Genomic DNA, 115,343 nt, shown 5'->3' on the forward strand with positions numbered 1-115,343 from the left:
CGGCCGGGGGCGTGCCCGGGGCGTCGCCGGGGGCGGTGAGGCCGGAGCTGTCGGACGGCTGCGCGGGCACGGGCTTCTGGTCGAGCGACATACCGAGAGCGTGTCACATCCGCGCGCCGTGCACGCGCCCGGCACTCGCACTCGGACCCTTCCGGCCCGGCCCGGCCCGGGCGCGCTTCCCTGGCGCTCCCATGGCGCTCCGGTGGCGCCTCCCTGGCGCGTGCCGACCGGGCCCCGACGCGGTGGCCGGCTCGGCAGCGGCTGGCCGGCGACGCACGGGATGGGCCTGCGAGGTTGGCCTACGGGGAGCCTACGGGGAGGGCTTACGGGGAGGGCCTACGGGATGCGGCCGAGGGCGCGGTCGATCTCCTCCTTGGTGGCGGGACGCGGCCGGGCGTTCTTCAGGACGTCGGCGGTCTTCTGCGCACCCTCGATGGTGCGGACCGGCTTCTCGATCTTCTTGAACGAACGCAGTGCCAGCAGGCCCAGCAGCACGGCCAGCAGCAGGTACGCGCCGGCCACGATGAGGAACGACCAACCGAGTGACAGGCCCAGCGCGTGGATGCCGAACGCGGCGGCGGCGCTCAGCATCGGGACGGCGGCCAGCGCGACCACACCGGCGACGCCCAGCGAGACGCCGCCGGAGACGCCGCGCTTGACGTCGGCGCGGATCTCGGCCTTGGCGAGCGCGATCTCGTCGTGGACCAGGGCGGACAGGTCGGCGGTGGCCGCGGCGAACAGCTGCCCCACCGAACGCTCGCCCTCGTAGGGCGCCCGGCCGTTGCTGGACGGGTCTGCGGCTCCTGCGGGCATCAGCGGTACTCCTCTTCGGTGGACTGTCGACAGTTCAGAATCATGCCCCTACCGGAGGAGCGGACACCACTCCGGGGCCCCGCCGGGGGGACGTGTCCGGCGGGCGGGCCGCTCAGCGGGCTCCGTCGACGTCCTCGTCGGCGCCCTCGCCGGCGCCCTTGTCGGCGCTCTCGTCGGCGCCCTCGCCGGTCCTTCCGCCGACCTGGCGGGTCGGGCCCGCGTCCGGCTGCCCCGAGCCCGTCGGCCGGGCCCGTTCGGCCATGCGGCGCTGCCAGGCCGGGTCGTCCAGCTGGTAGACGTCGGGGATGCCGTCGCCGTCGAGGTCGCGGTCCTCCTCCTCGCACAGCTCGCGGTAGTGCCGGTTGCGCAGCTTCAGCAGCACGGTGGCGATCAGCGCGCATATCAGCGAGCCCACCAGGACGGCGGCCTTGGCCCGGTCGGCGAGCGCCGGGTCGTCCGGGAAGGCCAGCTCGTCGATCAGCAGCGAGACGGTGAAGCCGATGCCGGCCAGGACCGAGACGGCGAACAGGTCGGCCCACTTGAGCTGAGGGTTCAGCTCGGCCCGGGTGAAGCGGGCGGTCAGTCGGGTGCCGCCGTACACGCCCACGGTCTTGCCGACCAGCAGGCCGACCATGATGCCGATCGGGGTGGCCTGGGTGAACACCTCGCGCAGCGCCGGACCGGAGATCGTCACCCCGGCCGCGAACAGGGCGAAGACCGGTACCGCCAGCCCGGCCGAGAGCGGGCGGACCAGGTGCTCGATGTGCTCGCCGGGGGACTGCTTCTCGTCGCCCTCGCGGTGGCAGCGGAGCATCAGGCCCATCGCGACGCCCGCCACCGTGGCATGCACGCCGCTCTCGTGCATCAGCGCCCAGACCACGAAGGCGAGCGGGACGAACAGGTACCAGCCGTGCACCCCGCGCCGGTGCAGGAACCAGAACAGCGCGAGGCCGGCGAAGGCCAGCCCGAGGGCCCAGAACTTGATGCCGGAGCTGTAGAAGACCGCGATGATCAGGATCGCGATCAGGTCGTCCACCACCGCGAGGGTGAGCAGGAAGGCGCGCAGCGCGGAGGGCAGGTGGCTGCCGACCACGGCCAGCACACCGAGCGCGAAGGCGATGTCGGTGGCGGTGGGGACGGCCCAGCCGCTGGGGTGACCGCCGGGGCCCGCGTTGATGAGCGCGTACAGGACGGCGGGCAGCGCGACGCCGCAGACGGCGGCCACGACGGGGAGCAGTGCCGCGCTGGGGGTGCGCAGCTCGCCCGCCACGAACTCGCGTTTGAGCTCGATGCCGGCGACGAAGAAGAAGATCGTCAGCAGCCCGTCCTTGGCCCAGGTGCCCAGGGTGAGGTCGAGGTGCAGGGGGGCGGAGGGGCCGACGGTGTGGTTCAGCACGGACTGGTACGCGTCCGGCCAGACGTTGGCCCAGATCAGTGCCACGACCGCGGCGGTGAGCAGCAGGATTCCGCCCACGGTCTCGGTGCGCAGGGCGTCGGCGAGGTAGTTGCGCTCGGGGAGGGACAGTCGGCCGAGGAACTGGCGGCGTCGGGTCGTCGTCGGCTCGTGAACGGGCGGCTGGCTGGCCACGCGCGGCCTCCTGGGGGCGAGGGGACGGTGTGTGGATGCACCGGTGGTGCATCGCCGACCAGACTTCCCGGCTCGCCCTGTGACGCGGACCTGTGGATCACGTGGATCATGCAGGTCTTGTCGCGTCCTTAGCAGTCTAGCGTGACGACAAAGTGGCATCCGGATTGTCCTAATTAAGGACTTAATCCCTCTTTGTCTCGATGTGCACCTGTTCGTGCGCGGTCCGGGGAGGATCCTCCGTCCGGACATGCCGGTGCCCCGGGCGGTCACGACCACCCGGGGCACCGGCACGCATGCGTCACGCGCGTCTCACCACGCGGTTCAGCTCTCGCCGTCCGCCGACGGAAGCTGGGCCTGGATGAGGTTCATCACCGAGGAGTCGGCCAGCGTGGTGGTGTCGCCGACCTCGCGGCCCTCGGCGATGTCGCGCAGCAGGCGGCGCATGATCTTGCCGGAGCGGGTCTTCGGCAGCTCGCCGACCACCTTGATCTGCTTCGGCTTCGCGATCGGGCCGAGCGTGCGGCCGACGTGCGCCCGCAGCTCCTCGACCAGCTCGGGGCTGTCGGTGGCGCTGCCGCGCAGGATCACGAAGGCGACGATCGCCTGGCCGGTGGTGGCGTCGGTGGCGCCGACCACCGCGGACTCGGCCACCGCCGGGTGCCCGACCAGGGCCGACTCGACCTCGGTGGTCGAGATGTTGTGGCCGGAGACCAGCATGACGTCGTCGACCCGGCCGAGCAGCCAGATGTCGCCGTCCTCGTCCTTCTTGGCACCGTCACCGGCGAAGTAGCGGCCCTCGAAGCGCGACCAGTAGGTGTCGATGTAGCGCTGGTCGTCGCCCCAGATGGTGCGCAGCATGGACGGCCACGGCTCGGTGAGCACCAGGTAGCCGCCGGAGCCGTTCGGGACCTCGACGGCGTTGTCGTCGACCACGGTGGCCGCGATGCCCGGCAGCGCGCGCTGGGCCGAGCCCGGCTTGGTCTCGGTGACGCCCGGCAGCGGGCTGATCATGATCGCGCCGGTCTCGGTCTGCCACCAGGTGTCCACGATCGGGGCCTTGCCGGCGCCGATGTGCTCGCGGTACCAGATCCAGGCCTCGGGGTTGATCGGCTCGCCGACGCTGCCCAGCACCCGCAGCGAGGACAGGTCGAACTTCGCGGGGATGTCGTCGCCCCACTTCATGAAGGTGCGGATCGCGGTCGGCGCGGTGTAGAGGATCGTCACGCCGTACTTCTGGACGATCTCCCAGAACCGGCCCTGGTGCGGGGTGTCCGGGGTGCCCTCGTAGATGACCTGGGTGGCGCCGTTGGAGAGCGGGCCGTAGACGATGTACGAGTGGCCGGTGACCCAGCCGATGTCGGCGGTGCACCAGTAGACGTCGGACTCCGGCTTGAGGTCGAAGACCGCGTGATGGGTGTAGCTGGCCTGGGTGAGGTAGCCGCCCGAGGTGTGCAGGATGCCCTTGGGCTTCCCGGTGGTGCCCGAGGTGTAGAGGATGAAGAGCGGGTGCTCGGCGTCGTGCGCCTCGGGGGTGTGCTCGGTGGACTGGCGCGCGGTGGCCTCGTGCCACCAGACGTCGCGGCCCTCGGTCCAGGCGATGTCCTGGCCGGTGCGGCGCACGACCAGGACGTGCTCGACGCCGTCGACCTTGGTCAGCGCCTCGTCGATGGCCGGCTTGAGGGCGGACGGCTTGCCACGCCGGTAGCCGCCGTCGGCGGTGATGACCAGCTTGGCCTGGGCGTCCTGGATGCGGGAGGCCACGGCGTCGGCGGAGAAGCCGCCGAAGACCACCGAGTGGGTGGCGCCGATCCGGGCGCAGGCGAGGATCGCGACGACGGCCTCGGCGATCATCGGCAGGTAGATCGCGACCCGGTCGCCCTTGGCGACACCGAGCTCCAGCAGCGCGTTGGCGGCCTGCGAGACCTCGTCCTTGAGCTGCGCGTAGGTGATCGAGCGGCCGTCGCCGGGCTCGCCCTCGAAGTGGATGGCGACGCGGTCGCCGTTGCCGGCCTCGACGTGCCGGTCGACGCAGTTGTAGGCCACGTTGAGCTTGCCGTCGGCGAACCACTTGGCGAACGGCGGGTTGGACCAGTCGAGGGTCTGGGTGGGCTCGACGGCCCAGTCGAGGCGGCGGGCCTGCTCGGCCCAGAAACCGAGGCGGTCCTCGGAGGCCTGTGCGTACGCGGCCGCGGTGACGTTGGCGGCTGCGGCGAGCTCTGCCGGCGGGGCGAAGCGCCGCTCCTCCTTGAGCAGGTTGGCCAGGCTCTCGTTGCTCAACGCGCACTCCTCATGAGTCATGATCGGGGTCGTTTCCCGTGCGTGGGGATTGTCCCGTGTGTCCCAGCGCACAGCTCACCAGGCGAAGAGGTCAGTTGACAAGAGGCTCCGGATAATTGGTGTAGACCTTTGACCGGAGGTCGAACGGTCGCCCGAGGTCGGCGGCGCCCCGGGGCAGGGCTGGGAGGTGGGCCCGCGTCCTTGGCCCGCCCGTCAGGACGCGGGCCCGTCTCACGCGGCCAGGCCGGGCCCTCCCTCTCTCCGGGCCGGATCCGCTGCGGCGGTACCGGTGGCCGGAACCTGTTCGAATCCGTCCAGACGTCCGGGCGTGTCGCGCTCCTGCCGTACGGAGGCCGCCGCGGCCGGGGTCGCGGCCTCGACCGGCCCGAAGCGGCCGCTCTCCCGGTCGAGCACATAGGCCTGGGCGGTGGCGAAGTCGAAGTACATGCCGACCAGCCGCAGGGTGCCCTCGGTCACCCGCCGTTCTACCGCCGGGTTGGCCATCAGCTGGTCCAGCTGCTGGACCACATTGGTGATGCAGAGCTGCTCGGTCAGGTCGACCGCCGGGCGGTCGGTGAACTCGGCCGGGACCCTGCGCAGCCGGTCCAGTGAGCCGCGGCCGTTGCGCAGCCAGCGGGCCAGCGGGGTGGGCCGGCCGGGCTGCTCGTGCACGCCGTCGAGCAGGGCCTTCATCGCTCCGCAGCCCGAGTGCCCGCAGACCGTGATCGACCGGACCTCCAGCACCTCCACCGCGTACTGCACCGCCGCCGCCACCGAGTCGTCGGCCGCGCCCGGCTCGTGCGGCGCCGGCACCAGGTTGCCGACGTTGCGCACGGTGAAGAGGTCCCCCGGACCGCTGTTGGTGATCATGCTGGTGACCATGCGGGAGTCCGCGCAGGTCAGGAAGAGCTGTGAGGGCGTCTGCCCCTCCCGGGCGAGCCGGGCCAGCTCGGGCCGCACCAGCGGGGCGGTGTGCAGCTGGAACACCCGCACCCCGTCCAGCAGCCGGCCGTGCGGGTCCTCCTGCTGCTCGATGCAGTGGTGCCCGGCCCAGGGTGTCCAGGCGCGGCAGCGGTGCGGGCCCGGAGAACTGCCGGTGCGGACCGTGCCGTCCGGATCGAGCACCTCGTCGTCCTGGCGGCGCGTCACCATCGACACCCGCCCCCCGCCCGCCTGGTGGGCGGTGCGCCAGCTGTGCACCGTCTCGTAGGCGGCGTGGTCCAGGAAGGAGCCGTCATGGACCACGGCGACCTCCGCACCGGCCGGGATGCCCGCCAGCGCCCGGCTGAGCCGGGGCACCGCGGTGAAGGTGAGCGGGCCGTGGGTCTCCACCGTGAACGATCCGCCGGGGCCGGCCAGGACGTCCACATGGGCGCGGGTCAGCCGGTAGAGCGCGAGCAGGACGGCCGTCGCCGCGCCGAGCGCCACCCCCGGCAGGACGCCGAGCAGCACCACGGCGACCACGGTGGTCAGATAGACGGGGAACTCGCGGTGGCGGTGCACCTTGCGGATGTGCGCGAAGCTCACCATCTGCAGACCGACGACCAGCACCAGGGCGGCGAGCGCGGCGAGCGGGATCCGGCGCAGCCCGCCGGTGAGGGCCAGTGCCGCCGCCAGCACCCACACCCCGTGCAGGACGGAGGAGCGCCGGCTGCGCGCGCCGGCCCGGACGTTGGCCGTGCTGCGCACCGCGCCACCGGCGACGGGCAGCCCGCCGACCAGTCCGCTGACCATGTTGGCGAGTCCCTGGCCGCGCAGTTCGCGGTCCAGGTCCCCGGTGCGGCGCGACATCCGGTCGACCGCGACGGCGGAGAGCAGCGACTCGACGCTCGCCACGGCGGTGACGGTCAGTACGGCGGCCAGGACGGCGAGGGGCGGTCCGTGCGGCAGGTCGGGGGCGAGCCCGTGCGGCTGCCAGGCGGGCAGTTCGACCCGGGCGAGCCGCAGGTCCAGCGCGACGGCGAGCGCGGTGGCGGCGGAGACGGCCGCGAGCGGGCCGGGGACCTTGGCCAGCCGGGTGCCGAACTCCCCGCACCGGCCGGGGAGCCGGCCCAGCCGGGGCCAGCCGAGCAGCACGGTGACGGTGACCGCGCCGACGGCCAGGGCGGCGGGGTGAGGGGTCGACAGTTGGGCGGGCAGGGCGAGCAGGTTGGCCAGTGCCGAGCTCTGCGGGGAGCCGCCGAGGACGACGTGCAGCTGGGCGATGGCGATGGCCAGGCCGACGCCGGCCAGCATGCCGTGCACGATGGCGGGTGAGACCGCCAGTGCGGTGCGGGCCACCCGCCTTGCCCCGAGCAGGAGTTGGAGCAGGCCGGCGGCGAGGGTGATGGTGCAGGTGGCCTGCCAGCCGTACTGGGCGATGAGCCCGGCGGTGATCACGGTGAGCGCGGCCGAGGGGCCGCTGACCTGCAGCGGGGTGCCGCCGAACAGGCCGACCACGATGCCGCCGACGGCCGCCGCGGCGAGGCCGGCGGTGAGCGGGGCGCCGGTGGCGAGGGCGATGCCGAGGGAGAACGGCACGGCGATCAGGAACACCACCAGCGAGGCCGAGAGGTCCTGTGCCCAGGTGGCGCGGGGACGTCGGCCCGGTGGGGCGTGGTCGGTGGTGTCGGAGGCGATGGGGGCGATGGAGATGTCGAGGGTCATGGGTCTTCCCGTCTGTCCGGGGGAACGAACGCAGTCAGGTCCGGCGGTGAGTCCGGTCGTGGGCTCGGTGAAGCGGATCGGCTGTCGTGGGTCGCGACGGTGTGGCGGGATGGCGCGGTCGGGCCGGGAGTGCGGGTGTCACCGGCCGGGCCTTGGTCCATCGGGCCGTCCGGCGGCCGCTCGGCGGGGCGCTGGGAGGAGCCAGGCCACGGCGAGGGGGTACCGGGACGGAAGCGGAACATCAAGACTCGGTAAACCGAGGGTAATGAGAGCTTTGCACAGCGTCATCCGGAGCGACAGTGAATAACCGCCCCATTCACTCCATTGGGTGGTGGTCGAACGGACCGGAATCTGCTGGTGGAGGCCCTGTCGGGGACGCGCGCGGGCCGCGGCCCCCGTGCGGGGGACCGCGGCCCGTGGGTGCTGCGGCGGTGCTCCGGCTCAGACCGCCGCGCCGGCGGCGCTGGGCTCATCGACCGGGGCGGACCCGCCGCCGAGCACGAAGTCCGGGTCGACCTGGGCGGCGAGGTCCGTGCCGACCTTCGCGTTGGCCCAGCTCTCGGCGTTGCGCAGATGGAAGTGGACGGCCTGCTCGGTGTACCGGCGCGGGTTCCGCAGCTCGTACGCGGCGTCGGCGGCCACGCGCAGCTCGTCCAGCACGGCGCGGTTGGCGGGTTCGAGGGCGCGCAGCGGCGGCTGTGCGCCCTGCTCCAGGCGGCGCACCCAGTCGGACTGGCCGAAGGCGGTCAGCAGGTCCTCGCCGACCTCCCGGCGCAGGAAGTCCAGGTCGTCCGGGCCCTGCACCTTGTTGCCGACGACCCGCAACCTTACGCCGAAGTCGCGTGCGTAGTCCCGGTACTGGCGGTACACCGAGACACCCTTGCGGGTGGGCTCGGCGATCAGGAAGGTGAGGTCGAAACGGGTGAACAGCCCCGAGGCGAAGGAGTCGGAGCCCGCGGTCATGTCGGTCACCACGTACTCTCCCCGGCCGTCGACCAGGTGGTTGAGCAGCAGCTCGACCGCGCCGACCTTGGAGTGGTAGCAGGCGACGCCGAGGTCCTCCTCGGTGAACGCGCCGGTCGCCAGCAGCCGGGCCGAGCCCTCGTCGAGCGCGACCGGCCGGGCGCAGGCCGTGTAGACCGGGTTCTCCTCGACGATCCGCAGCAGCCGCGAGCCCCGGCCGGGCGGGGTGGTCTTGATCATCTCCTCGGCGGAGCGGATCAGCGGGTTGCTGCCGCGCAGGTACTCCTTGATCTCGGGCAGTCGGGCCCCCAGTGCGGGCAGTGCGGCGGCCTGGTCGTCCGTCAGCCCGAGGGCCGGGCCGAGGTGCTGGTTGATGTCGGCGTCGACGGCGAGGACCGGCCGGCCCGCGGCGGCCAGGTGGCGGATGAACAGTGCGGACAGCGTGGTCTTGCCGCTGCCGCCCTTGCCGACGAAGGCGATCTTCATCTTGGAACTCCGGCTCTCGCTGCTGGGGCTCTCGCTGCTGGGCCCGCCGCGGTCGCGGCAACGCGCCGCGGCGAGGTCGACGATCTTCCGAGCTGGAAATCGTTGTCGTCTTCGACGGCGGTCATGCTATCGGGGGTTTGGGGTCGCTGGCCGGAGGGAAGTGAGGATTGCCTCTAACGGGTGATCCGAGGTTGCTGTTCCGGGTGGGGCGCCCGGGTCATTACTCTCGGGTAGGTGAGCACTGGAACAGATCCCCTCGCCCCGCTGGCCCAGCTCCCCGGAGTGCCGGACGCGGTGGCCGAGGTGCGCAAGGCCGTCGACCGCCTCTACGGCCACCGGGTGATGCGTCGCCGCGCGGCCGAGGTCACCTCCGAGTCCGCCCTGCGCGGCGCCCGCGCCTCGGCCGCGCTGGCCGGGGCCGACTGGCCGTTGGAGGAGGTCCGACGGCGCAGTGACTTCGGCGCGGACGCCGAGGCCCGCACGGTGGGCGCCGCGCTGCGGGTGGCGGCCGAGGCGGGCCAGCTGCTGAGCATCTGGCGGCACTCGCCGCTCCAGGTGCTGGCCCGGCTGCACCTGCTGGCGGTCGGGGACGCCGACCCCGCGGCGGGCCGCCCGCGGCAGGGCGGCGAGGGCGCCGACGACCCGTTCCCGCTGGAGCTGATGCCGGCGGAGGGTGTCGCGGCGGACCACGGCCCGGCGACCGCGCCGGCCGCCGCGGTGACGGACGGGCCGGTGCCGGCGCTGCCCGCGGCGCCCGGCCCGGAGGAGGTCGCCGCCCGGCTCGACCAGCTCTCCCGGCTGCTGGTCGCCCGCGCGGAGGGCCAGGGCGTCGGGACGCCGGCCCTGGTGGTCGCCTCGGTGGTGCACGGCGAACTGCTGGCGCTGCGGCCGTTCGGCGCGTACAACGGCCTGATCGCCCGGGCCGCCCAGCGGATCGTGCTGATCGCCGAGGGGCTCGACCCGAAGTCGATCTGCCCGGCCGAGGTCGGTCTGGTGGAGCTGGGGACGGACGCCTACCGGCGGGCGCTGGCCGGCTACCTGGCGGGGACGCCCGAGGGCCTGGCGGCCTGGATCGGCCACTGCGGCCGGGCGTTGCGGCTCGGCGTGCGGGAGAGCACGGCGGTCTGCGAGGCGATGCAGCGCGGCATGGTCTAGGGCCTGGCCCGGTGGGTGGATCCACCCACCCGAACAGCCCGGACAGCAGGATGCGGCGGCACCTGATCCTGCCAGGTGCCGCCGCTGGCACAGATGCCGGGTGACCATGCATGCACCGGAAAGTGCCGATCAGACGGGGATCCTGCCCGTTCGTCTGGTCCGGCGGCCCGACAGCGGGTCGGCTGCATGTGGGTGCTCGGTCATCTGTACGGCGGTCCGTGGGGCCTGAACTGCGTTGTCGGTTTGACCTCTTCGGTCCTGACCGGGTCTCGCGGGCCGTGCTTCATTTGTATCGCGTTTCGGGCGAAAGGGGAACCCGAAAAGTGGCGTCTTGGGCTTTTGACCGTTTTGTCCAACGCCTCGTGCTCAGGCCGCCGGGCGGCGGCGCCTGGCCGCGTACCAGATGACCCCGGCCGTCAGCGCGGCCGTGCCCACCGCCACCGCCGTCAGCACCGAGCGGCTCGGCGCGGAGAATTCCGGGAGCCTCCGCCGGAGTTCCACCGGCTTGTCGAAGACCAGCACCGGCCACTCGCGGGCCACCGCCTCCTTGCGCAGCGCCCGGTCCGGGTTGACCGCCGAGGGATGGCCGACCGCCTCCAGTAGCGGCAGGTCGGTCGACGAGTCGCTGTAGGCGTAGCACTCGGTCAGGTCGTAGCCCTCGACCCCGGCCAACTCCCGGATCGCGGCGGCCTTGTTCTCGGCGTAGGCGTAGTACTCGATCTCGCCGGTGTAGCAGCCGTCCTCGATCTTCAGCCTGGTCGCGATCACGTGGTCCGCGCCGAGCAGCGCACCGATCGGCTCGACCACCTCGGAGCCGGAGCTGCTGACGATGACCACGTCGCGGCCGGCCGCGTGGTGCTGCTCGATGAGCGAGGCGGCCTCGTCGTAGATGATCGGGTCGATCAGGTTGTGCAGGGTCTCGGCGACGATCTCGCGCACCTGCTGCACGTTCCAGCCCCGGGTCAGCGCGGAGAGGTACTCCCGCATCTTCTCCATCTGGTCGTGGTCCGCGCCGCCCACCAGGAAGACGAACTGGGCGTACGCACTTCGCAGGACGGCCCGACGGTTGATCAGGCCGCCCTGGTAGAACGGACGGCTGAACGCGAGGGCGCTCGACTTGGCGATGATCGTCTTGTCGAGGTCGAAGAAGGCGGCGGTGCGCGGGCCGGTCGGACCGGGTCGCACGGTCGGCGGACGGGGCCCGGACGGGCCGGAGCCGGGCGCTCCGGGGCGTGCGTCGGTCACGGCCGTCCCGTCGGGCCCGGGTGTCCCGTCGGTTCCGGCGGCTGCGGCGGTGGAGTCCGGGGACTCGTCGGCGTGCTCGTCGGCGTTCTCGGTGGTGTCCACGGGAACCGAGGATAGAGGGCGCCGCAAAACAGCCCGCCATTCGGCGTACTCGTGGGCGTGCGGGTTTGTGTTTCTGGCCGCTCGGGTACACCATGGAAGTCACGGATCGTTCGCGACCGTGCTAACCCGGTCCGGCTCCTCCCCCCCGAGTCGGGCCGTGGATAGACGACCCCCGCTCTCCCCCCCGGCGGGGGTCGTCGCACGTCCGGGGCCATTTCAGGGCTTGAACGGCCCGTCGTGCGGATCCGCGGGCCGGCCCCCGTGGCGCCTACAGGGGGTGTCGGGGAACGGGGGCGGTCGCCCGTTTTCGTCACTCTCCGTGGATGGTTCATAGGGCGTCGCTCATGGTCGGCGCCGGCCCCGGCCGCTTCGGGAATGCGGTCGGACCTGCCCCGGGGAGCGCGCGGTCCGCGCGGTGCTATCCGGTCGCGTCGGTATGGCGGTTCATCTCCGTGAGCCCGTTTCGTCAATTCTTTGTCCAATAGCCCCCCGTGCGGGTGAACGTTTTCGTCCACAGCCCATGAGTTGTCCACAGGGATTCGGAACCAGGCGGACGGAATCCGGATCACCGTCCACCGTGATGTCCGGCGGTGGTCGCCGGGTCCGTGCCGCGGGCCCGGCGACCGGCTGCCGGACCGACCGGACACCAGGACGACAGGGGAGCCCGCATGACGAAGCCCATCACCGACCACGCCACCACCGGCGGGCCGGAGCCCGTCGGGCCGCTCGTCCTCACCGGGGACGACGGCCTGGCCGAGCAGCTGCTGCGGATCTGCGCGGCGGCCGGCACCGAGCCCCGGCTGATCCGGGGCGAGCCGCCGCCGCGCGAACTGTGGGAGGGCGCCTCGCTGGTCCTGGTCGGCGACGACCGGTCCGGACAGTGCGCCGGGCTGCCCCGCAGACCCGGGGTGCTGCTGCTCGGGCTGGACCTCGACGACGCGGGCGTCTGGGTCAGGGCCGTCCAACTCGGCGCGGAGCACGTGCTGTTCCTGCCCGATGCCGAGGCCTGGCTGCTCGACCGCGTCGCCGACGCCGCCGAAGGGGTGGGCGCTCCCGCGCGCACCGTCGCCGTGCTCGGCGGGCGGGGCGGCGCGGGCGCCTCCACCCTGGCCTGCGCGCTCGCGGTCACCGCCGCGCGCCGGGGCCTGCACACCGTGCTGGTCGACGGTGACCCGCTCGGCGGCGGCCTCGACATCCTGCTCGGCGGCGAGACGGCCGCCGGCCTGCGCTGGCCGGACCTCGCCGGTTCCCGGGGCCGGGTGAACGGCGCCGAGCTGGCCCGGGCGCTGCCCGCGCTCAAGCGGCTCCGGACCCTGTCCTGCCTGTCCTGGGACCGCAGCGACACCCTCGCGGTGCCGCCCGAGGCCATGCGCAGCGTGCTGGCCGCCGCCCGCCGCCGGGGCGGACTCGTGGTGGTCGACGTGCCCCGACGGCTGGATCCGGCGGCCGGGCAGGCTCTGGAGCAGTCCGACACGGCGCTGCTGGTGGTGCCGGCCGAACTGCGCGCGGTGGCGGCCGCCGACCGGGTGGCCGCGTCCGTCCGGATGCGGCTGGACGACGTGCGGGCGGTGGTGCGGCCGCCGGGTCCCCTCGGGATCCCCCCGAACCGGGTGGCCCGGGGACTGCGGATGCAGCTCGCCGGGGTGCTGGAGCCGGAGCCCGGACTGGCCGTCGACCTCGAACAGGGCGTACCGCCCGGCATCCGGGAGAGCGGGCCGCTCGCCCGCTTCTGCGGGGCGTTCCTGGACGAGGTGCTGCCGCCGGTGCCGGCGGTCGAGGGGGGTGTCGCCTGATGGTGCGTCTGCGCAGGTCCGACGACGGTCCGGGTGCCGACCGCGGTGGTGGCGGGCCCGGGCCGGGTGAGCGGCGCGGGCTGCGGAGCGTCCCGGGTCCCGGGAGCGTCCCGGCGCCCCGGGCCGAACCGAACGCCTACGGCCGGACGGCGAGGGAGGAGCGTGCCGCCGCGCTGGTCGACGCCGTCCGGCTGCGGCTGGCCGAGTCCGGGTCGCCGCCGACCGCCGGCTCGGTGGCGACCGCCCTGCGCGCCGCCAGGCCGCCGCTCGGCGGCGACGACGTCCTGGACACCGTGCGCTCGCTCTGCGCCGAACTGGTGGGTGCGGGCCCGCTGGAACGGCTGCTGGCGGCGCCCGACGTCACGGACGTCCTGGTCAACGGACCGGACGAGATCTGGTTCGACCGGGGCGGGGGGCTGCGCCGGGCCACCGGCGTGCGCTTCACCGACCCGGAGGCGGTGCGCCGACTCGCCCACCGCCTCGCTACGGCGGCCGGGCGGCGGCTCGACGACGCGCGGCCCTGGGTGGACGCCCGGCTGCCGGACGGCACCCGGTTGCACGCCGTCCTGCCGCCGATCGCGGCCGGCTGCACCCACATCTCGCTGCGGGTGTGCCGCCCCCGGCCGTTCGGTCTCGACGAGCTGGTGACCGGCGGGGCGCTCCCGCCGCGCGGCGGCGAGCTGCTGGCCGCCGTGGTGCGGGCCCGGCTCTCGCTGCTGATCAGCGGGGGCACCGGCACGGGGAAGACCACGCTGCTCGCGGCGTTGCTCGGTCTGGTCGGTCCGGAGGAGCGGATCGTCGTCGCCGAGGACTCCGCCGAACTGCGGCCCGACCACCCGCACGTGGTGCGGCTCCAGGGGCGCCCGCCCAACCAGGAGGGGCTGGGCGAGCTCACCCTGCGGGACCTGGTCCGCCAGGCACTGCGGATGCGGCCCGACCGGCTGGTGGTCGGGGAGGTGCGCGGTGCCGAGGTGGCCGACCTGCTAGCCGCCCTCAACACCGGCCACGAAGGCGGCACCGGAACGGTCCACGCCAACACGGCGGCGGACGTGCCGGTCCGGCTGGAGGCGCTCGGCTCGCTGGCCGGGCTCGACCGTCCGGCCCTGCACAGCCAACTCCGCGCCGCCCTCGACCTGGTGGTGCACCTGGTGCGGGACCAGGCGACCGGGCGCCGGCGGGTCGCCGAGATCCACACCCTGGACGGCGACCGGCGCGGGCTCGCCGTCACCACCCCGGCGGTGGCGTTCACGGCGGACGGCGCCACCGTCCCGGGCCCCGGCTGGGAGCGTCTGACCGGTCTGCTCGCCGCCCGGGGAGCCGCCGTCGAGGAGGGCCCGTCGTGACGGCCGGGTTGGCGGAGGCGGCGTTCGCGCTGCTGATGGGCGGCTTTGCGGCGGGAGCCCTGCTGCTCCTCGGACCGGGCGGCGGGCCGAGGAGGCGCGGGGATCGCGGTGGTGGCGGCCGGGACGGCCCGGGCGCCCGAGCGGTCGATGTCGGGCGCCGGAGTGCGGGGTTGACGGCCTTCGGGTCCGTGGTGCGGCGGAGTGGCGTTGGTGGCGACGGCGAGGGAGGTGGTGGTCGTGGTGGTGGACGGGACGGCGCTGTGGTGGGCGCTGGTGCTGTGCGGGGCCGCGGTGGCGGCGTGGTGCGGGCTGAGGCGGCGGACGGCGGGCGTTCGTCGAGCCGGGGCGGTGCTGGCGGGTGATGCCGGCGCCGGTGTCGACAGCGGAGGCGGCGACGGCGTCGGAGGCGGCGACCGCGGTGCGGTGGCTGAGCTGGTGCGGTGGTCGGGCGGGCTCGGGCGGTCCCTTCGGAGCGCTCCCGAACTGCTGCTCCTGCCCGGAGGGTTGGCGGCCGGCGGGGCGGCGGGATCACCGGTCCCGGTCCTGGTGGCCGTCGCGGCCGTCCTGCCGGTGCGGCGGTGGCGGCTGCGGCGGGCGACGGCCGCCGAGGCGCGGCACCGGGCGTCCGCCGTGGTGGAGCTCTGCGCCGGGCTGGCGGGCGAGTTGCGCGGCGGGGCGAGGCCCGAACAGGCCCTGCACCTGGCGACCGCGCGGATCGCCGCCGATCCCGTGGCGCTGAGCAGGCTCGGTGCCGAACCGGTCGCCAGGCTCGCGGCCGGCCGGTACGGCGCGGACGTGCCCGCCGCGTTCCGGCTGCTCGCGGAACTGCCGGGCGGGAGCGGGGCGGCGGCGGTCGCCGCCTGCTGGGAGGTCGCCTCGGCCGGCGGATCGGGCCTGGCGGCCGGGTTGGACGGGGTGGCCGAGGCCCTGCGGGTCGAGCGGGCGCTCACGGAGGAGATCACCGCCGAGCTGGCGGCACCGCGCACCACGATCGCGGTGCTGGCGGCCCTGCCGCTCGCCGGTTTGCTGCTGGGCGCGGCTCTCGGGGCCGGGCCGCTGGAGGTGCTGTTCCACACGCCCGCCGGGCTGGCCTCCCTGGCGGCGGGCACGGCCCTGGAGGTACTGGGCCTGGCGTGGACCGCCCGCATCGTCCGGGGGGCCGCCGAGGGCGCCCTGGGCTCCGCCCCGGTGCAGGAGGCCGAGCCGCCGGCGGGGGAGTGGCGGTGCGGGATCACCCGGACCCGGGCCAGGCCGGGTCGGCCGAGCGGGGCGTTCCGCCGGGAGGTGGGGTGCGGATGACCTGGCTGACGGATCCGGCCGGCGCGGGAGTGCTGCTGGTCGGTGCGGTCGGTGCGGCCCGGCCCGGCAGACGGGCACGCCGACGGGCCGACGCCCTGCTCGGCACCGCCGATCCGCCCCGGCCGAGGCGGCCCGGGCGCTGGGCGGCGGCGCGGGGGAGCCCGGTCGTTCCGGGTCGGGCGCGGCGGGCTGCGACGGCGCTGGCGGCCGGGCTCGGGGCGGCGGTGTTCCTCGGCGGACCGGGAGGCCTGGTGACCGGCGGACTGCTGGCGGTCGTGCTGCACCGCTGGATGCCCCGGGCGAGGTCCCCTGCGCAGCGGCAGGCCGCGCTGGAGGAGGCGCGGCTGGTGCGACAGCTGCCGCTCACCGCCGAGTTGTTGGCGGCCTGTCTCGGGTCGGCGGCCTCGCCGGCGGCGGCGGTGGCGGCGGTCGGGGCGAGCGTGGACGCGCCCATGGGCCCGCGGCTGCTGTCGACGGCGGCGGAACTCGCGCTGGGGTCGCCGCCGGAGATCTGCTGGCGCCGGCTCGGGGAGGAACACCCGCCGCTGGCACCGCTGTCCCGGTGCCTGGTTCGGACGAGTCTGAGCGGTGCCCCTGCGGCGGCGGCGCTCTGCGGGCTCGCGAGCGGCCGGCGGGCCGAGGCCGTCCGGGCGGCGCACGCCCGCGTCCGTCGGGCCGGGGTGCTGGCGACGGCACCGCTCGGGCTGTGCTTTCTCCCGGCCTTCGTCCTGATCGGGGTGGCCCCGGTGGTCGTGGGGCTCACCGGCCGCTTCTCGCACGCGATGTGACGCAACACCGGATCCATTCGACGCAAGGAGGAACACCATGAACGTGGCGATCAAGACCGTGGCCGTGGCCGTCGTCGCTCCCGTCACCGCTTCCGGCGGGCCGGCCCACCGGATCGCGGGCGCGATCCGGCACCGGGTCCGGCACCAGGTCCGGCACCGGATCCGGGCCCGGAGCGGCTCGGACGCGGGGATGACGACCGCGGAGTACGCGGTCGGCACGCTCGGGGCGTGCGCCCTGGCGGCCGGGCTGTACAAGGTGGCGACCAGCACGGCCGTGCTGGAGGCGCTGGCCGGCGTCCTGGACCGGGCGCTCCATGCGGCCTGACCGGCCGCCGCGGCGCCCGCTCCGGCTGCGGCGCCCGCTCCGGCCGCGGCGGCCGCGACGGCGACGGCGCGGCGACGGTGGGTTCGTCACCGCCGAAACCGCCGTCGCGCTGCCGGCGCTGGTGCTGCTGGGCGTGCTGCTGGTCTGGGCCGTGCTCGCCGCGGCCGCCCAGCTCCGCTGTGTCGACGCGGCACGGGTGGGCGCCAGGGCGGCCGCGCGCGGGGAGGCCGATGCCGCCGGGGCCGCGCGGGCGGCCGCGCCGGCGGGAGCGGCCGTCCAGGTCGATCTGGCGCCGGACACCGTGCGGGTCACCGTGGACGCGCCGTACGGCGCGCCGGGGCGGTTCGCGGAGGTGCTCGCGGTGCGGCTGAGCGCCACCGCCGTCGCGGCCCGGGAGGACACCCTGCGGGGAGCGGAGGGAGGTGCGGGTCCGTGGGCGGGCTGAGGGTCCCGGCGCGTCTCGGGGCGCGCCGGTCCGACGCGGGATCGGCGACGGTCTGGCTGCTGGCCTGCGCGCTGCTCGGCTGTCTGGCGTGCAGCGCCGGGCTCTCGGTCGGCGCGGTGCTCGGCGCCCGCCACCGGGCGGAGTCCGCCGCCGACCTCGCGGCGCTCGCGGCGGCCGACGGGCTGCTGCTGGACGCGGACGGAGGTTGCGGCCGGGCCGGTGCCGTGGCGGCCGCGCAGGCGGCCGTCGTGGTCTCCTGCGCGGTGGACCGGGCGGCGGACGCCGTCGAGGTGGTGGCGCAGGTGCCCGTCGCCGGGCTGCCGTCGCGCCTGCCGGTCGGTCCGGCCCGGGGACGGTCCCGGGCCGGACCGATCAGGGCGCCGGTGGCGCCGACGGACGAGGAGGCGCGGGCCGCGCTGGGCGAATCCGGACCGATCGGGGGTGGCTCATGAGGCTCCCGGCGGGCCGTCTCCCTCGCCGGTGGGCCCGTCCGGCCCCGGCTTCTCCCCCGGCCCCTCCCCGGGCTTCCCCTCCGACGTCCCAGCTCGCTCCGCGGCCCGCGCGGCCTTCTCGGGGCCGTCGGCCGCCCGCGCCGGCGAGGGGCGTCCGGGGTGCCCGGACGGCCTGTCCCCGTCGGCTCCTCGGTCCTGTACGGCTCCTCCGTCCCGGCCGGGCTCTGCGGCGGTCCCGGGGGCGCCGGCGAGCAGCACGTCCAGCAGCCGGACGGCGGCCGCCTTGTCCAGCGGATCGTTGCCGTTGCCGCACTTGGGCGACTGCACGCAGGACGGGCAGCCGCGCTCGCACTCGCAGGCGGCGATCGCCTCCCGGGTGGCGGTCAGCCACTGCACGGCCCGCCGGAAGCCGCGTTCGGCGAAGCCAGCCCCACCGGGGTGGCCGTCGTAGACGAACACGGTGGGCAGCCCGGTGTCGGGGTGCAGCGGTACCGAGACGCCGCCGATGTCCCAGCGGTCGCAGGTGGCGAAGAGCGGCAGCAGGCCGATCGAGGCGTGCTCGGCGGCGTGGGCGGCGCCGGGCAGCTGGTCGGGCGGGATGTCCGCGTCGAGCAGCTGCTCCTCGGTGACCGACCACCACACGGCCCGGGTGCGCAGGGTCCGGGGCGGCAGGTCGAGCTTGCTCTCGCCCATGATCTCGCCGGTGGAGATCCGCTTGCGGAGGTAGCCGACCACCTGGTTGACCACCTCCACCGAGCCGAAACTGAGCCGGCCCTCGCCCCAGTCGACGGTGGTGTCGGTGGAGAGCACGGAGATGGAGGTGATGTCCCGCGCGGAGGTCGTGTAGGGCGGGTCGGCGGGCTCGACCAGGGCGACCGAGTTCTCCAGGTCGAAGTCCCGGACCAGGTAGCTGCGGCCCTGGTGGAGGTGGACCGCCCCGGTGTGCACGGTGGTGTGGGCGGCGGAGGCGTCCACGGTGCCGAGCAGCCGGCCGGTCGGGGCCTCGACGATCTGCACCGGACTGCCCCCGCTGCCCCGCAGGTCGACGGCGTCGGCGGCCCGCTCGCGGCGGGTCCAGTACCAGGCGTCGCCGCGCCGGCGGAGCAGTCCGCGCCGCTCCAGCACCGGCAGCAGCGGCGCGGCCGAGGGACCGAACAGCTCCAGGTCCGGATCGGTGAGCGGCAGCTCGGCGGCGGCCGCGCACAGGTGCGGGGCGAGCACGTGCGGGTTGTCCGGGTCGAGCACGGTGGCCTCGACCGGGGTGGCGAACAGCGCCTCCGGGTGGTGCACCAGATAGGTGTCCAGCGGCTCGTCCCGGGCGATCAGGACGGCGAGCGCGCCCTGGGCCTCGCGTCCGGCCCGGCCGGCCTGCTGCCACAGCGAGGCCCGGGTGCCCGGGTAGCCGGCCATCAGGACGGCGTCCAGACCGGAGACGTCGACCCCGAGTTCGAGGGCGGAGGTGGAGGCGAGGCCGAGCAGCCGGCCGGAGTGCAGCTCGCGTTCCAGGGCCCGGCGCTCGTCGGCGAGGTAGCCGCCGCGGTAGGCGGCGACCCGGTCGGCGAGCGGGCGGCCGAGCTGGTCCTGGGTCTGCAGGGCGACGAGCTCGGCGGCCCGCCGGGAGCGGACGAAGACGACGGTGCGGGTCTCCCGCTCGACCAGGTCGGTCAGCAGGTGGGCGGCCTCGGCGGTGGCGGTGCGGCGGACCGGCGCCCCGTTCTCGCCGACGTTCTCGGTGAGCGGGGGCTCCCAGAGCCCGAAGACCATCGGGCCGCGCGGTGAGGCGTCCTCGGTGACCGCCTCGGCGGGCAGACCGGTGAGGCGGCGGGCGGTGACGGCCGGGTCGGCGGTGGTGGCCGAGGCGAGCAGGAAGACGGGCGAGGAGCCGTAGCGGGCGCAGATCCGCCGCAGCCGGCGCAGTACCTGGGCCACGTGCGAGCCGAAGACGCCGCGGTAGCCGTGGCACTCGTCGACGACGACGTAGCGCAGGGTCTTGAGGAAGGAGGACCAGCGGGCGTGCGCGGGCAGGATGCCGCGGTGCAGCATGTCCGGATTGGTGAGGACGTAGGAGGCGTACTGGCGGACCCACTCGCGCTCCTCGGGCGGGGTGTCGCCGTCGTAGAGGGCGGCCCGGACGCGGGGCGGGGCGAGCTCCGCGGCCCGCCGGCGCTGGTCGGCGGCGAGCGCCTTGGTCGGGGCGAGGTAGAGCGCGGTGGCTCCCCGGCCGTTGCGCGCCTCGGTGCCGTCCAGCAGGTCGGAGAGCACCGGTCCGAGGTAGCCGAGGGACTTGCCCGAGGCGGTCCCTGTGGCGATCACCACAGATTGACCGGATTTGGCCAGGTTCATCGCCTCGGCCTGGTGGGCCCAGGGCTGCCGGACACCCATGGCCTGGGCGGATGCGGTGATCTCGGGCCGGATCCAGTCGGGCCACGGCGCATACCGGGCGCGCCGGGCGGGAAGGTGCTCCGTATGGGTGAGCCGGTCCGACCGCCCTCGGGTGGTGGACAGGGTCGTGAGCAGTGCCTCGGGCAGGCTGTGACGCGGCGGCATGAGGACCCAGTGTGTCACCGGCGTGACGGAGAATCGTCCTAAGCCATCGTGCGGGCATGGTCGCAGGTGGTTGAATGTGGCCGTGACGGCCGTACGGCCGGGGGTCGCAGCGCTGAGGCTCGCCACGCACTGGCTGGGCGTGCCCGGAGCTCGCGACCATGCGGTGACGGCCGTCCGGCCGAGGATCGCAATGACGTAGCAAGGCAAGGTGCTGGAGGTTCCGTGGACCTGTCCCTGTCGACCCGTACAGTCGGCGACCGCACGGTCGTCGAGGTTGGCGGCGAGATCGATGTGTACACCGCCCCCAAGCTGCGCGAGCAGCTGGTCGAGCTCGTCAACGACGGTAGCTACCACCTCGTCGTCGACATGGAGGGCGTGGACTTCCTGGACTCCACGGGCCTCGGCGTGCTGGTGGGCGGTCTGAAGCGGGTGCGTGCCCACGAGGGCTCGCTGCGCCTGGTGTGCAACCAGGAGCGCATTCTGAAGATCTTCCGGATCACCGGGCTGACCAAGGTCTTCCCGATCCACAGCTCGGTGGACGACGCGGTCCAGGCGACCGACTGATCCGCAGGACCGACTGACCCGGCCGGGCCGGCCCTCAGCGGCCGGTCCGCCCGATTCCCATGCGTCCGGGAGCCGGGGCCGCGCGCCCCGGCCCGTCCGGTCGCCCCAGGGCCGGTCGACACCGGCCCGCAGGGGCCGTGGACCGGCCCCGGTCGGAGCACCCCGAGGGGGAAGAGATGGCAACCGTCGAACTTCGATTCAGCGCGCTTCCCGAACACGTGCGGACGGCCCGGCTGGTCGCCGCGGCGGTCGCCAGGCGAGCCGGGGTCGACGAGTCGGTGCTCGACGAGGTGCGGCTCGCCGTGGGCGAGGCGTGCTCCCGCGCGGTCGGCCTGCACCGGCGCGGGGACGTCAAGGGCGCGGTGCGCGTCGCACTGATCGACCAGAAGAAGCGTTTCCTCATCGAGGTCGAGGACGAGGCCGGTCTCGACACCGTCCCGACCGCCGGTGCGGCGGACGGCGCCGAGCCGGACGAGGACGCCCTCGGTCTCGCGGTGCTCACCGGCCTGGTCGAGGACCTGGAGGTCACCGCCGGTGCCGACGGCGGACTGATCCGGATGAGCTGGCCGGCCTCGGCGGACACCCTCGCGCTCTGAGCGGCGCGCGGGGACCGGCGAGCGGCGCGCGGCGAGCGGGAGGCCGCGCGCACAGCACAGCGGGGGCGGCCCGGGCGGGGACCGGGAGTCGAACGGCGGCCGTGTAGGTTCGCAGTTCGACGACCGAAACCGAAAGGGCTTCTCCCGGTGAACAAGCGACTGCTGGCCGTACCCGCGCTCGGGGCGCTGCTGGCGTTCGGTGCCGTCGGCTGCGGCGACGACAACAGCAAGCAGCTGGAGTCCTGGTCGGCGAACGTGTGCGGCGCCGCCAAGGACCCGATCGCCCAGGCGCAGACCGCGCTGGCGGATACCGCGCAGGTGAAGACCGGCGAAGTCCCGGCCGACCTCCAGAAGCGCCTCTCGGCGGACCTCGGCCAGCTGGCCAAGACCAACCAGGACATCGCCGCGGCCATCGACAAGGCCGGTGCCCCCAAGGTGGACGACGGCGCGACCCTGCAGAAGGACACCGTCGCCGAGCTCAACAAGGCGGCCGACGGCTACGTCGAGATCCAGAAGAAGCTGGACGCGCTCTCCGTCGACGACCAGTCGAAGTTCGCCGACGGGCTGCGCAGCGTGGCCGACCAGATCCAGCAGCTGTCCGCGCTCTCCACGCAGGCGCAGGGCAAGCTGCAGCGCGGCGATCTCGGCGCGGCGATGGCCAAGCAGGAGGGGTGCAAGCCGGGTACGGCGGCCGCCGCGCCGACGGGTGGCTCGACGGGCAGCCCGTCGGCCGCGCCGACGGACGCGGCCACCGGCGCGCCCGCGGCGGGCGCCACGGACGGGGCGAGCCCGGCGGGCGACCCCGCCGCCGCGCCCTCCACCCCGGCCGCCGCCCCCTCGGCGAGCTGACCGAACGCTGACCGAACGCACCCCCACCCCCTCGGCCCCGGCCGCCGAGGGGGTGGTCGGCGTTGGCGAGGACGGCCCACCGGCGGGAGCCTCGGCGAGCGCGCCGGCGAGCGCGCCCGCGAATGCCTCGGCCGGCGCCTCCGCGAGGGCCTCGGCGAAGGCGGGAAGGACGGGTGCGGGGGCCGCGCGGGGGACAATGGCGGGGTGATCAGTAGCCCCGCTCTCGACCCGACCCGCCTCGCCAAGCTGCGCGAGGCGCTGCTCGCCGCCTCGTACACCGCCGACGGCTGCCTGGACCTGCTCGGGCCCACCGGGTACGCGGCGCTGGCCCGCAGCGAGGCCGTGCCCGCGCTGCGCGCGACCCGTGGCGGCAGCCCGCTGGAGACGCTGGTGCGGCTCTTTCTGCTGCAGCAGCCCGTGCCGTACAAGGCGGCCGCCGCCGCGCTGCCGGTGGAGGACTGCCTGGCCGACGGCTGGCTGCGCCCGGACGGCGAGCTGGTGCGCGCCACCGTGGACGTCCGCCCGTACGCCAACGAGGTCGCCGGGCTGCCGGGTTCGGACGCCTGGGTGGTCTCCGACCTCGGCTGCGCGGTCGGCGGCGCGGGCGGGATCGGCTCCGGCGAGACCGCGCACGGCGTGGCCCGCAAGGACCTGGTGCTCGGGGTGGGCGGCGCGTCCACCACGCTGGGCAACATCACCGTGCGCCGGCCGGTCCGCTCGGCGCTGGACCTCGGTTCCGGCTCCGGCGTGCAGGCGCTGCACGCCGCCCGGCACGCCCAGCGGGTGACCGCCACCGACCTCAACGCGCGGGCGCTGCGCTTCACCGAGCTGACCCTGGCGCTGTCCGGTTTCGACAACACGGAGACCGCTGCCGGCAGCCTCTTCGAGCCGGTGGGGGAGCGGCGGTTCGACCTGATCGTCTCCAACCCGCCGTTCGTGATCTCCCCGGCCGGCCGGTTCACCTACCGCGACGGCGGGATGGCCGGCGACGACCTCTGCCGCAGCCTGGTCCGCTCGGCCGCCGAGCACCTGGAACCGGGCGGCTACTGCCAGTTGCTGGCCAACTGGCAGCACGTCAAGGGCGAGGACTGGCACGACCGGCTGGCCGGCTGGGTGGCCGGCACCGGCCTGGACGCCTGGATCGTCCAGCGCGAGGTGCAGGACGTGGCCCAGTACGCCGAACTATGGCTGCGCGACGGCGGCGACCACCGCGGGCCGGGCGGCGACTACCGGGCCCGGTACGGGGAGTGGCTGGACGCCTTCGAGGCCGGCCGGGTCGAGGGCATCGGCTTCGGCTGGATCACCCTGCGGGCGAGCGGCGCCGAGCGGCCGACCGTCCGGGTCGAGGAGTGGCCGCACCCGGTGGAGCAGCCGCTCGGCCCGCACATCGAGGAGTGGTTCGACCGGCAGGACTTCCTGCGCACGCACGACGACGCGGGCCTGCTGGCGGCGCGGTACGTGCTGGCCGACGAGGTGGTCCAGGAGCAGGTGGGCGCGCCGGGGGCGGAGGACCCGGAGCACGTGATCCTGCGTCACAACCGCGGCATGCGCCGGGCCACCAAGGTGGACACGGTGGGCGCCGGCTTCGTCGGGGTCTGCGACGGGACGCTGTCGGCGGGCGAGATCGTCGACGCCATCGCCCAGCTGCTGGGCGAGGACCGGGTGGTGCTGCGGGACCGGGTGCCGGAGTCGCTGCGGCTGCTCACCGAGCAGGGGTTCATCCGGCCGGTGGTCTGAGCGCCGGCGGCCTGAACCAGGCGGTCCGAGCGCCGGCGACGCCCGGGCCGCCGGAGGTTCTAGCGCAGGCGGTCCGGGCGTCGCCGGTTCACTTCCCGGCTTCCCCCGGTTCGTCGGCCGTTCGCCGAACGTCTTCCCCTCGTTGGCCCTGGACTGTGAGGCTCTGTCCACAGGCTGTGGACAGAGCTGGGGGCGGCTGGGGTGGAAACGACGACGGCGGCCGTGGGGGGCACGGTGTTCGTCCTCTTCGGCGGCGCGCTGCTGCTCTGGTGCGCCGCCGAAGCGCGCCTGCGCCACCGAGTACGCCGCCGGGGCCGGCCGGCCGTCGCGACCGTGGTCGCCGAGACCGACGTGCACGGCGCGCTCGACAGCGCACCCCTGCTCTCCTTCGCCACCGAGCCGGCGGCCGTCGGAGCGCGCGGTGGAGGAGCGCCGGGTGTCCTGGCCGTCGAGGCGTGCGAGCTGGTGCTGACCCGTCCGCGCGGCCACACTCCGCTGCGCCGCCCGGCCCGGCTGGTCCCGGGCACCTCCGTCCGGATCGCCTACGATCCCCGCCGCCCCGCCCGCGCGGTGCTCGCGCCGGAGGAGATCGGCCCGCGGACCGTCCTCGCCGACCTGCTGTGGACGGTGCTCGGCCTCGGCTGCCTGGCGGCCGGGGCGCTTCTGCTGCTCAGCGCCGGGTAGCCCGCCCGCGCCGGGGGTCCCGTGGACCCCGGCGGTCGCCCCGATATTCCGTTGACAGATTTCGAAATCCGTCATTCCATCCTTCGAAACCCGCCGAAGCCCCCCTCCGCAGGGCGCGACGCGTCGCCCTCGGGTTACCGTTCGAGTGGCGTCGGTCGGCCTTGCCGGTGAAATTGCGGGATCCGTCCGTTTGACAAGGGTGGCCGGGGTACGGTCACACTCCGCTGGTGGGGTCGTCGTACAGCGGCAGCCCCGGGACGGTGGAGGGGTCGGGCGGAGCGCAGCCCGTGCAGCCGGCGCCGACCAGCTCACGTAACGACCGGGAGAGAAGAGCGAAGGTGTCCCCGAGCAGCGAGACCGCGCACGGACAGCGACTCGTCATTGTCGAGTCGCCGGCCAAGGCGAAGACGATCAAGGGCTACCTGGGCCCCGGCTACATCGTCGAGGCGAGCGTCGGGCACATTCGCGACCTCCCGAGCACGGCCGCCGAGGTCCCGGACAAGTACACCGGCGAGGTGCGCCGTCTCGGTGTGGACGTGGACCACGACTTCGCACCGATCTACGTGGTCAACGCGGACAAGAAGTCCCAGGTCAGCAAGTTGAAGTCGCTGCTCGCGGAGTCCGACGAGCTCTTCCTCGCCACCGATGAGGACCGCGAGGGCGAGGCCATCGCGTGGCACCTCCAGCAGGTGCTCAAGCCCAAGGTGCCGGTGCACCGCATGGTGTTCCACGAGATCACCAAGTCGGCCATCCAGGAGGCGGTGGCCAACCCGCGCCAGCTGAACCAGCGTCTGGTCGACGCCCAGGAGACCCGCCGCATCCTCGACCGCCTGTACGGCTTCGAGGTCTCGCCGGTGCTCTGGAAGAAGGTCATGCCGAAGCTGTCGGCCGGCCGCGTGCAGTCGGTCGCGACCCGGCTGGTGGTCGAGCGCGAGCGCGAGCGGATGGCGTTCCGCTCGGCCTCGTACTGGGACCTGGTCGGCACCTTCGGCACCGGCCGCGCCCCGGCCGACGCGGCCAACCCGGAGAGCTTCGGCGCCCGGCTGATCGCCGTCGACGGCAAGCGGATCGCCAGCGGCCGCGACTTCGGCCAGGACGGCCGGCTCAAGGCGGGCAGCGCCAGCACCCTGCACCTGGACGAGCAGGCCGCCCGCGCGCTGGCCGCCGCCCTGGAGCAGACCGCGTTCTCGGTGCGCGGCGTCGAGTCCAAGCCCTACCGCCGCTCGCCGTACGCGCCGTTCCGCACCACCACGCTGCAGCAGGAGGCCAGCCGCAAGCTGGGCTTCGGCGCCAAGCGGACCATGCAGGTGGCCCAGAAGCTGTACGAGAACGGCTTCATCACCTATATGCGCACCGACTCCACCACGCTGTCGGACACCGCCGTCTCGGCGGCCCGCGCCCAGGTCACCCAGCTGTACGGCGCCGACTACCTGCCGGACGCGCCGCGCACCTACGCCTCCAAGGTGAAGAACGCGCAGGAGGCGCACGAGGCGGTCCGCCCGTCCGGCGACCGCTTCCGCACCCCCGCCGAGACCGGCCTGAGCGGCGACGACTTCCGGCTCTACGAGCTGATCTGGATGCGCACCGTCGCCTCCCAGATGAAGGACGCGGTCGGCCAGTCGGTCACCGTCAAGGTGGGCGGCCGGTCCGCCGACGGCCGGGACGTCGAGTTCTCCGCCTCCGGCAAGATCATCACCTTCCACGGCTTCCTCAAGGCCTACGTCGAGGGCGCCGACGACCCGAACGCCGAGCTGGACGACCGCGAGCGCCGGCTGCCGCAGGTCGCCCAGGGCGACCCGCTGGCCGCCGAGCAGCTCACCCCGGAGGGCCACGCCACCAAGCCGCCGGCCCGCTACACCGAGGCCTCGCTGGTCAAGGAGCTGGAGGACCGGGAGATCGGCCGCCCCTCCACCTACGCCTCGATCATCGACACCATCATCGGCCGCCGGTACGTCTTCAAGAAGGGGACGGCGCTGGTGCCGTCGTTCCTCTCCTTCGCCGTGGTCAACCTGCTGGAGAAGCACTTCGGCCGGCTGGTCGACTACGACTTCACCGCGAAGATGGAGGACGACCTCGACCGGATCGCGGCCGGTGAGGCGCAGTCGGTGCCGTGGCTCAAGCGCTTCTACTTCGGCGAGGGCGACGAGGGCGCTGCCGCCGGCGGCGCCGCCGAGGCCGGAAACGGCGACGGCGACCACCTGGGCGGCCTGAAGGAGCTGGTCACCGACCTCGGCGCGATCGACGCCCGGGAGATCAGCTCGTTCCGGGTCAGCGACGACATCACCCTGCGGGTCGGCCGCTACGGCCCGTACGTGGAGCGCGCCTCCGAGGTCGAGGGCGAGCCCGGCCAGCGCGCCGACATCCCGGACGAGCTGCCGCCGGACGAGCTGACCGTCGAGCTGGCCGAGGAGCTGCTGGCCAGCCCCAGCGGCGACTACGAGCTCGGCCCGGACCCGGTGAGCGGCAACCAGCTGGTCGCCAAGAAGGGCCGGTTCGGCCCGTACGTCACCGAGATCCTGCCCGAGGGCACGCCCAAGACCGGCAAGAACGCCGTCAAGCCGCGCACCGCCTCGCTGTTCAAGACGATGTCGCTGGACACCGTCACGCTGGAGGACGCGCTCAAGCTGCTCTCGCTGCCGCGCGTGGTCGGCCTCGACCAGGAGGGCGTGGAGATCACCGCACAGAACGGCCGCTACGGCCCGTACCTGAAGCGCGGCACCGACTCCCGCTCGCTCGCCGACGAGGACCAGCTGTTCACGGTCACGCTGGAGGAGGCGCTGGCGATCTACGCCCAGCCCAAGCAGCGCGGCCGGGCCGCCGCCGCGCCGCCGCTCAAGGAGCTGGGCACCGACCCGGTCAGCGAGCGCCCGGTGGTGGTCAAGGACGGCCGGTTCGGTCCGTACGTGACCGATGGCGAGACCAACGCCACGCTCCGCAAGGACGACGCGGTCGAGACCATCACCCCCGAGCGCGGCTACGAGCTGCTCGCCGAGAAGCGGGCGCGCGGGCCGGTGAAGAAGACGGCGAAGAAGGCCCCGGCGAAGAAGGCGGCGGCCAAGAAGACCGCGACCAAGACCGCCGCCAAGAAGACCACGGCGGCGGCCAAGACCGCGGCGAAGAAGACCACCGCCGCGAAGAAGACCGCCACCAAGGCGGCGGCGGCCAAGAAGACCGCCGCGAGCAAGGCCACCGCCACCGACGAGGGCTGACCCCCGCTCGGTCGCACCCGGGCCCGCGTCCGCCCCGGCGGCGCGGGCCCGAACCGTTCGCCGATCCGCTCCGGCGGTGCGGGCCCGAACCGTTCGCCGATCCGCTCCGGCGGGCCCGGGACCGGGCGTGACAGGGTCGTGCGCGGATCGTCACAACCCGGTGGCGGCGGCCGTCCGGAGCCACGCTCCCCTCTTTTGCGGCATGCCCCGACCGCTACGCTGACCGTATGACGAGCGAGGAGCAGCCCACCCCCAGCGCCGCGGCGGCCGCCGGTACCGGCACGCCCGACCGGCCGGAGACCGCGCCCGCCGGGACCGCCGGCGAGCGGATCCGGGCGCTGCTGCGGCTGCGCCCCTACCGGCGGCTGTGGACCACCCAGCTGATCGGCGGCACCGCCGACCGGCTCGGCCTGCTGGTGCTGCTCGTGCTCACCGTGGTCGCCGCCGGGCTCGGCGGGTCGTTCGGCGACCCGCCGCGCGGCCTCGCCTTCGCCGTCGCCGCCGTCCTCGCCACCCGGCTGGCCGCCACCGGACTGGTCGGCGCCGCGCTGCTCGGCCCCGTGCACGGGCTGCTCAGCGGGAAGCTCGACCGGGGCTGGACGCTGTTCGGCGCCGACGTGCTGCGCGCCGTGCTGATCGGCGTCGCGCCCTGGTGGATCGTCTGGCTGGGCTCCGGCCCGAAGCCCTCCGGCGCCGCGACCTGGGTGCTGCTCGCCACCGTCTTCCTGACCGGCGCCGCCGAGCGGGTCTGGGCGATCGCCAAGGCCGCCGCCGTCCCCGCGCTGCTGCCGCCCGCCGACGCCTACGCCCCGGCGGCCGAGCGGCGCCCGTCCGCCGCCAACCTGGCCACCGTCCGGACCCTGGACCACCGCACCGGCTGGGCCACCGTGCCGCTCGGCGCCGCCGCGCTGATCGCGCTCACCCTGCTCAACAACATCGGCGCGGCGCTCGGCTCGGACTGGCTGCGCGCCCACCAGACCACCTTCGCCGCCCTCGGCGCGGCCGCCCTGTTCGCCGTCTCGGCCGTCCGGGTCCACCTCCAGGAGCTGCCCGGCGGCCCCGTCCGGGTGCCGCCGGCCTCGCCGCTGCGGGGCCTGCGGGCGCCCGTCGACGCGACCCCCGGCCCGGCCCTGGCGAAGGGCCGCACCGGTTCCGCCCCCTACTTCACCTTCGCGGTCTGCGCCGGGTACGCCACGATGGCCGGCGTCGCCGCGCTGGCCCTGCTGACCGCCGTCGAGCACCGCGCCGGGCCGATCGGCTACGGCCTGCTGGTGCTGGCCGCCGCCGGCGTCCCCGCGATCGGCGTCCGGATCACCCGGGCCGTCCTGCCCTCGCTCTCCCGCCGCCGGCTGCTCGCGCTCGCCCTGCTCACCGAGGGCGTCGCGCTGATCCTGGCCGGCCTGGTGGTGGACTTCGTGCTGGTCCTGCTGCTCACCGTGCTGGCCGCGCTGGCCGCCGGAGTGGCGGTCTCCACCGGCCGCGCCCTGCTCGCCCAGGAGGTCGAGGAGGTCCGGCTGCCGCAGGTCACCGAGCACCTGTACGCGGTGCTGCGGGTCGTGGTCGGCGGTGCGCTGGTCGGCCTCCCGCTGATCGCGGCCGCCTACGGGGACGTCGAGTACGGCACCGTCGAGCCCGGCTCGTTCACCTTCATCCACGGCGGCGCGGCCCTCGCGGTCGCCACCGCCGGACTGCTCACCCTGGTGCTGGCCGCGGTGGTGCTGCTGCGCACCGACGACCGGCGCGGCACCGTGCCGTTCGGCCGGGACCTGGTCGACGCGGTGCGCGGCGCCACCGGACCGGCCCCGCACCGGGCGGGCACCGGCTTCTTCATCGCCCTGGAGGGCGGCGACGGCGCCGGCAAGTCCACCCAGGCCCAGGCGCTCGCCGAGTGGATCCGCGGCAAGGGCCACGAGGTCGTGCTGACCCGCGAGCCCGGCGGCAGCCCGGTCGGCCAGCGGCTGCGCGGCCTGGTCCTGGACGTCGGCAACACCGGCCTCTCGCACCGCGCCGAGGCCCTCATCTACGCGGCCGACCGCGCCGAGCACGTCGAGAACGTGATCCGCCCGGCGCTGGCCCGCGGCGCGGTGGTCATCACCGACCGGTACATGGACTCGTCCATCGCCTACCAGGGCGCCGGCCGCGACCTGGCCGCCACCGAGGTCGCCCGGATCTCGCGCTGGGCGACCGGCGGGCTGCTGCCCGACCTGACCGTCGTCCTCGACGTCGACCCGACCCGGGCCCGGGAGCGCTTCACCGAGGCGCTGGACCGGCTGGAGTCCGAGCCGACCGAGTTCCACCAGCGGGTCCGTTCCGGCTTCCTGGCGCTGGCCGCCGCCGACCCGGCGCGCTACCTCGTCGTCGACGGCAGCCAGGCCCCCGGCGTCGTCACGACCGCGGTCCGCCACCGGCTGGACCGCGAGCTGCCGCTCTCCGAGCAGGAGAAGGCCGCCCGCGCCGAGCAGGAGCGGAAGGCCGCCGAGGAGGCGCGGCGCCGGGCCGAGGAGGAGGCCCGCAAGCGCGCCGAGGAGGAAGCGGCCGAGCGCAAGCGCCAGGAGGTGCTGGCGCAGCTGCGGGCCGAGCAGGCGGAGAAGGAGCGGCTGGCCAAGGAGGAGGCCGAGCGGGCCGCCGCCGAGGCCGCGCGCAAGGCGGCCGAGGAGGCCCGGAAGAAGGCCGAGGAGGAGGCCCGCCGCCGGGCGGAGGAGGAAGCGAAGCGGCGCGCCGAGGAAGAGGCGCGGCGGGCGGCCGAGGAGGCCGAGCGCAAGCGGCTCGCCGAGGAGGCGGCCGCCAAGGCGGAGCTCCAGCGGCAGCGCGAGCTGGCGCGCGAGGAGCAGCGGCGCCGGGCGGAGGAGGCGCTGCAGCGGGCCGAGGAGGCCCGGCTGGCGCAGGCCTCCGCGCTGGCGGCGGCCGCGGCGGCCGCCGCCGAGGCGGCGGAGCGCGCGGGCGCCGCGGGTGCGGGTGCCGGGGGTGCCGGTGCCGAGGGTGCGCCGGACGACGCGGCGACCACCGAGCTGCGGGCGGTCAAGGACACCGGCGCGACGGATCCGCGGCCCGGGCGCGGCGAGGACGCGACGCAGGAGATCCCGGTGCGCGGCCGGGGCGCCGGCGTGGCGGACCTCACCGCCACGGCGAAGCTGCCGGTGGTGCCGTCCGGCCCGGCGGCCGACGAGACGGCCGTACTGCCCAGGATCCCGGCCGAGGACGCCGACCGGACGGCGGTGCTGCCGAAGATCGGGCCGGGCACCCCGGCCCCGTCGCGGGAGCGGCGCCCGGGCGCCGAGGAGCGCCCGGTGGAGCGCACCCGCGAGCTTCCGGTGATCGACCCGCAGCAGGACCGGCCCGCCGCCGACCCCCGGCCGCGTCCGGACTGGGCGGAGGAGACTCCGATGGACGACCTGCCCAGCCTGACCGACACGCTGCTCGGCTCGCGCGAGGAGTGGGCCCGCTGGGACCAGGACGACCGCCCCCGTCCGGGCGGCGCCGGCGGTCAGGGACGTCAGGGCGGCCGGCCGGGTCGCGAGGGCCAGGACGGTCAGAGCGGCCAGGGCGGTCAGAGCGGCCAGGGCGGTCAGGGCGACGGCAAGGGCAAGGGCCGCCGCTGGGGCCGCCGGGGCTGACCGGGCCCCGGCCGGGCGGGTTCCCGCGGCGCCCTGACCCGTCGTAGCCGCCACGTATGCTCGACGGCGGGAGCGGTAGTCCGTAGCGAGCTTGGGAGCAGTAGTGGCCGTCTGGGACGACCTGGTGGGCCAGGAGCGGGTGGTCGAGCAGCTGACCGCCGCCGCCCGGGCGGCCGGGGCGATCGTCGGCGCCGGCCGCGGCGCCGAGCCGGAGCCGGGTGGCAACGCCTCGCTGATGACGCACGCCTGGCTGTTCACCGGCCCGCCCGGAGCCGGTCAGACCACGGCGGCCCGGGCCTTCGCCGCCGCGCTCCAGTGCACCAGCCCCGACCTCGCACTCGGCGGCACGCCCGGCTGCGGCTTCTGCGACGGCTGCCACACCGTCCTCGCGGGCAGCCACGCCGATGTGAAGTACGTCCGCACCGACGGCCTGTCCATCGGCGTCGGCGACATGCGCGACCTCGTGCTGCGCGCCTCCAGCTACCCCACCGGCGGCCGCTGGTCGGTCATCCTGGTCGACGCCGCCCACCGGCTCACCGAGGCCGCCGCCAACGCGCTGCTCAAGGGCGTGGAGGAGCCGTCCCCGCGCACCGTCTGGCTGCTCTGCGCCCCCTCGGTGCAGGACGTGCTGCCGACCATCCGCTCCCGCTGCCGCCTGCTGGTGCTGCGCACCCCGGCCGCCGAGGCGGTCGCCGACATGCTGGTGCGACGTGACGGCGTCGAGCCGCAGACCGCCCGGCTGGCCGCGCTGGCCGGGCAGGGCGACGTCGATCGCGCGCGCCGGCTGGCCGTCGACGAGCAGGCCCGGACCCGCCGCACCGACGTGCTGCGGATCCCGCTGGAGGTCGGCGACATCGGTGGCTGCCTGGCCGCCGCCCAGCGCCTGGTCGACACCGCCAAGGCCGACGCGGAGGCGCTCGCCGAGACCCAGGACGCCAAGGAGACCGACGACCTCAGGGCCGCCTACGGCGCGGCCGAGGGCAGCAAGGCGCCGCGCGGCATGGCGGGAGCGGTCAAGGAACTGGAGAAGCGGCAGAAGAGCCGGGCCACCCGGACCCGCCGGGAGACCCTCGGCGTCGCCCTGCTGGACCTGCTCGGCTTCTACCGGGACGTCCTGGCGCTCCAGCTCGGCTCGACCGGAGCGCTGGCCAACGAGGACCAGCGACAGGCACTGGACCGGGTCGCCCAGGCCGGCCCGCCGGAGTCCACGCTGCGCCGGATCGAGGCGGTGCTCGCCTGCCGGCGGGCGCTGGACCGCAACGTCGACCCGCTGCTCGCCGTCGAGGCGATGACCGTGGCGCTGCGCGCGGGCTGAACCGCCCGGGGCGGGCGGGGGCGCCCCGGTTCGGCTTGCCGCCCCTGTGCTTCGTCCCACCTTCGAGTGAACGTGCGTTACGCGCCGGGCATACGCGTGTGCGAGCCCCGGATCGTCTTGCACCCTGGGGGCCGACTGAGCCCCGCCGCCGGGGCCGTCGCGTCCCGTAACGGTGCCGGGCCCGACCGGTCGGCCGGCCCTCCTCCGAGGTGGTGCGTCCCATGGTCCGTTCGCTTCTGATCATTCCGCTGCTGGCCGCCGCCGGGGGCGGGGTCTGGCTGGCGCGCGGCGCCCTGCTGCGCTGGCGCGACCTACGGGCCGCCGAGACGTACGGACTGGCCGGGGAGCAGCGGCCGATGCTGCTGCGGGCGGCCGGGGCGATGGTCTGCGGAGTCTGCGTCACCGCGTTGACGCTGCTGACGGCGCTGGGCACGTTCGGTGCGCTGGGCGGGGGCGGGGGCGGGGGCGGGGGCGGGAACGGCGCGGCCGATCCGTTCGCCGACCGCTTCGACGGCCCGGAGGCCGGGGTCGCCGGTCCGGGCGGGGGCCGGCAGGCCGCTCCGCCGATCGAGGCCGCGGGCGCCGCCGACCCTGCCTCGGCGCCCGCCCCCGCTCCGGCCCTGCCGACGCCGTCCCCGGTGTCGGTCGTCAGCCGCTTCGACAGCGTCGGCCACCCGGGCGGCGGCGAGCTACTGCAGTCCGCCGTCCCCGGCCCGGACGGCCACCCGCGCAATGTCCGGGTCTGGCTGCCCGCCCAGTACGCCAAGGACCCGAACGCCCGCTTCCCGGTCGTCGTGATGCACGCCGCCACCCCCCGGAAGACCGCCGACGCCGAGGTCCCGGACGTCTTCGAGGGGCTCGCCTCCGCGGTGCAGAGCGCCAGGACCAAGCCGTTCATCCTGGTCGCCCCCGAGGCGCCGAACGGCACCGGGCACCCCTGTGAGCTGGTCGCCGCCGCCCCGATGGCCGTCGCCGACGACGCCGCGCTGCGCACCACCATCGCGGCCACCTTCCGCACCCTGCCGCCCGGCCCGGCGGCCTGGGGCGCGCTCGGGGTGGAGGACGGCGCGCCCTGCGCGGCGGCGGCCGGCCTCGCCCGCCCCGACCTCTACGGCGCGGCGGCGGCCGTCTCCGGCCGGTACGACGCGGCGGCGCTCGCCCGGGCCGGCGCCGAGGCGCCCGCCACCGGGAGCCCGAAGCTGCTGCTCGCGGCCGGGAAGGCCGACACCGCCGGGCTGGACGCCGCCCGCAAGCTCCAGTCGGCGCTGCGCGGCGGCACCGGCGCGGCCGCCCGCGCCGAGGTGCGGATCTCCGACAACGCGACGGACTACTCGGCGGAGCGGATCCGGCTGCGGCTGGTCCGGCAGGCGGCGCAGTACCTCGGCGAGGCGCTCGGCAAGGCGTCCTGAGCCCGCCGGTGCGCGGCACTACGCTTCCGGTACCCCGGGTGGCAGTGGGGCCACCGGGAGTGAACGGCTGAGGGGATCCCAGATGCGGGCCGACAGGCGGCAGGACGGCCCGGCGCGGGTGCGCGCCGGGCGCGGGGGAGGGGTGGCAGCAGCCGCGCTGCTGGCGGCGGCCGGGTTGGTCGCGGGCGGCTGTTCGGCCGGCGGGGCGGGAACGCCCGGGGCCGCTCCCTCGGACACCGCCGCCCCCTCCGCCGCCCCCTCCGCGGCCTCCTCCGCGTCCGCCACCGCAGTCGCGTCCGCCCCGCCGCCGGTCACACCGCTGGAGGCGCTGCCCGCCGCCGTGCCGTCCGCGCTCGTCCCCTACTACGGGCAGCGGCTCGCCTGGCAGCCCTGCGACGACGGCTACGAGTGCACCACCTTCCGGGTACCGCTGGACTACGACCGCCCCGCCGACGGCGAGCTCACCCTGGCCGCCGTCCGCGCCCCGGCCGTCCCCACCGACTCCGCCGCGTCCTCCGCGTCCGGTGGCCGGCTCGGCTCGCTGCTGCTCAACCCCGGCGGCCCCGGCGGCTCGGCCGTCGAGTACGTCGAGGGCGCGGCCCGCACCTACGACCCCGCCGTACGCGCCCGGTACGACCTGGTCGGCCTGGACCCGCGCGGGGTCGGCCGCAGCTCCCCGGTCACCTGCCTGAGCGGCGACCGGATGGACGCGTACACCGCCGTCGACATCACCCCCGACGACCCGGCCGAGGTCGACGCCCTGGTGGCCGCCGCCAAGGAGTTCGCCGAGGGCTGCCGGCAACGGTCCGGCCCGCAGCTCGGCCATCTGAGCACCGTCGAGGCGGCGCGCGACCTCGACGTGCTGCGCGCCCTGCTCGGCGACGAGCAGCTCAACTACGTCGGCAAGTCCTACGGCACGTTCCTCGGCGCGACCTACGCGGGCCTGTTCCCGAGCCGCACCGGCCGGATGGTGCTCGACGGCGCGATGGACCCCTCGCTCGACTCGCTGGCCGGCAACCGCACCCAGGCGGGCGGCTTCGAGACCGCCTGGACCGCCTTCGCCCGGGACTGCGCCACCCGCGAGGACTGCCCGCTCGGCCGCACCGAGCAGCAGGCCGGCGAGCAGCTCGCCGCCCTGTTCGCGGCGGTCGACGCGCACCCGCTGCCGACCACCGGCGGCGCCCGCCGGCTCAGCGAGGCGCAGGCGACCACCGGCGTCATCCAGGCCATGTACGCGGACTTCCTCTGGCCCCGGCTGCGCACCGCGCTCGCCGACGCCCGGGCCGGCGACGGCACCGGCCTGCTCAAGCTCTCCGACGCGTACTACGGGCGGGAGGCGGACGGCTCCTACCCCAATCTGATGTTCGCCAACACGGCGGTGAACTGCCTCGACCTGCCCGCGCCGTTCGCGGGCCCGGAGGACGCCGCACGGGCGGTGCCGGACTTCGAGCGGGCCTCGCCGCGGTTCGGCCGGGACATGGCCTGGATGGCGCTGACCTGCACCTACTGGCCGGTCCGGGCCACCGGCGCGCCGCACACCGTCCGGGCCGCCGGCGCCACGCCGATCGTGGTCGTCGGCACCACCCGGGACCCGGCCACCCCGTACGCGTGGGCCCGGGCGCTGGCCGGCCAGCTGGAGTCCGGGCGGCTGCTGACGTACGACGGGGACGGCCACACCGCGTACGGCCGTCACGACGCCTGCCTCGACGGAGCGGTCAACCGCTACCTGCTGGCCGGCGAGGCCCCGGAGAACGGGAAGCGTTGCGGCCCCTGAGGAAGCGGCCGGTACGACGTTAGGATGAGCGCCCCCTCATCGCTCTCCCACCCCCACCGGAGCCCACCGTGCTCGGAGTCAACGACCTGACGACGTACGTCCTCGGCGCCCTCGTCATCGTCCTCCTCCCCGGCCCCAACTCCCTCTACGTGCTCTCCGTCGCCGCCCGCAAGGGCGTCCGCACCGGGTACCGCGCCGCCGCCGGCGTCTTCGTCGGCGACTTCACGCTCATCAGCCTGACCGCACTCGGCGCCGCCTCCCTCCTGGAGGCCAACCCGGCCGTCTTCGCGGTGGTGAAGTTCGGCGGCGCGGCCTATCTGCTCTGGATAGGCATCGGCATGCTGCGCGCCGCCCGCCAGCTCTGGCGCGAGCACCGCGCCGACCCCGGGGCCGCCACCGCCGAGTCCGCCGCCGACCCCGCCGAGTCCGCCGAACGCCCGTTCCGCCGCGCCCTGGTGATCAGCCTGCTGAACCCCAAGGCCATCCTCTTCCTGCTCTCCTTCTTCACCCAGTTCGTCGACCCCTCCTACGGCCGCCCGGTGCTCTCCTTCACCCTCCTCGGCGGCATCCTGCAGACCTTCAGCTTCCTCTACCTCTCGCTGCTGATCTTCGCGGGAACCTCCCTCGCCAGTGCCTTCCGCCGCCGCAAGCGCCTCTCCGCCGGCCTCACCAGCGGCGTCGCCGCCCTCTTCGCCGGCTTCGCCGCCAAGCTTGCCGTCTCCTCCGCCTGACCCCACCGGGGTATCGCGTTACGGATCACCCGCCAACCTGTGTAGACTGGCCCGCGTTGCCAGGACTTCCTGCAACGGCGCCGCCTTAGCTCAGTTGGCCAGAGCAACGCACTCGTAATGCGTAGGTCGCGGGTTCGAATCCCGCAGGCGGCTCAAGGTGAACCCCAGGTCATTCCTCTGACCTGGGGTTTTCGCGTTCTCTCGGTAGCGGGAGAGGGCTTGCCGTGCCTGAGGTGCCCATGGCCGGGATTGGCCGGTCACGGTTCGTGTCCGGCATGAAATGGCATGCCGGACAGTTGCTGCTGCAGGCGATGAACGATGAACCTCGATGCGGAGGTGCGTGAGTTGAGTGCGAGCACCGCGGGGGATGCCGTGCTGCGGGGGCGGTTACTGGGGCAACTCGAATTGTCGGGCCGCGAGGGGAGGGTCCTGCGGCCGACGGCCGGCAAACACAGGGTGATCCTGGCCAAGCTCATGCTGCGGGCGGGGAACAGCGTTCCGGCCTCGGACCTGATGACCTGCCTGTGGGACGAGGTGCCGCCGCCCACCGCCAAGGAGGCCTTCTACGTCCATCTCATGCGCCTGCGCAAGGAGATGGCCAGGACCCTGGGGGCGGCCGACGGCCTCCTGACCGGGCCCGGGGGCTACCGGCTCGACATCGATCCGGCGGACATCGATGTCTTCGTCTTCCGTCGCACCGTACGGGAGGCGCAGGCCGCCGAGCGCCGGGGAGACCCCTCCGACGCTGTCGCGCTGCTGCGCCAGGCCGAGACGCTGTGGAGCGGCCCGGCCCTCGCCGACGTACCGTCCGACCTCCTCCGGCGCGGCGAGGGGGCCCGGCTGGACGAGGAACGGGCGCAGGCGGTCGAGCGGCGCACGGACCTGGAACTCGCGATGGGGCACCACACCGGGCTGGTCGCCGAGCTGCGTGCCCTGACCGCACGCCATCCCTCCCGCGAGCGCCTGTGGGGACAGCTGATGCTCGCCCTTTACCGGGACAGCCGGCAGGCCGAGGCGCTGGACTGCTACCGGCACGCCCGCACCATCCTGCGGGAGGGCTTCGGTCTGGAGCCGGGCGACGAACTCGGCCGGCTGCACCACCAGATCCTCCAGCGGACCGTACCGCCGCTCGGGACGTCCCCCGCGTCGTCCCCTGACCCGGTCCCGGCGCCGGCGGGTGGGCTGCCGACGGAGCACGGAACCGGGGCACCCGGCCACGAAGCGGCGAACCGGGGCCCCGCCTGGGTGGCGCAGTGCCAACTGCCGCCCGACACGCCGGACTTCGTCGGGCGCGGCCGCGAGCTGCGGGACATCGAGCAGATCCTGCTGTCGGCCACCGAGACGACCGCCGTGCCGGTGGCCGTCCTTTCGGGGCCGCCCGGCGTGGGGAAGAGCGCGCTCGCCGTCCGCGTCGCCCACCGGATGCGCTCCTGCTTCCCCGACGGTCAGTGGTACGTCCACCTGCCCGGCACCGCAGGGCGCCCCGACGCGGCCAGCGACGCCCTCGCCGATCTCCTGCGGCTCACCGGCACCGCGTCGCACAGCGTTCCGGAAGGACAGGCCGCCCGCGCCGCCGCCCTCCGCGCCCGGCTCGCCGATCGCAGGGTGCTGCTCATCATCGACGGCGCCGGCAGCCTGGAGGACGTCCTTCCGCTCCTGCCCGGCGGGCCCGACAGCGCCGTACTCGTCACCAGCCGGCGGGTGCTGACCGGCCTGCCCGGCGCGCTGCAGGTACGCCTGACTCCGCTCACGGCAACCGAGGCCGGTCGATTCCTCGCCGCGCTCGTGGGCGACCGGGCGGAGAAGGAGCCCGACGCGGCGGGGGAGATCGCCGCCCTCTGCGGCCACCTGCCCCTCGCCCTGCGCATCGCCGGGGCCCGCGCGGCCACCCGCCCCGAGGCCTCGCTGTCCCGCTTCGCCCACCGCCTGCGCGACCGCCAGCGCCTGCTGGACGAACTGCGGGCCGACTCCATGCACCTGCGCGCCAGCATGGAACTCAGCTACACCGGACTGTCGGAACAGGTCCGCTCGGCCTTCCGCGCCCTCGGCCTGCTCGACGGATCCGCCTTCCCCGACTGGGTCCTCGCCGCCCTCGTCGGTCACGAACAGGACGCCGACCCCCTCATCGAGGAACTCGTGGGGGCCAGCCTCATCATGACCGTCGGGCACGACCGCACCGGCGAACCCTGCTACCGCATGCACGACCTGCTGCACGTCTACGCGTCCGACCTCGCCGCGTCCGACCCCGCGGACGACCGCCGCGCCGCGCTGCGCCGCCTGCTCGACGCCCTCCTCCAGATCGGATCCGCGGCACACACCCGGCACCGGCGGATCATCTGGGGACGCCGGGCCGAACCGAGTGCGGACGACGCGTCGTCCGGGACCGTCGTCGTCCCGGGGCAGTGCATCGACCGGCTCACCGCGGACCCACTGGCCTGGGACGAATCGGTGCGCCAGATCGCCATCTTCATGGTCGAACGGTCCTGCGAGCTCGGCTGGTACACCGATGCTCACCGCCTCGCCGAACTGGTGTCGGTGACGACGCCGCTGGAGTTCCAGCGGATGTACGGCGCGGTCCTCTGCGCCGCCCGCGCGGCCGGCGACGAACTCCTGCTCGCCCGCGCACAGTTCGCCCAGGCGCGGCTCATGGTCGACCAGCGCGCGGAGGCCTCCGCGGAGGCGCTCCAGAAGTGCCTCGTCGACTTCGAACGGATGGGCGCGGACTACGAGGCCTGCCACGTCCTCGTCTGGCTCTCCCTGTGGCACACCCTGCGGGACGAGGGGTTCCTGGCCCGTCGGTACGCCGCCCGCGCCCAGGATCTCGCGGGGACCTTCGGCGCCGACGCGGGCCGTGCCCTCGCCGTACCCGAGTTCGTCGCGGCGCTCGGCACCGACCCGCGAAGCCAGGAGCCGGTGCCCGCCTTCGAACGCGTCTGGCCCTGCCGCGAGACGGCGCACAGCCACCCGCGAACGTCCGAATGCTCCTTCAGATGACCCCGGAGCCCGGGCTCCACCTGCAGTGTTAGACGAATGTCAGGAGGCGCGTTAGGAACCCGATCATAGCCTGGCCCCACTTGTCTTCTGGGGGAGGGCCGACGGGGATGACACGCGAAACCAGCGAGGCACTGGCGGTTGCTGCTGCGTACCTGTACGTCCGGCGCATCGAGGACTATCCGCACACCGCCGGGGCCGGGGAGATCCTGGACCTCGGTTCCGGGCTCTACGTCCACGGCCACGACACCATCGCGGACTTGGCCGCACGCATCGCCGAAGCACTGCCCGGCGCCGAGGACGCGCTGCGCGAGCAGCACCTGGTGGCCATCGAGCTCGAGGTGGTCTTCGCGACCCTGCTGGACCGGCTGCCCGGCCTGCGTCCGGCCGTTCCCCTCGACCAGGTGTCCTTCAAGCACGACGCGGGCCTCTACGGAGTCTGGGACCTGCCCGTCACCTGGTGATCCGACCGTCACCTTCCCCGGAAGAGCACAGAGTACAGAGCGGATTGACATGACATTGCCCGAGCAGGAGAAAGAACGTACGGCAGAGCCCGTCGAGCGACCGGGTTCGCAACGGTGGTGGGTGCTGGCCGTCCTGTGCCTCGTGGTCACCGTGGTCGAGGTCGATGCGACCATCGTGAACGTGGCGCTGCCGTCGATGGCGGATTCGCTGTCCGCCACCAGCAGCGACCTGGCCTGGATCAGTGACGCCTACATCCTCACCTTCGCCGCGTTCATGCTCATCGGTGGTCGACTCGGTGACACCTACGGGCACAAGCGGCTGCTGATGGCCAGTCTCACGGTGTTCGGGGTCGCTTCGCTGCTGTGCGTGGTGGCCACGAGCACCGGGGAACTGGTGGCCTGGCGGGCGTTGCTGGGGCTCGGCGGGGCCGGCATCCTGCCGGCCTCGCTGGCCCTGGTCACCGTCAGCTTCCCGGCCCACGAGCGGCCGAAGGCGTTCGGCATCTGGAGCGCCATGACGGTGCTCGGACTGCCGCTGGGCCCGGTGCTGGGCGGCTGGCTGCTGGACCACTTCTGGTGGGGGTCGGTGTTCTTCATCAACCTGCCGCTGGTCGTGGTGACGCTGGCCAGTGCCCAGCTGCTGATCCGCACCCCGGCTCCGGCCGCGGGCGGGAAGCGTCTCGACGTGCTGGGGGTGGTGCTGTCCGCGCTCGGGACCGGCGCCCTGCTGTTCGCCGTGATCGAGGGGCCCCGGCGCAGCTGGACGGACCCCGTCGTGCTCGGTGTCGGGGTGCTCGGCGTCGTGCTCCTGGCCGGGTTCTTCGCCTGGCAGCGGCGGGCCCAGGCACCGGTGGTGGATCTGCAGCTGTTGCGCGTGCGCACCTTCGTGGTCGGTTCGTTGGCGGCCGCGCTGAGCTTCTTCGTGTTCACCGGCATCATGTTCGTCCTCACCCAGTACCTCCAGGGTGTGCTCGGGTACCGGCCGTCCAACGCCGGTCTGGCGATGGTGCCGCTGGCGCTGTTGTTCACCGGAGCCAGCCTTCTCGCCGCGCCGATGGCGGTCCGGCTCGGCAGTCGTACGGTCATCGCCATCGGGCTGTTCCTCATCGGTGCCGGCATGGTGGTGCTGACCGGTGCGGACACCTCCACCGGTTACGCGTTGATCGGCGTCAGCCTGGGGATCACCGGACTGGGCGCCGGTTTGACGGTCGGTCAGGCCATCGGCACCAGTCTGAGCGCGGTCCCTCCCGCACTGGCGGGCGTGGGCAGCGCCGTCGGCAACTCGGCCAGGCAGATCGGGGGTGCGCTCGGGGTGGCGGTGCTCGGCAGTCTCCTCGCCTCGGTGTACGCCGGGAGGCTCGACGACAAGGGGGGCGACTTCCCGGAGGGCGTCGTCGACCGGGCGGGCGAGTCCCTCGGCGCGCTCGACTCCGCCACCGCGGGGCTGGACGGTGACGTGGGGCGCCGGCTCCTCGACATCGGCCACGTCTCCTTCGTGGACGCTCTGCACACGGCGATGACCGTCGGCGCGGTGCTCGCCGTGATCAGCGCGCTCGTGGTGTTCGCCCTGCTGCCGAAGGGCAACCTCGCCCGGGGCGAGGGGCTGGAGTAGCCGCCGTCGCGCATAGCCGTGAGAGCGGGAAGGGCCGGTTCCGGGAGCATGGGGCTTCCGGGCCGGCCCTTCTGCATGCGCCCCGGCAGGCGTGCGGGAGCGCGGGCGGGCGCGGGCCGCGCGGGTGAGCGGGGTTCTGCCTCGATGCACCGGGTGCGGTCGGGGCGGCTGCGGGGAGAGTGCGCGGAAGCGTTTCTGCTATCACGCTTTTCATGACATACGACTTGATGTGGGCCGGTGAAATAATCCCTTCGGTGAAGCTGTGGAGAGGTTTATTTGCAGGTCAGGAATGGCTGCCGGAGGGTCACTCAAGAAAGCTCTTGACTTCCCGTCGGGCGGATTCCTAGGGTGAAAGTGTCTGGTCGCCGGGCTTCGCCGCGCGGCTGTGCGGGGCGATGATTGTGGATGTGGCAATGGCCGGCGACCGCGGAACCGGGGCCGGTCGTTCCACGGTGTTCGACCGGTGTGCAGCGGTAGGGGGCGGCGACGGCCGCCCTGGTGTCGTGTGGTGTCGACGGACCCCAGCGACCGTGTCCTGCGTGCCGGTTGCCCGTCTTTTTGGGTTGTGCTGTCGGGGTGTGCCGGCCGGGGCCGGGGCTCCTGACGCGTTTTCGGGCGCCGACGTCTTCAATGAGGAATTGCGGCGCGAGTCGCCGAATGTCAGCAGATCGCGCATATGAGTCTGGGGGAATTGTGCATCATGCCTGAAACCTCGATCGCCGTTCTCTTTCCTGGGCAGGGCGCTTTCTACGGCCGTGCTCTCGCGGACCTGCGGGACGAGTTCCCCGAGGTAGGACCGGTCCTCGCCGAGATCGGTGACGCCGCCCGTCCGCTGCTCGGCGACCACGCGGTGGAGCAGCTCCTCGCGGCGCGGACGCCGGACACCGAGCAGTTGCTCCGGGATGCCCCGGAGGCCCTTCAGCTCGCCATCTACGCGGTTTCCACCGCCGCCTACGGCGTTCTGCGCGCTCGTGGACTGCGTCCGGACGTCCTGGTCGGCCACAGCCTCGGGGAGATCGCCGCACTGGTCGCGGCCGGTGCGTTCAGCCCCGCCGAGGGGGCCGAGATCGTCTGCCACCGGAGCATCGCGCTGCGCGAGGCCGGGTCGGGCGGGGCCGGGTCGGGCGACGCCTACATGGCCGCCGTCGGCACCGACGCCGACCGGGCGCAGAAGCTGGTCGACCTCGTCGGCGACCCGCTGAGCGGCATCGCGGTCGAGAACCACGACGGGCAGACCGTGCTGTCCGGGCGGGCCGAGGCGCTGGACGCCATCGGCCGGCTCGCCGCCGTGCTGAAGACCGACTTCGCGCGGCTCCAATCGCCCTACGCCTTCCACAGCCCGCTGCTCGGGCCGGCGGCGGAGAAGTTCGCCGAGCGCATCGCGGACATCCGTCAGCGACCGCTGCGGACCGCCGTCCACTCACCGATCCTCGGCCGTGCCTACGAGGACGGCGACCGGCTGACCGAGCTGCTGGCCGGGCACTTCACCACCCGGGTGCGGTTCGCCGGCACGGTGCGGGAGCTGGCGGCCGGCGGGGTGTCCGTGTTCGTCGAGAGCGGGGCGCTGGACGCGCTGAGCCGGATCACCGGCCGCGTCGTCGCGACCCCGGTCACCACCGTGCCGACCCTGCTGCCCGAGGCGGGCGGCGCCGCGCTGCTGCGGCGGGCGCTCGACCGGCTCGCCCTGATGGGTGCGGTCCCGGTGCGCGCGGGCGGCCTCGCGACGGCGGACCAGCTGCGGGCCGCGCTGCTGTCCGACGTGCCGGCCGAGGACTTCGAAGCGTTCTGGGACGGGCGCGGCGGGGACGTGCGGGCGTTCGCCAGGGAGGCCTACCTGACGTACCTGGGCGCGAGAGGAGAGGGGAGGGGAGGGGCCAAGCCGAAGGCGCGGGGTGCGGTGGCGGGGGTGGGCCGCGAGGTGCTGCTCCGCCAGCTCGCCGACATCTACGCCGAGGCGCTGGAGTACCCGGTCGAGGTCTTCGAGGAGGGCACCGACCTGGAGGCCGAGCTGGGCGTGGACTCGGTGAAGCAGACCGAACTGCTGGTGCGGGTGGGCCGCCGCTACGAGCTGCCGCCGCGGCCCTCCGACGTGCGGCCGGCCGCGTACAACACCCTCGGCAAGATCGCCGACCTGATCCTCGCTTCGGGCGGATCGGTGTGATGCCGGTGTCCCAGGAACCTCGGGGAAGGATCGCCCTGGTCACCGGAGGGGCGCGGAACGTCGGCAAGGCGATCGCCAAGCGACTCGCCGCCGACGGCGCGCTGGTCGTCATCAACCACCTGCACTCTCCCGGGCCCGCCCGGGAGACCGCCGCGGAGATCGAGCGGGCCGGCGGCCGGGCGCACGTCATCCGCGCGTCGGTCGCCGTCCGCGGCCAGGTCGACCGCATGTTCGACGAGATCGAGGAGCGCTTCGGCGGGCTCGACGTCCTCGTCAACAACGCCGCCGACGGCGCGCTGGTGCCGGGCGATGAGGTCACCGAGCAGCTGCTCGACCGGGCGCTGAACACCAACCTCAAGGGCGGGCTGGCGTGCGCCCGGCGGGCCGCCGCGCTGATGGCGCGGCGGGGCGGGGGCAGCATCGTCAACGTCTCCACGCTGGGCGGCGGCCGGTTCGTGATGGCCAACTACCTGGCCTGCGGGCCGGCGAAGGCCGCGGTGGAGGCGATGACCCGCTATCTGGCCGTCGACTACGCCCGCGACGGGATCCGGGTCAACACGGCGGCGGCCGGCCTGCTCCGCAGTGAGGTCGTGGGGCTGTTCCCGGATGCCGAGCGGATGCAGCGCGCCACCATCGAGGCCACCCCGATGGGGCGGCTCGGCCACCCGGAGGAGCTGGCCGAGGTGGTGGCCTTCCTGGCCTCGCCGCGGTCGAGCTGGATCACCGGCCAGGTGATCCTGGCGGACGGCGGGCTGTCGACGGGACAGGCGCTGCTGTCGCCGCCGCGCGCGCTGGTGGACCCGGTCCCGCCGACGGTCCCGGTGGCGGCGGAGGAGGCGGAGGAGGCGGAGGAGGAGGAGACGGAGGAGACGGAGGACGAGGCGGAGAGGGAGACGGAGACGGACGGCGGCGAGGAGCAGGGGCAGGGGCGGGCTGAGGAGGACGACGACGAGATCGCCATCGTCGGCATGGGCATCGTGGTGCCCGGCGCCAACGACCCCGACGAGTACTGGCACGAACTGATGCACGGCGCCGAGCGGTTCGTCGAGATCCCGGCCGACCGGTGGGACAACGACAGGTTCCACTCGGCCGACCGGTGCGAGGAGGACAAGACCTACTCCAAGCGCTCCGCCTTCATCACCGACTTCGTGCCGCACCCCCGACTGGCCCGCGAGCTGGCCGAGGCGGGAACCGGCCCGGACGCGGTCGAGTCGACCACGCTGTGGCTGCGGCACTCGCTGCTGCAGGCCATGGAAGGCGTCAGGCATCGTCCCGAGGACCGGTGCTCGTTCCTGGTCGGCTACACCGCCGACGGCAGCCAGCACCTGGAGGAGGCGACCGTCCGGGCCGGTGTGCTCGGCCGGATGGCGCCGATCCTGGACCGGCTGGGCCTGTCGGAGGCGGACCGCGCCGCCGCGCTCGCCGCCGTCGAGCGCCGGCTGGCCGAGCACTACCCGCGCAGCGGGCCCGAGCCGCTGCGGTTCTTCCCGCACCGGGTCGGGCTCAACGCGATGCGCGGCGTGCTGCCGCCGTCCACCGAGCTGCTGCTCGTGGACACCGCCTGCTCGTCCTCGCTCTACGCGGTGGACCTCGGCGTCAAGGGGCTGCTGGAGGGGCGGCACGACATCGCGGTCTGCGGTGGCTCGTTCGCCGTGGGCCCGCGCGGTTCGATCCTGTTCGCCAAGCTCAACGGCCTGTCGGTGAGCGGCGAGGTCCGTTCGCTCGACAAGGACAGCGACGGGGTGCTGTTCTCGGACGGTGCCGCCACCGTCGTGCTCAAGCGGCTGAGCCGGGCGCGCCGGGACGGCGACCTGGTGCTGGCCACCCTGCGCGGCTTCGGCTCGTCCTCGGACGGCAGGGGCAAGGCCGTCTACGCCCCGAGCGCGGCCGGCCAGCAGCTGGCGATCCGGCGCGCGCTGGACCGGCCGGGCATGGACGGGGTGCGGCCGGACTGGATCGTCGCGCACGCCACCGGCACCCCGGCCGGCGACCTGGCGGAGTTCACCACGCTGCGCGAGACGCTGGGCGGTCCCGAGCCCGGGCGCGGCCCGGTGGTGGTCACCTCGAACAAGTCGGTGATCGGGCACACGGGTTGGGCCGCCGGTGTGGCCTCGCTGATCGAGGTCGTGCTGGGCTTCCGGCACGAGGTGATCCCGCCGCAGCACCGGTTCACCGGGACCCCGGCGGACTTCGCGATCGGCGGCTCCACCCTGGTGGTGCCGACCGAGCCGGTGCCGTGGCCGCGCGGCGGGCGCCGCCGGACCGCCGCCGTCTCCGGCTTCGGCTTCGGCGGAACCAACGCGCACCTGGTGGTGCAGGAGCCGCCGGTCGCGGGAGCGGTGAGGACCGTGCGGCCGGAGCCGCGGCAGGCGCGCCGGCAGCCACCGCGGCGGATCGCGATCGTGGCGCGGACCGCGCACCTGCCGGGCAGCGGGAGCGCCGACGACCTGGCCGGCCGGCTGGGCGAGGCGGCGCCGGAGGACCTGTCCTTCGGCGAGGCCTACCCGCTGCCGTCGTTCCGGCAGGTCCGGATGCCCCCCGGCACGATGCGGGGCATCGACCGCTGCCAGCTGATGATCCTCGAGTGCGCCCACCGGCTGCGTGACGGCCTGGGCTCGTTCTGGGAGGACAACAGCGAGACCACGGGCGTGGTGCTCGGCCACCTGGGGGCGACCCGCAACGCGACGCTCTACGCGATGCGCTGCTACCTGGACGACCTCACCGTCGCGCTCGGGGCCGACCCCGCGCCGGCCGCGGCGCCGTGGCTGCCGCAGGTGCTGGAGCGGCTCGGGGCCGAGGTGCGGCGGCTGGTCCCGCCGTCCAGCGAGGACTCCTTCCCCGGCATGATGCCGAACGTGATCCCGGCCCGGGTCGCCAACTACTTCGACCTCAAGGGCCTCAACATGACGGTCGACACGGGGTTCACCTCGGCCCTGAGCGCGATCGACGTGGCCATCCGCTACCTGCGGCAGGGCGAGCTGACGATGGCACTGGTCGGCGGCATCAACGGCAACAGCACCGGCGAGGTGCGCCGGCTGCTGGACGGGGCCCTCGACGGGCGCAGCGTCCTGGCCGAGGGAGCCTTCCTGTTCGCCCTGGTGACCGAGGAGACCGCGGCGGCGGCCGGGCTGGAGGTGCTCGGCTTCCTGGACACGCCGTCCGCGGCGGAGCCCTCGGCGCCGTCCGTGCCGACCGTCGAGTGCGGCGCCGTGCGCACCGGCCGCGATGCCTGCTACCTGGGCGCCGAGGGGGCGATCGGCATCCTGCAGGTGCTGGCGAGGGAGCCGGCCGCCCGGGATGCGGTGGTGGTCTGCCGCGGCGAGAGCGGCGCGCCCGACCTCACCGTCCGGGTCTCCGCCCCCGTGGCGACCGCCGGCCCGGTGCCCGCCCGTCCGGCCGACGCCGTTACCCGGGTGCCGTCCGCCTGCTACGACGAACGGCAGTACGGCGACCGGAGGAACGAGCGGCACCCGCTGCTGATCACCCGGTACGTCCCGGGGCTGACCGCGACGCCGGGCGAGCAGGTCCGCGCCGAGGTGCCGTTCTGGCCCGCGGAGCCCACCGTGGTGCTGACCGACCGGCCGCGGACGGTGACGGCGGCCGGGGCCCCGCCGGGCACCCTGGTGCTGTCCACGGTGCCCGGCGGTCCCGGGGTCCGCCACGTGCCGGACGGCGAGGCGCTCCAGGGGCTGCTGGACGAGGCGGACCCGCGGCGGCGGATCCGGCACATCAGGGTGATCACCGACTTGTCCGGTGCGCGGACGGTCGGCCCGGAGGAGGCGGCGGCGCTCGGCGCCCTGCACGAGCTGGTGTTCCTGGCGGTGCGGCAGCGGCACGAGGCGCTGGCGGAAGGGGCCGCCGGGGCCGGCGGCGCGAGCTGTGTCGGGCTGTTCCTCGGGGCGATGACCGACCGGACCCCGCACCCGTTCACGGGCATGTTCACCGGGCTGTTCAAGGTGATCCACCTGGAGTACGCGCCGCACTGCCTGACGTACGCGCTGGTCACCGGCGCGCGGGAGGCCGCCACCGGGGTCGCCCAGGCGGGCCGGGAGTCCGCGTACCGGCGCGGGGCGCCGTCGGTCTTCTACGCCGGCGGCCGGCGGCTGACCGTCACCCTGGCCGAGGAACCCGGTGGGCCGGTGCCGCCGGGGGAGGCGGCGCTCGGACCCGACGGCGTCGTGGTCGCGGTCGGCGGCGGGCGCGGCATCACCGCGGAGGTGCTCACCGAGCTCGCCCGGCACTTCCGCCCCCGGGTGTACGTGCTCGGCAGCAACCCGGTGGACTCCCACCCGGCCGAGTACCTGGAGCTCGACGACGAGGCCTTCGCCGAGGGCCGCGCCGACTACATCCGCGAGCAGCTCGCACTGCGGACCGGCCGCAACCCCGCGCAGCTCGGCCGCGCGTACGAGCGGATCGGCCGGGCGCGGGTGGTCCGGGCCAACCTGCGCCGGATCGCCGGGCACAGCGGCGCGCACGCGGTGCACTACGTGCCCTGCGACGTGACCGACCCCGCGCAGGTGACGGCCGCGATGGACCGGATCCACGCCGAGGCCGGGCGGATCGACCTGCTGGTCAACGCGGCGGGGCTGAACCGCTCGGCGCCGATCGCGAGCAAGAGCCCGGCGGAGTTCCGGCAGGTGCGCGACCTGAAGGTGCTGGGCTACGCCAACCTCAAGCACGCCCTGCGGGGCCGGCCGCCGCGCGCCTGGTGCAACTTCGGCTCGCTGCTGGGCCTGACCGGTCAGGTGGGCGAGGCCGACTACGCCTCGGGCAACGACTTCCTCGCCTCCGCCGCGACCTACCACCACCAGGTGCTGGGCAGCCACGAGTTCACCGTGGGCTGGACTCTGTGGGGCGAAGTCGGCATGGGGGCAGGTGAGTTGACCAGGGCCTACTTCGAGAAGAGCGGGCTGTACTCCGCGATGAGCACCGCCGAGGGCGTGCACCACTTCCTCCGCGAGCTGAACCTGGCCGAGGCCTCGCCGTACACCGTGCACCTCGGCGCCGCGGAGCGCGGGGCGGTGCGGCGACTGCTGCCCGGACTCCTCGACCCGGGGGCGCCGCAGGCGGATTCGCCGGTGGACGCACCCGGGGAGCGGCCGGCCGACGGGGCGGAGCCGGCGCTGCCGTTCTACCTCGGCGAGGTCCTGGAGCGGACGGCGGACGCGGTCGTCTTCGAGCGGGTCTTCGACCTGGAGCGGGACGACTACCTGCGCCACCACCGGGTCGGCGGCACACCCACCCTGCCGGGCGCCTTCGTCACCGAGATCGCCTTCGAGGCGGCCTCCTGGCTGGTGCCGGAGCTCAAGGTGTACGCCTTCGAGGACCTGCGCTTCCAGCACTTCCTCAAGGTCCGCGAGACGGACCGGGCCGGGCTGCGCAAGAAGATCCGCGCCGAGGTCGTGGAGCGCCGGGCCGACCTCGGCCAGGCGGTGGTGGCGGTGCGGATCACCCAGGACGTGGTGGCGCCCAACGGCACCGTGCTGGTCGAGGACCGGCCGCACTTCGAGGTGCGGGTGCTGCTGGCCGGCGAGCTGCCGCAGGCGCCGCACTGGCGGGCGTGGCACCCGGCGGCGGAGACGCCGGTCCCCGATCCGTACCACGTCCGGGGCTCGCCGGTGCGGCTGACCGACCTGTTCGTGTCGACCACCGACACCCGGCTGCACCCGGACGGCAGGCGGGCCACGTACAACCTCGAACTACCCGCCGACCACCGGGTGTTCGGAAGCTTCGGGATCCCGGTGGTGCTCCTCGACGGCCTCGCCCGCACCGGGGTGCTCGCCCCGGTCGACGGCGACCTGGTCCCGCTGGCCGCCCCGCTGGGCATCGGCCGGATCGACGTCTACGAGCACGGCGGCGACGGCGAGGTCGCGCGGCGCTACGGACGGCTCGACCTGTACGCGGTGCTGCCCGACGCGCCGGCCGACGGGCGGGACGCGGGCCGGGGCAACCGCTTCGTCGCGGTCCGGCCGGACGGACGGGTGCTGCTCCAGATGAAGGACCTGGACTGGACGTTGATGGGCTATCTGGACCGCCGGACCGGCGGCTTCCTGACCACGGCCGAGGCGGCCGAAGCGGCCGAAGTGGCGGAAGCGGCCGAAGTGGCGGAAGCGGTCGAGCCGACCGAAACGTCCTCCGCGAGCGAGCGCGACGAGGGGGTGGCCCCGATGGGAAGAGCTGAGGCCGGTGCGGCCCGCGGGCCGGCGCCGGTGCCCGCCGCCCCGCGCCCCGCCCGCCTCGCCCCGGGTCCGCGCGGCCCGTGGGCCGTCCCCGGCAACCTGCGGAAGTTCCAGCGCGACGCGCCCGCCCTGTTCGCGGAACTGAACCGGACCTACGGCGACATGGTCAGGCTGCCGCTCGGCTACTTCACCGTCCACCTCAACTACCACCCGGACAACATCCGTCACGTCCTCCAGGACAACAGCCGGAACTACGTCCGCGGCAAGGGCTACGACGCCTTCAGGATCTTCATGGGCACGGGCCTGCTCACCCTCGACGGCGAGGAGTGGAAGCAGCACCGCCGGGTGGTCAACCCGCTGTTCCACAAGGCCGCCGTCGACGGCATGGCGAGCGCCATGACCGACTCCACCGCGCTGGTCCTCGACCGGTGGGAGCGGGGCTCGCCGGACGGCACCGGCATCGACGTGGTGCCGGAGATGACGGACCTCGCCCTCGGCGCCCTCGGCAAGGTCATGTTCGACACCGACCTCCACCCGGTCGGCGACCGGGTGGGGCCGGCGATGGCCACCGCCGTCGAGGCCATGGTCTTCCGCGGCACCCTCAACCAGCTGACCCCCGAGTTCGTCCCGATCCCGTACAACCGGCGGATCCGCCGGGCCCGCCGGGTGATGTACGAGATCGTGGACGGCATCGTCGAGGCCCACCGGGCGGGCCGGCACGAGGGGCTGACGGACCTGGTCGCCCTGCTGCTGCGGGCGCGCGACGAGAGCGGCGGGGAGTGGACCGCGCAGCAGCTCCGGGACGAGATCATGACCGTCCTCATGGCGGGCCACGAGACCACCGGCACCGGCCTGGCCTGGGCGCTGTACGAGCTGGCCGGGAACCCGGAGGCGCAGGAGCGGCTGCACGAGGAGGTCGAGCGGGTGCTCGACGGGCGCGTGCCCGGCATCGCGGACCTCGCGGACCTTCCGTACACCCGGATGGTCACCGACGAGACGCTGCGGCTGCACCCGCCGATCTGGGTGTACCCGCGCGACGCCGTCGGGGAGGACGACGTCAACGGCTGGCACGTCCCGGCCGGCGGCAGCGTCTTCATGGTCCCGTACGTCACCCACCGGCACCCGGACTTCTGGGTCGACCCGGAGCGCTTCGACCCGGAGCGCTTCACCGAGCAGAACCGCGCCAGGCATCCCCGGTACGCCTACTTCCCGTTCGGCGGCGGGCAGCGCCAGTGCGTCGGCAACCGGATGGCGCTGGTGCAGACGCACCTGACGCTCGCCATGGTCGCCCAGCGCTTCCGGCTGCGCCCGGTCCGGGGCCACCGGCCGACGCCGGGCACGCTGGTCTCCCTCCGCCCGGTCGACGGCATCCGCCTGGTCGTGGAGCCGAGGAAGCGGTGACCCGCCCGATGACGACCGAGGAACCGGCCGCCCCGGCGCGGGCCCTGGCCGCCCCGGTGGTGGAGTACCCGCGGGACGGATCGGTGCGTCCGGTGCGGCGCCACGTGTGGGAGCCGGTGGAGACCGCCGCGCTCCCGCCGGGCACCGCCCCCGGGCTGCGCGGACGCTCGATCGCGGTGGTCGGCGGCCGGGAGGCCACCGCCGTCGCGGTCGGCGCGGCGCTGACCGCCGCCGGGGCGGCCGTGCACCGGCTCGCCCCGCCCGCCGAGGGGCAGCGGGAGGGCTTCACCGAGGCCGCCGAGGCGCTGCGCACCGCGGCCGGGCGGATCGACGGCATCGTCGACCTCAACCTGGAGGAGCCCTTCGACGGGGGCGGCACGGACGCCTGGGAGGGGCCGCTGCGGCAGACCTTCGCGCTGCTCCGGGCCTGCTGCGCGGACTGGGCGGCCGAGACCGACGCCGAGCGGCTGTTCTACCTGCCGGTCACCCGGCTGGGCGGCCGGATGGGTTTCGGCCCGGACCGGGTCGAGCAGCCGCTCGGCGGCCTGTGGGCGGGGCTCGCCAAGGGCCTGCCCCGGGAGGTGCCCAACTGCAACGTCCGGATCCTCGACCTCACCGCCGAGCACGCGGCGGCGGAGGTCGGCGACCTGGTGAGCCGGGAGCTCTACCGCTGGGGCGCGTTCGAGATCGGCCACCGCGGTGGGCGGCGCTACAGCCTGCGGGCCCGCCACGAGCGGCCCGGCCCGCCGGTGCGCGCGCTGCGGCCCGGCGACACCGTGGTGATGTCCGGCGGCGGGCGCGGCATCGGCTTCGCGCTGGCCCGCTCGCTCGCCGAGGACTTCGGCGCCCGGGTCGTGGTGAGCGGCCGCGGCGCGCCGCCCGACGCCGCGGCCACCCCGGCGCTGGCGCTGGACGACCGGGAGTTCCGGCGGTACCGGGACGAGCGGCTGCGCGAGGCGGCGGCCGGGCGCCGGGTGCCGCGGGTCCGCGCCGAGCTGGAGGAGCTGGCCCGGCAGCGTGAGCTGTGGGCGAACCTCGCCTCGGCCCGTGCGGACGGTCTGCGGATCGACTACGTGCGGTGCGACATCACCGACCCGGAGCAGGCCGCCCGGCTGGTCGCCGAGGCCGGCGACCGGCTGGCGGGCGTCGTGCACAACGCGGGCGTGGACGTCCCGGTCCGGCTGCCGGGCAAGACCGAGCAGATCGTCTCGCTGGTCGTCCGGGTCAAGGTCGGGGGCTTCCTCAACCTGCTGCGGGCGGTCGAGGGCCGGCCGCCGTCGGTGTTCTTCTGCAGCGTCGGCTCGCTGACCGGCCGCTGGGGCGGCATGGTCGGCCAGCTCGACTACGGCGCCGCCAACGAGGCGCTCGGCCGGCTCGGGCTGTGGGCCTCGCAGGACGGCGAGCAGCCCGGCCGGGCGCGCCGCACACCGGTCTCCACGGTCTGCTGGCCGACCTGGGAACGCCTCGGCATGATCACCAACTACGAGGCCACCCTGCGCTACATGTCGGCGGTCGACGTCCGCGAGGGCCTGTACCACTGGAAGAGCGAGCTGTTCTCCGGCAGCGCCGGCGAGTCGACGTTCATCGGCGACGTCGGCCCGGCGATGCTGCCGTCCGTCCTGCGCGGCTACCGACAGGACACCGGGCTGCCGGGCATCGAACGGCTGGCCGCCGCCCGGCACTTCCTGGGCGGGCCGGTGCGCTTCCGGCCGCACGGGTCGCTCACCACGGTGCATGTGCTGCGGGTCGGGGAGCTGCCGTGCTGCGACGACTTCCGGGTGGCCGGCGAGCCGGCGCTGCCGGTCTCGCTCTGCCTGGAGTACCTGCGGGCGGCCGGCGACTGGGTGCTGCCGGAGCGGGGCGACGGGCTGCGCCTGGTCGAACTGCGCGGCCTGGAGGTGGAGTTGCCGCTGCTGGGGGTGGGCCCCGGGCGGTCGGCGGCCGAGTTGGTGCGGCACGCCGAGGGCGGCCGGTCCGAGGACGGCGGCTGGCGGGTCGCGGTGACGCTGGAGCGGGACGGCCGACGGCTCGCCTCCGCCGAACTGGTGTACCGGGACGGCGGGCCGACGGCCGACGGGGACCTGCCGGCGCCGCCGGGTGCGACCGGCGTCGAGGAGGTGCTCCCGTTCCCGCGCGGCGGTGCGCTCGGCTGGACCGGGCAGGCCTTCCGGCTGGCCGCCTGGCGGCGGGACGGGGCCACCGGCCGCCCGTACGCCCGGGCGGAGCCGGGCCGGACGGCCGATCTGCTGCTCGCCTCGCCGGCTCCGGGCGCGGTGCTCCCGCTCCACCAGGTGGAGAACGTGCTGCGGGCCGGCTGGCTCGTCCAGGGCGGGGCGGGTGCGGACGCGCGACGGCTCACCGTGGAGCGGCTGCGCGCCGAGCCGTCGGCCGCCGGCGCCGCCGTCCTGCTGACCGGCAGCCCGGACGGCCGCGACTGGACCGGTCATGACCGGACCGGCCGGTGCGTCACCGAGGATCTCCGGCCGCGCCCGCCCGTGCTCCGGGTGACGGGCCTGCGTTACCGCTGACGCCGACCACTCGCCGTGCCCGGGGCGCGGCGGACACCACCAGGGGGAACCGTTGACCACGATCGTCGACCGCTCCGACGCCTACTGCGTCGTGGGCGCCGGGGCGGGCGGCCTGGCCGCCGGAAAGAACCTGCGGGAGTTCGGGTTCGAGTTCGACGTGATCGAGCGCGCGGACGACGTCGGCGGCACCTGGTACGGCGGCAACCCCCACAGCGCCGCCTACGACTCGGTCCACCTCATCACCTCCAAGCCCTACATCCAGTACGACGACTTCCCGCTCCCGGCGCACTACCCGACCTACCTAGGCCGCGCGCACGCGCACGCCTATCTGCGTTCCTACGCCGAGCACTTCGGCGTCCACGAGCACGTCGAGTTCAGCCGAACGGTGGAACGGATCGAGCGCCGGGACGGTTCGCCCGACTGGTTCGTCACCCTCGACGGGGGCGAAGTGCGCCGGTACGCCGGGGTGGTGATCGCCAGCGGCCACAACTGGAGCCCCCGGTACCCGGACTACCCCGGGAAGTTCGACGGCGAGACGTTCCACTCCTGCGAGTACCGCGACCCGGAACCGCTGCGCGGCAAGCGGGTGCTGGTGGTCGGCGGTGGGACGTCGGGCTGCGACATCGCCGTGGAGTCCTCGCAGAACGCCGCGTCGACCGCGCTGAGCATCCGCCGGGGCTGCTACTACTGGCCGAAATACCTGTTCGGCATGCCGACGGACGTCCTGTACGAGGGCGTACTGAAGTGGCGGATGCCCCGGCCCGTGGTGCGCTTCTTCGGTAGTCTCCTGCTGCGGCTCAACAGTGCCGGAAAGCCGGAGCGGTACGGGCTGCCCAAGCCGTCCCACAAGTTGCTGGAGGAGCATTTCGTCATCAACTCCACGCTGCTCTACCAGCTGGGTCACGGCGACCTCGTCGCCAAGCCGGACATCGCCGAACTCCTGGGCGACCGGGTGAAGTTCACCGACGGCAGCGAGGAGGCGTACGACGTCATCGTCTACGCCACCGGATACCGGATGACCGAATTCCCCTTCATCGACCGCAAGCATCTGAACTGGAACGGGCAAACCCCGCAATTGCACCTCGCCGCCTTCCACCCGGAATACGACAACCTTTTCGTCATCGGATATTTCCAGACCTCCACCGGCAATTGGCCGATCATGGACTACCAGTCGCAGCTCATGGCCCGCTATCTGCACCTGCTGCGGACCGACCCGCAGCGGGCCGCCCGGTTCAGGCGGGCCAAGGCCACGCCGATGGCGGCCGCCCGGTTGAACGGCGGCATCCGGTACTACGACTCCGAGCGGCACTGGCTCCAGGTCGAGCACTTCTCCTACCGGGCGCTGCTGCGCAGGCTCGTCCGCCGGATGGACGCCGAACCGCCGGCCGCCGAGCACGGCGGGGCTGCCGCGGAGACGGCCGATCCGTCGGCGGCGAACCGGCCGAGGAGCCACGCATGATGGACCTGATCGCGCGGCCGGCGAACCGGCATGCCCGGCCGGTGCTGCTGGGCGCCGTCGCGGTGGCCGCGGTGGCGGGCTTCTTCGGCGCCCCCGTCGTCACCTCGCTGACCGGCGGCAACCCGGACTTCGTCACTCCGGGATCGGGCAGCGTCCGGGCCGACGAGCGGATCGGTGCGGCCACCGGAATCCAGGCCGACGGCGGCGTCATCGCCCTCGTCGACACCGGCGCCCCGGTGGACGACCGGCGCACCCGCGACGAGGTCGCGAAGGTCGCCGACCTGATGTCCGGTGACCCGGTCTTCGCCGACGTCCTGACGTACTACCAGGCGCGGGACGACGGACTGGTCTCCCGGGACGGCACCCGGACGATCGTGGTCGGCCGGCTCAAGGACGGCGCCGGGGAGCACTACCAGGACGCCGTCGAGCGGCTGTCCGCCGCGCTGGACGGCGACCGGAGCGTCCGGCTGGGCGGCAGCGAGGTGGTCGGCAACCAGGTGGTCGGCACCGTCCAGCACGACCTGGAGCGGGCCGAACTCATGGCCTTCCCGGTGTTGTTCGTGCTCTCGCTGTGGATCTTCCGCAGCCTGGTGGCCTCCGCGCTGCCCCTGGTCATTGGCGGACTGAACGTCGTCCTCACCCTGCTCGGCCTGCGGCTGGTCGACCGGCTGGTCGCCCCGGTGTCGGTCTTCTCGCTCAACCTGGTGACCGCGCTCGGCCTCGGCCTCGCCATCGACTACAGCCTGCTGATCGTCTCCCGCTTCCGGAGCGAGCTGGCGGCCGACCCGGACGTCGGACGGGCGGTCGAGGCCACCCTGCGCACCGCGGGCCGCACCGTCCTGTTCAGTTCGCTGACCGTGAGCGCCGCGATGGCCTCGCTGTTCGTCTTCCGCCAGCGCTTCCTCTACTCGATGGCGGTCGGCGGCCTGCTGGTGTCGGCGTCCGCGCTGCTGGTCGCGCTGCTGGTGCTGCCCGCGCTGCTGCGGCTGCTCGGCCGGCACGTCGACTTCCTCGCCCCGGCCCGGCTGCGCCGCTCGCTGGAGGCGCCGGAGAACACCGACGGCGGCTGGTTCGCGCTGGCCCGCGGCGTGATGCGGCGCGCCCCGCTGGTCGCGATCGGCGCGAGCGCGCTGCTGGTGGTGCTCGGACTGCCGTTCCTGAAGGTCGCCTTCACCACCGTCGGCCCCGCCTCGCTGCCGGCCGGCGCGAGCGGCCGGGCGGTCGACGAAACCCTGCGCGCCGACTTCCCCGCCGACCCGCTGGAGTCCGTGCAGGTCGTCATCGCCACCGGTGGGGGCTGGGGACGGGGCGGGGACGGCGACGGTGGCCGGGCCGCCGTGCGGCAGCGGGTGGACGCGCTGCGCGCCGGCATCGCCGCCCTGCCCGGCGCCGCCTCGGTCACCCCGGCCGTGCAGCTGGACGCCGACACCTGGCTGCTCCGGGTCACCCCCGAGGAGCCCGGCCTCAGTGAGCGGAGCCAGGCCCTGGTCAAGGATGTGCGCGCGCTCCCCGGGCCGGACGAGATCCTGGTCGGCGGGCAGACCGCCACCTACGTCGACCTCAAGGACAGCCTCACCGGCCGGCTCCCGGCCGCCGCGCTGATCGTCCTCCTCACCGGCGTGCTGGTGCTGCTGCTGATGACCGGCTCGCTGGTGCTGCCGCTCAAGGCCGTGCTGATGAACCTGCTCACCCTCGCCGCGACCTTTGGCATCCTGGTGCTCGTCTTCCAATGGGGCCACGGTGCCGGGCTGTTCGGTGCCGACGCGCAGAACGCGCTGGACGCCACCCAGCCGGTGCTGCTGTTCGCGATGGTCTTCGGGCTCTCCACCGACTACGGCGTCTTCCTGCTCGCCCGGATCAAGGAGGCACGCGATGCCGGGGCCGGCGAGACCGAGTCGGTCGCCCAGGGGCTCGGCCGCACCGGGCGGGTGGTGACGGCCGCCGCCGTGCTGTTCTGCGTGGCGCTGGGCGCGCTTGCCACCTCGCGGATCGTGTTCATCAAGGAGTTGGGCCTGGGCACCGCGCTGGGCGTGCTGCTGGACGCCACCATCGTCCGGGCCCTGCTGGTGCCGTCGCTGATGCGGCTGCTCGGCCGCTGGAACTGGTGGGCGCCGGCCCCGTTGCGTTGGCTCCACGAGCGCTTCGGGCTGCGAGAGGGCGGGGCGCCGCCGGTGGCCGCCGAGAAGTCGTAGGCTGCTGACGAACCGTCACCACGCGCGACCGTCACACTGAGACCCGAGGTGGAAACGTGTATCACGCCATTGTCCGGCGCAACCTCCGCAACTCCTTCGCCGCGGTCGACCGCGGCGACTACGGGGCCATCGTTCGGCAGTTCACCCCCGACGCGGAGCACTGGTTCTCCGGACGGCACGCACTGTCCGGCGGGCGGCACAGCGCCGAGCAGATCCAGCGGTGGTACGACCGGCTGGCCGAGGTCATGCCCGACCTGCGCTTCGAGCTCAAGAAGGTGGTCGCCAAGGGCTGGCCCTGGGACACCGTGGCCTTCGCCGAGTGGGTCGACCACCTCACCGACCGGGAGGGCAACCACTACTCCAACCAGGGGGTGCACGTGGTCCGGATCAAGTGGGGCAGGATCACCGAACTGCACATCTACTGCGACACCGAACTGCTGGAGACGGTCCTGGCGAAGCTCGGCGGGCAGGGCGTCGATGAGGCCGTCGCCGAGCCGGTCGGCGACCCGGGTCCGTTCCGCGAGGCGCGCGTCGGCCGGTGACGGGCGTACGGGGGGTGCGGGTGCGCGGGCGTGGACGGGGGTGGTCCGGCTCCCGCCCCGGGCCGTCCGCGGTAGGTTTTCGGTCGGCCGGCGGGAGGGGCGGACGCACCCGATGAGCCGGACGGATCCGGTGGGCCGGGCGGATCCGGTGGTCGAGCTGTGGTTGCTCGACGCCGCCACCGTGCCGGTGGACCCCGCCGCGCTGGACTGCCTGGACGAGGAGGAGCGCGGGCGCGCCGCGCGATTCGTCCGGGTGGCGGACCGGACCGCCTACCTCGCCGCGCACGTGGCCCTGCGGCGCGTCCTCGGCCGGCGCCTGGCGGTCGCCCCCGAGGCGCTGGCCTTCACCCGGGAGCCGTGCCCCGACTGCGCCGGACCGCACGGCCGGCCCCGGCTGGCCGGCCCGCTGCCCGGTGCCCCGCACTTCTCGCTCTCCCACGGCGGCGGCCGGGTGCTCATCGGCGTCGCCGCTGCCCCGCTGGGCGTCGACGTCGAACCGCTGCCGGGCGCGGACGCCGCCGAGGTGCTGTCCGCGGCGCTGCACCCCGCCGAGCGGGCCGAGCTGGCGGACGTCCTCGCGGCGCGGCGGCCCGGCGAGTTCGCCCGGCTGTGGACCCGCAAGGAGGCCTACCTCAAGGGCCTCGGCGTCGGCCTCGGCCGTCCGCCGGCCGCCGACTACCTGGGCACCGCGGACCCGGGCCGCCGCCCGCGGGGCTGGGCCGTCGCCAATGTTCCGGCCGGCCCCCGGCACGCCGCCGCCGTCGCCCTCCGGGGCTCCTCCACCGCCGTCCCGCACCGGCTGCGCCACACCCTGGGCCGACCCGGCGGGTGAGGCCGTCCCGGTCGGGGCGCACGGGTCCGGGGGTTCACGGGTCCTGGGGTTCACGGGTCCTGGGGTTCACAGTTCGAGGAAGCGCTCCCACCAGCGGATGGGCGTGGGGACGGGCGGCGCGGGGACGATCGGCACGAAGCGGCTCTCGATCGGGGTGTCCCACTCGACGAGGGCGGCCGGGAACCAGGTGACCGGCTTGGTGTCGTCGCGGGCGTTGGCCCAGGCGGCGAGGCGGTCGGCGGGCTCGCGGGAAGGGAGGAGCCCGCGCTCGTCGGTGGTCACCCCGAGGTCGCGCACGGCGTCCTGGTAGAGGTCGTTGCAGAGCCAGCTGTGGAGTATGCCGTCGTCGTGGCCGAGCACCTCCCAGCCGATCCGCCGTCCGCCGGCGGCCACCTCGGCGGCGGGGCCGGAGCCGGCCGGGCGGTCCAGGTGGGCGAGCAGCACCGGCTCGAACACCGCGGACGCGCGGATGGCGGAGACGAGGTCGCCGGCGTGCTCGGGGGGTACCAGCAGCGCGAACAGCCGGGCCCCGGCGGGCAGCCGGACCGTCGCGCAGGCGTCCAGGGCCTCCTGCGGGGTGTCGAACCAGCAGCCGTCCACCGGCAGCCGGTCGAGCAGGCAGTCGCAGGCCGTGGTCAGCCGCTCGTGCGGGACGTCCAGGCCGGTCAGCGGTTCGGGGGCCGTCACGAAGTAGCCCGCGAGCAGTGGGTCGCCGCCGGCCGGAACGGCCGGAGCCGCCGCAGTGGCGGGCGGTACGGCAGCACGGCGGTGGGGCAGGACCAGATCGGGCCGGGCCTCGCCCGGGCGGGGCGGGCGGCGCTCGGCGAGCCAGAAGAGGTAGCCGCGCAGGTACTCGGCCAGGCCGCCGTCGAGATGGGCGATGTAGTCGCGCAGACCCTGCGCGGCGTCCCGGTAGTGCTCCCGGTACTGGCCGCCGACCCGCGCGAGTTCGTCGGAGGTGGTGGCGGCCCACTGCCGGACCCGGCTGCGGTCGTGCCACCACTCGCGGACGCCCGGGACGGTCCAGTGGTCGTCGCCGTCCATCGCGTGGCCGCCGTGGCCGATGACGCAGCCGTTCAGGAGGTCGCGGACCTGCGCCGGGTCGGTCGGCTGGCGGTAGACGAACTCCCGGCCGTCGTCGTCGTAGGCGATGTGGAAGGGCGCGTCCTGCCGGCCCATCTCCAAGGTGTCCGTGTGGGCTCCGTAGAACGGCCCGGGGACGTTCCGCCAGTTGCGCTCCCGCCAGAGGCCTTCGAAGTGGCCCAGGGAGGGCTGCTCGGCGATCAGCCGTCGGGCCGTGGGCAGCGGGTCCCAGTAGCCGTCGGTGGAGCTTCGGAATGATGATTCCTTCATCGAATTACCTGCCATATTGCGTATGTGGCTCAATTTCTAGGCATCCTGACATATTGTGTGCCGGTAGATCATCAGACAAATTGAGAATTCCATGATTCCCTCCGAAAATGCCTCGCCATGCGTTCCAGGCGCCATTAGTATCTGAACGAACACTTTCGGTGATCGTTCGACTGTCGGCCGCGAAGGGGGACGTCATGGGGGAGCAGCTTCGAACCGCTGTGCGTCATGGCGCCTACCCGTTCCTGCTGGTCGGACTGGTCGCGATATCGGCCGCGACGTTGAGGCTGCGCTGGGACCTCGGTCGGGCGAATCAGCTCTTCCTGCTCGGGACGATCGGGTACATGGCGCTGCTCGAACGGCTGATTCCGTACGAACCGGAATGGGTGCCGAACGCGCGTGAGTGGGGGTGGTACGGCGTGTACTTCATGCTGACGATGATCGGCGGGGCCCTGTCCCAGGTGCCCGTTTCCGCCCTCGTCGGCTGGGCGGCGCCGGCCCACGGGGTGTTGCCGCTCTGGGCGGAGATCCCGGGCGCGCTGCTGCTCGGTTCGCTGGCCAACTACCTGGTCCACCGCTGGTGCCACACCAATCCGCGGCTCTGGCGGCTGCACGGGGTGCACCACGTGCCCGACAAGGTGAACGTCGGCAACAACGGGGTCAACCACCTGCTGGACGTCCTGCTCACCCAGGGCTGTGTCCAGTTCTCGCTGGCGCTGGCCGGGTTCTCGGAGCCGGCGGTGTTCGTGGTGGGCCTGTTCGTCGTGGCCCAGGGCTACTTCGTGCACGCCAACATCGATGTCCGGCTCGGCCCGCTCAACCATGTGCTGGCTGGGCCCGAGCAGCACCGGCTGCACCACAGCACCGACCTGTCGGAGGCCGGCCACTACGGCTCCGACCTCTCGGTGTGGGACCACGCCTTCGGCAGCTTCACCTGGCGGCCGGGGCGCCGTCCGGCCGCGGTGGGGCTGGCCGATCCGGGCGCGTTCCCCGCCACGGGCCGGGTGGTGGCCAGCCACCTCCAGGCCTGGCGCCGACCAGCCCGGGCCGAGGGCTCCCCGACCGGCTCGACCTGACCCTCCCGCACCCGACCGTCGCGCACCTCGCCCTTGCGCGTCCGACCTGTCCGTACTCGAAGCGGTCCGTACCCGACGCTCCCGCACCTGACGCTCCGGCATCGACCGACCCTCCTCACCAACGGCTCGTCCCCTTCGGCCGACCCGACGTCCGGCCTGCCCGGAACCGGCGCACGGCCCGTGTCCCCCGGCGCGCGCGGCGGTCCCGTACCCCGCCCGCACGCGCGAACACAGCGACCCAAGGACTCGACTCGCATGACGGATTCCCGCTTCGTCACCTCCCCGGAACTCTCCGAACGCCCCGCACCCGCCGGCCCGTCCGCCGCCGGGCGGGAGAAGATCGCGATCATCGGGATCGGCCTCCGCCTGCCCGGCGGGGCCTGCGACCACCGGGCGTTCTGGCAGAACCTGGTCGACGGCAAGGACTGCATCACCCCCACCCCGCGCAGCCGCTACGACGTGGCCACCCTCGGCAGCCGCGACAAGGCCAAGCCCGGCCGGCTGGTCGGCGGCCGGGGCGGCTACATCGACGGCTTCGACGAGTTCGACCCGGCGTTCTTCGGCATCAGCGGCCGCGAGGCCGACCACATGGACCCGCAGCAGCGGAAGCTGCTGGAGGTGGCCTGGGAGGCACTGGAGGACGGCGGGCAGAAGCCGGCCGAGCTGGCCGGCCGTGAGGTCGGCGTCTACGTCGGCGCGTTCACGCTGGACTACAAGATCGTCCAGTTCTCCGACCTCTCCTTCGACACGCTCGCCGCGCACACCGCCACCGGCACCATGATGACGATGGTGTCGAACCGGATCTCGCACTGCTTCGACTTCCGGGGTCCCAGTGTCTCGATCGACACCGCCTGCTCCTCCTCGCTGGTCGCCGTCCACCTCGCCGCCCAGAGCCTGCAGCGCGGCGAGACCGACCTGGCGCTGGCGGGCGGCACCCTGCTGCACATCGCCCCGCAGTACACCATCGCCGAGACCAAGGGCGGCTTCCTCTCCCCCCAGGGCCGCTCGCGCACCTTCGACGCCGCCGCCGACGGCTACGTCCGGGCCGAGGGCGTCGCCGTGGTGGCGCTCAAGCGGCTCTCCGACGCCCTGCGCGACGGCGACCCGGTGCACGCCGTGGTCATCGGCAGCGGCGTCAACCAGGACGGCCGGACCAACGGCATCACCGTGCCCAACCCCGATGCCCAGGTCGCCCTGATCGAGCGGGTCTGCGCCGAGGCCGGGATCACCCCCGGCGGTCTCCAGTACGTCGAGGCGCACGGCACCTCCACCCCGGTCGGCGACCCGATCGAGGCGAACGCGCTGGCCCGGGCGCTCGCCGTCGGCCGGCGCCCCGGTGACGCCTGCTACGTCGGCTCGGTCAAGACCAACATCGGGCACACCGAGTCCGCCTCCGGACTGGCCGGGCTGATCAAGTCCGCGCTCGCCCTGAAGCACCGGACCATCCCGCCGCACATCAACCTGGAACGGCTCAACCCGGCGATCGACCCGGACACCCTGCCCTACCGGATCCCCACCGAGCCGACCCCGTGGCCGGCCCACGAGGGACCGGCCCGGGCCGGGGTCAACTCCTTCGGCTTCGGCGGCACCAATGCGCACGTCCTGCTGGAGGCCGCGCCGGAGCCCGTGCCCTCCGCCGACGCCGGGCCCCACTCCGGCGGCTCCATCGGCAGCGGGACCGGCACCGCGCAGCCCGCCGACGTCCCCGCCTGGACGGTGCTGCCGCTCACCGCCCGGGAGGCCGCCGCGCTGCCCGACCTGGCCGCCGGCATCCGGGCCGAACTGGCCGGCGTGCGCGGCGGCAGCCCGGCCCGCCCGGCCGACCTCGGCCACACCCTCGCCCACCGCCGCCAGCACCACGACGCCCGGCTCTCGATCGTCTACGACGCCCGCGAGCACACCGCCCGGGCCTCCCTGGACGAGGCGCTCACCGCCCACCTGCGCGGCGAGCCGCACCCCCGGGTGCTCACCGACCACCGCCGCGAGGCCCGGCACCGCCGGCTGGCCTGGGTCTTCACCGGGATGGGCCCGCAGTGGTGGGCGATGGGCCGCCAGCTGTTCGCCGCCGAACCCGTCTACCGGGAGGCCGTCGAGCAGTGCGCCGCGCACCTCGCCGAACTGACCGGCTGGTCGCTGATCGACGAACTCGCCGCCGACGAGCCGGCGTCCCGGATGGCCGAGACCTGGCTCGCCCAGCCGGCCAACTTCGCCGTCCAGATCGGCCTCGCCGCGCTCTGGCGCAGCCGGGGCGTGCGGCCGGACGCGATCGTCGGCCACTCCACCGGTGAGGTCGCCGCCTTCCACGAGGCCGGCGTCTACGACCTGGCCGACGCGGTCAAGGTGGTGGTCCACCGCAGCCGCCTCCAGCAGAAGCTCGCCGGCACCGGTGGCATGCTCGCCGTCGCGCTCACCGAGGCCGAGGCACTGCGTCGGCTCCGCCCGTACGGGGACGCCGTCTCGGTCGCGGCCGTCAACAGCCCCGGCTCGCTCACCCTCGCCGGAGACGAGGCGGCGCTGGCCGAGCTCGCCGCGGCGCTCACCGCGGAGCAGGTCTTCGCCCGGCCGCTGACCGTCGAAGTCCCGTACCACAGCGCCCGGATGGAGCTGATCAAGGACGAGCTGCTGGAGTCGCTGGCCGACCTCAAGGCCCGCCCGGCGCAGGTCCCGCTCTACCTCACCGGCCGTGAGGGCACCGCGCACGGCACCGAGCTCGACGCCGGGTACTGGTGGCACAACGTCCGCGACAGCGTCCGTTTCCGGCAGGCCGTGGAGCGGCTGGCCGACGACGGCTACGGGCTGTTCCTGGAGATCGGCCCGCACCCGGTGCTCGGCCGCTCGATCCAGGAGACCGTCGAGGCCCACCCGGGCACGGCGGACCGGCCCGAGGTGCGGACCCTGCCCTCGATCCGCCGCCAGGAGGACGAGCGGGCCGTCTTCACGGCCTCGCTGGCCGCGCTGCACAACCTCGGGGTCGCGCTCGACTGGTCGGCGCTCCAGCCGGCCGGCCGGATCGTCCCGCTGCCGCGCTACCCGTTCCGGCGCGACCGCCACTGGGTGGAGCCGCGGCCGGTCGAGCAGGTCCGGCGCGGGGAGGTCGACCACCCGCTGCTCGGCCGTCGGCTGCCCGGTGCCGAACCGGCCTGGGAGGCCCGGCTGGACGCCGAGGCCCTGCCCTACCTGGAGGACCACCGGATCCAGGGCGACGTGCTGTTCCCGGCCGCCGGCTACCTGGAGATGGCCGTCCAGGCGGTCCGCGCGCTCACCGGCGGCACGGACGCCGCGCTGGCCGACATCGAACTGCGCAAGGCGCTGTTCCTGCCGGACGAGGAGAGCCGCGCCGTCCGGCTCACCCTCAGCGCCGAGCACGGCTCGTTCACCGTCGCCACCGGCGAGGGCGCCGAGCGCACCGTGCACACGGTCGGCGCCGTCCGCCCCGCCCAGCGCCGCCGGCCCGGCCGGCCGCTGGACGTCGAGGCGGTGCGCGGGCGGGCCGTGCGCCGGCTCGCCGGGCCCGACTGCTACGCCGAACTCGCCGCGCTGGGTTACCACTACGGCCCCGCCTTCCAGGGCATCGAGGAGGTCTGGATCGGGCCCGGCGAGGCGCTGGCCCGGATCCGCCCGACGGCGCCGGTCGCCGGGCAGGGCGAGCGGCACCAGGTGCACCCGGTGGTGATGGACGCGTTCTTCCAGACCCTGCTGACGCCCCAACTGCTTGACGGCCGCCCCGAGTCCGCGGGCATCCGGCTGCCGGTGGGGATCGCGGAGGTCCGGCTGGACGCGGTCGGCGAGCGCCCGCTCTGGGTGCACGCCACCGTCACCCGGGACGGCGGCGGCGAGCTCGTCGGTGACCTCGCGGTGCACGACGAGAACGGTGCGCCGCTCGGCGGGATCACCGGCTTCCGGGCCGCCGACGTCGAGCAGGCGGCCACCGCCGTCGGCCTGGGCACCATCGACGGCTGGCTCGCCGAACCCTCCTGGTCGGAGCTGCCGGCCGCCGAGGACATCACCGACCTGCTGGCCGAACACCCCGACCACTGGCTGCTGTTCGCCGACCGCGGCGGGGTCGGCGACGCGCTGGCCGAGCGGATCGCCGCCCGCGGCGGCAGCTGCCTGCTGGTCCGCGCCGGCGGCGGCTACCGGCCCGCCGAGGGCGACCGCCCGGCCACCGTCGACCCCGGTTCGGCCGAGGACCTCGCCCGGCTGCTGGCCGACCGCCGGGCCGCCGGAGCCCCCGACCCGGCCGCCGTGGTCCACCTGTGGAACCTCGACCGGCCCGGGCTGGCGGGGGCCGACCACGCCGTCGTCGCCGGCCACACCGCCGAGGGCGCCTACAGCCTGGTCACTGTCGCCGCGCTGCTGGCCGCCGAGCTCCCCGACAGCCGGCTGCACGTGGTCACCCGCTCCGCCCAGTCCACCGGCCCCGGCGAGCTCGTGGAACCGCTCGCCGCCCCCGCCTGGGGCATCACCCGGGTGCTGCGCCACCAGGAACTCCCCTCCCACCAGGGCAAGCTGGTCGATCTCGGCCCCGCCACCGAGACCGGGGCCGCCGCCGGGACCGGGGCCGCCGTGGAGGCCGAGGCGCTGCTGCGGGAGTTCGCGCTCGCGGACGAGGACGAGATCGCGCTGCGCGGCGGGCGCCGGCTGACCAGTCGGCTGCGGACGGCCGAGGGGCTGAGCCGGCCGCTCGCGCCGCGGCTGCGGCCGGACGCCGCGTACCTGGTGACCGGGGCCTTCGGGGCGCTCGGGCGGCTGCTCTGCCGCACCCTGGTGAAGCGCGGGGCGCGGCGGCTGATCCTGGTCGGCCGCAGCCCGCTGCCGCCGCGCGAGCGGTGGCGCGAGCTCGATCCGGCGAGCCCGGCCGGGGAGCGCGCCGCCTTCCTGCGCGAGCTGGAGGCGCTCGGGGCCGAGCCGGTCCCGGCACCGCTGGACGTCACCGACGAGGCCGCGCTGGCCGCCTGGCTGGCCGAGTACCGGCGGCTGGACCGCCCGCCGATCCGGGGCGTCTTCCACCTCGCCGGGCAGGTCAGGGACACCCTGGTCGGCGAGCTGGACCGGGAGACCTTCGAGGCCGTTTACGGCCCCAAGGTGCTCGGTGCCTTCGCCCTGCACCGGCAGCTGGCCGGCGAGCCGCTGGACCACTTCGTCCTGTTCGCCTCGATCGCCTCGCTGCTGACCACCGCCGGACAGACCAACTACGCCGCCGGCAACGCCTTCCTGGACGCCCTGGCGCACCACCGCCGCGCCCTGGGCCTGCCCGCGCTCAGCCTCGACTGGGGCCCGTGGGCCACCGGCATGATCGAGGAGCTCGGCCTCATCGACCACTACCGGTACAGCCGGGGCATGAGCTCGCTCGCCCCGGAGACCGGGATGGCGGTGCTGGAGCGGGTGCTCGGCCAGGACCGCGCCCAGCTGCTGGTCGCCACCGTCGTCGACTGGCCGGTGTTCCTCTCCTGGTACCCGGCCCCGCCGCCGCTGGTCGCCGAACTCGCCGCCGCGGCCCGGGAGACCGCCCCGGCGGCCGGGCGGACCGGCCTGCTGGACGCCCTGCGGGCGGCCGGCGAGGAGGAGCGGCGGGTGCTGCTCACCGAGCGGTTCACCGCGCTGGCCGCGACCGTGCTGCGGGTGCCGGTCGAGCAGATCGACCCCGCCGCGGGCCTCGGCGGCCTCGGCCTGGACTCGCTGCTCGCGATGGAGCTGCGGGCCCGTCTGGGCAGCGAACTCGGCGCCACCCTCCCGGTGGTGGCGCTGCTCGGCAACACCCCGGTGGCCGAGCTGGTCGCCCGGCTGCACGAGTCGCTGGCCGAGCTGCTGGACGAGCAGGCGGACGGCGCCGGCGCGGTCGAGGCCGAGCGCCACGAGGACGAGTCGGCCTACCCGCTGACCCAGAACCAGAAGGCGCTCTGGTTCCTCAAGCAGCTCAACCCGGACGGTTTCGCCTACAACATCGGCGGCGCCGTCGAGGTCCGGGTGGAGCTGGAGCCCGAGCTGATGGCGCTGGCCTTCCGGACCATGGTCGAGCGCCACCCGAGCCTGCGGGCCAACTTCGTGCTGGACGCCGGCCGGGCCGTGCAGCGGATCTCCGCCGCGGTGGAGCCGGACTTCGGGGTCTTCGACGTCGAGGGCCTGGCCTGGGACGACATCCACGCGATGATCGTCCGCGAGTACCGCAAGCCGTACGACCTGGAGCGGGACCCGCTGGTGCGGTTCCGGCTGTTCCGGCGCGGACCGGCCCGCTGGGTGATCATGAAGGCCGTCCACCACATCATCTCGGACGCGATCTCCACCTTCACCTTCATCGAGGAGCTGCTCGCCGTCTACGAGGGGCTGCGCCGCGGCCGGGTTCCCGAGCTGCCCCCGGTGGCCGCCCGCTACCTGGACTTCCTCAACCGGCAGAACGCCTTCCTGGCCGGCCGCGAGGCGCCGAAGATGCTGGAGTACTGGCGCTCGCACCTGCCCGCCGAGGTGCCGATCCTCAGCCTGCCCACCGATCGGCCGCGCCCGGCGGTGCAGACCCACAACGGCGCCTCCGAGTTCTTCGTCCTGGACGAGGAGCTCAGCGCCCGGGTGCACGCGCTGGCCCGGGAGCACGGCGTCACCGTCTTCATGGTGCTGCTCAGCGCCTACTACCTGCTGCTGCACGCCTACGCCGGCCAGGACGACATCATCGTCGGCAGCCCGGTGACCGGCCGCACCGACGAGGAGTTCGCCGGCGTCTACGGCTACTTCGTCAACCCGCTGCCGCTGCACGTCTCGCTGGCCGGCGCCCCGACCGTCGCCGAGCTGCTGGACCGGGTGCGGACCACCGTGCTGGGCGGGCTCGACCACCAGGAGTACCCGTTCGTGCTGCTGGTGGAGAAGCTCGGGCTGCAGCACGACCCGAGCCGCTCGGCGGTCTTCCAGGCGATGTTCATCCTGCTCCACCACAAGGTGGCCACCGAGAAGTACGGCTACCACCTGGAGTACATCGAACTCCCGGAGGAGGAGGGGCAGTTCGACATCACCCTGTCCGCCTACGAGGACGAGGCCGAGCACCGCTTCCACTGCGTCTTCAAGTACAACACCGACCTCTTCCTGCCCGCGACGATGGCCCGGATGGCCGGCCACTACGTCAATCTGCTGGACGCGCTGACCACGGCCGGTCCGCAGCGCGCCGCCACCGGTCTCGAACTGCTCGGCCGCGAGGAGCGCGCGGTGGTGCTCCGGCAGTGGAGCGGCGCCGACCGGCGGGTCCCGTTCGGTGAGCCGGTGCACCGGCTGGTGCTGCGCGCGGCGGAGGCGGACCCGACGGCGCCCGCGGTGGCCGCGCCGGCCGAGTCCGGCCCGACCGCCCGGCTGTCCTACGGCGAGCTGGCCGAGCGCTCCCGGCGGTCCGCCGCCCGGCTGCGCGCGCTGGGCGCCGGACCGGGCGGCGTGGTGGCGATCTGCCTGCCCAAGTCGCCGGAGCTGATCACCACCCTGCTCGCGGTGCTCCGCACCGGCGCCGCCTACCTGCCGCTGGACCCGGGCCACCCGGTGGACCGGCTGGCGTACATGGTGGAGCACGCGGGCGCCGCGCTGCTGGTCGGCGACGACGCCGAGCGGCTCGGCGCGCTGCCCGCCCGGCTGGTCACCACCGCCGAACTCGACGCGGACGACGACGGGTTCACCGACGCGGTGGTGAACCACGACGACCCGGCGTACGTCATCTACACCTCCGGCTCCACCGGCCGGCCCAAGGCGGTGCGGGTCTCCCACGGCAACCTCGCCTCGGCCTACCGGGCCTGGCAGGCCGAGTACCGGCTGGACGCCGACGCCCGGGTCCACCTCCAGATGGCCGGCCCGGCCTTCGACGTCTTCACCGGGGACGTGGTCCGCGCGCTCTGCTCCGGCGGCGCCCTGGTGCTGATCGGCCGGGAGCTGCTGTTCAACACCGCCCGGCTGTACGAGGTGATGCGTGCCGAGCGGGTGGACGCCGCCGAGTTCGTCCCGGCGGTGGTCCGCACCGTCCTGGACCACTGCGAACGCACTGGGCAGGACCTGGCGTTCATGCGGCTGCTGGTGGTCGGCTCGGACGTCTGGAAGGTCGAGGAGTACCAGCGGCTGGGCGCCCTGTGCGGGCCCCGGACGCGGCTGGTCAACTCCTACGGCCTGACCGAGACCACCATCGACAGCGCCTACTTCGAGGGCCCGGCGGACGGCCTGGAGCCCAGCCGGATGGTCCCGATCGGGCGGCCGTTCCCCAACAGCGCCTTCTACCTGCTCGACGCGCAGGGCCGCCCGGTGCCGCCCGGCGTCACCGGGGAGCTGTGGATCGGCGGCTCCGGCGTCGCGCTCGGCTACCTCGGCGACGAGAAGCAGACCGCCGGCCGGTTCGCCACCCTGCCGCTCGGCGGCGCCGACGGCGGCGAACCCCTGCGGCTCTACCGCACCGGGGACCTCGCCCGCTGGGACGCCGAGGGCGGGGTGCACCTGCTCGGCCGGGCCGACACGCAGATCAAGGTCCGCGGCCACCGGATCGAGCTGGGTGAGATCGAGACCCAGCTCGCCGACTGGCCCGAGCTGGAGCGGGCGGTGGTCACCGTCCGGCCGGACCGCGACGGCGAGCACGTGCTCTGCGCCTACTGCGTGCCCGCCCCCGGACGGACCTTCGACCACCGGGAGCTGCGCCGCCACCTGGCCGGCTACCTGCCGACCTTCATGATCCCGACGCACTTCGTCGAGCTGCCCGCGCTGCCGCTCACCGCCAACGGCAAGGTGGACACGGCCGCGCTGCCCGAGCCCCGCACCGACACCGCGGAGGCCGCCGAGCCGCCGGTCACCCTCTACGAGGTCCGGATGGCCGAGCACTGGCGGGCGCTGCTGGGGGTCGAGGAGCCCGGCCTCCAGCACGACTTCTTCGAGTCGGGCGGCTCCTCGATCAAGCTGATCGAGCTGATCCACGGTCTGCAGGCCGAGTTCAACATCAGCATCCCGGTCAGCCAGCTCTTCAAGGTCACCACCCTGCACGGGATGGCCAAGACCGTCGAGCACATCATCACCGGCCGGATCGAGGGCGCCCAGCCGTACCTCTGGTTCAACCAGGACCAGCAGCAGACGCTGTTCTGCTTCCCGCCGGCCGGCGGCCACGGGCTGGTGTACCGGCAGTTCGCGGCCCACCTGCCGGAGTACCGGACGGTCGCCTTCAACTACGTGTCGGGGGACGACAAGGTCGACCGCTACGCGGACCTCGTCGAGGTGCTCCAGCCGGAGGGCCCGTGCGCCCTGCTCGGCTACTCGCTCGGCGGCAACCTCGCCTTCGAGGTGGCCAAGGAGCTGGAGCGGCGCGGCCGGGCGGTGCCCAATGTGGTGATCATGGACTCGCACCGGATCCCGGAGTCCTTCGACCTCGGTGACGAGCACCTCCAGGCCTTCGAGCGGGAGCTGGCCGAGCACCTCCAGCGGCACACCGGCTCCGCCGCGGTCGCCCAGGAGACCCGCGAACAGGCCCGGGACTACCTGCGGTTCTGCAGCCGCACGCCCAACCTCGGGGTGGTCACCGCCGCGCTCAGCGTGATCTCCGACGACGAGAAGGTGGCGCTGTACGAGGCCGGGCAGCACGGCGCCTGGCACGGCAGCTCGGCCACCGGGACGGCGGTCTTCAAGGGCTTCGGCACCCACGCCGAGATGCTCGACCGCGACTTCATCGCCCACAACGCCGGGCTCGCCCGGTCGATCCTCACCGGAGCCGCCCCCCATGCGTCCTGAGACGGTCCGGGGCCGAGTCCCGAGTCTGCCCGCCCCCGCACGAGAGACGGATCCGCCCATGCTCCGCCAGCACCCGCCGCTGAGCTACCCCTTCGAGCCGAACGGCCTCGAACTCGACCCCCGCTACGCCGAGCTGCGCGAGCAGCCGCTGGTCAGGATCCGGATGCCGTACGGCGACGGCGCCTGGCTGGCCACCCGGTACGAGGACGTCCGGGCGGTGCTCGGCGACCCGCGGTTCAGCCTGGCCGCCGCGATGGGCGAGGACCAGCCGCGGATGCGCCCGGTGGCCCGCACCGGCGCCGGCCTGTTCTCCACCGAGCCGCCCGAGCACACCCGGCTGCGCTCGCTGGTGGCCAAGGAGTTCAGCGCCCGCCGGGTCGAGGGGCTGCGCGTGCGGGCCCGGGAGCTGGCCGACGAGCTGCTCGACGGCATCCTCGCCAAGGGCCAACCCGCCGAACTGGTCGAGGACTTCGCGATCCCGATGCCGACCACCATCATCTGCGAGGTGCTCGGCATCCCGGCCGAGGACCACCGGATGCTCTGGCGGTGGGCGGAGACGGTGCTCTCCGCCGTCACCCCGGGCGAGGTGCTGGCCGTCGACGGGCAGGCGTTCATCGACTACATGGCCGGGGTGCTGGAGCTGCGCGGCCGCGAGCCCGGCGACGACCTGCTCACCACGCTGGTCCGGGCCTGCCGCGAGCAGCGGCTGATCAGCGAGGAGGAGCTGCTCTCCATCGCCTGCGACCTGCTGATCGCCGGCTTCGTCTCCACCACCAACCAGATCGGCAACTTCTTCCACCAGCTGCTGGTGAACCCGGAGGAGTCGGCGAGGCTGCGGGAGAACCCCGGGCTGATCCCCAAGGCCGTCGAGGAGCTGATGCGCTACGTGCCGCTGCTCACCGGCTTCAGCCTGCCCCGGTACGCCACCGAGGACGTCGAGCTGGGCGGGGTGGTGATCCGGTCCGGCGAGGCGGTGATGATCGCGACCGCCGCCGCCAACCGGGACCCGGAGGTGTTCGAGGAGCCCGAGCGGCTGGTGCTGGACCGGCCGGCCAACCCGCACATCGGCTTCGGCCACGGCGTGCACTACTGCATCGGCGCGCACCTCGCCCGGCTGGAGCTCCAGGTGGCGATCGAGCAGGTGCTGACCCGGTTGCCGGGGCTGCGGCTGGCCGTACCCGAGCGCGAGCTGCGCTGGAAGGAGGACGCGATGGTGAACGGTCTGCAGGCGCTCCCGATCGCCTGGTGAACGCCCGCTCCCACGGACGCCACGGCAAGGCAGGGCACGGCAGAGCACGGCCGGACCAGGCACGGCCGGACAAAACACGGCCGGACAAGGCAAGGACGACGAGGAAGGCCAGTAATGGCACGGCAGACAGACACCGCACGCCGGCGGGAGTCGATGATCATCGTCGGCGGCGGTCTCGGCGGCCTGTCCACCGGGTGCTACGCCCGGATGAACGGCTACCGCACCAGGATCTTCGAGATGCACGAGATCCCCGGCGGGTCCTGCACCGGCTGGGACCGCAGCGACTTCACCTTCGACTGGTGCATCAGCTGGCTGCTCGGCAACGGCCCGGGCAACGAGATGTACCAGATCTGGCTCGAACTGGGCGCGCTCCAGGGCAAGGAGATGCGGCACTTCGACGTCTTCAACATCGTCCGGGGCCGGGACGGCCGGGCGGTCTACTTCTACTCCGACCCGGACCGGCTTGAGGCGCACCTGCTGGGTCTCTCGCCGGTCGACGCGGCGCCGATCCGGGAGTTCTGCGCGGGGATCCGGACCTTCCGCCGGGCGCTCGCGGCCTACCCGTTCCTCAAGCCGGTCGGGCTGATGGGCCGGCTGGAGCGCTGGCGGATGCTGGCCTCCTTCACGCCGTACTTCAACACCATCCGCAAGTCGATCGCGGTGCTGATGACGGACTTCTCGCAGCGGTTCAGCGACCCGCTGCTGCGCGAGGCGTTCAACTTCATCCTCTACGAGAAGCACCCGGCCTTCCCGGTGCTGCCGTTCTACTTCCAGCTCGCCTCGCACGCCAACCAGGCGGCCGGGGTGCCGGAGGGCGGTTCGCTCGCGCTGGCCCGGTCGATCGAGGACCGCTACCGCGGGCTCGGCGGGGAGATCACCTACAACGCCAAGGTCGAGGAGATCCTGGTCGAGGAGGACCGCGCGGTGGGCGTGCGGCTCAGCGACGGCCGGGAGTACCGGGCCGACATCGTGGTGTCCGCCGCCGACGGCCACACCACGGTGATGAAGCTGCTCAAGGGCCGGTACCTCAACGACACCTACCGCCGGCTCTACACCTCGCTGATCGACGAGCCGGGCCAGCTGTCGCCGGGCTACGTGGCGCTCTTCCTGGGCCTGCGCAAGCCCTTCCCGGCGGGCGACCCGTGCACCACCTACCTGCTGGGCGAGCGGGAGGCGGCCGCGCTGACCGGGATCCGCTGCCCCTCGATGAACGTCCAGTTCCGCACCCGGCACTACCCGGAGCTGGCGCCGTCCGGTTCCACCGTGGTGTTCGCGACGTACTTCTCCGACATCGCCCCCTGGCGGGCGCTGTCGGAGGGGCCGGAGCGGTCCTCCCGGGTGCGGCGCGGCGAGGAGCTGCACACCCTGCCGGTCAAGCACGGCCGGGAGTACGTGGCGGCCAAGCGGCGGGTGCGCAACGGCATCGTCTCCTTCCTGGACGAGCGCTTCCCCGGTTTCAAGGACGCGGTGGCCGTGGCCGACGTGTCCACCCCGCTCACCCAGGTCCGTTACACCGGCGTCTACGACGGCACCTTCCCCGGCTGGAACCCCTTCGTGGAGGGCGCCGAGACGGTGGAGGAGGAGATCAAGCGGAGCGGCCCGGTGCTGCCCGGGCTGTCGAACTTCTACCTCTCCGGGGTCTGGGCGACCATCGGCGGGCTGATCCGGGCGGCCGCCGCCGGGCGGCACGTCATGCAGTTCGTCTGCCGGGACGACGGGCTGGAGTTCACCGCCGAGATCGACCGGAGCGCCCCGCCGCCGACGCACCTGGTCATCCCGGTGGGCCGGCCCGCCGAGCCGGCCGGCCGGACGGCGCCGGTGGCAGCCGGTGAGGCGGCGCGGGACGAAGGCCGCGAGGACAGCGAGAACGTGCAGACGGGAGCCCTGGCATGAGGATCGAGAAGTGGGTGGTCCGGGAACACCTGGACGGCGTGCCCGACGTCAACCGGATCTACGAGAAGGTCGTCGAGGACGTCACGATCGACCTGCGGCCGGACGAGATGCTGTTCCGGACCAGGTACGTCTCGGTGGACCCGTACCAGAACGGCCTGGCGTTGGAGACGCCGGTCGGCCACCACATGGGCGCCGACTCGATCATGGAGGTGATCGAGGCCGGGCCGGAGGCGGCGTTCGCGGTCGGCGACCTGGTGCAGGGCTTCGGCGGCTGGCGCACCCACGTCGTCCACAACGGCGCCGAGGAGCTGTGGACGACCGGCATCTTCCCGATGGTCTTCCCGGCCTACCGCCGGCTGGACCCGTCCTGGTACGACGAGCGGCTGCCGCTGTCCACCGCGCTGGGCATCATGGGCGCGCCCGGGATGACGGCGTGGGGCACGCTCACCCGCTTCCTGGAGGTCCGCCCCGGCGACACCGTGGTGATCAGCGGCGCGTCCGGCTCGATCGGCACCCTGGTGGGCCAGTTGGCGAAGCGGGCCGGCGCCGGCCGGGTGGTGGGCACCACCGGCTCGCCGGGCAAGGCCGAGTACCTGCGCGATCTGGGCTTCGACGAGGTGGTGGTCTACGCGCAGGGCGACGACGCGGAGAAGGTCCGGCAGGCGCTGCTGATCGCCGCGCCGGACGGCGTCGACCGCTACTTCGACAACCTGGGCGGGGCCGTCACCGACGCGGTGTTCACCATGCTGAACGTGGACAGCCGGGTGGCGGTCTGCTGGCAGTGGGCGACCACGGTGAACGGCGAGCTGACCGGGCCGCGGCTGCTGCCGTACATCATGTTCCCGCGCACCACGATCCGAGGGATCTTCGCCCAGGAGTGGTTCACCGAGCCGCTGCTGGCGCAGATGCACCAGGAGCTCGGCGGGCTGGTCGGCAGCGGGGAGATCCGCTACCACCAGACCGTGCACAAGGGGTTCGACGCGATCCCGCAGGCCTACCGGAGCCTCTACCTGGACCGCGACGTCAACCGGGGCAAGGTGCTGGTCGAGGTGTGACCCGGTCCCGGGCGGGGACGGATCGGTCCCCGCCCGGGACGCGGTTCAGCCGTTGTCGGGCCCGGTCGTCGGGCCCGGCCGTTGCCGGGCTCAGTCCTCGTCGGGGCCGCCGACGTCGGAGCCGTCCGGGGTGCCGGTGATCGCGTACCCCTGGCGGCGCGCCTCGTAGCAGGCCACCGTGGCGGCGGCGGAGACGTTGAGCGAGCCGACCCGGCCCAGCTGCGGCACGTAGACCACCTGGTCGCAGAGGGCGAGCGCGTCCGCCGTCACCCCGCGGTCCTCGTGGCCGAGCACAAAGGCGACCGCCGGGGTCAGCTCGGCGGCGAACATCGGCACCGCGTCGTCCGCGAGCTCCAGGCCGACCACCTTGAAGCCATCGGCCTTGGCGGCCTCGATCGCCTCGGCGACGGTGGGGAAGTGCTCCACCTTCAGGTACTTGTCGGTGCCCATCGCGGCCTTCTGCGCGCCGGACGAGCGCACCGACGGGGTGTCACCGGTCAGGTAGAGCTTCTCCGCGCCCATCGCGGCGCCGGTCCGGACGACCGAGCCGACGTTGAAGGGCGACTGGAGGTTCTCCAGGATCATCGCGAGCCGGAACTCGTTGCCACGCCGCCACGAGCGGTGCAGCCGCTTCAGTTCGGTCCCGCGGAGCTGCTTCACGACGTCGTCCCTCGTCCACTCTCGGGGCCCTCGCCCGCCGTCGGGCGGGGCCGCGCTTCCAGAATCCGGAACCCGTTGACCGAGGTCAGCCGGGTGGTCGGCCAGCCCTGCTCGTTCAGCCACTTCTGCAGCGAGTCCGAGCCGAGGTGCTTCTGCACCACCAGGAAGGCGGAGCCGTCCGGGGTCAGCCGGCCGAGCCACTGCTCCAGCAGCCGGCGCAGCGCCGCCTTGCCGATCCGGATCGGCGGGTTGGAGTAGATCGCCGCGAACCGCAGTTCGGCGGGGACCTCCTCGGGCAGCGCGGCCTCGACGTTGCCCAGCCCCAGCGACTCGGCGTTGTGCCGGACCAGTTCCAGGGCGCGGCCGTTGACGTCCACCGCCCAGACCGGGAGCCGCTTGCGGCGGGTCGCCCAGGTCAGCGCGATCGGGCCGTAGCCGCAGCCGACGTCCAGGATCGGGCCGCGCACCCGGGGCGCCGGCGCGTGCTCCAGCAGGATCCGGGTTCCCGGGTCCAGCCGGGTGCGGGAGAAGACGCCCGCGTCGGTGGTGAGCTCCAGGGTGAGGTCCGGCAGGGTGACCGTGATCGGGCGGCGCTCACTGGCGACCTCGGGTGCACCGGTGAAGTAGTGCGAGCCGGACATGAATTCCCCGTCGTTCGTAAGGGCCTCGGGGCCACCGGGAGGTGTGGGTAAGCCCTGCTGGTACGGCTCCGATCGTACCCCGGTGGCCGGGAGGCCCGTTCTGCCCGGCGGGCGTGGGAGGAGGCAACACGCCGACGCGCCGTCGGCGCTTCGCGCCCGGGCGGAGGCCGACGGATACTGCCAGTACCCCACCGGGCAGTGGCCATCGGGTCAGAGGAAGCCTCCGAGGAACCTTCGAGGAACGAGGACGGACGCCATGCCGCAGAACCACGAGGACTACCTGGACGAGGCCGACGAGGCCGCGGAGCCGGACGAGCAGACGGCCGAGGACGAGTACGACGAGCTGGCCGAGCGGCGGTCGCTGGGCGCGGACCCGGCCACCGACGTCGCGGACGCCGCAGAACAGAACCGGATCGTCCAGCTCGACCAGGACGAGTACCGGGAGTAGGGCCGGTCGCCGGGGCCCGCCCGCGTCGGAAGCCCGGGGTCAGAGCGCCCCGCGGCGCTGGAGCCAGCTGAACGCCGCCCAGCCCGGGAGCACCGGCAGCAGGAGGGTGAGCAGCCGGAAGAGCGTGACGGTGGCCGCGATCCCGCCGTCGTCCATCGAGGTGGCCCACTTCAGGCCGGCCGCCAGCGCGCCGTCCACGAAGCCGGCCCCGCCCGGGGTCGGCGCGGCGCTGCCCGCCGCGTTGCCGACCAGGAACACCACGCCGACCGCGGCGAAGCCCGGCTCCGACCCGACCGCCCGGGCACAGCAGTACAGGCAGCTGATCAGCGTGATCGACACCAACAGCTGCCCGGTGAAGCCGACGGCCAGCCGCCCCGGGTTGCGCAGCAGCTCCACCAGCCGGGGCAGCACCTCGGCGGTCAGCGGACGCAGCCGGGCGACCAGCCAGCGCCGGGCGGGCGGCACGGCGGACACCGTGGCCAGCACGGCGCCCGCCACCGCGATGCCGCCGACCACGAACGGCAGGATCTCCAGCTCGGAGCCGCCGGCCTCCAGGCCGGTCAGGTAGACGAAGGCGCCGACCTGCAGCAGGTGCAGCACCAGTCCGAGCAGCTGTCCGACGCCGACGCTGGAGAGCGCCTGGGCGGTCGGGATGCCGGCCCGCTGGAGGAAGCGGGTGTTCAGGGCGACGCCGCCGACCCCGCCGGGGGAGACCAGCTTCACGAAGGAGCCGGCGACCTGCGCCAGCACGGCGTTGCGGAAGTCCAGCCGCTCGGGGACGAAGCCGATGAAGCCCATCGCCCCCATGACGTGGCTGGTGGCCGCGGCGAGCAGGGCGAGGACGAGCCAGAACGGGTCGGCGTCGGCGACGGCGGTGAGCGGGTTGCGCTCGGTGGCGAAGAACTGCGGGATCAGCAGCCAGCCGGCCACCACGCCGCCGCCGACGGCGAGCACGGTGCGGGGGCGCAGCCGCTCCAGCCGGACCGGCCGGACCGGGGCCTGCGGGCGGCTGTGGAGGATCTCGGTGCGGATCTGCTCCAGCAGGTCGGGCTCGGGCGGCGCGGGCGGTCCGGGCGGTGCGGGCGGTCCGGGCGGTGCGGGCGGTGCGGTCCGTCCGGACCGTTTGAGGGCGAGCCGGGTGCCGCGGGTCAGCGCGATCGGCTGGAGCAGCGGCAGGGCGGCGGCGACCGCGTCCGGGCCGAGCGCCGCCACCGCGGCGCGCACCGAGCGTTCGGCCCCGGTGCGCAGCGCGAGCGTGGTGAGCAGCTGGGCGACGTCGCAGCGCAGCACCAGCTCGCTCGCGGCGATGTCGCCGTCCGCGAGGTTCACCAGGTGCACCGCCCCCGCCGCGTCCACCAGCAGCGCGGAGGGCACCAGCGCGCGGTGCGCGATCGCCCGCCGCTGGAGCAGGGCCAGCTGGCCCCAGGCGTCGGCGAGCATCGCGTCGGTGAGCTCCTCGTCGCCCAGCTCGTCCAGGGTGCGGCCGGGCAGCCGCTCGTAGGCGACCAGCGCGGTGTCCGGGCCGAGCTCGGCGGTGGCGGCGATCCGGTGGGTGCGGACCCCGGCGGCCACCGCCGCGTAGGAGACCAGGGCCTCGTGCTCCAGCCCGGTGCGCAGCGAGCGCAGGGCGCGCGGGTGCGGGGCGGTGCGCAGCCGCAGCCGCCGCCAGGCGCGCTGCACCAGGGCGGCGGTGACCGCCTGCCGGTCGAGCAGCTGGACGTCGAGTTCGGGGCGGCCGTCCTGCTGGCGGACCAGGTAGCGGTCCGGGCCGGCCGGGGTGGCGGCGGCCGGGCGCAGGCCGGCCTCGCGCAGGCTCTGCAGGAGCCGTCCGGGCCGGGGCCGCGGGTCGGGGGTGCCGACGGCCCAGCGGGTGCCGTGGGCGGCCGTCCAGCCGATCAGCAGACCCAGCAGCAGGGCGGTCGGGGTGGCGGTCCCGCCGGCGAGTCCGGCCAGCGCGGAGAGGCTGAGGACGGCCCACGGCACCCGCCGTTCGCGGGCCGCGGAGGCGATGAGGAAGGCGAGGACGGGGGCGAGGTAGCCGTACACCGGCTCGGTGCGGGCGAGCGGGTCGCCGGGCAGCGGCCGGGTGAGCGCGGAGGCCAGGGAGAACGGTGCGCGCCCGTCGATCCACAGGTCGACGGCGAGCGAGGCACCGTAGGCGAGGACGGCGGCCAGTACGCCGTCGGCGAGCTGCTGGAGGACGTGCCGCCGGTCCGCCGCGGTGCCGAGCAGCCGGCAGGCGCCCGAGAAGCCGGGCAGGAGCAGCAGCGCGGCGGTGCTGAGGCCGGTGGCGACGCCGCCCAGCGGGTGCGGCACCAGTGCGGCGAGAGCGGCGGCGTCCTCGGCGAGGCCGTTGGTGGTGGCCCGGGCGTAGTCGGCGCCGAGCAGGGTGAGGGCGATCACGGCGAGGCCGGCGAGCAGCCGGATCAGTGCCGCGGGCTGCCGGATCCGGCCGGTGCCGGATATGCCCGGGGGCGGGGGGTCCCCGGTGCCGCCGGCCGTGCTGATCGTCGCGTTCCCCGTCACATCCGCCACTGGTGCATGCTCCCACGCGCCCTCCGGGTGCGTGTCCCGGGGAGCGGGGCGGGCCCGGCGTCACTACTGTGCGTTCCATGAGCGACTGCGAAGACCTCGCCGCCGCACCCAGGGACATCGCGCCGCTGCCGCCCGTGGACGGCTGCGCCGACTGCCTGGCCCAGGGGCGCCGGGACTGGGTGCACCTGCGGCTCTGCCTGGACTGCGGCCACATCGGCTGCTGCGACTTCTCGCCGCAGCGGCACGCCACCGCGCACTTCCACAACAGCTCCCACCCGGTGATCCGGTCCTACGAGCCGGGGGAGGACTGGCGGTGGTGCTTCGTCCACGAGCTCATGGGGTGACCGGGTCGAGGGGATGACCGGGTTGACGTTCCGGCCGCCATGGGTTGAGGTGTAATTCCCGACCAATCGGGACATAACGCCCGTGCGGCCTCCGGCCGGGTTCCGTCCGGCCGGCGGCCACCGAAGGGAGGCCGACGATGACCGAACGAACAGCGGGAAGCTCTCCCAGACTCCGCCGCGGCGCCCAGGACCTGCTGGAGCGCCGGGGCATGGCGGCGACGCCGGACACGCTCCCGCCCCGGCTGCGGACCGGCGTCCCGCAGGCCGCCGCCGGCGCCGGGGCCGCGGGCGCCGACTCGTTCCGGCACGGCGGCCGGGACGCGGTGACCGCCGTCCCGCACGCCGCGCCGGCGCAGCACGCCGAACTCCGGGGACACCGGCACCGCGGTGCCGAGAAGCACAGCGCGCACTGAGCGCCCCGCCCCGGTCGGCGCCCTGACCCGCGTTCAGGACGTCGGCCGGGGCCGTGCGGTGGCGTTGGCGGTGATTCTGTCAGTGGTCTGCGGTACCTTTCCTGGCGATCGAGGACAGCAGGTGAGCGGGGGCACGGGCGATGGCCGAGCTGATGACGGAGGAGCCGGTCGAGCTCCAGCTGGAGCGGTACCGGACGGAACTGACCGGGTACTGCTACCGCATGCTCGGCTCGGTCTTCGAGGCCGAGGACGCGGTGCAGGACACCATGGTCCGCGCCTGGCGCGGGTACCGGGGCTTCGAGGGTCGTGCGGCGCTGCGCTCCTGGCTCTACCGGATCGCCACCAACGTCTGTCTGGACGCGCTGAACGGCCGCAACGCCCGGGCCAGGCCGATGGACCTGGCGGGCCCCTCCACGGTGGCCACCGCGACCGACGCCCAGCTGCCCGAGGTCACCTGGATCGGCCCGGCGCCGGACGGCCGGGTGCTGCCCGAGAGCGGTGATCCGGCGGAGGTGGCCGCGCAGCGCGAGTCGGTGCGGCTGGCCTTCGTCGCCGCGCTCCAGCGACTGGCGCCCCGGCAGCGGGCAGTGCTGATCCTGCGCGAGGTGCTCGGCTGGCGGGCCAACGAGGTCGCCGAACTGCTCGGCGTCACCGTCGCCTCGGTGAACAGCGCGCTCCAGCGGGCCCGGGCGGCGCTGGCCGCCGACCCGGCTTCCGCCCGGCCGGCCCCGGCGCTGGACGAGGACCACCGGGCCCTGCTGGACCGGTACGTCGCGGCCTTCGAGGCGTACGACATGGACGGCCTGGCGGCACTGCTGCACGAGGACGTCACGCTGAACATGCCGCCGTTCGCGCTCTGGCTGACCGGGCACGCGGACCTCAGGGAGTGGATGCTCGGGCCGGGCCACGGCTGCCGGGGCTCTCGGCTGGTCGCGGCGCGGGCCAACGGCAGTCCGGCGTTCGGCCAGTACCGGCCGAGCCCGGACGGCGGGCACGAGCCGTGGGCGCTGATCGTGCTGGAGGTGTCAGCGGGCCGGATCACCGGGCTCACCAACTTCCTCGACACCGACGTGCTGTTCCCGCTCTTCGGCCTGCCGCCGCGGCTGGCGGCCGGGGAGTAGCGCCGCGGTGTCCTCCTCGACCAGGAGGACACCGGCCAGCCCGCTGAACGCGAGCAGTTCGCGCAGCGGGCCGCCGGCGTTGAGCAGGACGAGTCGCACGCCGTGCCGGGCGGTGGCCAGCCGCAGCCGGGCCAGGGCGTCGACGACGGCCAGGTCGGGGGCGGTCAGGGCGCCCAGGTCGCAGCTCAGCAACCGGTCGGCGGACGCCTTCGCTTCGGTCTTCGGTTCGGTCGTCGCTTCGGTCTTCGGTTCGGTCTTCGGTTCGGTCTCCACGGAGATCAGACCGGTGCCGCGGACCGGCCTCATCGGCCACCGGAGAAGATTTCCGAAAAACTTCGCCGAAGAGCGATGAGTTTCCGATGTGCCTCCGGTCTACCCCTGTGAAAGCGCGGCACCGAGCGGCGCTCCTCCGACCCGAAGGAACCACCACCATGACCGAGAACCTCGGCACCCTGTCCATCGTCCGTGAGCTGCGGGCCACCCCGGCCGAGGTCTTCCGGGCGTACGTCGAGCCCGCGCAGTTCGTCCGCTTCTGGGGCCCGGTCGGCACCCACGTCCCGCTGGACACCGTGACCATCGAGCCGGAGGTCGGTGGACGCTTCGACAGCACGATGGTGATCGAGGCGACCGGCGACCGCTACCCGCTGCGCGCCCGGTTCACCGCGATCCGCGAGGACGAGATGCTGGAGTTCTTCGAGGAGGGCGTCGGCCTCACCGGCCGGATCACCCTGAGCGACCTCGGCGACGGCCGCACCCGGGTGCTCATGGAGCAGGAGAACGTCCCGGCGATGTTCCTGGGCCCGGAGGCGGAGGCCGGCCACAACTCCAGCTTCGACCGCCTGGTCGAGCACATGGCCACCCGGAGCTGACCGTTCCGCCGGCTGGCAGAGTGGGGCGCGTCGTTTCCCCGCACCCCAGGAGGCCCAGCCGTGCCGGTCGAGCCGTTGAAGTCCCGTGAAGAGTGGTTGGCCTCGCTGCCGCGGATCTACGCGGCGGCGGGGTGCGTCCTGCGGGACGCCTCCGGGCGGATCCTGCTGGTCAAGGCGGGCTACCGGGAGCACTGGCAGTTCCCCGGCGGGACGATCGACCTGGGGGAGGGGCCCGCGGAGTGCGCGGCCCGGGAGCTGCTGGAGGAGACCGGCATCGTCCGGGAGGCCGGGGAGCTGCTGGCCATCTCCTGGACCCACCCGTCGGACGAACTCGACCACCCGGCCGAGCACTTCCTCTTCGACTTCGGCGCCGTCCCGGACGGTACCCCTGTGACCGTCCCGGACGGCGAACTCGACGACCACCGCTGGGTCGAGGACGAGGAAGCACTCGAACTGCTGGGTCCGGCGCGGTCGTTGCGGCTGCGCGCGGCCCTGGCGGCGCAGTCGGACGGGCGGGTCCGGATCGTCACCACCCATGTGTCGGGCTTCTGAGCGACCGACGGAGTCCCGGAGCCGCGCCCGTCCCGCGCGGCCCCGGAACGGTCCGGTCAGGCCTGGCCCTCGTCGTCGTCCGCGGTCGACGCGACGAAGGCGGCGAGGAGTTCGCCGATGAGGCGCTCGACCTCCGCCTTCTCGACGCCGAGGTCGTTCAGCACCCCGGCGCCGTTCTCCAGCTCCAGCAGGGCGAGCAGGATGTGCTCGGTGCCCACGTAGTTGTGACCGAGCTTCAGCGCCTCCCGGAAGGTCAGCTCCAGCGCCTTCTTGCCCCGGGCGTCGTACGGGATGAGCGCCGGCACCTCGGCGTCCGGGGCCGGCAGCACGGCGGTGGCGGCCGTGCGCAGCGCCTGGGGGGTGACGCCCTGGGTGGCGAGCACCCGCACGCCCAGGCCGTCGGGCTCGACGAGCAGGCCGAGCAGCAGGTGCTCGGCGCCGATCTCGGCGTTGCCGGCCTGACGGGCCTCCTCCTGCGAGGCCATCACGACGTGCCGGGCCCGGTCGGTGAACCGGCCGAAGCCCTGGCTCGGGTCGAGGTCGTTGGGGGTGGCCGGGTCCTTGGGGACGAAGCGCTTCTGGGCGGCCTGCTTGCTGACGCCCATGCTGCGGCCGATGTCGGTCCAGGAGGCGCCGGAGCGGCGGGCCTGGTCGACGAAGTGGCCGATGAGGTGGTCGGCGAGCTCGCCGAGGTGGTCGGCGGCGATGACGGCGTCGGAGAGCTGGTCGAGCGCGTCGGCGTGGAGCTTCTTGATCGCGTCGATCAGATCGTCGAGGCGCAGCTGAGTGGTCTTGGGAACGATCGGATTCTCCATAGCGTCAACCTTAGGTTGTCGATCCCGGATCGTCAACCATCGGTTGACGCCGAAGTGGCCGGCCTCCCTACCGCTTCTCCCAGACGTAGGCCGCCGAGACCGGGTGGCTGCGGTACTTCTCCCACTTCGGCTTGAGCGCGATCCACCCCTCGTCCACCACCGCCTCCCGCATCTCGACCAGCGTCCAGCCCGCCGCCAGGCCGGCCGTGAGGTGGTCGGAGACCAGGTGGACGTGGGTGGTGATGGCGACGTCCGAGCCGTCCGCGCCGGTGAAGTGGGTCGGCATGCCGGCCGCCATGATGAAGGACGGGTGCAGCCCGACCAGGACGCAGCGCCCGCCCGGGCGGGCCAGCCGGAAGGCCTCGCGGTAGTAGGGGCCGAGGTCGGCCAGGTGCTCGTCGATCAGTGAGGAGATCACCAGGTCGTAGCCGCCGGCGGGGAGTCCGGTGGCGGCGACGTCCCCCTCGGTGAGGGTGTCGTGGGCGCCGCGCTCCTCGGCGCGGGCCAGCATCTCGGGCGTGAGGTCCACGCCGTCCAGCACCAGGCCCTCGGCGGCCCGGCCGCGCAGCCAGGCGCCGGTCCGGCCGGTGCCGCAGCCGAGGTCGGCGGCCCGGCGCACCTCCGGCCAGGCGGGCAGGGCGAGCCGGTCGAGGACGGCGAGGTCCATCGCGTCCTCGACGGTCTGCTCGTAGGTGTCGACCCAGCCGGCGTAGCCGGTCCGGACGTCCACGGTGGGGTAGTTGCGGGTGTCGAAGTCGGAGAAGTCCACCATGCCCGGCAGTATTGAGCGCTCACCGGGCCGACCGCGAACGATTATCGGAGCGCCGGAATGAACCCTCCGGGGTGGGAGGTCGGACCGATCGGCCTCCCACTCCCGGGTGGCGGTCAGTCAGGAGGGCAGCAGGCGGCGGCGGACGGCGGCGAGGTCGGCGGGGGTGACGCCGGCGGACAGCAGGTAGGGGGTGGGCGCGAAGTCGGCGAGGGTGGCGGTGACGGCGGCTTCCGCGGTGGTGCCGGCCTCGGTGAGGACGGCGTCGATGCGGCGGTACTGGTCGGGGAGGCCGAGCATGCCGTAGAGGGGGCGGACGTTGGGGGCGCTCTGGAGGTAGTCCGTGACGATCTCGGCGGGGGTGACGTCCGCGAGGGCGAGCAGCAGGAGGGCGGCCAGGCCGGTGCGGTCGCGGCCGGCGCCGCAGTGCACGACCAGGCCGCCGGGGCGGGCGCCGGCGATGGTGGTGATCAGTTCGGCGGCGGCGTGCGGGCAGTGGTCGAGGTAGGGGCGCAGGGCCAGCGGGGTGCCGTCGAGGTGGCCGTAGCTCTTCCACCAGGCGGGGCCGGCGAGTTCGTCCAGCGGGACGCGGATCAGCTCGACGCCCTCGGGCAGCGGCAGGAGCGGCTTGTACTCCGTGATGTCGCGCAGGTCGACGACGGTGCGCACGCCGTGGTCGAGGACGGCGTCCCAGCCCTCGGCGGTGAGCCGGTCCAGGTTGTCGGCGCGGACGATCGCGCCGCGGGTGGTGCGGGCGCCGGTGGTGGTGCGCAGTCCGCCCAGGTCGCGGACGTTGAGGCAGCCGTCCCAGACCAGGGTGCGGTCCTCGGTGGTGGTGGGTTGCGCATCGGCCCGGCTCATCGGTTCCCCGTTTCCTCGACGAGGGGGTCCCGTTACCCCCTCGTGATGTGTGGACTTCCGGTGGAGCCGGATGGTTCCTGGGATGTTCGGATGATCAGTGGGGTGGGGTGGTCAGGCGGCGGCCTCGGTGCGGACCAGCTTCGCCATCGGCTCGGCGGCGGTCCGGCCGAGCACCGAGCCGGCGGCCAGCCCGGCGACCAGCAGGACGGTGGACAGCCACGCCATGGTGGCCACCGGCAGGGTGAAGGCGCCGACCACCCGGGCCGCGCACTCGGCGAGCAGCGCGCCGCCCCAGACGGCGGAGAACAGCCGCTCGTGGCGACGGAAGGAGCGCGAGCCCGCCGCGAGCCGGTCCCAGGCGGCCTCGCGGGCCGGGTCGCCCTTGGTGAGGAAGGGGCGCAGCGCGGCGGACATCAGCGGACGGGCGGTCGGCGCGGAGGCCAGGATCGCCAGCGCCATGAAGCCGCTGAGCACCGAATCCTTGGCGAGCATCAGCCGGGCGTCGCCGCTGACCGCCGTGAGTGCCAGGCCGACCAGGTTCACGCCGAGCATCAGGGCGGCGAAGCGGTTGAGCGTGCGCTCCCCGACCAGGCCGAGCACGGTGCGGGCGACCGGGAAGGCGCTGCTCCAGGCGAGGGCGGCGAACTCGCTCAGACCGAGGCCGGAGTGGAGGAGGTAGAAGCCGGCGAGCGGGCCGGCGATGTCGACGGCGAGCGGGCGGAGGGCCTTGCCGAGAGGGTGGGGAGCGGTGCCGGCGGTGGCGGTGGCGGCGATCTGGCTCATGGCGGGTTCCTCCCCGGACTGGCTGCTCGGTCGGCGGGCCGCTGCCCGCTCCGTCGTGCCTCCAGTCTTCCGAGCGGGGCCGCCCGCCCAGCAGTGCCGTGCGTTGCCGGATCCGCATGACAGTTGTCACGGCGCGCACCGTGACAGTGCCGTTGAGCAGGGTGAACGCCGTGCGGCGTCAGGGGCGGCCGAAGTCCCAGAGCGGCCGGCCGAGGGTGTCCACGCAGCGCACCACGGCGAAGAGCCGGTCCCCGGCCGCCTCGTCCGAGGCCGCCTCGTTCCCGGCCGACTCGTCCTCGGCGGACTCGTCCTCGGCGGAGAGGAACCCGTGGGCGACGCCGCGCAGCACCGTGCGGGCGGCCGCGTCCGCCCTGGTCCAGGCGCCGGTGAGGACCAGCGCGCCGTCGACCAGCTCGGCGCGCTGGACGCGGGCCACCGGGACGGCCAGCAGCGCGGTGTTGACCTGTTCCAGCTCGGCGGCCGAGAGGTAGGTCTCGCCGGTGGCGGCGCCGCGCTCCCGTTCGGCCCGGCGGCGCAGCTCGGGCAGCCCGTAGTGCCGGACGGCGGCCACCGAGTCGTCCAGGGTGACCCGCCAGCGCGGTCCGGGCAGCACCTCCCACCAGACGTCCTCGCCGACCGGCAGCAGTTCGCCGATCCGGGCGCGCCAGGACTCGATGCCGTAGACGGCGCGCGGGTCCGGGCGCGGGCCGGGGAGGGCGGCGGCGGTCCAGTCGGCGCGGTGGACCAGGCTCAGGTCGAAGGTGTAGCGCAGCCGGCCGTCGGCGCGCTGCTCGACCAGGCCGAGCAGCGCCCAGTGGGTCGGGTCGGGGAGGCTGAAGGTCCGCCGCCAGCCGGTGAGGCCCAGGAGGCGGAGGGCGGGCGCGAGGTGGTCGCGCAGGCCGCGCTCGAAGAGCTCGTGGGCGGCGGAGGTCATGGCGTTCCTGGGGGTGTGGGGGAGCGGCCGGCGATGCCCGGGGCGCGAGGAAGGGGGAGGGCGCGAGGGCGGCGGCGCAGCGGCCGGAAATGAATCGTTCACCTACAACGTAGGTGACATGGCGATTCCAATGCCGCAGACGAAGGCCAGATGGTCTCGGGACCTTCGACCCGAAGGTCCCGAGGGGGCCTGTTTGCGGCCTGTGCCGTGACGCCCGGGCGATCGGCGCGTCGACGGGCGACGGTCGGGACCCGCCGGAACGGCCCGTTCGCCCGCATGGCGGATGATGTGGCGGGTGCAGAGTGCAGAACGCCCCGGAGCGGGCACCGACAGCCCCGTCGGCCGGTCCGGACCGGTCCCGACGTCAGGCCCGCCACCCGGTCCGCCCACGGGCGCGGCCACCACCCCCGTCGAGCTGACCGAGGCCGTCCGGGCCGCGCAGGGCGGGGACGAGGAGGCCTTCCGGCTGCTGTTCCGGAGTGTCCAGCCGGGTCTGCTCCGCTACCTGCGGGTCTTGGTCGGGGGCCGGCCCGAGGACGCCCAGGACGCCGAGGACATCGCCTCCGAGACCTGGCTGCAGATCGCCCGCGACCTCGGCTCGTTCACCGGCGACGGTGACGGCTTCCGCGGCTGGGCGGCGACCGTCGCGCGGCACCGGGCGCTGGACCACCTGCGGGCCCGCCGCCGCCGGCCGGTCGCCGACCTGCCCTTCGAGTACCTGGCCGAACTGGCCGGCGGGGACGACACGGCGGGCGCGGCGCTGGCCGCCGTCGGCACCTCGGACGCGCTGGCGCTGATCTCCCGGCTGCCCCGGGACCAGGCCGAGGCGGTGCTGCTGCGGGTGGTGATGGAACTGGACGCGGAGAGCGCCGCCCAGGTGCTCGGCAAGCGCTCCGGCACCGTCCGGATGGCCGCGCACCGGGGACTGAAGCGGCTCGCCAAGCTGCTGGAACAGTCCTTTCCGGCGGGCGCGGGAGCGGGCGCGGGCGGACCGGGGATCCCGGCGGCGCGGCCGGGCCGGGACGGGGATCCGGCCGGCGGTCCGGCCGGGGGGCCGACCGGCGGCGGGGCGGTCAGGAAGGGACTGGGGAGGACCGCGAAAAAAAATTCTCCGCAGGGTGTGACAGAACGCCGGGCCGCGACGCTGAAGGACATGAGATGAGCACCAACCGATCCCGCCGGATCGACCGTGACACCGCCGAGCGACTGCTCGCCGGTGCCGTGGGCGGCCCGTCGGCCGGGCGGGACGCCTCGCTCACCGGCCCGGACGGCACCACCGGGCACACGGGGACCCTCCCGCCCGAGCACGGGCCGGAAGAACGGGTCACCCGGGTGCTCGCCGCCGCCGCGGCGCCGGCGACGCGGGGCGAACTGGCCGGGGAGGAAGCGGCCCTGGCCGCGTTCCGGGAGGCCCGTCTCGCGCCCGCACCCGCAGTACCCGCCGCACCCGCACCCGTCCGGAGACGTTCGATGGCAACCGCCGCGCTGACGAGGGCCTTCAGCACGAAGGCCGCCGTCGTCATGCTCGGCGCCACGGCGCTCGGCGGAGTCGCGGTCGCGGCCGGAACGGGCAACTTCCCCTCGGCCCTGGGCGGAGGGTCGGACGAGCCGCGGCACGCGGTCGCCCCGGTGACCTCCACCGCGACGACCGCGACGGCCACGGCGGGGGCGCGCTCCGCCGCTCCGTCGGCCGAGCCGTTCACCGCCGCCGCGGCCGGTGGAACCTCCGGCGCCCCCTCGGACGGCTCCTCGTCCGGCCCCTCGGGCGGTCCGGCCACCGCCGCTCCGTCCACCCCGGCGAACCGGCCGTCGACGCCGCAGCCGTCCACCGCCACGCCGGGGGACGGGCGCGGTCCGTCGAACCCGGCGGCCCACGCGGCGCTCTGCAAGGCGTTCTCCGACCGGGCGGGCAAGGGCGAGCGCCCGCGCACGACGGTCGGCGATCCGCAGTTCGGCGGGCTGGTCGCGGCTGCCGGCGGGCCGGACAAGGTGGAGGAGTACTGCGCCCGACTGCTCGCCGCCGTGGGTGGCGACGACCAGCAGGGCGGTCCGGCACCGTCCCGGTCCGGCGCCGCGACCTCCGGGAACGGTGGGGGCGGCAACGGCCAGGGCTCGAACGGCCAGGGGAGCAACGGCCAGGGGACCAACGGTCAGGGCTCCAACGGTCAGGGCTCCGGCAACAGTTCGGGTTCCGGCGCGAACGGCGGTGGCAACGGCAACGGCAACGGCAACGCGGCCCGGCCGTCGAAGGCCGCCACCGCAGGGCCCACACCACCCGCGGCGACCACGGCGGCCCCGCCGGGGCAGCCGAGGACCGACCGCCCGGACCGGCCCGACGTCACCTCGGACAACACGAGGTGACCCACGATCTCCGGATGGGCGGCGAGCGACTCCCCCCGGGCCCGTCGCCCATCCGGAACGCTCCACCCCGCACCACCGCAGTAGCCGCACCACCGCAGTGACCGCACCACCGCAGTACCCCGTTCCACCCGAGGACTCCGGGTGGTCGGCCGGCCCCCCCGTGCCGGCCGTCCACCCGGCCGGCCCCGGCCGGGACGGCAGGCGCACCCCGGAACGCGCCCGCCGGCCCGGCCGGACCGGAACCCGCCGGCCCGCCCGCCCGCAGTCAGGGCGGGCCGGCACCCCGCCCGACCAGTCCGACCCGCACCGACCGTGACCGTCGTCCCGTACGACCCATGAGCCGGCGGTCGGGGATCCGCTGCCCGGTTCCCCGGCCGCCCACCCCTCCCGGGCAGGCCGCCGCCGCCCGGGGCCGGTCGTCGCCGGGGGCTATCGTGCACAGGTGCACGAGGCGGTCCGGGACCCCGGGCGGGGCCTCTGAGGGGAGCGGTTCCAGGTGATCGGACGCGCGCTGAACGGGCGCTACGAACTCGTCGAGATACTCGGCGTCGGCGGCATGGCCACGGTCTGGCGCGGAGTGGACCACGTGCTGGGCCGTCAGGTGGCCGTCAAGGTCCTCAACGGGGGCCTCGCCGACGATCCGCGGTTCGCCGAGCGGTTCGGCCGAGAGGCGCAGCACGCCGCGATGCTGGTCCACCCGAGGATCGTCATGGTCTTCGACTCCGGGGTCGACCAGGGCTCGCCGTACATCGTGATGGAGCTGGTGCACGGCCGCTCACTGGCCGCGCTGCTGGCGCAGCGGCCGGTCCTGCCGGTCGAGCAGGCGGTCGGGATCGCGGCCGCGGTCTGCGAAGGGCTGGCCCACGCGCACGCGGCGGGCCTGGTGCACCGGGACATCAAGCCCGGCAACATCATGATCACCGACGACGGCGGGGTGAAGGTCGTCGACTTCGGCATCGCCCGGGCGGGCTCCTCGCACAACCTCACCCAGACCGCCTCGGTGCTCGGCACGGCCGCCTACCTGTCGCCCGAGCAGGCCACCGCGAGTCCGCTGGACGGCCGCACCGACCTCTACGCGGTGGGCTGCGTGCTGACCGAAATGCTCACCGGCGCGCCGCCGTTCGCCGCCGAGACGCCGGTGGCGATCGCCTACAAGCACGTCGGCGAGCAACCGCTGCCGCCCTCGGCCCGGCGTCCCGGCCTGCCGCCCGCACTGGACGCGGCGGTGCTGCGGCTGCTCGCCAAGCACCCGGCCGGCCGCCCGGCGGACGCCCTCGCGGCGCGGGCCGAACTGCTGGCCTGCGTCCCGGGGTCGGTGCCCGCCGACCCGACCACCGAACTGCTCGCCGCCGCTCCGCTGCCGCCCGCCCACCTCGCCGCTCCCGGGCCGGACCAGCAGCACACCACCCTGCTGCCGCCCCAGCCGGCGCCGCCGGCCCCCACCTCGGTGATGGCGCCGATCCCGGCGGCCCCGGCGCCGATGCCGGAGCCCGAGCGGGACAGCCGCCGCAAGCCGATCGTGCTCGGCGCCCTCGGCCTGGCCGGTGTCGCCGGCGCCGCGGTGCTCGCGCTCACCGCCTTCGACGACCCGGCCACCCCCGCCGCCGCGCCGTCCGCCCGTCCCACCGCGAGCGCCCCCGCCGCCCCGCCGTCCACTCCCGCCCCGACCCCGACCCCGACGCCCACACCGACCGCCACCACCCCGTCGGCGCGGCCGACCCCGACGGCCCCCGCCACCACCCCGGCCCCGCACGACCCGGCGCCGCTGGTCCAGATCAACGCCCTGCGGCAGAGCATCGCGCAGACCCAGGTGGAGAAGGAGCGCGCCCGTCAGATCGACCTGCTGCGCACCCTCGACGAGGCCACCGCCCATCTCAACGAGGGCCGGCCCGACGACGCCGCCGCCCGGTTGAAGGGCGCCCAGCGGACCGTCCGCGACCTCGCCAAGAAGCACGCCATCGACGGCCCGACGTACCAGAACTGGAACTCCGCCCTCTCCTCGCTGATCACCTCCCTCAACGCCGTCGCCGACCAGGAGGACTGACCCGCCATGAGCACGCACCACGAGCTCTTCGTCGAGCGCGCCGACGGCGTCTCCGACGAACAGCTGGTCGCGGACGTCGAGGCCGCCTGCGGCGTGCCCCTGCTCCCGAGCGGGAACGAATTCGACGACTGGTACGCGGGGTTCGAGCACACGAAGGTCCGGCTGGCGTTCTCCCACGACTTCGAGGAGGACAAGGGCATCCCCTTCGAGCGCTACGACTCCTACCTCGACGTGAAGGACCTCGACGGCGATCTGGTCCGCCAGGAGGCCACGGCCCGCCGCTGCTACGACGCCCTCGCCGCCACCGGCCGCTACCGGCTCGCCCTGGTGCTCGACCTCCAGCGTCTGATCCTGGCGACGGATCTGCCGCGCGGCTGAGCCCGGGTCAGGCGCCGAGGAAGCGCTGGAGCTGCTGGAGCACGTAGTTGGCACCGGTGTAGCCGATGCCCTGGAACCACAGCTGGTCGTCGACGGGGAAGGCGCGGTGCGCCCTGACCGCCTCCAGGGACTGCCAGGCGGGGCTCGCCAGGGTGGCGTTGAGGCCGTTGCGGTCCGGGTCGCCGTAGTCGGCGTAGAGGAGCAGGTCGCCGTCGGCCCTGGCGAGCTGGTCGGGCGGGAGCTCGATGTCGGACTGGTCGGTGTTCTGGGCGTCCGGGCGGCCGAGGCCGGCGTCGGTGAGCACGGACCCGGGGAAGTTCTGCTTGCCGAAGAGCCGGATCCCGCCGCCCTCGACGAAGCGGAGCAGGCTGACCTTCCGGCCGCCCGCCTTGGCGTTCGCCAGCGCCGTCACCACCTGGTTGACGTGCCGCTGGTAGGAGGTCGCGAAGGCCGTCGCCGCGGCCTGGCGGCTCAGCGCCTGGGCGTGGGTCTGGACGTTGGCCTTCCAGGGCGCGCCGGTGGTCTGGGTGAGCACGGTCGGGGCGATCGCCCGCAGCTCGTCGTACCGGTCGCCGTCGCGGGCCTGGTTGGACAGGATGAGGTCGGGCCGCAGGGCGCGGACCGCGGCGAGGTCCGGGGAGCCGGCCGGGCCGACGTAGGCGGTCCGGGCGAGCCGGGAGGCGGGCCAGTAGTCGGGGAAGCCCCCGTCCGCCGCGGGCCGGGCCGCGCCGACCGGGGTGATGCCGAGGGTGAGCGCGGAGTCCAGTTCGGCGGTGTCCAGGGTGACCACCCGCATCGGCGCGCCGGGCACGGTGACCGGTCCGGTGGCGGTGGCCACGGTGACGTCCGGCAGCGGGGTGGGGGAGGGGGTCTCGCCGGCCGCGAGCCCGGGCGGCGAGGGCGCGGTGCGGTGCGTGGTGCAGCCGGTGAGCGCGGCGCCGCCGAGCCCGCCGAGCGCGGTCAGCAGAGTGCGGCGGGTGAGCGGGGACATCGGCACCTCGGACGACGGGGGCGGGCGGGCACGGCGCGTCGATTATGTCCGAATTGGTGCGTCATGGGTGCATAAAACGTCGCTACGCGTCGGCCCCGGCCCGCTACGCGTCCGCCCCGGCCCGTTTGGCCGGCGCCCCGGCCGTCCACGGCGCGCCCGGCACCACCAGCGGCGTCCCGGTCACCGGATCCGGCACCACCACCGACTCCAGCCCGAACACCTCGCGCACCAGCTCCGCCGTCACCACCTCGGCCGGCGGGCCCTGTGCGACGATCCGCCCCTCGCGCATCGCCACCAGGTGGTCCGCGTACCGGGCGGCCTGGTTGAGGTCGTGCAGCACCGCGACGATCGTCCGCCCGCGCTCCACGTTCAGCCGCCGCACCAGGTCCAGCACCTCCACCTGGTGCGCGATGTCCAGGAAGGTGGTCGGCTCGTCGAGCAGCAGGATGTCGGTGCCCTGGGCGAGCGCCATGGCGATCCACACCCGCTGCCGCTGCCCGCCGGACAGCTCGTCCACCCCGCGCTCGGCCAGCTCGGCCGTCGAGGTGCGCTCCAGCGCCTCCGCGACCGCCTCCTCGTCCTGCGCCGACCACTGCTGCCACCAGCTCTGGTGCGGCTGGCGGCCGCGTGCCACCAGGTCGGCCACCGCGATGCCCTCGGGGGCGCTCGGCGACTGCGGCAGCAGCCCGATCCGCCGGGCGATCTGCTTGGTCGGGACGCGCGCCAGCTCCTCGCCGTCCAGCAGCACCGCGCCGCGGGCCGGCTTCAGCAGCCGGCCCAGCGCGCGCAGCAGGGTGGACTTGCCACAGGCGTTCGGCCCGACGATCACCGTGACCTTGCCGTCCGGGATCCGCAGCGAGAGCTTCTCGGCGACGGTTCGCGCCTCGTAGGCGAGGGTCAGCTCGCGGGCCTCCAGGCGGTGGGCGGACACCCGGTCGACGGCCCCGGCGGACTCGGCGGACTCGGTGTCGACGGCGGACTCGGTGTCGACGGACTCGGCGTCGGCGGGCATCGGGACCTCCACGACTCAGGAACCTCCACGGCGGGAGCGGATCAGCAGCCACATCAGGTACGGCGCGCCGACCAGCCCGGTCACCACGCCGACCGGCAGCTCGGTGGGCGCCAGCAGCCGACGGGCCAGCAGGTCGGCCAGCACCACCACCAGTGCCCCGGTGAGCGCCGAGCAGAACAGCGGGATCTGTGCCGAGCGGGCCAGCCGCACGGCGATCTGCGGGGCCATCAGCGCGACGAAGTCCACCGGACCGGCCGCCCCGGCCGCGCAGGAGGCGAGCACCACGCCGAGCAGTGCCATGCCCAGCCGGATCCGGTTCAGCCGCAGCCCGAGGCCGACGGCGGTGGCGTCGTCGAAGGAGATCGAGCGCTGCGCCCGCGCCGCCCACAGCGCCACCGGCACGGAGGCCAGCAGCACCCAGGCGAGCCAGCCGGCCTGGTCGTAGCCGGAGCCGTTCAGGCTGCCGGTCATCCACACCTTGGCGGCCTGCGCCTGGAAGCCGTCGCCCTTGGTGAGGAACACCGAGGTCAGCGAGGAGAGCGCGACGGAGATGCCGATGCCGATCAGGACGAAGCGCTGGGCGTGCAGTCCGCGCCGCCAGGCCAGCAGGTAGACCAGTACGCCCGCCGCCAGCCCTCCCGCCACGGCGGCGTAGGGCACCTGGCCGGTGGAGCCGACCACGCCGTACGCCAGCAGGCCGACCACGGTGGCGGTGGCGCCCCAGGAGACGCCGACCACGTCCGGGCTGGCCAGCGGATTGCGGGCGACGGTCTGGATCAGCGCGCCGGCCAGCCCGAGCGCGGTGCCCACCAGCAGGCCGACCACCACCCGGGGCAGCCGGAACTCGCCGACCACCAGCTCGTGCGGGCTCGGCTGCCCGAACACCACCTTCAGCACCTCGCCGGGCGCCACCGTGGACTCGCCCAGGCAGAGCGAGGCGACGACGGTGGCGGCCAGTGCCACCAGCAGGCCGAGCGCCGCGTACGCCGAGCGCCGGTGCAGCAGGAAGGAGGCGCTCCGGGCGCGCACCACGGTGTAGCCGCGCAGCGGAACCGTCGGGGCCGTCATGCCGCCACCACCTTCCGCCGCCGGACCAGCGTGACCAGCACCGGCACACCGACCAGCGCGGTCATCACCCCGGCGGGCACCTCGGAGGGCGGGAACAGCACCCGGCCGAGCGTGTCGGCGAGCAGCAGCAGCGCCGGGCCGAGCACGGCGGAGAGCGTGAGCACCCAGCGGTGGTCGGCGCCGGCCACCGCGCGGGCGGCGTGCGGCACGGCCAGGCCGACAAAGGCGACCGGTCCGGCCGCGGCGACCGCGGAGCCGGTCAGCACGGTGGCGCCGAGCGCGCCGACGGCCCGCACCAGCCCGGTCTTCGCGCCGAGCCCCTTGGCGGTGTCGTCGCCGAGCGCCAGCGCGTCCAGGCCGCGCGCCACCGCGAACACCAGCACCGTGCCGACGGCCAGGAACGGCAGCAGCTGCCAGGCGACGTCCGCGGTGCGGCCGGAGAGCGAGCCGACGTGCCAGAACCGGAACTGGTCCATCGCGGCCGCGTCGGTGGTGAGCACCAGGGTGTTGAGCGAGGCGATGAACGCGGACACCGCCGAGCCGGCCAGCGCCAGCTTGACCGGCGTCGCCCCGCCCCGGCCGCGTCCGGCCAGCCCGTAGACCACCACGGTGGCGATCACCGCGCCGGCGAAGCCGAACCAGACGTACCCGGTGAGCGTGGAAATCCCGAACGCGGAGATCGCCAGCACCACGCCGGCCGCCGCGCCCTGGCTGACGCCGAGGATGCCGGGGTCGGCGATCGGGTTGCGGGTGATGCCCTGCATGACGGTGCCGGCCAGGCCGAGCGCCGCCCCGACCGCGAGGCCGACGACGGTGCGCGGCACCCGCAGCTCGCGGATCACGACGGCGTTGGTGGTGTCCCCGCCGTGCAGCAGGGCGTCGACGGTGTCGCCGAACGGGATGTTCCGGCTGCCGACCGCCAGGCTCAGCAGCACCGCGGCGGCCAGCACGGCCAGCGCGGCGGCGAGCCACAGGATGCGGCGGCGCAGCAGGCGGGCTCTGCCGGGCGCGGTGGTGTCGGTCATGGCTCTCTCTCGCAGATAGCTGAGGCAAACCTAAGTTCCCCGCCGAAGCCGGGGCAAATCGTTCCTTCGGTCCGGCCCGGCCGTTGGATAGCCTGGCGGTATGCCTGTGACCTCGGACGCCCCGCTCACTGTCGGCTTCGACCTCGACATGACGCTGCTGGACACCCGGCCCGGCATCCGCGCCACCTACCTGGCGCTGTCGGCCGAGACCGGGACCGCCATCGACGCCGACCTGGCGGTCACCCGGCTCGGGCCGCCGCTCCTCCACGAGCTGCGCAACTGGTTCCCGGAGGCGCGGCTGGAGGAGGTCGCGGACCGCTACCGCACGCTGTACCGGGACCACGCGTTCGCGCCGACGGTCGCGCTGCCCGGCGCGCACGCCGCCCTGGACGCGGTCCGCGCGCACGGCGGCCGGGTCACGGTGGTCACCGGCAAGTACGGGCCGAACGCCCGGCTCCACCTGGAGCACGCGGGTCTGCGGGCGGACGCGGTGGCCGGCGACCTCTGGGCGGAGACCAAGGGCGAGGCGCTGCGCGAGCACGGCGCCACCGTCTACGTCGGCGACCACCTGGGTGACATCCGGGGCGCCCGGCACGCGGACGCCCTCGCGGTGGCGGTGGCCACCGGCCCGTACGGCGTCGAGGAGCTGCGGGCGGCGGGCGCGGACGTGGTGCTGCCCGACCTCACCGCCTTCCCGGCCTGGCTGGCCGGGCACCTGGCTGCGGCCTAGGCGTTCGCGCGGGCCCGGCGGCGCTGGGAGCGCGCGGAGAGCAGCAGGCCGGTGAGGGCGAGCAGGAAGCCCAGCGGCATCAGCATGCTCAGCCAGTACGCGGCCGTGGGCAGCGGCGTCAGGTGCAGGAACAGCGGGACGAAGGTGACGAGCGTGGCGAGCGCGCCGAGCCCGAAGACGATCGTCCCGGCCTTGACGCAGGCGTCGCCGCGGTCGGTGCTCTGGCTGCTCACGGGTCTGCTCCTCTGCGGCCGGGACGGCGGGTTCGGCTGCCGTCCCAGTCTCGCAGAGGCCGCCGGCGGCCGTTCCCGCGCGGCCGCCACGAGGGCGGGCGGTCCCGTCACGTTGCGCAGTTTTCCGGGCGCTGGGAGTTTTGATCCCTGCTGGGCGGGGGTATGCAGGCTGTGCCGAGGGGTGCGATCAGTGCGCCCCGTTCTCTCCGACCGGGGGTGCGAGCCTGTGGACAGCGCCGAGCCGCGCCCCGGCCGTGCCGGTTCCGGGCCGCCCGTGGCCGCCGGACTTCCGGACGGATCTTGTGCGGAACGCGGATGAGACAGTGACGGACCGTTAGTCTGCTCCTCACAGCGTGCTGACCGTGCGCGCCCCCGCGGCGTGTCCCCCCGGGCCGGCCCGCTCTTCCACCACCCAGTGATCCCCGGCCAGGGCCGGGATCCCTCACACCCACATCGAGGACTGTTCGAGATGCCCACCGGCCAGGTCAAGTGGTTCAACGAGACGAAGGGCTTCGGCTTCCTGTCGCGCGACGACGGCGGCGACGTCTTCGTCCACACCAAGGCGCTGCCCGCCGGGATCACGTCGCTGAAGCCGGGCCAGCGGGTCGAGTTCGGCGTGGTCGCGGGGCACCGCGGCGACCAGGCGATGCAGGTCCAGCTGCTGGACGCGCTGCCGTCGGTGGCCGCCGCCCAGCGCAAGAGCCCGGACGACATGGCGGCGCTCGTCCAGGACCTCATCACGATGATGGACGCCGTCCTGCCGGGCCTGCAGCACGGCCGCTACCCGGCCAAGCCGGCCGGGCAGAAGCTCGCCGTGCTGCTGCGCGGGGTGGCCGACCAGTTCGACGTGTAGGGGCCCGCGCGGCGGGGCTCAGAAGTCCAGCGCACCCGGGCCGAGCGGCGGCACCAGTCCCTCCGCGGCGGCCCGGGTGAGCAGCGCGCGCACGGCCGCGTGCCCCTCCTCGCCGAGGTCCGCGGTGAACTCGTTGACGTACAGCGCGATGTGCCGGGCCGCGACGTCCGGGTCCATCTCCTGGGCGTGCTCCAGCACGTACCCGCGGCTGGCCTCCGGGTCGTCCCAGGCCTGCCGGACGGAGCCGCGGATGGCCTCGGTGAGCGCCCGCAGCCGCTCCGCGCCCAGCGAGCGCCGGGCGATGATCGCGCCCAGCGGGATCGGCAGGCCGGTCTCCTGCTCCCAGGCCTCGCCCATGTCGGCGAGGCAGCGCAGGCCGTAGTCCTGGTAGGTGAAGCGGGCCTCGTGGATGACCAGACCGGCGTCCACCCGGCCGTCCCGGACGGCGGGCATGATCTCGTGGAACGGCAGCACCACGACCTCGCCCAGGCCGCCGGGCACCGCCCGCGCCGCCCAGAGCCGGAACAGCAGGTAGGCGGTGGACCGCTCGGAGGGGACGGCCACCGTCCTGCCGCTCAGGTCGTCGCCGCTCTCCGGGCGGGTCAGCACCAGCGGGCCGCAGCCGCGTCCGAGCGCGCCGCCGCAGGGCAGCAGGGTGTACTCGTCCAGCACCCAGGGCAGGGCGGCGTAGCTGACCTTGAGGACGTCCAGCTCGCCGCGCTCGGCCAGGCCGTTGGTGACGTCGATGTCGGCGAAGGTGACCTCGGGGGACTCCGCGCCCGGGACCAGGCCGTGCGACCAGGCGTGGAAGACGAAGGTGTCGTTCGGGCAGGGCGAGTACGCGATGCTCAGCCGTTCAGCCACGGCCGGCCTCCTTCACTAGCGCGGGGTGGGGCAGGACGGCGAACGCGCGCTCCAGCGCGGCCAGCGCCTCGCCGATCCGCCACGCGGACCGGTCGCGCGGGCCGACGGCGTTGGAGACGGTCCGCAGCTCGAACGACGGTACGCCGTGCCGGGCGGCGGCCTCGGCGACGCCGAAGCCCTCCATCGCCTCGGCCACCGCGTCCGGATGGCGGGCGGTCAGGGCGGCGGCGCGCGCCGCGCTGCCGGTCACCGTCGAGACGGTCAGCACCGTCCCGGCGACCGCGCCCGGGACCTCGGCGGCCAGGGTTTCGACGGCCAGCGCCACGGCGGCCGGCGGCGGGGTGTGCCGGACGGTCCCGAAGCCCAGCTCGGTGACGTCGGCGAAGCCCTCGGGGGTCTCGGCGCCCAGGTCGGCGGCGACGATGCCGGTGGCGACCACGGTGGTGCCGATCGGCGCCCGGGGGGCGAAACCGCCGGCGATCCCGGCCGAGAGCACCAGGTCGTAGCGGGCGGCGGTGAGCGCGGTGGCGGCGGCGGCCGCGGCGGCGCCCGGGCCGACCCCGCCGGCCAGCACGTCCACCGTCACGCCCGAGGGGTGCGCGACCCGGTCCAGCGCCCCGCCCGGCAGTGCCACCCGCTCCGCGGGGGCCCCGGCGGCGGCGCCCAGGCCGCGCAGCACGGCGTCGGCCTCGGCCGGCACCGCGACGACGACGAGCAGCCGGGCCCGCGCGGGGTCCGACTGCTCGTCGGGAAGTCGTACCGTCACCGGACGACCGTCAGCTGTCCTGGGTGTTCAGCTGGAAGTACCACACGGCGTAGATCGACTCCGGCGTCTTCGGGTCGGTCTCGACCACGGTGATCAGCGTCTTGCCGGAGGCGTTGAGCGCCTTGCTGGCCGGAACGGCGCCCGAGAAGGTGGCGTTGCGCGCCGCCGAGGCCAGGATGAACCGGCCGCCCTGGCCCTGCTGGCCGCCGTTGGTGTTGGCCCACCAGCCGCGGTCCGCCACGTCCGGGCTGACGCCGATGCCGATCCGGTCGCTGACGACCACGTCGGACGAGGGGATGGTGCCGGCTTCCAGGGCCTTGCCGGCCCTGTCCTGGCACTCCTCCTGCTGCTGGTCGGTCAGCGGCTGGCCGCCGTTGAAGCAGAACGGGTCGTGCGCCTGCGACGAGTTGCCCACCAGCAGGGTGGCGCGGTGGTCGCTGATCTCGTGCTGGTTCGACGCGTACGCGATGGACCCGCCGACCGTGCCGGCGGCGATGACGACGACGGCGCCGAGGCCGGCGACTGCGCGGGTGCTGAGGCTCATGCGTCAGAGGCTACCGGGCTTTCGCGATCACGCTACGCGGGGGTCGGCAACGTGTTGCCTCCGGAGAGCGGGACTCAGGCCACCCGGGGCGCGGCCGGGCGGGTGCGCAGCCCGACCCGCAGGAGCGAGCGCAGCGTCCAGAGCAGCACCGCACCGACCACCGCGGCGGCCACCGACAGGCCCAGCGTGCCGTTCAGCGGCAGCAGGATGCCGACCGCGCCGCCCGCCACCCAGGACAGCTGGAGCGCCGTCTCCGAGCGGGCGAACGCGGAGGTCCGCACCGACTCGGGCACGTCCCGCTGGATCAGCGCGTCCAGCGACAGCTTGCCGAGCGAGGCCGCCAGCCCGGCCGTCCCGGCGACCGCCACCACCGTCACCGTGCCGTACCAGAGCGCGGCGGCGGCCGTGGCGCAGCAGGCCAGCAGCAGCATCGCGGTGACCGTCAGCTCCGGGCCGCGGGGCCGCAGCCAGGAGCCGAGCACCGAGCCGAGCGCGTTGCCCGTACCGGCGGCCAGCGCCACCAGGCCGAGCGCGAGGGTCGGCTGAAGGCCGCCGACCGGGTCTTCGCGGAGCAGGAACGCCAGGAACAGCACCAGGAAGCCGACCAGCCAGCGCATCGCCGCCATCGCGCGCAGCGCCAGGATCACCGAGGGGCCGACGGTGCGCAGCGAGGCCTTGGGCCGCTGCGCGGCGGGCGCCGTGCCGTCCTCGCCGCCGCCGGGCGGCACGCCGTGGTGGCCCGTCGGGTGCTCCTCGGCGTGCAGCACGGCGCGCTGCTCGCCCTTGGCGGAGTCCACCGCGTGCGGCAGGTGGAAGGCCATCAGGGTGCCCGCCACGAAGACCAGGAAGGCACCGCGCAGCGGCCAGCCGGGACCGATGAGGTGCAGCAGTCCGCCGACGCCGGCCGCGACCATGGTGGCCAGCAGCCCGGCCAGGGTGACCCGGGAGTTCGCCTTCACCAGGGAGAGCCGGCTGGGCAGCAGCCGGGGCACCACCACGCTGCGCACCACCCCGTACGCCTTGGAGGCGACCAGCACGCCGAGCGCCTCCGGGTAGAGCGCCAGCCCGCCGCCGGCCACCACGCCGGCCATCGTCCAGGCGAGCACCGCGCGGGCCAGCATCGACGTCGCCACCGCGGCCCGGCGGCCGTGCGGCAGGCGGTCCAGCAGCGGGCCGATCACCGGGGCGAGCAGGGCGAACGGCGCCATGGTGACCAGCAGGTAGAGCGCCACCCGGCCGCGGGCCTCGCCGGTGGGCACCGAGAAGAAGATGGTCGAGGCGAGCGCCACGGTGATCAGCATGTCGCCGAAGGCGTTCAGCGCGTGCAGCTCGATGAGCTTGGCCAGGCCCGACTCGCCGGCGCCCTCGGCGGCGGTGGCCCGGCGGATCCGGCGGCCGGTGCCGTGCACCACCTTGCCGGTGCGGGAGCCGGCCGCGGAGGCGGTGCGGACCAGGAAGTGCCGGCGCGGCTCGTCCTCCTCCGCGGCCTCCTCCTCGGCGAGCGGTGCGACCGGGGCGGGCGGTGCGACAGAGCCGGGCGGTTCGACGGAGCCGAGCGGTGCGGCCGGTTCGAGCGGTTCGGAGGGCTCGGTGGCGGGCAGTGACGAGGGGTCCACCGACCGCGGTTCGTTCGCGGAGTGGACCGGAGGCTGCTGTCGCGGCAGCGCGTTCGCCTCGTCCGGACCGTCGGTCCGCGAGGCGCGCACTGCGTGCTGCGACGGGTTCTCGTCCGCCACAAGCCCATCCTGCCCCAGATTCGGGACGACAACGCGGGATTCCGCTCCGCGCCGCGCGGTCGACGGCCCGCGTTCCCGTTCCGGACGTTCCGGAGCCACTCCGGACGCCCCGGACTGTGCCGGGCGGCCGACCGGCGGGTAGCCTGCCCAAGGTCCGCCCGAGGGCCCGACCGGCGCCGGCGGACCAGACGAGCGGCGCGGCCGGTATCCGCGGCGGCCCGCGGTCGCGCAGAATGGACGAGGGAAACCGAGCCGCGACGGAACAGGCAACTCGCCGTGGGCGACAGAAGAACTGGGAGAGAATCGACGCCGTGAGTGCTGCGATGCGAAGCCGTACCCCTGATCGGCTCTGTGCCGAGGCCGTCGAACTCGCCCGCCAGGCCGCCGAGGACGCCGTCGGCGCCGAGACCGTCGGGGCCCACCTGGGTGTTCAGGCCGAGGCCGACCGGGTCGTCACCCACACCTTCGAGTGCCTGGACGCGGCCTACCGTGGCTGGCACTGGGCCGTGACGGTGGCCCGCGCCCCGCGCGCCAAGAACGTGACGCTGGACGAGGTCGTGCTGCTGCCCGGCGCCGACGCGATCCTCGCCCCGCAGTGGGTGCCGTGGAGCGAGCGGCTGCGCCCGGGCGACATGGGCCCCGGGGACCTGCTCCCCACCGACGCCGACGACCTGCGCCTGGAGCCGGGCTGGACCGGCGAGGACGAGCCCGCGCCGAACTCCGCGGTGGCCCAGGCCGCGCAGGAGGACGTGCTGGTCTCCGACCCGGACATCCAGCCGGCGCCGGGTCGCGCCCAGATCAGCGCCGTCGCCGACGAGCTGGGCCTGGGCCGCAGCCGGGTGCTCTCCCGGCTGGGCATGCACCTGGCCGCCGACCGCTGGGAGAAGGCGCACGGCCCGCAGACGCCGATGGCGCAGTCCGCCCCGGCCTCCTGCGTCAGCTGCGGCTTCCTGATCCCGATCGGCGGCACGCTCGGCCAGGCCTTCGGCGTCTGCGGCAACGAGTTCGGCCCGGCCGACGGCCAGATCGTCTCCTTCGCCTACGGCTGCGGCGGGCACTCCGAGGCGGCCGTGATCCCGGCCCCGCCGGCGCCCGCCGAGCTGATCCTGGACGAGCTGGTGGTCGAGCCGCTGCCGCTGCACCCGGACCGGCTCTCCGGCTCGGTCGAGCCGGACGCGCCCACCGAGGAGCTCGGCCACTCCTGAGCACCACCGCTTTCCGGCGGCCCGCCCCACCCGTGGGGCGGGCCGCCGCCGTTTCCGCCCCCGCGTGGGCGGGCCGCGGCCGGGGGCGTGTCCGGGGCAGTCCTTCCGGCAGGGAAGAATGCCCTCGTAGGGCACAACAGGGCGGCGGAAGGCGGCAGGTCCAGTGGAACCTCGGATTCTCGGCAGCGGCACGGACGAGCACCTCGCGGACCCCTTCGGCAGCGCCGAACTGCGCCGTCGGGTGCTGGACGCCTGGGCCGCCTCCCCGGCCCGGTTCCGGGAGGACGCCAACGCCGAGGAGGAGCTCGCCCTCGGCGGCTACCGCGACCGGCTGGTCGTCGAGCTGGCGCAGAACGCCGCCGACGCCGCCGTCCGCGCCGGGCACGGCCCCGGCCGGCTGCGGCTCACCCTGGCGGACGGCGTGCTGGCCGCCGCGAACACCGGCGCGCCGCTGGACGCCGCCGCCGTCGAGTCGCTGTCCACCCTGCGCGCCTCCTCCAAGCGCGGCGAGCACGAGACCACCGTCGGCCGGTTCGGCGTCGGCTTCGCCGCCGTCCTCGCGGTCACCGACGAGCCCGCCGTGCTCGGCTCGGCCGGCGGCGTGCGCTGGTCGCTCGGCGAGGCCCGGGCACTGGCCGGGACGCAGCCGGCGCTCGCCGAGGAACTGCGCCGCCGGGACGGCCACGTGCCGCTGCTGCGCCTGCCGTTCGCCGCCGAGGGCCCGGCGCCCGAGGGGTACGACACGGTGGTGGTGCTGCCGCTGCGCGACGCCGCCGCCGAGGACCTCACCCGCCGGCTGCTGGCCGGCATCGACGACGCGCTGCTGCTCACCCTGCCCGGCCTGGCCGAGGTGGTGGTGGAGACCTCGGAGGGCACCCGTACGCTGACCCGCTCCGCCGCGGAGCCGCGTCCGGACGGCGTCACCGAGGTGACGGTCACCGACGACGCCGGCGGGGGGCACCGGCGCACCGTCTGGCAGACCGCCGAGGCGGCCGGCGCGCTCGCCGCGGAGCTGCTCGCCGACCGGCCCACCGAGGAGCGCGCCCGCCCCTACTGGACGGTGACCTGGGCGGTGCCGGTCTCCGAGGAGGGCGACCCGCAGCGGCCCGCGATCGACCCGGTGCTGCACGCGCCCACCCCCAGCGACGAGCCGCTCGGCCTGCCCGCGCTGCTGATCGCCTCCTACCCGCTGGACTCCACCCGCCGGCACGTCGCCCCCGGCCCGCTCGCCGACTTCCTCACCGAGCGCGCCGCCGACGCCTACGCCGACCTGCTGCGCGCCCGCGGCGGCGACCTCGGCTCGCTCGGCCTGGTGCCCGGCCCGCTCGGCCAGGGCGCGTTGGACAACGCGCTGCGCGCCGCCGTGCTCTCCCGGCTGCCCGGTACACCGTTCCTACCGCACCCGGCGCCGGTCGAGGAGGGCACCCCCGCGCTGCGGCCCCGGGACGCCACGCTGCTGGAGGGCGCGGACGGCTCGGTGGTCGAGGCCCTGGCGCCGATCTTCCCCGGCCTGCTGCCGGCCGGCCTGGAGCGCCGCACCGAACTGCGGGTGCTGAACGTCCGCCGGGTCCCGCTCGCCGAGGTGGTCGACCAGCTGGGCGGCCTGGACCGCGAGCCGGCCTGGTGGCGCAACCTGTACGCGGCGCTCGGCGGCGCCGACCCGGAGGCGCTCGGCGCGCTGCCGGTGCCGCTCGCCGACGGCCGGACGGTGACCGGTCCGCGCCGGGTCCTGCTGCCCTCCGACGCCGCCGACTGGGCGGCCTTCCCCGGCTACCCCGAGTCGCTGGCCGACGCGCTCGCCGTGCTCGACCTGCGGCTCGCCCACCCGGAGGCCGCCCACCCGCTGCTCGCCAAGCTCGGCGCCGGCGCGGCCACCCCGGCCGGGGTGCTGGACACGCCCGAGGTGCGGGCCGCCGTCGCCCGCTCCTACGAGCTGGCCGAGGACGACCCGGACGCCGCCGCCGACCTCGCCGAGGCGGTGCTGGCGCTCGTCAGGGCGGCCGCCCCGGCGCCCGGCGAGCACCCCTGGCTGGCCCGGCTGGCCCTGCTCGACGACGAGGGCGAGCCCGCCCGCGCCGGTGAGCTGCTGCTCCCCGACAGCCCGCTCGCCGCGCTGGCGCGCGAGGACGACACGGCCTGGGTGGACGACGACCTGCTGGAGCGCTGGGGCCCGGAGGTGCTCGCCGCCGTCGGCGTACCGGCCGACTTCGTGCTGGTCCGCGCCGAGGACGTGGTGCTCGACCCCGACGACCTGGACCGGCTCGACCCGACCGCGCCCGCCGACCGGGCGGCCGGCGGCCACCCCACCGGGCTGATCGACGAGGCGCCGGACGGCCTGGCGGACTGGGCCGAGGACGCGCTGGAGGCGCTGCACGCCGACGACGGGGACACCGTGGGCGTCCCGCCGGTCGCCGCCGAGCTGCTGGCCGTCCGCGACCTGGACCTGGTGGACGACGACGCCTGGCCGCAGGCGCTGGCCGCGCTGGCCCGCCCGCCGTACCGGGACGCCGTCGTCACCCCGGTCCGCACGCTGCTGCCGGACGGCTCGTACGCCGACCTGCCGCCGTACACCGCCTGGTGGCTGCGCGACCACCCGGTGCTGGACGGCCGCGAGCCCGCCGGGCTGCGCGCGGCCGGCGCCGACCCGCTGCTGCGTGGTCTGTACGACGAGGCCCGCACCACCCTGGACGAGCAGTTCCTGCACGCGCTGGGGGTGCGCACCACGCTGACCGCGCTGCTCGCCGAGCCGCACGGGCCGGACGAGGTGCTGGACCGGCTGACCGACCCGGCCGCCGAGGTCGGACACCGCCAGCTGCACGGCATCCACAGCGCGCTGGCCCGGATCGAGGTGGAGCGGATCGACCCGCTGGACGTGGTGCGCGCGGTGCCGCCGCTGGACCGGGCCACCGGCCGCCGTCCCGACCGCACGATCGTGGTGGACGCCGCCGAGGCGGTCGTCGCGGACGCCCCCGACCTGGTGGAGCTGCTGCACGACCACCCGCTGCTGCCGGTCGCCCCGGCGCTGGCCGCCGACCTCGCCGAGCGGCTGCACGTCTCGCTGGCCAGCGAGGTGGCCGGCGGGCGGGTGCTCTCCCAGGGCGTCCTGCACCGGGTGCCGGCCGTGGTGCGGGAGCTGCTGCCCGGCTGCCCGGTCGCGTACGAGGAGCACGAGGACCTGCTGGTGGTCGGCCCGGACGGCGAGGAGGCCGCCGTGGACTGGCGCTGGGACGCCGCCGCGGACACCCCGGAGGCGCCGTACGACCCGGAGTCGGCCGAGGAGGCGGACGAGGACGACGAGTTCGAGGTGCCACCGGTGCCCGGGCTGTTGCACGCGGCCACGCCGGAGGGGCTGGCCGCCGGGCTGGCCTGGTCGGTCGGGCAGTGGCACCGCCGGTTCGAGGTGCTGGCCGCGCTCAGCGAGCCGGACCGGGCGTACGAGCTGTCCGCCGCCCGCGACTTCGAGGGCTGAGCCCGTCGGCCTCCGGTGCCCGCTCCGGTCAGGAGCGGGTGCCGGAGCGGGTCCGGCCGCGGGCGATCAGCCGCAGGTAGACCGTGAGGGTGGCCACCACCCAGGTGGCGGTCAGCACGGCGGCGACCGCCTTGGTCAGCCGTGGTCCGGGGTGGATTTCGGCCAGCGCGCCGACCCCGGCCATCGCCAGGGCCAGCAGCCCGGTGGCCAGCAGCCCGCCCAGGAAGGCCGCGAAGGCCTCCAGTTCACCGCCCCTGCGCGCCATCGCGGCACTCCCCCCGTCGCCCGGTCCCCGGGTCAATGATCGGTCCGGCGGCGCATGATCCGCCAGACCACCTCCAGCACCACTCCGGCGATCAGCGCGATGCCGACGCCGACCCACGGGTCCCGGGTGCCGGACAGCGAGAGCTGGAAGAAGTCGGAGAGCCAGGGCACCGTCATTACCAGCGCGAACGCCCCGCACATCGTCCCGATCAGCAGCAGCCGCCACCAGTTGTACGGGCGGGCCACGATCGCCAGCACCCAGATCGCGACCAGGAAGAGCGTCAGGGTGGCCACGCTGGTGTCCGACTCCAGGTCGGTGGCGTGGTTGGCGCGGGCCAGCGCGTACGCGGTGAAGGTCGCCGTCCCCGCGATGACACCGCCGGGGATCGCGAGCCGCAGCACCCGGCGCACGAAGCCGGTGCGGGCGCGCTCGTTGTTGGGCGCGAGCGCCAGGAAGAAGGCCGGCACGCCGATCGTCAGGGTGGACAGCACGGTGGAGTGCCGGGGCAGGAACGGGTACGGGGAGTGGGTGAAGATCACCAGCAGCGCCAGCAGCACCGAGTAGACCGTCTTGACCAGGAACAGCCCGGCCACCCGCTCGATGTTGCCGATCACCCGGCGGCCCTCGGCGACCACCGAGGGCATCACCGCGAAGGAGTTGTTCAGCAGCACGATCTGGGCGACCGCCTTGGTCGCGTCGCTGCCGCTGCCCATCGCCACGCCGATGTCCGCGTCCTTGAGCGCCAGCACGTCGTTGACGCCGTCGCCGGTCATCGCCACGGTGCGCCCGCGCGACTGCAGCGCGCCGACCAGCTGGCGCTTCTGCTGCGGGGTGACCCGGCCGAAGACGGTGGTGCGCTCGGCGGTGTCGGCGAGAGCCTGCGGCTCGGTGGGCAGGGTGCGCGCGTCCACCGGGTGGTCGGCGCCGGGCAGCCCGAGGTGGGCGGCGACCGCGCCGACCGAGACGGCCGAGTCGCCCGAGATCACCTTCGCCTGGACCCGCTGGCCCTCGAAGTAGCGCAGGGTGTCGGCGGCGTCCTCGCGCAGTCGCTGCCGCAGCACCACCAGGGCGAGCGGCCGCAGTTCGGCGGCCGGGTCCGGGGCGTCCAGCGGGACCGGCGAGCGGCCCAGCAGCAGCACCCGCAGGCCCTGGGCGCCCAGCTCGTCCACCTCGGCCAGCGCCGGGTGGCCGGCGGGCAGCAGCACGTCGGGGGCGCCGAGCAGCCAGCTGGCCTCCTCGCCACGCGGCTCCAGCAGTTGGACGCCGCTCCACTTGCGGGCGGAGGAGAACGGCATCGCCTCGATCACCCGCCAGCCGTCGCGGCGCTCGCCGCTGCCGTCGCCGTAGGCGTCGATGACGGCCTGCATCGACGGGTTGGGGCGGGCGTCGGCGCCGGCCATCACGCCGAGCGCCTGCTTGACCGTCTCCTTGAGGGCGCCGTTCTCCGCCAGGGCGTCGCCCGCCGGCTCGCCCCGGTCACCGCCGTCGGTGATGATCCGCAGGTCGACGACGTCCATGCCGCCCTCGGTCAGGGTGCCGGTCTTGTCCAGGCAGACGGTGTCCACCCGGGCCAGTCCCTCGATCGCGGGCAGCTCCTGCACCAGGCACTGCTTGCGGCCCAGCCGGACCACGCCGATCGCGAAGGCCACCGACGTCAGCAGCACCAGGCCCTCGGGCACCATCGGCACGATCCCGGCGATCATCCGGCGGACCGCCTCGCGCCAGTCCCGGCCCTCCACCGCCAGCTGGCTGATGATCAGACCGATCGCGGTCGGCACCAGCAGCCAGGTGATGAACCGCAGGATGCTGTCGATGCCGGTGCGCAGCTCCGACTTCACCAGGGTGAACCGGCTCGCCTCCTCGGCCAGCTGCGCCGCGTACGCCTCGCGGCCGACCTTGGTGGCGGTGAACGCGCCGGCGCCGGCCACCACGAAGCTGCCGGACATCACCGGGTCGCCGGGGTGCTTGAGCACCGGGTCCGGCTCGCCGGTGAGCAGCGACTCGTCGATCTCCAGGCCGTCCGCCTCGGTGACCTCGCCGTCGACGATCACCTTGTCGCCGATGCCGAGCAGCACGGTGTCGTCCAGCACGATCTCGCCGACGGCGACCTGCGTGGCGGCGCCGTCCCGGCGCACCTGGGGCCTGGCCTCGCCGATCAGCGCGAGGCTGTCCAGGGTCTTCTTGGCGCGCAGCTCCTGGATGATGCCGATCGCCGTGTTGGCGACGATGACCAGGCCGAACAGGCCGTCCTGGAGCGGGCCGACGACCAGGATGATCGCGAACATCACGCCGATGATCGCGTTGAACCGAGTGAAGACGTTCGCCCGGACGATCTCCCGGGTGGAGCGGCTGGAGCGGACCGGGACGTCGTTGACCTCGCCGCGGGCGACCCGCTCGGCCACCTCGGCGGAGGTCAGCCCGCCGCGTCGGCCGGGCAGCAGGCCGAGCGGGTGGGCGCCGTCCGGCTGGTCACCGGTGGGCTTGTCCTCGGCGGGCTGCGCGGGCTGCGTCATGGCACCGACTCTACGGGTGCCTTATGTCCGGTGCGTGCTACTAAAGGACCATTCAGTCCGACCGAGTGGCCGGATTCTGCGGCTCCGCCGCGGCCGCCGCCCGGCTGCGCGCGATGGCGTCCCGGCGGGCCCGGCAGTACCAGAGGCCGATCAGTCCGAGTCCGCCGCCGGCCAGGCAGATCCACGGCCAGCTGCCGTGGCCGTGGTCGGACAGCGTGCCCCAGAACGGGAGCAGGACCACGAACGCCACGAACCAGAGCACCGTGCCGCCGCCGACGATCGCGACGTCGTTGGCCTCCAGCGGCGGGGGCGAGGGGTGCAGTGGCGTCTTGGGCATGGGCCCTAGGGTACGGTGCGGCCGCACGTCCGATCGATTCTGCGCGGGGACTGTTCGCGCCTGTTACGTGGGTTCTTCGTTCTACGCGCGAAGATAGCGTACGGGCGATCGGGGAACCCATACTTGTTTTTCCGGTCGGTCGCGGCATGCTCAGGACATTGTGCTTCGTGCCCGTCCCACCGGGGCGCCCGGTGCCACCGTCGTTCCCGGGCGGGTCCCCCTCTCCTCCGCCCCCCACAGAGGACGCAGCATGCCCGTGGCCCAGCCGACCACCGAGTCGCCCGAGCCCGCCCAGCCCGACACGCCGAAGCCCCCGTCCGGCGCGCTGGACCGCTACTTCCGGATCAGCGAGCGCGGCTCCTCCCTGCCGCGCGAGATCCGCGGCGGCGTCGCCACCTTCTTCACCATGGCGTACATCCTGGTGCTGAACCCGATCATCCTGGCCAGTGCCACGGACATGACCGGCGCCCACCTGGACAGCGCCCAGCTGGTCACCGCCACCGCGCTCACCGCCGGCCTGACCACGCTGCTCATGGGCGTCATCGGCAACGTCCCGATCGGCCTGGCCGCCGGCCTCGGCGTGAACACCATCGTCGCCCTCCAGCTCGCACCCAAGATGACCTGGCCGGACGCCATGGGCATGGTCGTGCTGGCCGGCTTCGCGATCATGCTCCTGGTCGCCACCGGCCTGCGCGAGCGGGTGATGAGCGCCGTCCCGCTCGGCCTGCGCAAGGCCATCGCGATCGGCATCGGTCTGTTCATCACCCTGGTCGGCCTGGTCGACTCCGGCTTCGTCACCCGCATCCCCGACGCCGCCCACACCACCGTCCCGCTCCAGCTCGGCGTCGGCGGCCACCTGCACGGCTGGCCGGTCCTGGTCTTCGTGCTCGGCCTGCTGCTCACCCTCGTCCTGCTGGTGCGCAAGGTCCCCGGCGCGATCCTGATCTCCATCGCCGTGATGACCGGCGTCGCCGTGGTGATCGACAAGCTCGCCGACATCCCCGCCCTCAGCTGGGGCCTGACCGTCCCGGCCTGGCCGGGCAACCCGGTCGCCGCGCCCGACTTCGGCCTGGTCGGCGAGGTCAGCCTGTTCGGCGGCTTCGAGAAGGTCGGCGTCCTCACCGGCGTGCTCTTTGTCTTCACCGTGCTGATGTCCTGCTTCTTCGACGCGATGGGCACCATCCTCGGCGTCGCCGACGAGGCCCACCTGCTCGACGAGAAGGGCGACCTGCCCGGCATCAACAAGGTCCTGATGATCGACGGCATCGCCACCGCGGCCGGCGGCGCCACCTCGTCCTCCGCCAACACCTGCTTCGTCGAGTCCACCGCGGGCGTCGGCGAGGGCGCCCGCACCGGCTTCGCCTCCGTCGTCACCGGCGGCCTCTTCGTGGTGGCCCTCTTCCTCACCCCGCTCGCCACCATGGTCCCCGCCCAGGCCGCCACCCCCGCGCTGGTCACCGTCGGCTTCCTGATCCTCGCCAACTCGGTGCGGGACATCGACTGGGCCGACTACACCATCGCGATCCCGGCCTTCCTGACCATCGCGATGATGCCGTTCACCTACTCCATCACCAACGGCATCGGCTTCGGCTTCATCACCTTCTGCATCCTGCGGATCGCCACCGGCCGTGTCCGTGAGGTCCCGCTCCCGATGTACGTCGTCTCCGCCGTCTTCGCCTTCTACTACCTGATGCCGGCCCTCGGCCTGCTCTGACCCTGCCGGGCTTCCGACGGCCCCGCGCTCCCCCTCCGGAGCGCGGGGCCGTTTTGATGTCGGGAATATGGTGGAGTTGATATCGTTTTCTTGTTGTCGACTGCTGGAGGAACAGCCATGGCGCGCACGGTGATCGACCTCGACGACGACCTCCTGGCCGAGGCGCAGCGTCTGTTCGGCACGACCACCAAGGTCGCGACGGTCAATGCCGCGCTGCTGGAGGCCGTGAAACTGGCCCGGCGGATAGAGCTCGCCGACGCCATCGCCAACGGGGAGTTCGACCTTCTCGACGAGCCGGGCAAGTCGGCGGCGGCGTGACCCGGGAGCGCTTCCTGATCGACAAGTCGGCCCTGGCGCGCTGGGGAAAGCCGACGGTGCGGCCCGTCCTCGACGATCTCTCGCAGCGCGCGCTGCTGGCGGTGACCGCGGCAGTCGAGATGGAGGTGCTGCACAGTGCTCGCAGCGCGGCGGAGGCGGATCGGCTGAGCCGTCTGCTCAGGGGGTTCGACTACCTGCCGTGCACCGACGAGGTCTGGGACCGCGCGAAGGACATCCAGCGGCGGGCCCTGTTCCGGGGCAACCACCGTGCTCTGTCGATGGCCGACATGCTGATCGCCGCCACCGCTGAGCGACACGGGGTCACGGTCCTGCACTACGACGGCGACTACGACATGATCGCGTCCATCACCGGCCAACCTGCTCGCTGGGTCGTGCCGGCGGGGACCGCCGACTGAGTTCGTCCACGTGGTCGGCGCCTTCGATCGCCATCGCCATCGCCATCGGCTTCGGCTTCATCACCTTCTGCATCCTGCGCATCGCCACCGGCCGTGCCCGTGAGGTCCCGCCCCTCCCCCTACCGGGCTTGCCGGGTGTGAATCGGCCGCAAGGACCACCGAAGCCAGCACGGCGAATTGGCTTCCGGTGCGGCGATTGCGGAGGAGGCGGCGGAAATCGATTTGCCGGCGGGAACTCCGGTTTCGGCCGGGGAGGATGGGGCCGGTGCGTCGGGAGTGAATTTGCGACGGGGCGGGAATCCCGGGGCCGGCCGGTGGGCGGAGGCGTCAGTGGACGCAGAACTCGTTGCCCTCGGGGTCCTGCATCACGGTCCAGGAGCCGCCCGGTTCGGCGATGTCGTGGAGGAGGGTGGCGCCGAGGGCGGTGAGGCGGGTGACGGTGGCGGCGCAGGCGTCGGGGCCGGGGTGGAGGTCGAGATGGAGGCGGTTCTTGCCCTGCTTCGGCTCGGGGACGCGCTGGAAGAGGATCCGCCGGCCGAGGCCGGTGTCGCTGGTGGGGTCGTGCGGGTCCTCGGGGTGGCGGACGGCGGCGAGGGTCGGCCAGGCGTGCCGGCCGTCGACCTCGGTGATCCGGTCCGGGGTGATCGTGCCGGCCGAGAGCAGACCGGCGATCAGGGTGCTGTGGTCCTCGACGGTGTAGTCGAGGGCGGCGGCCCAGAAGGCGGCCTGGCGGTGCGGGTCGGCGGCGTCGATGACGAGCTTCCAGTGCATGGTCATGTAACCGGTTATAGGGGTTGCGGGCCGGTCGGGGCAAGAGTGGATCTCAAGGGGGCGCCGGTGTAGGGGAGTTGACCGGGGGAATACTCCGGGCTGAGACGGGGGAGGGGAGCGGTTCGATGGTCAGACAGGATCCGCCCACGGGGGTCGAGGCGCAGTTGCTGCCCGAGCTGTTCCGGACGGCCGACCAGGCGTCACTGTCCGGGCAGCAGCAGACGTTGCGCTGGTACCGGGGGCTCATCTCGATGCTGGTGGTCGCGGCGGCGGTCGGTTCGCTGCCCGGGCCGGACGACAAGGGGGCCTCCGACATCACGCCACTGTTCTCGGTGGTGGCGCTGCTGGTGGCCGGGTACTTCTGGGCGCGGCTGCGCCGCAGCAATCCGCAGGGGCGCTGGTACGAGGCGCGGGCGGCGGCCGAGTCGGTGAAGACGTTGGCCTGGAAGTACGCGGTGCGGGCCCGGCCGTTCGAGGGTGACGCGGAGTCGGCGGACGTCGACCGCGGCTACCTGCTGCAAGTGGAGGACGTGCTGCGGGCGTTCGAGGATCCGGCGATCGTGCCGCCGGAGTCGGTCGCCGAGATCACCCCGGAGATGCGCCGGGTGCGGGCGGAGTCGCTGACCGCGCGGCGGACGCTCTACCTGCGCACCCGGGTGGAGGGGCAGCGGACGTGGTACCGCTCGCGTGCCGAGTCCTGCGAGTCGCAGGCGGTGACCTGGGGGCTGGGCGTGGCGGGGCTGATCATCGTCGGTGCGGCGGCGGCGATCGCGCAGGCGACCGGGGCGCTGCAGGTGCACGTCTTCGGCGCCACCTCGGCGGCGGCCGCGGCGGTGATCGCCTGGACGCAGCTGAAGCAGCTCCGTCCGCTGGCGGCCGCGTACCAACTGGCGGCGCGGGAGCTGGAGAACGTCGGCAACCAGCTGTCCGACCTCGACCCGCGGATGCCGGACGCCGAGCAGCGCTGGGCCCGGCTGGCCGCCGAGGCGGAGGACGCGGTCTCGCGCGAGCACACCACCTGGCGGGCGCGGCGGGCCTTCCCGCGCTGAGCCGCACGGGTCCCGGGCCGCCCCGCGCCGGCGGGGCGGTCAGGCGTCCAGCGGGGCCAGGCCGAACGGGTGGCCGGCCGGGTCGATCAGCACCTTGAGCGTACGGCCGTGCTGGTAGGTGGGCTCGGTCGCGCCCAGGGTCAGGGCGCGGGCGGTGGCCGCCTCCAGGTCGTCCACGTAGAAGTCCAGGTGGAAGTGCTTGCCGCCGTCCGGCTCGGTCCACGGCTCCGGCCGGTACCCGCTGACCCGGCCGAAGCCGAGCGGGCTGCCGCCCTCCGGGTTGTCCAGGATGGCGAACCGCTCGTCCGCGTGCCGGGTCTCCCATCCGAGCAGCGCGCCGTAGAAGGCGGCCAGTGCGACCGGGTCGGCGCAGTCGATGGTGACCATCGCGAGGCGGGCGAAGCCGGTGTCGTTCTGCTCGGCCGGGTCGACCGTGGTGGCCTGTTCGGCGGCGACGTCGGTCATGGCTGGTCGACCCTTCTGCTGGGCGTGGTGCGGCGCCGGGTCCCGCGTGGACCGGGTCCCAGGACCAGCATCGCACCGGGAGTCACGGAGAGCACGGCCAGCCGGAGCGGGGAGGGGGAGAAAGCCGCCCGGCGGCGGGCCGCGGGCTGTTGACCAGCGCGAATCGGTCAGGGGCGTTCCGGATCGCCGCACAATCGGCACGGTGCGGGCATCGGCGGCGAAACGCCCCGGCCTGGACGCGTACGGGTTGATGGCGGCGCTGGACGCGGTGCGGACGGCGGCCGGTGACCTCGGCGCGGCGGCGGCGGTCGACACCCGGCGCTGAACCCCTGGACGGGTCCGGGCCGCGGACGGTCGGAAACCAATTTTCTTTAGCCAGGGTAATGACGTAGGCTAACAACATGCCCGAGATGTCCGAGCAGGACCTCGCAGCCATCAGTCAGCTGCGGTCGTCCGCCATGCGCCTCTCCCGTCGACTGCGCCACCAGCGGGTCGAGGAGTCGCTCAGTCCCACCGAGATCGGGGTGCTGGGCACCCTCGCCCGGTGCGGGAAGGCCACGCCGGGTGAGCTCGCCCGGAAGGAGCACGTACAGCCGCCCTCGATGACCAGGATCGTCGCGATGCTGGAGGAGAAGGGCCTGGTGCGGCGCGAACCGCACCCGGAGGACCGCCGGCAGGTGGTCGTCAGCAGTACCGAACAGGCCGAGACGATCCTGGCGGAGTCCCGCCGGCGTCGCAACGCCTGGCTCGCCGAGCTCGCCGAGGGGCTCGACGAGGAGGAATGGGCGAAGCTCCGCGAGGCCGCGCCCGTGCTCTACAAGCTCGCACACCTCTAGGCACGGCTTTCCGGTAGCCGCCGGAGACGAAGGAGAACCGCATCACCGCAGGACCGAAGACCGACACCAGGAGCGCGACGGCCACGCCACGGGCCGTCGCGCCGCGAGGGGAGACCACGTGACACCGCCGGCCGCAGCCAGCGCCGCCGCCACCCGTACCCGGACCGACGAGCAGACCA

Annotated in this window: 87 protein-coding genes and 1 tRNA gene (2 of these 88 running past the window's edge); 56 read left to right on the plus strand and 32 right to left on the minus strand. The window is 74.5% G+C overall.

All coding sequences use genetic code 11. The annotated features are described in order from the left end of the window. The 6 genes from ACFU9E_RS00820 to ACFU9E_RS00845 all read right to left on the minus strand — a co-directional run. Positions 1 to 91, minus strand: partial view of an alpha/beta fold hydrolase gene (locus ACFU9E_RS00820; protein WP_380683144.1) — the 5' portion only. The gene continues 899 nt to the left of window position 1, outside the view; only the first 91 of its 990 coding nucleotides appear in the window; its start codon is at positions 89 to 91; the stop codon falls past the left edge of the window. Between the two features lie 245 nt (positions 92 to 336). Further along, positions 337 to 813, minus strand: coding sequence for a phage holin family protein (locus ACFU9E_RS00825; protein ID WP_350558600.1), 477 nt, complete (start codon positions 811 to 813; stop codon positions 337 to 339). Positions 814 to 925: 112 nt separating this feature from the next. Then, positions 926 to 2,401, minus strand: a complete 1,476-nt coding sequence (gene nhaA / locus ACFU9E_RS00830) for a Na+/H+ antiporter NhaA (RefSeq protein WP_380683143.1) — start codon at positions 2,399 to 2,401, stop codon at positions 926 to 928. 321 nt (positions 2,402 to 2,722) lie between these two features. Next, on the minus strand, positions 2,723 to 4,699 hold the full coding sequence (acs, locus tag ACFU9E_RS00835; protein WP_380688453.1) for an acetate--CoA ligase: 1,977 nt from the start codon (positions 4,697 to 4,699) through the stop codon (positions 2,723 to 2,725). A gap of 210 nt (positions 4,700 to 4,909) precedes the next feature. Beyond that, positions 4,910 to 7,324, minus strand: a complete 2,415-nt coding sequence (locus ACFU9E_RS00840; protein ID WP_380688455.1) for a SulP family inorganic anion transporter — start codon at positions 7,322 to 7,324, stop codon at positions 4,910 to 4,912. A 441-nt stretch (positions 7,325 to 7,765) separates the two neighbouring features. Beyond that, positions 7,766 to 8,773 (minus strand): ATP-binding protein, encoded by a 1,008-nt coding sequence (locus ACFU9E_RS00845; protein WP_380685539.1) that lies wholly within the window; start codon positions 8,771 to 8,773, stop codon positions 7,766 to 7,768. Positions 8,774 to 9,007: 234 nt separating this feature from the next. Between ACFU9E_RS00845 and ACFU9E_RS00850 the strand changes: the two genes are divergently transcribed. Further along, complete coding sequence (locus tag ACFU9E_RS00850; RefSeq protein WP_380685541.1) at positions 9,008 to 9,928, plus strand: oxidoreductase; 921 nt, start codon at positions 9,008 to 9,010, stop codon at positions 9,926 to 9,928. Between the two features lie 366 nt (positions 9,929 to 10,294). Here ACFU9E_RS00850 and ACFU9E_RS00855 read toward each other — a convergent pair whose 3' ends face one another. Beyond that, positions 10,295 to 11,113, minus strand: coding sequence for an HAD family hydrolase (locus ACFU9E_RS00855; RefSeq protein WP_380685557.1), 819 nt, complete (start codon positions 11,111 to 11,113; stop codon positions 10,295 to 10,297). 830 nt (positions 11,114 to 11,943) lie between these two features. Between ACFU9E_RS00855 and ssd the strand changes: the two genes are divergently transcribed. The 7 genes from ssd to ACFU9E_RS00890 all read left to right on the plus strand — a co-directional run bounded on the left by ssd (position 11,944) and on the right by ACFU9E_RS00890 (position 17,720). Then, positions 11,944 to 13,068 (plus strand): septum site-determining protein Ssd, encoded by a 1,125-nt coding sequence (gene ssd, locus ACFU9E_RS00860; protein WP_380685543.1) that lies wholly within the window; start codon positions 11,944 to 11,946, stop codon positions 13,066 to 13,068. Beyond that, complete coding sequence (locus tag ACFU9E_RS00865) at positions 13,068 to 14,411, plus strand: TadA family conjugal transfer-associated ATPase (protein ID WP_380685545.1); 1,344 nt, start codon at positions 13,068 to 13,070, stop codon at positions 14,409 to 14,411. The genes ssd and ACFU9E_RS00865 overlap by 1 nt, the downstream gene beginning before the upstream one ends. A gap of 210 nt (positions 14,412 to 14,621) precedes the next feature. Further along, positions 14,622 to 15,710: a type II secretion system F family protein gene (locus tag ACFU9E_RS00870; protein WP_380685547.1), complete on the plus strand. Its 1,089-nt coding sequence runs from the start codon at positions 14,622 to 14,624 to the stop codon at positions 15,708 to 15,710. Next, positions 15,707 to 16,498: a type II secretion system F family protein gene (locus tag ACFU9E_RS00875; protein WP_380685549.1), complete on the plus strand. Its 792-nt coding sequence runs from the start codon at positions 15,707 to 15,709 to the stop codon at positions 16,496 to 16,498. Before ACFU9E_RS00870 ends, ACFU9E_RS00875 begins: the two co-directional genes overlap by 4 nt. 37 nt (positions 16,499 to 16,535) lie before the next feature. Beyond that, positions 16,536 to 16,823 carry a DUF4244 domain-containing protein gene (locus ACFU9E_RS00880; RefSeq protein WP_380685551.1) on the plus strand — a complete coding sequence of 96 codons (288 nt, stop codon included), beginning with the start codon at positions 16,536 to 16,538 and terminating at the stop codon, positions 16,821 to 16,823. Then, positions 16,813 to 17,268: a TadE family type IV pilus minor pilin gene (locus ACFU9E_RS00885; protein WP_380685553.1), complete on the plus strand. Its 456-nt coding sequence runs from the start codon at positions 16,813 to 16,815 to the stop codon at positions 17,266 to 17,268. Before ACFU9E_RS00880 ends, ACFU9E_RS00885 begins: the two co-directional genes overlap by 11 nt. Further along, on the plus strand, positions 17,256 to 17,720 hold the full coding sequence (locus ACFU9E_RS00890; protein ID WP_380714693.1) for an Rv3654c family TadE-like protein: 465 nt from the start codon (positions 17,256 to 17,258) through the stop codon (positions 17,718 to 17,720). Before ACFU9E_RS00885 ends, ACFU9E_RS00890 begins: the two co-directional genes overlap by 13 nt. Here ACFU9E_RS00890 and ACFU9E_RS00895 read toward each other — a convergent pair. Beyond that, positions 17,715 to 20,267 carry a DEAD/DEAH box helicase gene (locus ACFU9E_RS00895; protein WP_380687709.1) on the minus strand — a complete coding sequence of 851 codons (2,553 nt, stop codon included), beginning with the start codon at positions 20,265 to 20,267 and terminating at the stop codon, positions 17,715 to 17,717. The two genes, ACFU9E_RS00890 and ACFU9E_RS00895, sit on opposite strands and share 6 nt — an antisense overlap. Positions 20,268 to 20,489: 222 nt before the next feature. On the opposite strand from ACFU9E_RS00895, the gene bldG reads away from it, so the two are divergent. From bldG to ACFU9E_RS01005, 22 genes are all read left to right on the plus strand, one after another. Continuing rightward, positions 20,490 to 20,831, plus strand: coding sequence for an anti-sigma factor antagonist BldG (bldG, locus tag ACFU9E_RS00900; RefSeq protein ID WP_355360232.1), 342 nt, complete (start codon positions 20,490 to 20,492; stop codon positions 20,829 to 20,831). A gap of 176 nt (positions 20,832 to 21,007) precedes the next feature. Next, positions 21,008 to 21,427 (plus strand): ATP-binding protein, encoded by a 420-nt coding sequence (locus tag ACFU9E_RS00905; RefSeq protein ID WP_355360229.1) that lies wholly within the window; start codon positions 21,008 to 21,010, stop codon positions 21,425 to 21,427. 147 nt (positions 21,428 to 21,574) lie between these two features. Next, complete coding sequence (locus ACFU9E_RS00910; protein WP_380687712.1) at positions 21,575 to 22,276, plus strand: small secreted protein; 702 nt, start codon at positions 21,575 to 21,577, stop codon at positions 22,274 to 22,276. 204 nt (positions 22,277 to 22,480) lie between these two features. Then, entirely contained in the window at positions 22,481 to 24,013 is a 1,533-nt protein-coding gene (locus tag ACFU9E_RS00915; RefSeq protein WP_380687714.1) for a methyltransferase, read from the plus strand. Between the two features lie 222 nt (positions 24,014 to 24,235). Then, positions 24,236 to 24,697, plus strand: coding sequence for a DUF3592 domain-containing protein (locus tag ACFU9E_RS00920; protein WP_380689320.1), 462 nt, complete (start codon positions 24,236 to 24,238; stop codon positions 24,695 to 24,697). Between the two features lie 338 nt (positions 24,698 to 25,035). Next, on the plus strand, positions 25,036 to 27,906 hold the full coding sequence (topA, locus tag ACFU9E_RS00925) for a type I DNA topoisomerase (protein WP_380689318.1): 2,871 nt from the start codon (positions 25,036 to 25,038) through the stop codon (positions 27,904 to 27,906). A gap of 227 nt (positions 27,907 to 28,133) precedes the next feature. Further along, a complete protein-coding gene (gene tmk / locus ACFU9E_RS00930) occupies positions 28,134 to 31,520 on the plus strand; it encodes a dTMP kinase (RefSeq protein WP_380714694.1) in 3,387 nt (1,128 codons plus the stop codon). Positions 31,521 to 31,623: 103 nt separating this feature from the next. Then, a complete protein-coding gene (locus ACFU9E_RS00935) occupies positions 31,624 to 32,835 on the plus strand; it encodes a DNA polymerase III subunit delta' (RefSeq protein WP_380682517.1) in 1,212 nt (403 codons plus the stop codon). 221 nt (positions 32,836 to 33,056) lie between these two features. Continuing rightward, positions 33,057 to 34,244: a hypothetical protein gene (locus ACFU9E_RS00940; RefSeq protein WP_380682518.1), complete on the plus strand. Its 1,188-nt coding sequence runs from the start codon at positions 33,057 to 33,059 to the stop codon at positions 34,242 to 34,244. Between the two features lie 82 nt (positions 34,245 to 34,326). Further along, on the plus strand, positions 34,327 to 36,018 hold the full coding sequence (locus ACFU9E_RS00945; protein ID WP_380682520.1) for an alpha/beta hydrolase: 1,692 nt from the start codon (positions 34,327 to 34,329) through the stop codon (positions 36,016 to 36,018). A 68-nt stretch (positions 36,019 to 36,086) separates the two neighbouring features. Then, positions 36,087 to 36,749, plus strand: coding sequence for a leucine efflux protein LeuE (leuE, locus tag ACFU9E_RS00950; protein WP_380682521.1), 663 nt, complete (start codon positions 36,087 to 36,089; stop codon positions 36,747 to 36,749). Between the two features lie 79 nt (positions 36,750 to 36,828). Next, positions 36,829 to 36,902, plus strand: a tRNA-Thr gene (locus tag ACFU9E_RS00955). Between the two features lie 303 nt (positions 36,903 to 37,205). Beyond that, positions 37,206 to 39,743 carry a BTAD domain-containing putative transcriptional regulator gene (locus ACFU9E_RS00960; RefSeq protein ID WP_380682522.1) on the plus strand — a complete coding sequence of 846 codons (2,538 nt, stop codon included), beginning with the start codon at positions 37,206 to 37,208 and terminating at the stop codon, positions 39,741 to 39,743. Between the two features lie 107 nt (positions 39,744 to 39,850). Next, on the plus strand, positions 39,851 to 40,204 hold the full coding sequence (locus tag ACFU9E_RS00965; RefSeq protein ID WP_380682523.1) for a hypothetical protein: 354 nt from the start codon (positions 39,851 to 39,853) through the stop codon (positions 40,202 to 40,204). Positions 40,205 to 40,325: 121 nt separating this feature from the next. Next, the gene (locus ACFU9E_RS00970; protein ID WP_380682524.1) at positions 40,326 to 41,816 is read left to right on the plus strand and encodes an MFS transporter; all 1,491 of its coding nucleotides are present in this window, start codon (positions 40,326 to 40,328) and stop codon (positions 41,814 to 41,816) included. Positions 41,817 to 42,516: 700 nt separating this feature from the next. Then, positions 42,517 to 43,977 carry an acyltransferase domain-containing protein gene (locus ACFU9E_RS00975; protein ID WP_380682525.1) on the plus strand — a complete coding sequence of 487 codons (1,461 nt, stop codon included), beginning with the start codon at positions 42,517 to 42,519 and terminating at the stop codon, positions 43,975 to 43,977. Between the two features lie 5 nt (positions 43,978 to 43,982). Beyond that, entirely contained in the window at positions 43,983 to 51,557 is a 7,575-nt protein-coding gene (locus ACFU9E_RS00980; RefSeq protein WP_380682526.1) for a cytochrome P450, read from the plus strand. Between the two features lie 8 nt (positions 51,558 to 51,565). Beyond that, positions 51,566 to 54,085, plus strand: a complete 2,520-nt coding sequence (locus ACFU9E_RS00985) for a KR domain-containing protein (RefSeq protein ID WP_380714695.1) — start codon at positions 51,566 to 51,568, stop codon at positions 54,083 to 54,085. A 52-nt stretch (positions 54,086 to 54,137) separates the two neighbouring features. Beyond that, positions 54,138 to 55,544, plus strand: a complete 1,407-nt coding sequence (locus ACFU9E_RS00990; RefSeq protein WP_380680770.1) for a flavin-containing monooxygenase — start codon at positions 54,138 to 54,140, stop codon at positions 55,542 to 55,544. Then, positions 55,541 to 57,736, plus strand: a complete 2,196-nt coding sequence (locus ACFU9E_RS00995; protein ID WP_380680773.1) for an MMPL family transporter — start codon at positions 55,541 to 55,543, stop codon at positions 57,734 to 57,736. Before ACFU9E_RS00990 ends, ACFU9E_RS00995 begins: the two co-directional genes overlap by 4 nt. Positions 57,737 to 57,792: 56 nt before the next feature. After that, complete coding sequence (locus tag ACFU9E_RS01000; protein WP_380680776.1) at positions 57,793 to 58,278, plus strand: nuclear transport factor 2 family protein; 486 nt, start codon at positions 57,793 to 57,795, stop codon at positions 58,276 to 58,278. A 112-nt stretch (positions 58,279 to 58,390) separates the two neighbouring features. After that, the gene (locus ACFU9E_RS01005) at positions 58,391 to 59,110 is read left to right on the plus strand and encodes a 4'-phosphopantetheinyl transferase family protein (protein ID WP_380680779.1); all 720 of its coding nucleotides are present in this window, start codon (positions 58,391 to 58,393) and stop codon (positions 59,108 to 59,110) included. A gap of 66 nt (positions 59,111 to 59,176) precedes the next feature. Here ACFU9E_RS01005 and ACFU9E_RS01010 read toward each other — a convergent pair whose 3' ends face one another. Continuing rightward, entirely contained in the window at positions 59,177 to 60,463 is a 1,287-nt protein-coding gene (locus ACFU9E_RS01010) for a hypothetical protein (RefSeq protein WP_380680782.1), read from the minus strand. Between the two features lie 194 nt (positions 60,464 to 60,657). Here ACFU9E_RS01010 and ACFU9E_RS01015 point away from each other — a divergent pair, with 194 nt between their 5' ends. The 5 genes from ACFU9E_RS01015 to ACFU9E_RS01035 all read left to right on the plus strand — a co-directional run bounded on the left by ACFU9E_RS01015 (position 60,658) and on the right by ACFU9E_RS01035 (position 75,456). Beyond that, complete coding sequence (locus ACFU9E_RS01015; protein ID WP_380680785.1) at positions 60,658 to 61,536, plus strand: sterol desaturase family protein; 879 nt, start codon at positions 60,658 to 60,660, stop codon at positions 61,534 to 61,536. Positions 61,537 to 61,791: 255 nt separating this feature from the next. Next, on the plus strand, positions 61,792 to 71,259 hold the full coding sequence (locus ACFU9E_RS01020) for an amino acid adenylation domain-containing protein (protein WP_380680788.1): 9,468 nt from the start codon (positions 61,792 to 61,794) through the stop codon (positions 71,257 to 71,259). Between the two features lie 58 nt (positions 71,260 to 71,317). Then, on the plus strand, positions 71,318 to 72,508 hold the full coding sequence (locus ACFU9E_RS01025) for a cytochrome P450 (RefSeq protein WP_380680791.1): 1,191 nt from the start codon (positions 71,318 to 71,320) through the stop codon (positions 72,506 to 72,508). Positions 72,509 to 72,622: 114 nt separating this feature from the next. After that, entirely contained in the window at positions 72,623 to 74,401 is a 1,779-nt protein-coding gene (locus ACFU9E_RS01030; RefSeq protein ID WP_380680794.1) for a phytoene desaturase family protein, read from the plus strand. Beyond that, entirely contained in the window at positions 74,398 to 75,456 is a 1,059-nt protein-coding gene (locus ACFU9E_RS01035; RefSeq protein WP_380680797.1) for an MDR family NADP-dependent oxidoreductase, read from the plus strand. Before ACFU9E_RS01030 ends, ACFU9E_RS01035 begins: the two co-directional genes overlap by 4 nt. 90 nt (positions 75,457 to 75,546) lie before the next feature. Here the strand turns inward: ACFU9E_RS01035 and ACFU9E_RS01040 are convergent, their stop codons facing one another. Together ACFU9E_RS01040 and ACFU9E_RS01045 are read right to left on the minus strand one after the other, a co-directional pair. Beyond that, positions 75,547 to 76,116 carry a TrmH family RNA methyltransferase gene (locus ACFU9E_RS01040; protein WP_380680800.1) on the minus strand — a complete coding sequence of 190 codons (570 nt, stop codon included), beginning with the start codon at positions 76,114 to 76,116 and terminating at the stop codon, positions 75,547 to 75,549. After that, positions 76,113 to 76,757 (minus strand): class I SAM-dependent methyltransferase, encoded by a 645-nt coding sequence (locus tag ACFU9E_RS01045; protein WP_380680803.1) that lies wholly within the window; start codon positions 76,755 to 76,757, stop codon positions 76,113 to 76,115. The genes ACFU9E_RS01040 and ACFU9E_RS01045 overlap by 4 nt, the downstream gene beginning before the upstream one ends. A 256-nt stretch (positions 76,758 to 77,013) precedes the next feature. Between ACFU9E_RS01045 and ACFU9E_RS01050 the strand changes: the two genes are divergently transcribed. Beyond that, positions 77,014 to 77,205: a hypothetical protein gene (locus tag ACFU9E_RS01050; RefSeq protein WP_380680806.1), complete on the plus strand. Its 192-nt coding sequence runs from the start codon at positions 77,014 to 77,016 to the stop codon at positions 77,203 to 77,205. A gap of 39 nt (positions 77,206 to 77,244) precedes the next feature. Here the strand turns inward: ACFU9E_RS01050 and ACFU9E_RS01055 are convergent, their stop codons facing one another. Further along, complete coding sequence (locus ACFU9E_RS01055; protein WP_380680809.1) at positions 77,245 to 79,740, minus strand: YbhN family protein; 2,496 nt, start codon at positions 79,738 to 79,740, stop codon at positions 77,245 to 77,247. 77 nt (positions 79,741 to 79,817) lie between these two features. Between ACFU9E_RS01055 and ACFU9E_RS01060 the strand changes: the two genes are divergently transcribed. The 3 genes from ACFU9E_RS01060 (at position 79,818) to ACFU9E_RS01070 (ending at position 81,618) form a co-directional block, all read left to right on the plus strand. Further along, the gene (locus tag ACFU9E_RS01060) at positions 79,818 to 80,084 is read left to right on the plus strand and encodes a UBP-type zinc finger domain-containing protein (RefSeq protein ID WP_355360047.1); all 267 of its coding nucleotides are present in this window, start codon (positions 79,818 to 79,820) and stop codon (positions 80,082 to 80,084) included. Positions 80,085 to 80,221: 137 nt separating this feature from the next. Next, positions 80,222 to 80,497 (plus strand): hypothetical protein, encoded by a 276-nt coding sequence (locus ACFU9E_RS01065; protein ID WP_380680812.1) that lies wholly within the window; start codon positions 80,222 to 80,224, stop codon positions 80,495 to 80,497. A 140-nt stretch (positions 80,498 to 80,637) separates the two neighbouring features. Continuing rightward, the gene (locus tag ACFU9E_RS01070) at positions 80,638 to 81,618 is read left to right on the plus strand and encodes a sigma-70 family RNA polymerase sigma factor (RefSeq protein ID WP_380680815.1); all 981 of its coding nucleotides are present in this window, start codon (positions 80,638 to 80,640) and stop codon (positions 81,616 to 81,618) included. On the opposite strand, the gene ACFU9E_RS01075 is transcribed toward ACFU9E_RS01070, so the two are convergent. Continuing rightward, positions 81,523 to 81,924, minus strand: coding sequence for an STAS domain-containing protein (locus ACFU9E_RS01075; RefSeq protein WP_380680818.1), 402 nt, complete (start codon positions 81,922 to 81,924; stop codon positions 81,523 to 81,525). The genes ACFU9E_RS01070 and ACFU9E_RS01075 overlap by 96 nt on opposite strands. 125 nt (positions 81,925 to 82,049) lie before the next feature. Here ACFU9E_RS01075 and ACFU9E_RS01080 point away from each other — a divergent pair, with 125 nt between their 5' ends. Both ACFU9E_RS01080 and ACFU9E_RS01085 read left to right on the plus strand, forming a co-directional pair. Then, entirely contained in the window at positions 82,050 to 82,487 is a 438-nt protein-coding gene (locus ACFU9E_RS01080; protein ID WP_380680821.1) for an SRPBCC domain-containing protein, read from the plus strand. Positions 82,488 to 82,547: 60 nt separating this feature from the next. Next, the gene (locus ACFU9E_RS01085; RefSeq protein ID WP_380680824.1) at positions 82,548 to 83,039 is read left to right on the plus strand and encodes an NUDIX domain-containing protein; all 492 of its coding nucleotides are present in this window, start codon (positions 82,548 to 82,550) and stop codon (positions 83,037 to 83,039) included. Between the two features lie 56 nt (positions 83,040 to 83,095). Here the strand turns inward: ACFU9E_RS01085 and ACFU9E_RS01090 are convergent, their stop codons facing one another. From ACFU9E_RS01090 to ACFU9E_RS01110, 5 genes are all read right to left on the minus strand, one after another. Then, positions 83,096 to 83,854 (minus strand): Clp protease N-terminal domain-containing protein, encoded by a 759-nt coding sequence (locus tag ACFU9E_RS01090; RefSeq protein WP_380680827.1) that lies wholly within the window; start codon positions 83,852 to 83,854, stop codon positions 83,096 to 83,098. A 67-nt stretch (positions 83,855 to 83,921) separates the two neighbouring features. After that, positions 83,922 to 84,626 (minus strand): class I SAM-dependent DNA methyltransferase, encoded by a 705-nt coding sequence (locus ACFU9E_RS01095; protein ID WP_380680830.1) that lies wholly within the window; start codon positions 84,624 to 84,626, stop codon positions 83,922 to 83,924. Positions 84,627 to 84,743: 117 nt separating this feature from the next. Continuing rightward, on the minus strand, positions 84,744 to 85,484 hold the full coding sequence (locus tag ACFU9E_RS01100; RefSeq protein WP_380680833.1) for a tyrosine-protein phosphatase: 741 nt from the start codon (positions 85,482 to 85,484) through the stop codon (positions 84,744 to 84,746). Between the two features lie 111 nt (positions 85,485 to 85,595). After that, entirely contained in the window at positions 85,596 to 86,267 is a 672-nt protein-coding gene (locus tag ACFU9E_RS01105) for a VC0807 family protein (protein WP_380680836.1), read from the minus strand. A gap of 178 nt (positions 86,268 to 86,445) precedes the next feature. Then, positions 86,446 to 87,201 carry a hypothetical protein gene (locus tag ACFU9E_RS01110; RefSeq protein WP_380680839.1) on the minus strand — a complete coding sequence of 252 codons (756 nt, stop codon included), beginning with the start codon at positions 87,199 to 87,201 and terminating at the stop codon, positions 86,446 to 86,448. A 286-nt stretch (positions 87,202 to 87,487) separates the two neighbouring features. On the opposite strand from ACFU9E_RS01110, the gene ACFU9E_RS01115 reads away from it, so the two are divergent. The 4 genes from ACFU9E_RS01115 (at position 87,488) to ACFU9E_RS01130 (ending at position 91,984) form a co-directional block, all read left to right on the plus strand. Next, positions 87,488 to 88,363: an RNA polymerase sigma factor gene (locus ACFU9E_RS01115; RefSeq protein ID WP_380680842.1), complete on the plus strand. Its 876-nt coding sequence runs from the start codon at positions 87,488 to 87,490 to the stop codon at positions 88,361 to 88,363. Beyond that, positions 88,360 to 89,562, plus strand: coding sequence for a hypothetical protein (locus ACFU9E_RS01120; protein WP_380680845.1), 1,203 nt, complete (start codon positions 88,360 to 88,362; stop codon positions 89,560 to 89,562). The genes ACFU9E_RS01115 and ACFU9E_RS01120 overlap by 4 nt, the downstream gene beginning before the upstream one ends. A gap of 496 nt (positions 89,563 to 90,058) precedes the next feature. Then, positions 90,059 to 91,606 carry a protein kinase gene (locus ACFU9E_RS01125; protein ID WP_380684373.1) on the plus strand — a complete coding sequence of 516 codons (1,548 nt, stop codon included), beginning with the start codon at positions 90,059 to 90,061 and terminating at the stop codon, positions 91,604 to 91,606. 6 nt (positions 91,607 to 91,612) lie between these two features. Beyond that, complete coding sequence (locus ACFU9E_RS01130; protein ID WP_380684372.1) at positions 91,613 to 91,984, plus strand: hypothetical protein; 372 nt, start codon at positions 91,613 to 91,615, stop codon at positions 91,982 to 91,984. A gap of 7 nt (positions 91,985 to 91,991) precedes the next feature. Here ACFU9E_RS01130 and ACFU9E_RS01135 read toward each other — a convergent pair whose 3' ends face one another. From ACFU9E_RS01135 to ACFU9E_RS01150, 4 genes are all read right to left on the minus strand, one after another. Then, positions 91,992 to 92,975 (minus strand): ABC transporter substrate-binding protein, encoded by a 984-nt coding sequence (locus ACFU9E_RS01135; RefSeq protein WP_380684371.1) that lies wholly within the window; start codon positions 92,973 to 92,975, stop codon positions 91,992 to 91,994. A gap of 103 nt (positions 92,976 to 93,078) precedes the next feature. Next, positions 93,079 to 93,987, minus strand: a complete 909-nt coding sequence (locus ACFU9E_RS01140; protein WP_380684370.1) for an ABC transporter ATP-binding protein — start codon at positions 93,985 to 93,987, stop codon at positions 93,079 to 93,081. Positions 93,988 to 94,002: 15 nt separating this feature from the next. After that, complete coding sequence (locus ACFU9E_RS01145) at positions 94,003 to 95,055, minus strand: FecCD family ABC transporter permease (protein ID WP_380684369.1); 1,053 nt, start codon at positions 95,053 to 95,055, stop codon at positions 94,003 to 94,005. After that, the gene (locus ACFU9E_RS01150; protein ID WP_380684368.1) at positions 95,052 to 96,080 is read right to left on the minus strand and encodes a FecCD family ABC transporter permease; all 1,029 of its coding nucleotides are present in this window, start codon (positions 96,078 to 96,080) and stop codon (positions 95,052 to 95,054) included. The genes ACFU9E_RS01145 and ACFU9E_RS01150 overlap by 4 nt, the downstream gene beginning before the upstream one ends. A gap of 100 nt (positions 96,081 to 96,180) precedes the next feature. On the opposite strand from ACFU9E_RS01150, the gene ACFU9E_RS01155 reads away from it, so the two are divergent. Next, a complete protein-coding gene (locus ACFU9E_RS01155) occupies positions 96,181 to 96,810 on the plus strand; it encodes an HAD family hydrolase (RefSeq protein ID WP_380684367.1) in 630 nt (209 codons plus the stop codon). Here the strand turns inward: ACFU9E_RS01155 and ACFU9E_RS01160 are convergent. After that, positions 96,807 to 97,043, minus strand: a complete 237-nt coding sequence (locus ACFU9E_RS01160) for a hypothetical protein (RefSeq protein ID WP_380684366.1) — start codon at positions 97,041 to 97,043, stop codon at positions 96,807 to 96,809. The genes ACFU9E_RS01155 and ACFU9E_RS01160 overlap by 4 nt on opposite strands. 469 nt (positions 97,044 to 97,512) lie before the next feature. Between ACFU9E_RS01160 and ACFU9E_RS01165 the strand changes: the two genes are divergently transcribed. After that, positions 97,513 to 97,896 (plus strand): cold-shock protein, encoded by a 384-nt coding sequence (locus ACFU9E_RS01165; RefSeq protein WP_350541364.1) that lies wholly within the window; start codon positions 97,513 to 97,515, stop codon positions 97,894 to 97,896. Positions 97,897 to 97,914: 18 nt separating this feature from the next. Here ACFU9E_RS01165 and ACFU9E_RS01170 read toward each other — a convergent pair whose 3' ends face one another. From ACFU9E_RS01170 to ACFU9E_RS01185, 4 genes are all read right to left on the minus strand, one after another. After that, positions 97,915 to 98,760 (minus strand): 1,4-dihydroxy-6-naphthoate synthase, encoded by an 846-nt coding sequence (locus ACFU9E_RS01170; protein ID WP_380684365.1) that lies wholly within the window; start codon positions 98,758 to 98,760, stop codon positions 97,915 to 97,917. Continuing rightward, positions 98,753 to 99,526 carry a futalosine hydrolase gene (locus ACFU9E_RS01175; RefSeq protein ID WP_380684364.1) on the minus strand — a complete coding sequence of 258 codons (774 nt, stop codon included), beginning with the start codon at positions 99,524 to 99,526 and terminating at the stop codon, positions 98,753 to 98,755. Before ACFU9E_RS01175 ends, ACFU9E_RS01170 begins: the two co-directional genes overlap by 8 nt. A gap of 10 nt (positions 99,527 to 99,536) precedes the next feature. Further along, entirely contained in the window at positions 99,537 to 100,070 is a 534-nt protein-coding gene (locus tag ACFU9E_RS01180) for a hypothetical protein (RefSeq protein ID WP_380684363.1), read from the minus strand. A gap of 74 nt (positions 100,071 to 100,144) precedes the next feature. Beyond that, positions 100,145 to 101,524: an MFS transporter gene (locus ACFU9E_RS01185; protein WP_380684375.1), complete on the minus strand. Its 1,380-nt coding sequence runs from the start codon at positions 101,522 to 101,524 to the stop codon at positions 100,145 to 100,147. A 605-nt stretch (positions 101,525 to 102,129) separates the two neighbouring features. Here ACFU9E_RS01185 and ACFU9E_RS01190 point away from each other — a divergent pair. Next, positions 102,130 to 103,011: a DUF3027 domain-containing protein gene (locus tag ACFU9E_RS01190; RefSeq protein WP_380684374.1), complete on the plus strand. Its 882-nt coding sequence runs from the start codon at positions 102,130 to 102,132 to the stop codon at positions 103,009 to 103,011. Positions 103,012 to 103,174: 163 nt separating this feature from the next. Continuing rightward, positions 103,175 to 106,480 carry a sacsin N-terminal ATP-binding-like domain-containing protein gene (locus ACFU9E_RS01195; RefSeq protein ID WP_380686477.1) on the plus strand — a complete coding sequence of 1,102 codons (3,306 nt, stop codon included), beginning with the start codon at positions 103,175 to 103,177 and terminating at the stop codon, positions 106,478 to 106,480. A gap of 28 nt (positions 106,481 to 106,508) precedes the next feature. Here ACFU9E_RS01195 and ACFU9E_RS01200 read toward each other — a convergent pair whose 3' ends face one another. From ACFU9E_RS01200 to ACFU9E_RS01210, 3 genes are read right to left on the minus strand one after another with little or no spacing between them, the layout of a single operon-like run. Beyond that, positions 106,509 to 106,745: a hypothetical protein gene (locus ACFU9E_RS01200; protein WP_380686479.1), complete on the minus strand. Its 237-nt coding sequence runs from the start codon at positions 106,743 to 106,745 to the stop codon at positions 106,509 to 106,511. A 32-nt stretch (positions 106,746 to 106,777) separates the two neighbouring features. After that, the gene (locus ACFU9E_RS01205) at positions 106,778 to 109,258 is read right to left on the minus strand and encodes an HAD-IC family P-type ATPase (RefSeq protein WP_380686481.1); all 2,481 of its coding nucleotides are present in this window, start codon (positions 109,256 to 109,258) and stop codon (positions 106,778 to 106,780) included. A gap of 52 nt (positions 109,259 to 109,310) precedes the next feature. Further along, positions 109,311 to 109,595, minus strand: a complete 285-nt coding sequence (locus ACFU9E_RS01210) for a DUF2530 domain-containing protein (protein ID WP_380686483.1) — start codon at positions 109,593 to 109,595, stop codon at positions 109,311 to 109,313. A 250-nt stretch (positions 109,596 to 109,845) separates the two neighbouring features. On the opposite strand from ACFU9E_RS01210, the gene ACFU9E_RS01215 reads away from it, so the two are divergent. The 3 genes from ACFU9E_RS01215 to ACFU9E_RS01225 all read left to right on the plus strand — a co-directional run bounded on the left by ACFU9E_RS01215 (position 109,846) and on the right by ACFU9E_RS01225 (position 112,043). After that, entirely contained in the window at positions 109,846 to 111,309 is a 1,464-nt protein-coding gene (locus tag ACFU9E_RS01215) for an NCS2 family permease (protein ID WP_380686485.1), read from the plus strand. 117 nt (positions 111,310 to 111,426) lie between these two features. Beyond that, positions 111,427 to 111,627, plus strand: coding sequence for a type II toxin-antitoxin system VapB family antitoxin (locus ACFU9E_RS01220; protein WP_045692353.1), 201 nt, complete (start codon positions 111,427 to 111,429; stop codon positions 111,625 to 111,627). Further along, the gene (locus ACFU9E_RS01225; RefSeq protein ID WP_380689260.1) at positions 111,624 to 112,043 is read left to right on the plus strand and encodes a PIN domain nuclease; all 420 of its coding nucleotides are present in this window, start codon (positions 111,624 to 111,626) and stop codon (positions 112,041 to 112,043) included. The genes ACFU9E_RS01220 and ACFU9E_RS01225 overlap by 4 nt, the downstream gene beginning before the upstream one ends. Before the next feature lie 327 nt (positions 112,044 to 112,370). On the opposite strand, the gene ACFU9E_RS01230 is transcribed toward ACFU9E_RS01225, so the two are convergent. Beyond that, complete coding sequence (locus ACFU9E_RS01230) at positions 112,371 to 112,820, minus strand: VOC family protein (protein WP_380689259.1); 450 nt, start codon at positions 112,818 to 112,820, stop codon at positions 112,371 to 112,373. Positions 112,821 to 112,939: 119 nt separating this feature from the next. On the opposite strand from ACFU9E_RS01230, the gene ACFU9E_RS01235 reads away from it, so the two are divergent. Beyond that, complete coding sequence (locus tag ACFU9E_RS01235; RefSeq protein WP_380689258.1) at positions 112,940 to 113,863, plus strand: DUF4231 domain-containing protein; 924 nt, start codon at positions 112,940 to 112,942, stop codon at positions 113,861 to 113,863. A gap of 39 nt (positions 113,864 to 113,902) precedes the next feature. On the opposite strand, the gene ACFU9E_RS01240 is transcribed toward ACFU9E_RS01235, so the two are convergent. Next, complete coding sequence (locus ACFU9E_RS01240; RefSeq protein ID WP_380689255.1) at positions 113,903 to 114,328, minus strand: VOC family protein; 426 nt, start codon at positions 114,326 to 114,328, stop codon at positions 113,903 to 113,905. Between the two features lie 202 nt (positions 114,329 to 114,530). On the opposite strand from ACFU9E_RS01240, the gene ACFU9E_RS01245 reads away from it, so the two are divergent. From ACFU9E_RS01245 to ACFU9E_RS01255, 3 genes are all read left to right on the plus strand, one after another. Then, on the plus strand, positions 114,531 to 114,653 hold the full coding sequence (locus tag ACFU9E_RS01245) for a hypothetical protein (RefSeq protein WP_380689253.1): 123 nt from the start codon (positions 114,531 to 114,533) through the stop codon (positions 114,651 to 114,653). Between the two features lie 76 nt (positions 114,654 to 114,729). Further along, a complete protein-coding gene (locus ACFU9E_RS01250; RefSeq protein ID WP_380689251.1) occupies positions 114,730 to 115,164 on the plus strand; it encodes a MarR family winged helix-turn-helix transcriptional regulator in 435 nt (144 codons plus the stop codon). 118 nt (positions 115,165 to 115,282) lie between these two features. Beyond that, a protein-coding gene (locus ACFU9E_RS01255; RefSeq protein WP_380690247.1) for an MFS transporter crosses the window boundary here: on the plus strand, positions 115,283 to 115,343 show its beginning. The gene runs 1,484 nt beyond the window's last position; 61 of the gene's 1,545 nt are visible here — the first part of the coding sequence; its start codon is at positions 115,283 to 115,285; its stop codon lies off the right edge, out of view.

This window comes from Kitasatospora sp. NPDC057595 (genome assembly GCF_042800875.1).
Classification (GTDB): Bacteria; Actinomycetota; Actinomycetes; order Streptomycetales; family Streptomycetaceae; genus Kitasatospora.

Bases quoted from the DNA above. Each gene is read 5' to 3' on its own strand.
- ACFU9E_RS00885 (WP_380685553.1), top strand. From the start codon at position 16,813: ATGCGGCCTGACCGGCCGCCGCGGCGCCCGCTCCGGCTGCGGCGCCCG.
- ACFU9E_RS01005 (WP_380680779.1), top strand. From the start codon at position 58,391: ATGAGCCGGACGGATCCGGTGGGCCGGGCGGATCCGGTGGTCGAGCTG.
- ACFU9E_RS00975 (WP_380682525.1), top strand. From the start codon at position 42,517: ATGCCTGAAACCTCGATCGCCGTTCTCTTTCCTGGGCAGGGCGCTTTC.
- ACFU9E_RS00965 (WP_380682523.1), top strand. From the start codon at position 39,851: ATGACACGCGAAACCAGCGAGGCACTGGCGGTTGCTGCTGCGTACCTG.
- ACFU9E_RS01120 (WP_380680845.1), top strand. From the start codon at position 88,360: ATGAGCACCAACCGATCCCGCCGGATCGACCGTGACACCGCCGAGCGA.
- tmk (WP_380714694.1), top strand. From the start codon at position 28,134: ATGACGAGCGAGGAGCAGCCCACCCCCAGCGCCGCGGCGGCCGCCGGT.
- ACFU9E_RS01075 (WP_380680818.1), bottom strand. From the start codon at position 81,924: ATGAGGCCGGTCCGCGGCACCGGTCTGATCTCCGTGGAGACCGAACCG.
- ACFU9E_RS01145 (WP_380684369.1), bottom strand. From the start codon at position 95,055: ATGACGGCCCCGACGGTTCCGCTGCGCGGCTACACCGTGGTGCGCGCC.
- ACFU9E_RS01010 (WP_380680782.1), bottom strand. From the start codon at position 60,463: ATGAAGGAATCATCATTCCGAAGCTCCACCGACGGCTACTGGGACCCG.
- ACFU9E_RS01015 (WP_380680785.1), top strand. From the start codon at position 60,658: ATGGGGGAGCAGCTTCGAACCGCTGTGCGTCATGGCGCCTACCCGTTC.
- ACFU9E_RS01200 (WP_380686479.1), bottom strand. From the start codon at position 106,745: ATGGCGCGCAGGGGCGGTGAACTGGAGGCCTTCGCGGCCTTCCTGGGC.
- ACFU9E_RS01050 (WP_380680806.1), top strand. From the start codon at position 77,014: ATGCCGCAGAACCACGAGGACTACCTGGACGAGGCCGACGAGGCCGCG.
- ACFU9E_RS00995 (WP_380680773.1), top strand. From the start codon at position 55,541: ATGATGGACCTGATCGCGCGGCCGGCGAACCGGCATGCCCGGCCGGTG.
- ACFU9E_RS00985 (WP_380714695.1), top strand. From the start codon at position 51,566: ATGACGACCGAGGAACCGGCCGCCCCGGCGCGGGCCCTGGCCGCCCCG.
- ACFU9E_RS01045 (WP_380680803.1), bottom strand. From the start codon at position 76,757: ATGTCCGGCTCGCACTACTTCACCGGTGCACCCGAGGTCGCCAGTGAG.
- ACFU9E_RS00895 (WP_380687709.1), bottom strand. From the start codon at position 20,267: ATGCCGCCGCGTCACAGCCTGCCCGAGGCACTGCTCACGACCCTGTCC.
- ACFU9E_RS01220 (WP_045692353.1), top strand. From the start codon at position 111,427: ATGGCGCGCACGGTGATCGACCTCGACGACGACCTCCTGGCCGAGGCG.
- ACFU9E_RS01155 (WP_380684367.1), top strand. From the start codon at position 96,181: ATGCCTGTGACCTCGGACGCCCCGCTCACTGTCGGCTTCGACCTCGAC.
- ACFU9E_RS01205 (WP_380686481.1), bottom strand. From the start codon at position 109,258: ATGACGCAGCCCGCGCAGCCCGCCGAGGACAAGCCCACCGGTGACCAG.
- ACFU9E_RS00825 (WP_350558600.1), bottom strand. From the start codon at position 813: ATGCCCGCAGGAGCCGCAGACCCGTCCAGCAACGGCCGGGCGCCCTAC.
- ACFU9E_RS00940 (WP_380682518.1), top strand. From the start codon at position 33,057: ATGGTCCGTTCGCTTCTGATCATTCCGCTGCTGGCCGCCGCCGGGGGC.
- ACFU9E_RS01180 (WP_380684363.1), bottom strand. From the start codon at position 100,070: ATGAGCCTCAGCACCCGCGCAGTCGCCGGCCTCGGCGCCGTCGTCGTC.
- ACFU9E_RS01110 (WP_380680839.1), bottom strand. From the start codon at position 87,201: ATGACCTCCGCCGCCCACGAGCTCTTCGAGCGCGGCCTGCGCGACCAC.
- ACFU9E_RS01230 (WP_380689259.1), bottom strand. From the start codon at position 112,820: ATGACCATGCACTGGAAGCTCGTCATCGACGCCGCCGACCCGCACCGC.
- ACFU9E_RS01215 (WP_380686485.1), top strand. From the start codon at position 109,846: ATGCCCGTGGCCCAGCCGACCACCGAGTCGCCCGAGCCCGCCCAGCCC.
- ACFU9E_RS01115 (WP_380680842.1), top strand. From the start codon at position 87,488: ATGTGGCGGGTGCAGAGTGCAGAACGCCCCGGAGCGGGCACCGACAGC.
- ACFU9E_RS01025 (WP_380680791.1), top strand. From the start codon at position 71,318: ATGCTCCGCCAGCACCCGCCGCTGAGCTACCCCTTCGAGCCGAACGGC.
- ACFU9E_RS01135 (WP_380684371.1), bottom strand. From the start codon at position 92,975: ATGTCCCCGCTCACCCGCCGCACTCTGCTGACCGCGCTCGGCGGGCTC.
- ACFU9E_RS01105 (WP_380680836.1), bottom strand. From the start codon at position 86,267: ATGAGCCAGATCGCCGCCACCGCCACCGCCGGCACCGCTCCCCACCCT.
- ACFU9E_RS01150 (WP_380684368.1), bottom strand. From the start codon at position 96,080: ATGACCGACACCACCGCGCCCGGCAGAGCCCGCCTGCTGCGCCGCCGC.
- ACFU9E_RS01240 (WP_380689255.1), bottom strand. From the start codon at position 114,328: ATGACCGACGTCGCCGCCGAACAGGCCACCACGGTCGACCCGGCCGAG.
- ACFU9E_RS00840 (WP_380688455.1), bottom strand. From the start codon at position 7,324: ATGACCCTCGACATCTCCATCGCCCCCATCGCCTCCGACACCACCGAC.
- ACFU9E_RS01020 (WP_380680788.1), top strand. From the start codon at position 61,792: ATGACGGATTCCCGCTTCGTCACCTCCCCGGAACTCTCCGAACGCCCC.
- ACFU9E_RS01080 (WP_380680821.1), top strand. From the start codon at position 82,050: ATGACCGAGAACCTCGGCACCCTGTCCATCGTCCGTGAGCTGCGGGCC.
- ACFU9E_RS01060 (WP_355360047.1), top strand. From the start codon at position 79,818: ATGAGCGACTGCGAAGACCTCGCCGCCGCACCCAGGGACATCGCGCCG.
- ACFU9E_RS01090 (WP_380680827.1), bottom strand. From the start codon at position 83,854: ATGGAGAATCCGATCGTTCCCAAGACCACTCAGCTGCGCCTCGACGAT.
- ACFU9E_RS01035 (WP_380680797.1), top strand. From the start codon at position 74,398: ATGAGGATCGAGAAGTGGGTGGTCCGGGAACACCTGGACGGCGTGCCC.
- ACFU9E_RS00845 (WP_380685539.1), bottom strand. From the start codon at position 8,773: ATGAAGATCGCCTTCGTCGGCAAGGGCGGCAGCGGCAAGACCACGCTG.
- ACFU9E_RS01065 (WP_380680812.1), top strand. From the start codon at position 80,222: ATGACCGAACGAACAGCGGGAAGCTCTCCCAGACTCCGCCGCGGCGCC.
- ACFU9E_RS01190 (WP_380684374.1), top strand. From the start codon at position 102,130: ATGCGAAGCCGTACCCCTGATCGGCTCTGTGCCGAGGCCGTCGAACTC.
- ACFU9E_RS01030 (WP_380680794.1), top strand. From the start codon at position 72,623: ATGGCACGGCAGACAGACACCGCACGCCGGCGGGAGTCGATGATCATC.
- ACFU9E_RS01165 (WP_350541364.1), top strand. From the start codon at position 97,513: ATGCCCACCGGCCAGGTCAAGTGGTTCAACGAGACGAAGGGCTTCGGC.
- ACFU9E_RS00945 (WP_380682520.1), top strand. From the start codon at position 34,327: ATGCGGGCCGACAGGCGGCAGGACGGCCCGGCGCGGGTGCGCGCCGGG.
- ACFU9E_RS00880 (WP_380685551.1), top strand. From the start codon at position 16,536: ATGAACGTGGCGATCAAGACCGTGGCCGTGGCCGTCGTCGCTCCCGTC.
- ACFU9E_RS01130 (WP_380684372.1), top strand. From the start codon at position 91,613: ATGAGCACGCACCACGAGCTCTTCGTCGAGCGCGCCGACGGCGTCTCC.
- ssd (WP_380685543.1), top strand. From the start codon at position 11,944: ATGACGAAGCCCATCACCGACCACGCCACCACCGGCGGGCCGGAGCCC.
- ACFU9E_RS00905 (WP_355360229.1), top strand. From the start codon at position 21,008: ATGGCAACCGTCGAACTTCGATTCAGCGCGCTTCCCGAACACGTGCGG.
- ACFU9E_RS01100 (WP_380680833.1), bottom strand. From the start codon at position 85,484: ATGAGCCGGGCCGATGCGCAACCCACCACCACCGAGGACCGCACCCTG.
- ACFU9E_RS00875 (WP_380685549.1), top strand. From the start codon at position 15,707: ATGACCTGGCTGACGGATCCGGCCGGCGCGGGAGTGCTGCTGGTCGGT.
- acs (WP_380688453.1), bottom strand. From the start codon at position 4,699: ATGACTCATGAGGAGTGCGCGTTGAGCAACGAGAGCCTGGCCAACCTG.
- ACFU9E_RS01140 (WP_380684370.1), bottom strand. From the start codon at position 93,987: ATGCCCGCCGACGCCGAGTCCGTCGACACCGAGTCCGCCGTCGACACC.
- ACFU9E_RS01235 (WP_380689258.1), top strand. From the start codon at position 112,940: ATGGTCAGACAGGATCCGCCCACGGGGGTCGAGGCGCAGTTGCTGCCC.
- ACFU9E_RS01210 (WP_380686483.1), bottom strand. From the start codon at position 109,595: ATGCCCAAGACGCCACTGCACCCCTCGCCCCCGCCGCTGGAGGCCAAC.
- ACFU9E_RS01095 (WP_380680830.1), bottom strand. From the start codon at position 84,626: ATGGTGGACTTCTCCGACTTCGACACCCGCAACTACCCCACCGTGGAC.
- ACFU9E_RS00865 (WP_380685545.1), top strand. From the start codon at position 13,068: ATGGTGCGTCTGCGCAGGTCCGACGACGGTCCGGGTGCCGACCGCGGT.
- ACFU9E_RS01070 (WP_380680815.1), top strand. From the start codon at position 80,638: ATGGCCGAGCTGATGACGGAGGAGCCGGTCGAGCTCCAGCTGGAGCGG.
- ACFU9E_RS01250 (WP_380689251.1), top strand. From the start codon at position 114,730: ATGCCCGAGATGTCCGAGCAGGACCTCGCAGCCATCAGTCAGCTGCGG.